This window comes from Kitasatospora papulosa, assembly GCF_000717245.1.
GTDB classification, from domain to species: domain Bacteria; phylum Actinomycetota; class Actinomycetes; order Streptomycetales; family Streptomycetaceae; genus Streptomyces; species Streptomyces papulosus.
This window is the reverse complement of the sequence record NZ_JNYQ01000008.1, coordinates 113,422-227,252: the sequence shown is the minus strand read 5'-3', so window position 1 is coordinate 227,252 and position 113,831 is coordinate 113,422. Positions and strand designations below refer to the sequence as shown.

General features: G+C 71.9%; 98 protein-coding genes, 1 tRNA gene and 1 riboswitch (1 of these 100 running past the window's edge). Of the genes, 39 read left to right on the top strand and 60 right to left on the bottom strand.

The window, feature by feature from the left end; all coding sequences use genetic code 11:
• The first annotated feature begins 277 nt into the window (after window positions 1–277).
• Genes IA22_RS0122295 through IA22_RS0122285 form a run of 3 tightly spaced genes read left to right on the top strand, consistent with a single transcriptional unit; the run spans window position 278 to window position 4,397 of the window.
• Window positions 278–1,711 (top strand): FGGY family carbohydrate kinase, encoded by a 1,434-nt coding sequence (locus IA22_RS0122295; protein WP_030124623.1) that lies wholly within the window; start codon window positions 278–280, stop codon window positions 1,709–1,711.
• Window positions 1,708–3,129: an FAD-dependent oxidoreductase gene (locus IA22_RS0122290; RefSeq protein ID WP_030124622.1), complete on the top strand. Its 1,422-nt coding sequence runs from the start codon at window positions 1,708–1,710 to the stop codon at window positions 3,127–3,129. The genes IA22_RS0122295 and IA22_RS0122290 overlap by 4 nt, the downstream gene beginning before the upstream one ends.
• A complete protein-coding gene (locus IA22_RS0122285; protein WP_014152719.1) occupies window positions 3,126–4,397 on the top strand; it encodes an FAD-dependent oxidoreductase in 1,272 nt (423 codons plus the stop codon). The genes IA22_RS0122290 and IA22_RS0122285 overlap by 4 nt, the downstream gene beginning before the upstream one ends.
• Window positions 4,398–4,407: 10 nt before the next feature.
• On the opposite strand, the gene IA22_RS0122280 is transcribed toward IA22_RS0122285, so the two are convergent.
• The 3 genes from IA22_RS0122280 to IA22_RS0122270 all read right to left on the bottom strand — a co-directional run bounded on the left by IA22_RS0122280 (window position 4,408) and on the right by IA22_RS0122270 (window position 5,887).
• Window positions 4,408–4,767, bottom strand: coding sequence for a hypothetical protein (locus IA22_RS0122280; protein ID WP_014152718.1), 360 nt, complete (start codon window positions 4,765–4,767; stop codon window positions 4,408–4,410).
• A 61-nt stretch (window positions 4,768–4,828) separates the two neighbouring features.
• On the bottom strand, window positions 4,829–5,251 hold the full coding sequence (locus tag IA22_RS0122275) for a DUF350 domain-containing protein (RefSeq protein ID WP_030124621.1): 423 nt from the start codon (window positions 5,249–5,251) through the stop codon (window positions 4,829–4,831).
• A 105-nt stretch (window positions 5,252–5,356) separates the two neighbouring features.
• Complete coding sequence (locus IA22_RS0122270; protein WP_014152716.1) at window positions 5,357–5,887, bottom strand: DUF309 domain-containing protein; 531 nt, start codon at window positions 5,885–5,887, stop codon at window positions 5,357–5,359.
• Window positions 5,888–5,994: 107 nt separating this feature from the next.
• Here IA22_RS0122270 and IA22_RS0122265 point away from each other — a divergent pair, with 107 nt between their 5' ends.
• A complete protein-coding gene (locus IA22_RS0122265) occupies window positions 5,995–8,652 on the top strand; it encodes an ATP-binding protein (RefSeq protein WP_030124620.1) in 2,658 nt (885 codons plus the stop codon).
• Window positions 8,653–8,702: 50 nt separating this feature from the next.
• Window positions 8,703–8,776, top strand: a tRNA-Pro gene (locus IA22_RS0122260).
• A 306-nt stretch (window positions 8,777–9,082) separates the two neighbouring features.
• Here the strand turns inward: IA22_RS0122260 and IA22_RS0122255 are convergent.
• Window positions 9,083–9,346, bottom strand: coding sequence for a hypothetical protein (locus IA22_RS0122255; protein WP_014152704.1), 264 nt, complete (start codon window positions 9,344–9,346; stop codon window positions 9,083–9,085).
• Window positions 9,347–9,445: 99 nt separating this feature from the next.
• Window positions 9,446–9,847, bottom strand: a complete 402-nt coding sequence (locus IA22_RS0122250; RefSeq protein ID WP_015579736.1) for a MerR family transcriptional regulator — start codon at window positions 9,845–9,847, stop codon at window positions 9,446–9,448.
• A 114-nt stretch (window positions 9,848–9,961) separates the two neighbouring features.
• Here IA22_RS0122250 and IA22_RS0122245 point away from each other — a divergent pair, with 114 nt between their 5' ends.
• Entirely contained in the window at window positions 9,962–10,867 is a 906-nt protein-coding gene (locus IA22_RS0122245) for an NADP-dependent oxidoreductase (protein ID WP_030124619.1), read from the top strand.
• Between the two features lie 123 nt (window positions 10,868–10,990).
• Here the strand turns inward: IA22_RS0122245 and IA22_RS0122240 are convergent, their stop codons facing one another.
• From IA22_RS0122240 to IA22_RS0122205, 7 genes are all read right to left on the bottom strand, one after another.
• A complete protein-coding gene (locus IA22_RS0122240; RefSeq protein WP_014152701.1) occupies window positions 10,991–11,557 on the bottom strand; it encodes a DJ-1/PfpI/YhbO family deglycase/protease in 567 nt (188 codons plus the stop codon).
• A 91-nt stretch (window positions 11,558–11,648) separates the two neighbouring features.
• The gene (locus tag IA22_RS0122230; protein WP_030124618.1) at window positions 11,649–12,110 is read right to left on the bottom strand and encodes a DUF5709 domain-containing protein; all 462 of its coding nucleotides are present in this window, start codon (window positions 12,108–12,110) and stop codon (window positions 11,649–11,651) included.
• Window positions 12,111–12,419: 309 nt separating this feature from the next.
• Window positions 12,420–14,081, bottom strand: a complete 1,662-nt coding sequence (locus tag IA22_RS0122225) for a penicillin-binding transpeptidase domain-containing protein (protein ID WP_014152699.1) — start codon at window positions 14,079–14,081, stop codon at window positions 12,420–12,422.
• A 213-nt stretch (window positions 14,082–14,294) separates the two neighbouring features.
• Window positions 14,295–15,269 (bottom strand): clavaminate synthase Cs1, encoded by a 975-nt coding sequence (gene cs1 / locus IA22_RS0122220; RefSeq protein ID WP_014152698.1) that lies wholly within the window; start codon window positions 15,267–15,269, stop codon window positions 14,295–14,297.
• Window positions 15,266–16,216, bottom strand: a complete 951-nt coding sequence (gene speB / locus IA22_RS0122215; RefSeq protein WP_014152697.1) for an agmatinase — start codon at window positions 16,214–16,216, stop codon at window positions 15,266–15,268. Before speB ends, cs1 begins: the two co-directional genes overlap by 4 nt.
• A 43-nt stretch (window positions 16,217–16,259) precedes the next feature.
• Window positions 16,260–17,792 carry an asparagine synthase-related protein gene (locus tag IA22_RS0122210; RefSeq protein ID WP_038272797.1) on the bottom strand — a complete coding sequence of 511 codons (1,533 nt, stop codon included), beginning with the start codon at window positions 17,790–17,792 and terminating at the stop codon, window positions 16,260–16,262.
• A complete protein-coding gene (locus IA22_RS0122205) occupies window positions 17,792–19,507 on the bottom strand; it encodes a thiamine pyrophosphate-binding protein (RefSeq protein ID WP_014152695.1) in 1,716 nt (571 codons plus the stop codon). Before IA22_RS0122205 ends, IA22_RS0122210 begins: the two co-directional genes overlap by 1 nt.
• Before the next feature lie 212 nt (window positions 19,508–19,719).
• Between IA22_RS0122205 and argJ the strand changes: the two genes are divergently transcribed.
• The 3 genes from argJ (at window position 19,720) to IA22_RS0122190 (ending at window position 23,410) form a co-directional block, all read left to right on the top strand.
• Complete coding sequence (argJ, locus tag IA22_RS0122200; RefSeq protein ID WP_015579741.1) at window positions 19,720–20,898, top strand: bifunctional glutamate N-acetyltransferase/amino-acid acetyltransferase ArgJ; 1,179 nt, start codon at window positions 19,720–19,722, stop codon at window positions 20,896–20,898.
• Between the two features lie 99 nt (window positions 20,899–20,997).
• On the top strand, window positions 20,998–22,005 hold the full coding sequence (locus IA22_RS0122195) for an MBL fold metallo-hydrolase (RefSeq protein WP_030124616.1): 1,008 nt from the start codon (window positions 20,998–21,000) through the stop codon (window positions 22,003–22,005).
• A 655-nt stretch (window positions 22,006–22,660) separates the two neighbouring features.
• Entirely contained in the window at window positions 22,661–23,410 is a 750-nt protein-coding gene (locus tag IA22_RS0122190) for an AfsR/SARP family transcriptional regulator (protein WP_063828351.1), read from the top strand.
• An 89-nt stretch (window positions 23,411–23,499) separates the two neighbouring features.
• Here IA22_RS0122190 and IA22_RS0122185 read toward each other — a convergent pair whose 3' ends face one another.
• On the bottom strand, window positions 23,500–23,793 hold the full coding sequence (locus IA22_RS0122185; protein ID WP_014152691.1) for a hypothetical protein: 294 nt from the start codon (window positions 23,791–23,793) through the stop codon (window positions 23,500–23,502).
• A gap of 71 nt (window positions 23,794–23,864) precedes the next feature.
• The gene (locus IA22_RS0122180; RefSeq protein WP_234434541.1) at window positions 23,865–27,854 is read right to left on the bottom strand and encodes a golvesin C-terminal-like domain-containing protein; all 3,990 of its coding nucleotides are present in this window, start codon (window positions 27,852–27,854) and stop codon (window positions 23,865–23,867) included.
• Window positions 27,855–28,161: 307 nt separating this feature from the next.
• Here IA22_RS0122180 and IA22_RS0122175 point away from each other — a divergent pair, with 307 nt between their 5' ends.
• Window positions 28,162–29,823 carry an ABC transporter substrate-binding protein gene (locus IA22_RS0122175; RefSeq protein WP_015579744.1) on the top strand — a complete coding sequence of 554 codons (1,662 nt, stop codon included), beginning with the start codon at window positions 28,162–28,164 and terminating at the stop codon, window positions 29,821–29,823.
• Window positions 29,824–29,881: 58 nt separating this feature from the next.
• On the opposite strand, the gene IA22_RS0122170 is transcribed toward IA22_RS0122175, so the two are convergent.
• Together IA22_RS0122170 and IA22_RS0122165 are read right to left on the bottom strand one after the other, a co-directional pair.
• Window positions 29,882–31,348 carry a LysR family transcriptional regulator gene (locus IA22_RS0122170; protein WP_014152688.1) on the bottom strand — a complete coding sequence of 489 codons (1,467 nt, stop codon included), beginning with the start codon at window positions 31,346–31,348 and terminating at the stop codon, window positions 29,882–29,884.
• Between the two features lie 162 nt (window positions 31,349–31,510).
• Window positions 31,511–32,254 (bottom strand): SDR family oxidoreductase, encoded by a 744-nt coding sequence (locus IA22_RS0122165; RefSeq protein ID WP_015579746.1) that lies wholly within the window; start codon window positions 32,252–32,254, stop codon window positions 31,511–31,513.
• Between the two features lie 241 nt (window positions 32,255–32,495).
• Here IA22_RS0122165 and IA22_RS0122160 point away from each other — a divergent pair, with 241 nt between their 5' ends.
• Genes IA22_RS0122160 through IA22_RS0122145 form a run of 4 tightly spaced genes read left to right on the top strand, consistent with a single transcriptional unit; the run spans window position 32,496 to window position 36,251 of the window.
• Window positions 32,496–33,728 (top strand): cytochrome P450, encoded by a 1,233-nt coding sequence (locus tag IA22_RS0122160; RefSeq protein ID WP_014152686.1) that lies wholly within the window; start codon window positions 32,496–32,498, stop codon window positions 33,726–33,728.
• The gene (locus tag IA22_RS0122155; RefSeq protein ID WP_014152685.1) at window positions 33,725–33,937 is read left to right on the top strand and encodes a ferredoxin; all 213 of its coding nucleotides are present in this window, start codon (window positions 33,725–33,727) and stop codon (window positions 33,935–33,937) included. Before IA22_RS0122160 ends, IA22_RS0122155 begins: the two co-directional genes overlap by 4 nt.
• A gap of 35 nt (window positions 33,938–33,972) precedes the next feature.
• The gene (locus IA22_RS0122150; protein ID WP_030124613.1) at window positions 33,973–35,271 is read left to right on the top strand and encodes a clavulanate biosynthesis 12 family protein; all 1,299 of its coding nucleotides are present in this window, start codon (window positions 33,973–33,975) and stop codon (window positions 35,269–35,271) included.
• On the top strand, window positions 35,268–36,251 hold the full coding sequence (locus IA22_RS0122145) for an EamA family transporter (RefSeq protein WP_030124612.1): 984 nt from the start codon (window positions 35,268–35,270) through the stop codon (window positions 36,249–36,251). Before IA22_RS0122150 ends, IA22_RS0122145 begins: the two co-directional genes overlap by 4 nt.
• Here the strand turns inward: IA22_RS0122145 and IA22_RS0122140 are convergent.
• The 4 genes from IA22_RS0122140 to IA22_RS0122125 are packed head-to-tail and all read right to left on the bottom strand — an operon-like array spanning window position 36,203 to window position 41,395.
• Window positions 36,203–37,234 (bottom strand): GNAT family N-acetyltransferase, encoded by a 1,032-nt coding sequence (locus IA22_RS0122140; RefSeq protein ID WP_030124611.1) that lies wholly within the window; start codon window positions 37,232–37,234, stop codon window positions 36,203–36,205. The genes IA22_RS0122145 and IA22_RS0122140 overlap by 49 nt on opposite strands.
• On the bottom strand, window positions 37,231–38,934 hold the full coding sequence (locus IA22_RS0122135) for an ABC transporter substrate-binding protein (RefSeq protein ID WP_015579749.1): 1,704 nt from the start codon (window positions 38,932–38,934) through the stop codon (window positions 37,231–37,233). Before IA22_RS0122135 ends, IA22_RS0122140 begins: the two co-directional genes overlap by 4 nt.
• On the bottom strand, window positions 38,934–40,109 hold the full coding sequence (locus IA22_RS0122130; protein WP_030124610.1) for a GNAT family N-acetyltransferase: 1,176 nt from the start codon (window positions 40,107–40,109) through the stop codon (window positions 38,934–38,936). Before IA22_RS0122130 ends, IA22_RS0122135 begins: the two co-directional genes overlap by 1 nt.
• Window positions 40,106–41,395, bottom strand: coding sequence for an ATP-grasp domain-containing protein (locus IA22_RS0122125; RefSeq protein WP_030124609.1), 1,290 nt, complete (start codon window positions 41,393–41,395; stop codon window positions 40,106–40,108). Before IA22_RS0122125 ends, IA22_RS0122130 begins: the two co-directional genes overlap by 4 nt.
• Window positions 41,396–41,740: 345 nt before the next feature.
• On the opposite strand from IA22_RS0122125, the gene IA22_RS0122120 reads away from it, so the two are divergent.
• The 6 genes from IA22_RS0122120 to IA22_RS0122095 all read left to right on the top strand — a co-directional run bounded on the left by IA22_RS0122120 (window position 41,741) and on the right by IA22_RS0122095 (window position 49,394).
• Window positions 41,741–43,495 (top strand): bifunctional phosphatase PAP2/diacylglycerol kinase family protein, encoded by a 1,755-nt coding sequence (locus IA22_RS0122120; RefSeq protein ID WP_030124608.1) that lies wholly within the window; start codon window positions 41,741–41,743, stop codon window positions 43,493–43,495.
• Between the two features lies 1 nt (window position 43,496).
• Window positions 43,497–44,450, top strand: a complete 954-nt coding sequence (locus tag IA22_RS0122115; RefSeq protein ID WP_030124607.1) for a YihY/virulence factor BrkB family protein — start codon at window positions 43,497–43,499, stop codon at window positions 44,448–44,450.
• A complete protein-coding gene (locus IA22_RS0122110; protein WP_030124606.1) occupies window positions 44,451–45,227 on the top strand; it encodes a phosphatase PAP2 family protein in 777 nt (258 codons plus the stop codon). It abuts the gene before it with no gap.
• A gap of 39 nt (window positions 45,228–45,266) precedes the next feature.
• Window positions 45,267–45,893 (top strand): alpha-ketoglutarate-dependent dioxygenase AlkB, encoded by a 627-nt coding sequence (locus IA22_RS0122105; RefSeq protein WP_015579752.1) that lies wholly within the window; start codon window positions 45,267–45,269, stop codon window positions 45,891–45,893.
• A gap of 121 nt (window positions 45,894–46,014) precedes the next feature.
• Window positions 46,015–47,325 carry an ATP-grasp domain-containing protein gene (locus tag IA22_RS0122100; protein WP_015579753.1) on the top strand — a complete coding sequence of 437 codons (1,311 nt, stop codon included), beginning with the start codon at window positions 46,015–46,017 and terminating at the stop codon, window positions 47,323–47,325.
• A gap of 38 nt (window positions 47,326–47,363) precedes the next feature.
• Window positions 47,364–49,394, top strand: coding sequence for a CocE/NonD family hydrolase (locus IA22_RS0122095; protein WP_030124605.1), 2,031 nt, complete (start codon window positions 47,364–47,366; stop codon window positions 49,392–49,394).
• A gap of 87 nt (window positions 49,395–49,481) precedes the next feature.
• Here IA22_RS0122095 and IA22_RS0122090 read toward each other — a convergent pair whose 3' ends face one another.
• From IA22_RS0122090 to IA22_RS0122075, 4 genes are all read right to left on the bottom strand, one after another.
• Entirely contained in the window at window positions 49,482–50,840 is a 1,359-nt protein-coding gene (locus tag IA22_RS0122090; RefSeq protein ID WP_030124604.1) for an MFS transporter, read from the bottom strand.
• Window positions 50,841–50,883: 43 nt separating this feature from the next.
• The gene (locus IA22_RS0122085) at window positions 50,884–51,804 is read right to left on the bottom strand and encodes an amidohydrolase family protein (protein WP_030124603.1); all 921 of its coding nucleotides are present in this window, start codon (window positions 51,802–51,804) and stop codon (window positions 50,884–50,886) included.
• A 117-nt stretch (window positions 51,805–51,921) separates the two neighbouring features.
• Window positions 51,922–52,605, bottom strand: a complete 684-nt coding sequence (ligK, locus tag IA22_RS0122080) for a 4-carboxy-4-hydroxy-2-oxoadipate aldolase/oxaloacetate decarboxylase (protein ID WP_014152672.1) — start codon at window positions 52,603–52,605, stop codon at window positions 51,922–51,924.
• A gap of 28 nt (window positions 52,606–52,633) precedes the next feature.
• Entirely contained in the window at window positions 52,634–53,659 is a 1,026-nt protein-coding gene (locus tag IA22_RS0122075) for an amidohydrolase family protein (protein WP_030124602.1), read from the bottom strand.
• 177 nt (window positions 53,660–53,836) lie between these two features.
• On the opposite strand from IA22_RS0122075, the gene IA22_RS0122070 reads away from it, so the two are divergent.
• Complete coding sequence (locus IA22_RS0122070; protein ID WP_078468450.1) at window positions 53,837–54,535, top strand: GntR family transcriptional regulator; 699 nt, start codon at window positions 53,837–53,839, stop codon at window positions 54,533–54,535.
• Window positions 54,536–54,596: 61 nt separating this feature from the next.
• On the opposite strand, the gene IA22_RS0122065 is transcribed toward IA22_RS0122070, so the two are convergent.
• From IA22_RS0122065 to IA22_RS0122040, 6 genes are all read right to left on the bottom strand, one after another.
• Entirely contained in the window at window positions 54,597–55,004 is a 408-nt protein-coding gene (locus tag IA22_RS0122065) for an SHOCT domain-containing protein (protein ID WP_015579759.1), read from the bottom strand.
• Between the two features lie 71 nt (window positions 55,005–55,075).
• Window positions 55,076–55,570, bottom strand: a complete 495-nt coding sequence (locus tag IA22_RS0122060) for an FBP domain-containing protein (RefSeq protein ID WP_014152668.1) — start codon at window positions 55,568–55,570, stop codon at window positions 55,076–55,078.
• A gap of 50 nt (window positions 55,571–55,620) precedes the next feature.
• The gene (locus IA22_RS0122055; protein WP_030124601.1) at window positions 55,621–56,124 is read right to left on the bottom strand and encodes a nucleotide triphosphate diphosphatase NUDT15; all 504 of its coding nucleotides are present in this window, start codon (window positions 56,122–56,124) and stop codon (window positions 55,621–55,623) included.
• A 64-nt stretch (window positions 56,125–56,188) separates the two neighbouring features.
• On the bottom strand, window positions 56,189–57,088 hold the full coding sequence (locus IA22_RS0122050; protein ID WP_014152666.1) for a diacylglycerol kinase catalytic domain-containing protein: 900 nt from the start codon (window positions 57,086–57,088) through the stop codon (window positions 56,189–56,191).
• Window positions 57,085–58,098 carry an SPFH domain-containing protein gene (locus IA22_RS0122045; protein ID WP_015579762.1) on the bottom strand — a complete coding sequence of 338 codons (1,014 nt, stop codon included), beginning with the start codon at window positions 58,096–58,098 and terminating at the stop codon, window positions 57,085–57,087. The genes IA22_RS0122050 and IA22_RS0122045 overlap by 4 nt, the downstream gene beginning before the upstream one ends.
• A 211-nt stretch (window positions 58,099–58,309) precedes the next feature.
• A complete protein-coding gene (locus IA22_RS0122040; RefSeq protein ID WP_014152664.1) occupies window positions 58,310–58,954 on the bottom strand; it encodes a TetR/AcrR family transcriptional regulator in 645 nt (214 codons plus the stop codon).
• 165 nt (window positions 58,955–59,119) lie between these two features.
• Here IA22_RS0122040 and IA22_RS0122035 point away from each other — a divergent pair, with 165 nt between their 5' ends.
• Together IA22_RS0122035 and IA22_RS0122030 are read left to right on the top strand one after the other, a co-directional pair.
• A complete protein-coding gene (locus tag IA22_RS0122035) occupies window positions 59,120–59,929 on the top strand; it encodes a phosphatase PAP2 family protein (RefSeq protein WP_014152663.1) in 810 nt (269 codons plus the stop codon).
• Window positions 59,926–60,930 (top strand): DMT family protein, encoded by a 1,005-nt coding sequence (locus IA22_RS0122030; RefSeq protein ID WP_030124600.1) that lies wholly within the window; start codon window positions 59,926–59,928, stop codon window positions 60,928–60,930. Before IA22_RS0122035 ends, IA22_RS0122030 begins: the two co-directional genes overlap by 4 nt.
• Window positions 60,931–60,958: 28 nt before the next feature.
• On the opposite strand, the gene IA22_RS0122025 is transcribed toward IA22_RS0122030, so the two are convergent.
• The 3 genes from IA22_RS0122025 to IA22_RS0122015 form a co-directional block, all read right to left on the bottom strand.
• A complete protein-coding gene (locus IA22_RS0122025; RefSeq protein ID WP_240798492.1) occupies window positions 60,959–61,516 on the bottom strand; it encodes a BLIP family protein in 558 nt (185 codons plus the stop codon).
• Between the two features lie 216 nt (window positions 61,517–61,732).
• Window positions 61,733–62,272, bottom strand: a complete 540-nt coding sequence (locus IA22_RS0122020) for a PadR family transcriptional regulator (RefSeq protein ID WP_015579766.1) — start codon at window positions 62,270–62,272, stop codon at window positions 61,733–61,735.
• Window positions 62,273–62,305: 33 nt separating this feature from the next.
• A complete protein-coding gene (locus IA22_RS0122015) occupies window positions 62,306–64,321 on the bottom strand; it encodes an NADPH-dependent 2,4-dienoyl-CoA reductase (protein ID WP_014152659.1) in 2,016 nt (671 codons plus the stop codon).
• Window positions 64,322–64,527: 206 nt separating this feature from the next.
• Here IA22_RS0122015 and IA22_RS0122010 point away from each other — a divergent pair, with 206 nt between their 5' ends.
• Window positions 64,528–65,067 (top strand): DoxX family protein, encoded by a 540-nt coding sequence (locus tag IA22_RS0122010; protein WP_014152658.1) that lies wholly within the window; start codon window positions 64,528–64,530, stop codon window positions 65,065–65,067.
• A gap of 42 nt (window positions 65,068–65,109) precedes the next feature.
• A complete protein-coding gene (locus IA22_RS0122005; protein WP_078468449.1) occupies window positions 65,110–65,952 on the top strand; it encodes a DUF1206 domain-containing protein in 843 nt (280 codons plus the stop codon).
• A gap of 21 nt (window positions 65,953–65,973) precedes the next feature.
• On the opposite strand, the gene IA22_RS0122000 is transcribed toward IA22_RS0122005, so the two are convergent.
• The 4 genes from IA22_RS0122000 to IA22_RS0121985 form a co-directional block, all read right to left on the bottom strand.
• Complete coding sequence (locus IA22_RS0122000; RefSeq protein ID WP_030124597.1) at window positions 65,974–67,353, bottom strand: cryptochrome/photolyase family protein; 1,380 nt, start codon at window positions 67,351–67,353, stop codon at window positions 65,974–65,976.
• On the bottom strand, window positions 67,350–68,861 hold the full coding sequence (locus tag IA22_RS0121995) for an SDR family oxidoreductase (RefSeq protein WP_014152655.1): 1,512 nt from the start codon (window positions 68,859–68,861) through the stop codon (window positions 67,350–67,352). Before IA22_RS0121995 ends, IA22_RS0122000 begins: the two co-directional genes overlap by 4 nt.
• A 130-nt stretch (window positions 68,862–68,991) precedes the next feature.
• A complete protein-coding gene (locus IA22_RS0121990) occupies window positions 68,992–69,231 on the bottom strand; it encodes a twin-arginine translocase TatA/TatE family subunit (RefSeq protein WP_014152654.1) in 240 nt (79 codons plus the stop codon).
• A 127-nt stretch (window positions 69,232–69,358) separates the two neighbouring features.
• Entirely contained in the window at window positions 69,359–70,354 is a 996-nt protein-coding gene (locus IA22_RS0121985) for a sporulation protein (RefSeq protein WP_030124596.1), read from the bottom strand.
• Window positions 70,355–70,519: 165 nt separating this feature from the next.
• On the opposite strand from IA22_RS0121985, the gene IA22_RS0121980 reads away from it, so the two are divergent.
• From IA22_RS0121980 to IA22_RS0121960, 5 genes are all read left to right on the top strand, one after another.
• Window positions 70,520–71,014, top strand: coding sequence for a MarR family winged helix-turn-helix transcriptional regulator (locus IA22_RS0121980; protein ID WP_030124595.1), 495 nt, complete (start codon window positions 70,520–70,522; stop codon window positions 71,012–71,014).
• Window positions 71,015–71,109: 95 nt separating this feature from the next.
• Complete coding sequence (locus IA22_RS0121975) at window positions 71,110–73,236, top strand: MMPL family transporter (protein WP_030124594.1); 2,127 nt, start codon at window positions 71,110–71,112, stop codon at window positions 73,234–73,236.
• Between the two features lie 164 nt (window positions 73,237–73,400).
• A complete protein-coding gene (locus IA22_RS0121970; RefSeq protein WP_030124593.1) occupies window positions 73,401–74,069 on the top strand; it encodes a TetR family transcriptional regulator in 669 nt (222 codons plus the stop codon).
• Window positions 74,066–74,842 (top strand): SDR family NAD(P)-dependent oxidoreductase, encoded by a 777-nt coding sequence (locus IA22_RS0121965; protein ID WP_014152649.1) that lies wholly within the window; start codon window positions 74,066–74,068, stop codon window positions 74,840–74,842. The genes IA22_RS0121970 and IA22_RS0121965 overlap by 4 nt, the downstream gene beginning before the upstream one ends.
• Before the next feature lie 63 nt (window positions 74,843–74,905).
• On the top strand, window positions 74,906–75,946 hold the full coding sequence (locus IA22_RS0121960; protein ID WP_014152648.1) for an NAD(P)-dependent alcohol dehydrogenase: 1,041 nt from the start codon (window positions 74,906–74,908) through the stop codon (window positions 75,944–75,946).
• Window positions 75,947–76,032: 86 nt separating this feature from the next.
• Here the strand turns inward: IA22_RS0121960 and IA22_RS0121955 are convergent, their stop codons facing one another.
• The 14 genes from IA22_RS0121955 to IA22_RS0121885 form a co-directional block, all read right to left on the bottom strand.
• Window positions 76,033–77,517, bottom strand: coding sequence for a SulP family inorganic anion transporter (locus IA22_RS0121955; RefSeq protein ID WP_015579772.1), 1,485 nt, complete (start codon window positions 77,515–77,517; stop codon window positions 76,033–76,035).
• Window positions 77,518–77,782: 265 nt separating this feature from the next.
• Window positions 77,783–78,175: a hypothetical protein gene (locus IA22_RS0121945; RefSeq protein WP_014152645.1), complete on the bottom strand. Its 393-nt coding sequence runs from the start codon at window positions 78,173–78,175 to the stop codon at window positions 77,783–77,785.
• A 470-nt stretch (window positions 78,176–78,645) separates the two neighbouring features.
• A complete protein-coding gene (locus IA22_RS0121940) occupies window positions 78,646–79,521 on the bottom strand; it encodes an energy-coupling factor ABC transporter ATP-binding protein (RefSeq protein ID WP_030124591.1) in 876 nt (291 codons plus the stop codon).
• Entirely contained in the window at window positions 79,518–80,267 is a 750-nt protein-coding gene (gene cbiQ / locus IA22_RS0121935; RefSeq protein ID WP_014152643.1) for a cobalt ECF transporter T component CbiQ, read from the bottom strand. Before cbiQ ends, IA22_RS0121940 begins: the two co-directional genes overlap by 4 nt.
• A 6-nt stretch (window positions 80,268–80,273) precedes the next feature.
• Window positions 80,274–80,642 carry an energy-coupling factor ABC transporter substrate-binding protein gene (locus IA22_RS0121930; RefSeq protein ID WP_030124590.1) on the bottom strand — a complete coding sequence of 123 codons (369 nt, stop codon included), beginning with the start codon at window positions 80,640–80,642 and terminating at the stop codon, window positions 80,274–80,276.
• Window positions 80,639–81,349 (bottom strand): energy-coupling factor ABC transporter permease, encoded by a 711-nt coding sequence (locus tag IA22_RS0121925; RefSeq protein WP_015579777.1) that lies wholly within the window; start codon window positions 81,347–81,349, stop codon window positions 80,639–80,641. Before IA22_RS0121925 ends, IA22_RS0121930 begins: the two co-directional genes overlap by 4 nt.
• Window positions 81,350–81,379: 30 nt before the next feature.
• A riboswitch (cobalamin riboswitch) is annotated at window positions 81,380–81,563 on the bottom strand.
• 162 nt (window positions 81,564–81,725) lie between these two features.
• On the bottom strand, window positions 81,726–82,649 hold the full coding sequence (locus IA22_RS0121920; protein ID WP_030124589.1) for a universal stress protein: 924 nt from the start codon (window positions 82,647–82,649) through the stop codon (window positions 81,726–81,728).
• Between the two features lie 189 nt (window positions 82,650–82,838).
• Window positions 82,839–83,177 carry an SCO0607 family lipoprotein gene (locus IA22_RS0121915; protein WP_014152639.1) on the bottom strand — a complete coding sequence of 113 codons (339 nt, stop codon included), beginning with the start codon at window positions 83,175–83,177 and terminating at the stop codon, window positions 82,839–82,841.
• Window positions 83,178–83,370: 193 nt separating this feature from the next.
• Window positions 83,371–85,356: a vWA domain-containing protein gene (locus tag IA22_RS0121910; RefSeq protein ID WP_030124588.1), complete on the bottom strand. Its 1,986-nt coding sequence runs from the start codon at window positions 85,354–85,356 to the stop codon at window positions 83,371–83,373.
• A complete protein-coding gene (locus IA22_RS0121905) occupies window positions 85,353–86,633 on the bottom strand; it encodes a KH domain-containing protein (RefSeq protein ID WP_030124587.1) in 1,281 nt (426 codons plus the stop codon). Before IA22_RS0121905 ends, IA22_RS0121910 begins: the two co-directional genes overlap by 4 nt.
• Entirely contained in the window at window positions 86,630–88,435 is a 1,806-nt protein-coding gene (locus IA22_RS0121900) for a glutamate--cysteine ligase family protein (protein ID WP_030124586.1), read from the bottom strand. The genes IA22_RS0121905 and IA22_RS0121900 overlap by 4 nt, the downstream gene beginning before the upstream one ends.
• A 3-nt stretch (window positions 88,436–88,438) precedes the next feature.
• Window positions 88,439–89,644 carry a hypothetical protein gene (locus tag IA22_RS0121895; protein WP_030124585.1) on the bottom strand — a complete coding sequence of 402 codons (1,206 nt, stop codon included), beginning with the start codon at window positions 89,642–89,644 and terminating at the stop codon, window positions 88,439–88,441.
• 335 nt (window positions 89,645–89,979) lie between these two features.
• Window positions 89,980–91,497, bottom strand: a complete 1,518-nt coding sequence (gene adh / locus IA22_RS0121890; protein WP_014152634.1) for an aldehyde dehydrogenase — start codon at window positions 91,495–91,497, stop codon at window positions 89,980–89,982.
• 117 nt (window positions 91,498–91,614) lie between these two features.
• On the bottom strand, window positions 91,615–92,850 hold the full coding sequence (locus tag IA22_RS0121885; protein WP_030124584.1) for a GAF domain-containing protein: 1,236 nt from the start codon (window positions 92,848–92,850) through the stop codon (window positions 91,615–91,617).
• Between the two features lie 271 nt (window positions 92,851–93,121).
• Between IA22_RS0121885 and IA22_RS0121880 the strand changes: the two genes are divergently transcribed.
• Window positions 93,122–93,712, top strand: a complete 591-nt coding sequence (locus IA22_RS0121880) for a TetR/AcrR family transcriptional regulator (RefSeq protein ID WP_030124583.1) — start codon at window positions 93,122–93,124, stop codon at window positions 93,710–93,712.
• Window positions 93,713–93,727: 15 nt separating this feature from the next.
• On the opposite strand, the gene IA22_RS0121875 is transcribed toward IA22_RS0121880, so the two are convergent.
• Entirely contained in the window at window positions 93,728–94,747 is a 1,020-nt protein-coding gene (locus IA22_RS0121875; RefSeq protein WP_030124582.1) for an SMP-30/gluconolactonase/LRE family protein, read from the bottom strand.
• 211 nt (window positions 94,748–94,958) lie between these two features.
• On the opposite strand from IA22_RS0121875, the gene IA22_RS0121870 reads away from it, so the two are divergent.
• From IA22_RS0121870 to IA22_RS0121860, 3 genes are all read left to right on the top strand, one after another.
• Window positions 94,959–96,767 (top strand): flavin-containing monooxygenase, encoded by a 1,809-nt coding sequence (locus IA22_RS0121870; protein ID WP_030124581.1) that lies wholly within the window; start codon window positions 94,959–94,961, stop codon window positions 96,765–96,767.
• A gap of 140 nt (window positions 96,768–96,907) precedes the next feature.
• Entirely contained in the window at window positions 96,908–97,918 is a 1,011-nt protein-coding gene (locus tag IA22_RS0121865) for a DUF6215 domain-containing protein (protein ID WP_030124580.1), read from the top strand.
• A 150-nt stretch (window positions 97,919–98,068) separates the two neighbouring features.
• A complete protein-coding gene (locus IA22_RS0121860) occupies window positions 98,069–99,502 on the top strand; it encodes a WGR domain-containing protein (RefSeq protein ID WP_030124579.1) in 1,434 nt (477 codons plus the stop codon).
• A 118-nt stretch (window positions 99,503–99,620) separates the two neighbouring features.
• On the opposite strand, the gene IA22_RS0121855 is transcribed toward IA22_RS0121860, so the two are convergent.
• Window positions 99,621–100,001: a peptidoglycan-binding domain-containing protein gene (locus IA22_RS0121855; RefSeq protein ID WP_014152627.1), complete on the bottom strand. Its 381-nt coding sequence runs from the start codon at window positions 99,999–100,001 to the stop codon at window positions 99,621–99,623.
• Window positions 100,002–100,261: 260 nt separating this feature from the next.
• Here IA22_RS0121855 and panD point away from each other — a divergent pair, with 260 nt between their 5' ends.
• On the top strand, window positions 100,262–100,687 hold the full coding sequence (gene panD, locus IA22_RS0121850; RefSeq protein WP_030124578.1) for an aspartate 1-decarboxylase: 426 nt from the start codon (window positions 100,262–100,264) through the stop codon (window positions 100,685–100,687).
• A gap of 459 nt (window positions 100,688–101,146) precedes the next feature.
• Here the strand turns inward: panD and IA22_RS0121845 are convergent, their stop codons facing one another.
• From IA22_RS0121845 to IA22_RS0121825, 5 genes are all read right to left on the bottom strand, one after another.
• Entirely contained in the window at window positions 101,147–102,433 is a 1,287-nt protein-coding gene (locus IA22_RS0121845) for a type III PLP-dependent enzyme domain-containing protein (protein ID WP_038272788.1), read from the bottom strand.
• 146 nt (window positions 102,434–102,579) lie between these two features.
• Entirely contained in the window at window positions 102,580–103,104 is a 525-nt protein-coding gene (locus IA22_RS0121840) for a family 1 encapsulin nanocompartment shell protein (RefSeq protein ID WP_081889873.1), read from the bottom strand.
• Window positions 103,105–103,265: 161 nt separating this feature from the next.
• Window positions 103,266–104,138 (bottom strand): ion transporter, encoded by an 873-nt coding sequence (locus IA22_RS0121835; RefSeq protein ID WP_015579901.1) that lies wholly within the window; start codon window positions 104,136–104,138, stop codon window positions 103,266–103,268.
• Between the two features lie 114 nt (window positions 104,139–104,252).
• A complete protein-coding gene (gene gndA, locus IA22_RS0121830) occupies window positions 104,253–105,692 on the bottom strand; it encodes an NADP-dependent phosphogluconate dehydrogenase (RefSeq protein WP_030124575.1) in 1,440 nt (479 codons plus the stop codon).
• A 205-nt stretch (window positions 105,693–105,897) separates the two neighbouring features.
• On the bottom strand, window positions 105,898–106,992 hold the full coding sequence (locus tag IA22_RS0121825; protein WP_030124574.1) for an LLM class flavin-dependent oxidoreductase: 1,095 nt from the start codon (window positions 106,990–106,992) through the stop codon (window positions 105,898–105,900).
• A gap of 536 nt (window positions 106,993–107,528) precedes the next feature.
• On the opposite strand from IA22_RS0121825, the gene IA22_RS0121820 reads away from it, so the two are divergent.
• Both IA22_RS0121820 and IA22_RS0121815 read left to right on the top strand, forming a co-directional pair.
• Complete coding sequence (locus IA22_RS0121820; protein WP_030124573.1) at window positions 107,529–108,197, top strand: HEAT repeat domain-containing protein; 669 nt, start codon at window positions 107,529–107,531, stop codon at window positions 108,195–108,197.
• A gap of 6 nt (window positions 108,198–108,203) precedes the next feature.
• On the top strand, window positions 108,204–109,202 hold the full coding sequence (locus tag IA22_RS0121815) for a HEAT repeat domain-containing protein (RefSeq protein ID WP_015579906.1): 999 nt from the start codon (window positions 108,204–108,206) through the stop codon (window positions 109,200–109,202).
• Between the two features lie 66 nt (window positions 109,203–109,268).
• Here IA22_RS0121815 and IA22_RS0121810 read toward each other — a convergent pair whose 3' ends face one another.
• Both IA22_RS0121810 and IA22_RS0121805 read right to left on the bottom strand, forming a co-directional pair.
• Window positions 109,269–111,101 carry an ABC transporter ATP-binding protein gene (locus tag IA22_RS0121810; protein WP_030124572.1) on the bottom strand — a complete coding sequence of 611 codons (1,833 nt, stop codon included), beginning with the start codon at window positions 111,099–111,101 and terminating at the stop codon, window positions 109,269–109,271.
• 402 nt (window positions 111,102–111,503) lie between these two features.
• Window positions 111,504–111,980, bottom strand: coding sequence for a DUF5709 domain-containing protein (locus IA22_RS0121805; RefSeq protein WP_014152618.1), 477 nt, complete (start codon window positions 111,978–111,980; stop codon window positions 111,504–111,506).
• Between the two features lie 213 nt (window positions 111,981–112,193).
• Between IA22_RS0121805 and IA22_RS0121800 the strand changes: the two genes are divergently transcribed.
• Both IA22_RS0121800 and IA22_RS0121795 read left to right on the top strand, forming a co-directional pair.
• Entirely contained in the window at window positions 112,194–113,450 is a 1,257-nt protein-coding gene (locus tag IA22_RS0121800) for an ATP-grasp domain-containing protein (protein ID WP_030124571.1), read from the top strand.
• Window positions 113,447–113,831: the beginning of a Rossmann-like domain-containing protein gene (locus IA22_RS0121795; protein ID WP_030124570.1), read on the top strand. Its footprint extends 494 nt past the window's final position; only the first 385 of its 879 coding nucleotides appear in the window; it begins with the start codon at window positions 113,447–113,449; its stop codon lies off the right edge, out of view. Before IA22_RS0121800 ends, IA22_RS0121795 begins: the two co-directional genes overlap by 4 nt.

Genomic DNA, 113,831 nt, shown 5'->3' with positions numbered 1-113,831 from the left:
GTGGGGGGTTGGGCTGTTCAGTCGTGAACTACCGGTGGTCATCGTCCGGTTGTCCACACGGCGGAGAGTGTAGAGCGCCCGGCACCCCACATCCGGTGACTCCGCGGATCTTACTCAAGTAGCGTCCGCATGCTGGACGTTGACCGTCGCGCGAGCGCCTGGACAGGATGTTCCGGCCGGGGTTGACGCAGGGCGTGGTCTGCACGACTGTGGGCGCAGGGAGCAGATGATCACGATTCCGCCCGGGTCCGGGCGGTCCGCACGGCTGGAGCGTCGATTGACAGAGCCGGTACTCGCCATCGACCAGGGGACATCCGGGACCAAGGCCCTGGTGATCTGCCCCGAGCGGGGTGTGATCGGTTCCGGTTCCGCGCCGGTCCGCCCCCGCTACGGCCCCGGGGGCCTGGTGGAGGCCGACCCCGCCCAGCTGATCGGGTCGGTCCTCGACGCCGGCCGCCGGGCGGTGGCGGACGCGGGTGAACCCGTGGCGGCCGTCGGTCTGGCCAACCAGGGGGAGACGGTGCTCGCCTGGGACCCCGCGACGGGACGGCCGCTCACCGAGGCCGTGGTCTGGCAGGACCGGCGCGCGGAAGGGGTCTGCGGCGACCTCGCGGCACACGGGGACGAGCTGAAGAGGCTCACCGGACTGCCTCTCGACCCGTACTTCGCCGCACCCAAGATGGCGTGGATCCGCCGCGAGCTGACCCGGGAAGGGGTGGTGACCACCAGCGACTCCTGGCTGGTCCACCAGCTGACCGGGGCCTTCGTCACCGACGCGGCCACCGCGGGGCGTACCCAGCTGCTCGGCCTCCACGACGTCGGCTGGTCACCCGCGGCCCTGGAGATCTTCGGCCTGTCGGACGAGCGGCTGCCCGCCGTCGTCGACTGCGCCGGGCCGGTCGGCACCACTACCGCCTTCGGCGCGGAGGTCCCCCTGACCGGCCTCCTCGTGGATCAGCAGGCCGCGCTGCTGGCGCAGAACGCGCTCGAACCCGGCCAGGCCAAATGCACCTACGGCACGGGGGCGTTCCTCCTCGCCCAGACCGGCGCACGGCCGAGCACCGGCGCCACCGGCCTGGTCAGCTGCGTCGCCTGGCGTCTCGGCGGGCGGACCGCCTACTGCCTCGACGGCCAGGTGTACACGGCCGCGTCCGCCGTGCGCTGGCTCACCGACCTCGGGGTGATCTCCGGCGCCGCCGACCTCGACCCGGTGGGCGCCTCGGTCCCCGACACCGGCGGGGTCACCTTCGTCCCGGCGCTCGCCGGCCTCGCGGCCCCGTGGTGGCGCAGCGACCTGCGCGGTTCGGTGGCCGGACTCGGGCTCGACACCACCGCGGGCCACCTCGTCCGGGCACTCTGCGAAGGCATCGCCGCGCAGGTCGTCGCCCTGGCCGACGCCGTCGCGTCCGACCTGGGGGCCCCGCTGACCACGCTGCGGGTCGACGGCGGACTGACCCGTTCCTCCCTCCTGATGCAGACCCAGGCGGACCTGCTGCAACGGCCCGTCGAGGTCTCGGCGCTGCCCGACGCGACCGCGCTGGGCGCCGGGGTGGTGGCCAGGCTCGGGCTCGATCCCGGCCTGCCCCCGAGCCGGGCGACACCTCCGTGGCAGCCCTCCGCCGTGTACGAACCCCGGATCGGCCCCGAGGAGGCCTCGGAGCGCCTCGCGGGCTTCCGATCCGCCGTGGACGGCCTGCTGGAGCGCGCGTGACCGTCACCCTCACCACGGCCGGCCCCCTGCCCCCGCTCGACGACGCGGAGGCCACGTACGACGTCGTCGTCGTGGGTGCGGGCGTCGTGGGCGCGGCCGTCGCCCGGGAACTGGCGCGGTACCGACTGCGCACCGCCCTGGTCGACGCGTCCGACGACATCGGCAACGCCACGTCCAAGGCCAACACCGCGATCCTGCACACCGGCTTCGACGCCGTACCCGGATCGCTGGAGGCACGCCTCGTACGCGAAGGACGGGACCTCCTCGCCGCCTACGCCGCCGAGGCCGGCATCCCGGTCGAACGCGTCGGAGCGCTCCTCGTCGCCTGGGACGAGGACCAGCTCGCCGCACTGCCCGGACTGCGGGACAAGGCGGAGCGCAACGGGTACCACGCGTCCCGCATCATCGGCGCCGACGAGCTGCGCGCCCGCGAACCCCACCTGGGACCCGGTGCCCTGGGGGCACTCGACGTCCCCGACGAGAGCATCATCTGCCCCTGGACCACCCCGCTCGCCTTCGCCACCCAGGCGGTCCGCGCCGGCGTCCACCTGCACCTGAACTGCCGGGTACGGGACATCACCCCCGACGCCGACGGCCATACGCTCACCACCTCGCGCGGCCCGCTCCGCACCCGTCACCTCGTCAACGCCGCCGGGCTCCACGCCGACGGGATCGACCGCCTCCTCGGCCACGACGTGTTCACCGTGACCCCACGCCGGGGACAGCTCCTCGTCCTCGACAAACTGGCCCGCCCGCTCGTCGGCCACATCCTGCTGCCCGTCCCCGGCCCCGCCGGGAAGGGCGTGCTGGTCGCACCGACCGTCTTCGGCAACATCCTCCTCGGCCCCACCGCCGAGGACCTCGACGACAAGACCGCCACCGGCTCCACCGCCGACGGCATCCGCCTCCTCCGGGAGAAGGGCCGCCGGATCGTGCCCGGACTCCTCGACGAGGAGGTCACCGCCGTCTACGCGGGGCTGCGCGCCGCCACCGGGCAGGAGGACTACCGCATCCAGGAGTACCCGGGGCTGCGCTACGTCGCCGTCGGCGGCATCCGGTCCACCGGCCTCACCGCGTCCATGGCGATCGGACGCCACGTCATGGGACTGCTCACGGCCGTCGGCCTGGACCCCGGCGAACCGCACGAACTCCCGCCCCTGACCATGCCCAACCTCGGCGAGGCCTTCCCCCGCCCCTACCGTGACGCCGCCCTGATCGCGGCCGACCCGGCATACGGCACCCTCGTCTGCCACTGCGAGCAGGTCACCCTCGGCGAGATCCGGGACGCGCTCACCTCGACGATCCCGCCGCACTCCCCGGACGGCCTGCGGCGCCGCACCCGCGCCCGTGGCGGCCGGTGCCAGGGCTTTTACTGCGGCGCCGCCGTCCGCGCCCTGTTCGAGGAGGAACGACCGTGACCGGGCAACCACGCGAGGTGGACGTCCTGATCGTCGGCGCGGGCCCCGCCGGCCTCGCGGCCGGAGCCGAACTCGCCGCGGCGGACGCGGGCCGGGTGGAGATCCTGGAACGCGAGCAGGAGGCGGGCGGGATCCCCCGGCACTGCCACCACGGCGGATTCGGGGGCCGGCTGGACAGGTCCGCGTACGCGTGGGCGTCGGCGGCCGGGTCCGCGTACGCGCGGAAGGGCACGACCGGGCCCGACTTCGCGCGCCGGGGCGTCGCCGCGGCGGTCGCGGCCGGCGCCGCCCTGCGCACCGGAGTCACCGTCACCGGCTGGGCGGGGCCCCGCACCGTCGAGACCACCGGACCCGCCGGACCGGAACAGATCACCGCCCGGGCCGTGATCCTCGCGACCGGCGCACGCGAACGGCCGCGCAGCGCCCGGCTGATCCCCGGCACCCGGCCGCCCGGTGTCTACACCACCGGCGAGCTCCAGCAGGCCGTCCACCTGTACGGCCTGCGGATCGGCACCAGGGCGGTCGTCGTCGGCGACGAGCCCGTCGGCCACGCGGCGGTCGCCACCCTGCGTGCCGCGGGCGTCCACGTCGTCGCCGTGGTCACCGACCGGACGGCCCCCGCCCTCCGGCTGCGGAGTCCCCGCGTCCCCCTGCTCACCGGCACCACCGTCACCGAACTCACCGGCAGGAGGCGCCTGTCGGGGGTGGCACTGCGCCACCACGACGGCCGTACGACCACCCTGCGCTGCGACACCGTGGTCCTGACCGGCGACTTCGTACCCGACCACGAACTGGCCAGGCGGGGAGGTATCGTCCTCGACCCCGGCACCCGGGGGCCCGCGTACGACGCCGCGTACCGGACCTCGCATCCGGGCGTCTTCGCCGTCGGCAACCTGCTGCACGCCGTCGAACGCGCGGGGTACGCGGCCCAGGAGGGCCGGGCCGTGGCGGTGCCCGTACTGCACCGGCTGGCCGGGACCGAGGAGGCGGCGGGGGCCGGACGACGGCTGGTCGTCGACGCACCCCTGCGGTGGATCGCTCCCAACGTGGCGGGGCCGGACGGAGCGCGCCCGGTGGGGGACCGGTTCGTGCTGCGCACCGGGCGCCGGCTGCCCCGGCCGCTGCTCGTCGTCTCGCAGGACGGGCGGGAACTCCACCGGCAGCGGCTGCTGTCCACCGCCGTCCCGGGCAGGCCGTTCACCCTGGGGGCCGAGTGGGTCGACCGCGTCGATCCGGACGGCACGGACGTACGGATCACCGCCCGGTGAGGGCGCCGGCTCAGGGGATGAGCAGCCAGTCCGCGCCGACGGCCGCCACCAGTCCGACTCCCAGCAGCCAGCTGCCGAGCCGGGTGCGGCCGTTCCGGCTGAGCTCGATCACCACGCCGCAGAGGATGAGCGCGAGCCCGTAGACCCCGACGACCAGGACCGAGGAACGGCTCGCTATCCGCAGGGCGAGCACGACGGCCATCGCCGCCATGCCCACCGAGGACAGGACGACCCGCAGCCGCCGCGCCTGACGCGGAGTGAGTCTCCGTTCCTCCGCGGCGGCCCCGGGTATCCCCGCCGGGCTGCCGTCCGGCTCCTGGTCCTGCTCTTGTTCCTGCCGCTGGTCCTGATCCTGGTCCGAAGTGCTCATGACGCCGGATCGTAACGGCTGCGCGTCGCCGTGTTCGCCGGACCTGCGGATGACGCGGGGATCAGGCGATCGACGCCGAGACGATCGCCGACACCGCCAGGTTGCAGGACGCCGTCACCCAGACCGCCGGGTGGGGTTCGCACTCCACCAGAGTGGCGCCCAGCCGTCCGGGCGTCACGAGGTCCACGACGAGGAAGGCCACGGCCATCATGACCAGACCGAGCAGCCCGAACGCGGCCGTGGAGGCGAGCCCCTTGCCGAAGTCCTCGTACGTCGTCCAGATCGACGTGAACACGATGCCGCCGATGCCGAGCAGCGCCGAACTCAGGAGCAGCGCGGCGTTGCGGTTGCGCTCCTCCCATATCTGACGGCCGAGCTTGCCCGGTGTCAGCGCGTCGATCAGAAATATGCCGAGAACGAGCAGTACGACGCCGAGGGCCCCGTATGCGGTGGCACGGCCGAGGCCGTTGATGATGTCGGTCATCGGGGCGTCTGTCTCCTGAGCAGGTGGCGAGGAATGGAACATGAAACGTGACGGATGCGATCAACGCCCCGTCAAGAAGGAGCAAAACCTATCGCACTCATCCGCTCACTCCCGGGTCCGGTCCTCCCGTCGCAACCGAGGAGCCTCCGCGACCGGGTCGACACCGGGCGAGACCCCTTCCCCGGTGCCGGAGCCGGGACCGGAGGGGTCCACCCGGCCCGCGAGATCCCCTGCCCAGGCGATCAGCCCCTCCACGCCGATCCCGTGGGGGTCCGAGGCGCGGAACGCCTTCACGGCGGCCGCGCCCCGCCGCAGCAGACGCGCCCCGCCCGCCGCGTTGCCCCGTGCGGCATGGGTCAGGCCGACCGCCATCTGCGCGAGTCCCCGCCACAGTTCGCGCTCCGCGTCCGGACCCGACTTCCAGGCGTCCTCGAACACCTCGTGCGCGTGGAACGGCATCCCCGCGTCCAGCAGCCGCTGCGCCTCCCGCACGGTCTCGGCGGGGGAGCGGACCACCCCCTCGGGCTGCCGCTCCACCCCCCGGCTGCCGTACGGCAGGGGGCGCCCGAGCCCGTCCCGGGGGCGCGCGTTGCGCGCCCTGCCTTCCTCGTCACGGTCCCTGCGAGATTCTTCCACCCGCCGATTGTGCCCCGTACCTGCGAAGAACCACAGGAACCCTGTCCCTGGGCACCCGCGCGCGGATAGGCTCGGTCCCCTCCGCAACCACCCTGGGAAGGGGAGGCATGAAGCCGTCCCGGCCGTTGTGCGAGCGCGACCACGAACTCGACGCCGCCGCAAAGGCGTTGGACGCCCTGTGCGGGGGACAGGCGTCAGGCGGGCTGCTCGTCTTCAGCGGCGAGGCCGGCATCGGGAAGACCGCGCTGCTCGGAGAGATCCGGGCCATGGCCGCCGACCGCTGCACCGTATGGTCCGCGCGTGGCGGCGAGACGGTCACCTCGGTGCCCTTCCACGTCGTACGCCAACTGCTCCAGCCCGCGCTGGACCGGTTCCCCGCCGACGAGACCCGGGCCCTCTTCGGCGACTGGTTCGAGATCGCCGCACCCGCCCTCGGCCTGGCCGACCCCGTCGGGCCGCAGCTCGATCCCCAGGGTGTCCGGGACGGCCTCGACTATCTCGTGTCCCGGCTCGCCTCCCGCCTCAGCCATCGGCCGCTGCTCCTCATAGTGGACGACGCGCACTGGGCCGACGGTGAATCCCTCGCCTGGCTCGCCGGCTTCACCGCCCGGCTGTCCGAACTCCCCGTGCTGGTCGTCCAGGCGCACCGGCCCCAGGAGTTCGCCGACCGCGACGCCGACTGGGCCATCGCCCGAGGCGCGGGGAGCGCGGGCGTCGCGGGCCACCCCGCGCTGATCCGGGTGGCACTCCGGGCGCTCACCCCCGAGGCCACGGCCGAGCTGGTGCGGGCCGGCCTGGGCGACCACGCGGACGACCCCTTCTGCCGCGAGGTCTGGGCCGTCACCGGAGGCAATCCGTACGAGGCGGTCGAACTCGTCGCCAAGGCGCAGGACCGCGAACTGGCACCGGTCGAGGAATCCGCCGGTCTCCTGCGCGAGCTCGGCGCCTCGGCCCGGGGCAGCGGGCTCGTCGCCCGACTCGAACGCCTCGGCACCAACGCCAACCGCTTCGCCTGGGCGGCGGCCGTCCTCGGCACGGAGATCTCCCAGGAACTGGCGGCGACGCTGGCCGGGATGAGTTCGGCCGAGGCCGCCGACTGCACGGCGCGGCTGCGGGACGCCCGTATCGTCAGCGGTTTCGACCCGCTGGAGTTCGTCCACCCGCTCATCGCCAGCGCCGTCTACCGCTCGATCCCGCCGGCGACCCGCACCGCCATGCACGGACGGGCCGCCTGGGCGATCACCCAGGCCGGACTCGGAGCCGCCGCGGCCTCCCGCCATCTGCTCGAGGTCCACCCCGACGACGACCAGGAACTGGTCGCGCAGCTCCGGGACGCCGCACGGCAGCACCTCGCGGTCGGCGCCCCGGAAGCCGCCAGGCGCTGTCTCGAACGCGCGCTGGACGAACCACCGCGCCCGCGCGACCGGGCCGCCCTGCTGTACGAACTGGGCTGCGCCACCCTGCTCTCCTCGCCCGCGACCACGGTGCAGCACCTGCGTGCCGCCCTCGACACCCCGGGGCTCGACGGGGCACTCCGCATCGACGCCACCTTCCGGCTCGCCTCGGCCCTGTCCCACAACAACCAGCTCAAGGACGCGGCGCTCTCCCTTGCCGCCGAGGCGTCCCGGACGGCACCCGGCCCCGGCCTGATGCGGCTCCAGGCCGCGCACTTCCTCTGGGAGGGAATGCAGGCCACCGAGGACGACGGCCCGTCGCGGTCGGCCCGCCTCGCCCGCAACGCGGACCACCTCAAGGGCCGTGACAACGCCGAGCGCGCCCTGCTCACCCTGCGCGCGTTCGACGCCATGCTGCGAGGTGAGAACGCCCAGCAGGTCGTCGACTTCTGCGAACGCGCGCTCGACGACGGGCGGCCCGCCCGCGGACTGGGCTGGACCGACTCCGAATGGGGCTTCGAGCTCCCCGCGATGGTGGGCATCACCTACGCCTTCACCGACCAACTCGACCGGGCCGAGGCACTCTTCGGCGAAGCCGTGCGCGCCTTCGAGATCTCCGGCTGGAGCGGAGCGCACCTCGCGTTCGCGCACACCCTCCTGGGGCTCGTGCACCGCAGGCGAGGCCGTCTCGCCGAAGCGGAGGGCTTCCTGCGCGAGGGCCTGCGCCTCGCGGACAGGGCGGGCAGCGGTCTGCCCGTCCACTGGGACGCCACCTGTCTCCTCGTCGACACACTGCTCGCCCGCGGCCGGACCGCGGAGGCCCGGCAGGTCGCCGACCGGTACGACTTCGGCCCGCCCTACCCCAGCGCGATGGTCCTGCCGGACGCCCCGTGCGTACGGGGGCGCCTGCTGCTGGCCGAGGGCCGTACGGAGGAGGCGGTGGCCGAGCTGGAGTCGGCCGGAGCGGCGCTGGAGCCCCGAGGCCGGTTCAACGGTGTCTGGGCGCCCTGGGCCGGGGACCTCGCCCGCGCCCTTGCCGACACCGACCCGGTCAGGGGCGCCCAGCTGGCCACCCGGGCACGCGTCCACGCGGAACGCTTCGGCACCGACACGGCGATCGGTGAGGCCCTGCGCTGCCTGGCCCTGTTCGCGCCCGAGGAGGAAGCCGTCCACCTGCTGTCCGAGTCGGTGCGTCACCTCGAGATCTCCTCCTCCGCCTACGAGCACGCACTCGCGCGCTTCGAGTACGGCGTCGCCAAGCGCTCCCCTCGGGAGATCGCCCGTGCCCGGAAACTGGCCACCGCCTGCGGCGCGGAAGGACTGGCCACCCGCGCCCAGCAGGCATGCGCGTCGATCCGGTCCGCGGAGTGAGGTAATGTTTGTCCTGCGAGGCCGCCCGGTGGACCCGGGAGGAAACGCATCGGGACGTGGCGCAGCTTGGTAGCGCACTTGACTGGGGGTCAAGGGGTCGCAGGTTCAAATCCTGTCGTCCCGACTCGTCGGAGTCGTAGCACAAGGGCCGGTATCGGAGACATCCGATACCGGCCCTTCGCAGTTGCCGGGGACGGTGGGGGCCGGCGGCCGGCGTGGTGACAGCGCCACCCACCGGGCGCCACCCAGCAGACACCACCTACCGGGCGCCACCCGTCGGTGTCATGACCGTGCGGCGAGCCGGTGACGGGCCGTCGGCGGAACGGAGTTCGGCACCTCGGGGCCACGGGGGCAGCCGTCTCCGCGCCACCTCTGTCCAGGAGTCACCCCCGGCTCGGCCGGCGGCCGGACGTCCGCGGGGGCGGTCCGGTCAGTCCGTGACGGACTGGTCGCGTGCCAGCAACGTCTCCGCCCCTGTCTCCACGAGACCCGTGGCCGTCGAAGCCGTTTGCCCCAAACCGGTCTCCTGGGCCACTTCATGGACCGCCGTGCCGGTGCGTTCCCCGGTGGTGGCGGCGGTGAGGGCGGTGCCGGTCAGCGCCGGAGCGAAACTGTCTGCCTGGGCGGCGGCGGGGGCGGCGGTCAGCAGGACCGATCCGGCCGCGGCCGCGGTGAGGATGCGCCATGTGTTCATGGCCGGTACAACGCCTGCCCGTCCCGCAGGGCACGGTGGTCGGCGAAATCCAGGAGCCGAGTCGGGGCCACGCGTACCCGGGCAGGGCGGCGACACCGGTCACCCGTGTGCGGCGCTGGGAGCCGGGCCTCCCCGCGCCCGCCCACGGGCGCACGCGGGCGGAGGGTTGCGCGTGGTCGCGATCACTCCGTCGAGCCGGTCACGCGCGGCGAGGAGTTCGGTGATCCGCGTGGTGATACGTGCGCGTTCGCTCTCCAGCCGGTCCAGGAGCCCCGGCTCCACCGTGCCGGCGTACACGCTGCGCAGCACCTCCCGCACCGATCTGCTGGGCAGCCCGGCGGCGTAGAGCTGCTGGATCAGCTGCACCCGGTCGACGGCGGAGTCCGGATACCGGCGCTGCCCGCCGGAGCTGCGTTCGGCCCGCAGCAGGTCCTGCTCCTCGTAGTAGCGCAGAGCCCGCACGCTCACCCCGGCCCGGCGTGCCACCTCACCGATCCGCACGCGTCCTCCCTTCCCCTGGCGGAGGCCTCGATTTGCACCTCACGTCGACGTCAGGTTTTAGCGTAGTGGACGTCAGGGCATACCAAGCCACTCGGACAGAATTGGCAGGTCATCATGCGCGCAGCCCGCTACCACGAGTACGGCGGTACGGACACCCTCGTCGTCGAGCAGGCCCCGGACCCGCTGCCCGGGCCCGGAGAGATCCGTGTCCGCGTCGCGGCGGCCGGCGTCAATCCCGTCGACTGGAAGGTGCGTGACGGATCGGTCCGCGACTTCCTCCCGGTCGATCTGCCCGCGATCCCGGGACGCGACGCCGTGGGTCTGGTGGACATGACCGGCGAGGGCGTCACCTCGGTGGACATCGGGGACCGCGTCTTCGGTCTGGGCGGAGTGACGGGCGCGACGGCCGAGCTCGCGGTGCTCTCGGCCTGGGCGCCCGCCCCCGCGGCCTGGAGTGACGAGGAGGCGGCCGGGGCGGGCCTGGCGTCCGTGACGGCCCTGGGCGGACTCAGGGCGCTCGGCCGGCTGGAGGGGCGCACCCTCCTGGTCGAGGGGGCTGCCGGAGGGGTCGGCGGTGCGGCGGTCGAGATCGCCCGCGCTCTGGGGGCCACCGTGATCGGGACGGCCAGTGAGCGCAACCACGCGTATCTCGCGTCCCTGGGCGCCGTTCCCGTCAGCTACGGTGCGGGCCTGGCGGAACGTCTCACCAGCCTGGCCCCGAACGGGGTCGACCTCGTTCTCGATGCCGCCGCTTCCGGCTCCCTGCCCGATCTCGTCGAGATCGCCGGAGGCCCGGACCGCGTGGTGACGGTCGCCGACCACGTGAACGCAGAGCGCCTGGGGGTCCGGGTCGCCAACGCGGTCAACGATTCCGCGCTCCTGGCCGAAGCGGCCGCCCTCGGGGAGCAGGGGCGCTACGTGCCGCGCATCGACCGGACGTACCCGCTGGAAGAGATCGCGCAGGCCCACGCCCACTCCGAACGCGGACACGTGCGGGGGAAGATCGTGATCCTGCTCTGACCTCGGCACCCGCACGTGGTGGCGCACGGCCGGGCGGAGTGCGTGGACTCCGCCCGGCCGGCGTGGCAGCGGTGGTGTGGAACCGCGCGGTGCGCGGAGCCGGCGCCGCCGTCCGGGACCACGTCAGGGACGCGCGCCGAGCGCCGTCCGGATCTCGCGGACGAACGGCTCCAGGTCGCCCGGATTGCGTGAGGTGATCAGCGTCCAGCCGCCGGAGCCGTCCGTCACCACCGGTTCGTCGGTCCACTCGCCTCCCGCGTTGCGGATGTCGGTCCGCAGCGAGGGGTAGGAGGTCAGCCGCTTGTCCGGGACGACCCCCGCCTCGACCAGTGCCCAGGGGCCGTGGCAGATGGCGGCGACGGGGCGGCCGGAGTCCGTGAAGGAGCGGATGATCCCGTTCGTCGCGTTCTGCAGCCTGAGGGTGTCGGCGTTCAGGGTGCCGCCCGGGATGAGCAGCAGGTCGTAGTCCGCGGGGTCCGCGTCGTCCAGTGTGAGGTCCGGGCGCACGGTCTTGCCGGGGTCCTTGTCACCGACCAGCGTCAGGATGTCGTCCATCGACACCGCCGCCACGTCGACCCGCGCTCCCGCGCCGCGCAGGTGTTCGAGTGGTACCAGGAGCTCGTCCTGCTCCACGCCGTAGTTGGTGACCACGGCCAGCACCTTCCGCTGCTCGATCTCGTCGCCGCTCATCGGCTTTTCACCTTTCCTCGGAACGGCCCACCGGTGCGTGGCCCGTGCTCGTCCTGTGTCTTTGATCGCCGTCGACAGGCTTCTGACGGGGTCAGATCTCGTCGTCCTCCTGGATGTGGAGCGCAGCCTCCTCGGCGCTGGCCGCGCCTCCGTCGATGCCGACGTCGCGGCCCAGGGTCCTGTTGTTGCGGTCGATGCCGGGTTCCTCGTCGGTGGTGGTGAGGCGTCCGGCGCGCTCGGTGCCGGCGTCGTCCTCCTCGGGGCCGTTGTCCTCCGGGCCCTCGTGGGGTTTGTCGGTCAGGAGCGGGTCGTCCTCGGGTACCTCCTGGGCCAGGCGGCGGTCCAGCGACTCGCCCTCCCGCTGCTCCTCGCCCGTGGTCCCGTACTTGGTGACGCCGAGGGGCTTCTCGGGCGGGGAGTACCCGGTGTCGAGCATCTCGTCGAGGTCGGGTTCGCCGATGACGTTCTCGGGGTCGAGGTCGTCGGTCGGCGGGTTGTCGGTGTCCGATCCGTCGGGCTGGTAGACGTCGTCTCCGCGTCCTTCGTCCGGCATCGGGCTGCTCCTTCCCTCGGGGGTGTGCCGTGTCCGCCGTCGCGTGTGTGCGGCGTGCGGTGCTCCCGCTCTCCTGCCCACCCGCGGGCGGATCATCGGTGCGGTTTCTCCCGGTCGGTCCGGTGGCCTCGGGGTACACGGCTCGGCTGCCTGCGAGGGCGGAGTCCCTGGTCACACCGTGTCGGTCTGGGCAGCTTATGACCGATCCGGGGAGGCTGCGACCGGGAAGGATCACCGGCCCGCGCCTGAGGGGCGCGGGCCGGCTGTCAGGTACGGAGGGGCGTGGAGGGGGGAGGGCAGGCGAGGGGGTCAGGTGAGGTTCTTCAGGAACCTGGCCGCCACCGGCCCCGCGTCGGCGCCGCCGGATCCGCCGTCCTCCAGCATCACGCACCAGGCCAGGTCATCGGCACCCTGGTAGCCGATCATCCAGGCGTGGGTGCGCGGCGGCTTCTCCTGCCCGAACTCGGCCGTCCCGGTCTTGGCGTGCGGTTCCCCGGGGAGGCCGGTCAGGGCACTGCCCGCCCCGTACGTCACCGTCGCCCGCATCATGTCGCGCAGCGCGCCCGTCACCGACGGGTCGAGCCGTGCGGTCGCCTCGTGCTTCTTCTTGACCGCGTCGGGCACCAGAACCGGCTGCTTGAAGGTGCCCTCCTTCACCGTCGCCGCGATCGACGCCATCACCAGGGGCGACGCCTGCACCCGGGCCTGGCCGATGGTGGACGCCGCGAGGTCGTTGTCGGAGGTGCTCACGGGGACCGACCCGTCGTACGTCGTGTCCCCGACGTCCCACACGCCGCCGATCCCGAAGGCCTCCGCCGCGTCGTGCAGGGCGGAGCCGCCCGCCTTGGCGCGGTTCTCCACGAACATGGTGTTGCAGGACTTCGCGAAGGAGTCCTTGAACGTCGACCCCGCCGGCAGCGTGAACTGGTTCTGGTTCTCGAACCGCTGCCCGTCGACGTGCGCGAACTTCGGACACTTCACCACGTCCGACGGCTTCATGCCCGCCTTCAGCATCGCCGCCGCCGTGACCACCTTGAACGTCGACCCGGGCGGGTACCGCCCGGCCAGCGCCCGGTTGAGGCCACCGGCCGGACGGCTGGAGACGGCCAGGATGTTCCCCGTCGACGGCTCGAGGGCGATCAGGGCGGCGTTCACCTTCAGCCCTTCCATCGCGGCGGCGGCGGCACCCTGCACCTTCGGATCGATGGTGGTCTTCACCGGTTTGCCCGGCTCGGCGCTGCTCTTGGTGAGGGAGGCCTCCGCCTCGCCGGACTGCCGGTCGGCGATCACCACCTCACTGGTGGCCGTACCCCCGCCGCCCCGCAGCTGCTTGTCGTAACGGGCCTCGAGGCCGAAGGCGCCCTTGCCCTGCTCGTCGACCGAGCCGCGCAACGAGGCGGCCTGCAGGTCGTCGCCGTTCGCGTCGAGCACGGGGGCACGTTTCGCCACCGCCTTCAGCGCGAGCGTCTTGCCGTGCTCCAGCCGCGGATGGACCATCGGGGAGCTGAACTCGACGATCCACTGCTCGGCCTTCCGGACCAGGGTGGCCTGTGACTCGTAGCCGAACACACCGACGGCGGGCACGGTGAACCGCGCGGTGTAGGGGACGGTCACCTCACCCTTGTCGTTCTTCTCGCCGTCGCCCGCCGACAGCTTCGTCGCGGTCGGCTTCAGATTGGTCATCACCGAGGACAGCAACGACTCCGCGGTCTTCGGCGAGTCGGACAGCGCCCCCGCCTCAGCGGCCTCGCCCGCCGCCCAGGCATCCAGGAACGCCTGGAGGCTCGCGGTCGCCGCGACCACCTCGGGGTCCTTCTCCGCCCCGTCCTCGGACCACGCCCGGTAGCCCCACCACCCCGCTCCGGCCGCCAGGACGACGGCCACCGCCACACCCAGTACCGGCCCTCTGCTCCGGCCTCGTCGGCCACCGCGGTCATGACGTGCCATCTGCTGCAGGGTGGGGTCCGACACTTGGCGTTGTCTCCTTGTCCACTGCGGATACCTTTGCCGCGACCGGACGGCCTCCGGCCACCTGTGCGACACGCTAACCGCTGCCCCCGGGCGCCGGGCCCCCACGGAGAGTGGCGGGAGAGTGAGCCGAGAGCGCGCAGCACGACGGGGCGGGCCGGTGACGCCCCGCACGTTCGGGGAGCGCCACCGGCCCGCCGGGCCGTCGGGAGCCGGTCAGCGGCGCGGAGTGAAGGCGACCACGTCGCCCGCGCGCTCCCCGCCGGAGAGCTGCCCGAAGCGGTCGGTCCGGATGTAGACCCGGTGCAGCCACCGGTCCGCCCCGTCCCAGCGCGGTGTGAAGGGAGTACGGGCGTGCGTCGTACGGAAGTTGTCGACGATCAGCACGTCACCCGGGATCAGGTGCACGGCCTCCGTGACCTCGTCCAGCGCCTTGGACAGCGACTCCACGGCCTCGACGTCCCTGGGGTCCTCGGGGGCCAGCAGCTCCCGGTCGTACCCGAGCAGCGGGTCCGAGGCATCGCCGTACAGCGGCTTCACCTCGGCTATCGCGCCCGGGTCCTCGACGCCTCCCCGGAAGGCGACGTCGACGCAGCAGGGCACCTTGCGGTCGAACAGATGGGTCCGGAAGCCCTCCGGGACCAGGGGGAGCGCCTTGCGGACCGAGCCGACCAGGGTCGCCGCTCTGCGCTCGTGGTCGGCCCGGGAGCAGGCCAGCATCACGTAGTTCGGCTGGAGCCGGTGGTACGCCATCTCCGTGTGGAACTCCAGCAGTGTCTCGGAGGTCTCCGACGACAGGTGGTGCGCGCCCGGCGACGGGTACACGTCGTGGTAGACGGTGCCGCTGCGCAGCTCCTGGTAGCCGGTGTGCAGGCCGAGCCGCCGGCCCACGATGCCGAGCATGGCCTCCATGGTCAGCAGGGGGCGCTCCGCCGGGGCGGGGGTGGACTCGGGGGTCCGCGGCAGCCGGCCCTCCTCCTCCACGGGCAGCCCGCGCAGCAGGAGGTAGCCGTCCTCGTTGCCGGAGACGTTGAAGGAGTCGAGTGCCTCGGCGAGCGAGGCGGGCAGGTCGGCGGACGCCTCCTTCGCGGCCTCCAGGAAGGCCGGGAGGTCCGCACGCGGCACCGCCGGCAGGCGCGAGGCGAGTTCCAGGAGTTCGTCGCGGAGTGAGGAGCAGTCGATGACGGTCACGCGTCGTTCCTTCCTTTGATGTGAGCGCGGGCGTACTGGTAGAGCAGCTCCGCGCCTATCTCGGTCGCCAGGACGGAGGTGATCCCGGCGTGGTCGTAGAGGGGCGAGACCTCCATGACGTCGAAACCGACCGGACGCAGCTCACCCACGCAGCGCAGCAGGGCCAGCACCTCGCGGGAGGAGAGCCCGCCGGGCGCCGGCGTGCCGGTGCCCGGGGCGAAGGCCGGGTCGGCGACGTCGACGTCGACCGACACGTAGACGGGGCGGTCGCCGATGAGCTCCTGGATGAGTGCGTGGGTCCCGGCGACACCGGTCTCCACGAACTCGTCCGTCGTGACGACACGCACCCCCTTGCCCCGCGCGTAGTCCAGCGAGTCGGGCCGGGGGTTGTGGCCCCTGATTCCGATCTGCACCGTGCGGGCGGGGTCGATGAGGCCTTCGTCGATCCCGTGCCGGAAGGGAGTCCCGTGGTGGAACTCGCCGCCGTAGAAAGCGGGGTTGGTGTCGGAGTGCGCGTCCAGGTGGACCACGGCGACGGGCCCGTGCTGCTCGGCCACGGCACGCAGGGCGGCCAGGGTGAGCGAGTGGTCGCCGCCGAGCATCAGGAAGGCGGCGTTGTCCTGGAGGAGGTCGCGCAGATGGCGGTGGGCCGTCTCCATGGCGATGTGCATGTTGAACGGGGTGAGGTCGATGTCCCCGCCGTCCACGCAGTCGATGAGTTCGAAGGTGCCGGGCCCCCGGTCGATGCCGACCCCGTGGATCAGTCCGGACTCGTTGCGGATGGCACGGGGGCCGAAACGGGCACCCGGCCGGTAGCTCGTGCCGCCGTCGTAGGGGGCACCGATGACCACGACGTCGCGTCCGCTGGGATTCGGGTCGTGCGGCAGACGCATGAAGGTGGGGATCTGCGCGTAACGGGGCGAGATCGTGGTGTCGACACGTTCCACGCTCATCCCTCCTGTCGGTCGGGCCGCGTGCGGCCGGTGCGGTTCACTCGGTCTCCTTCAGGCGTGCGGCCACCTGGTGGACCGCGTCGGCGGTGCGCACCTCGGCGGGCGGCAGTCCTTCGACGACCACCCGGTCGAAGATCTCCCGCACCACCAGGGACTTGGCCCTGTGGACGTCGGCGTCCGGCACCCCGGCGTCCATCAGCAGCAGGCTGAAGGAGGACGTCGTTCCGGAGCCCTCGTGCACGCCGAGCTTCGGCCTGGTGACGGTCTCCTGCGGGAGCAGGGCGCTCATCGCCTCGCGCAGGACCCACTTGTCGCGGCCGTAGCGGCGTTTGAGCCCGGCCTCCAGGGGCACCAGCAGGTCCAGTACGTCGCGGTCCCAGTACGGGTGCGTCGACCAGTGGCCCTGGATGCCGGAGAGCACCGGAGTCATCTCGTTGAGCCCGTCGAACGTGGCCATGTCGAACGCCACGGCGGTGTCCAGCTGGGGCAGCCGGTCCTCGCGGTGCATCCCGGCGAGCGGGATGTCGGCCCCGTAGCCGGTGAGGATCCGGCGGGCCGGACCGTCGAGCGCCCGGTAAAGAGCGGTGAGCGGCAGCAGGTACTCGATGATGTCCGGGTCGACGGACTCGGACGCCCAGATCGCGTAGGGCAGCTGACCGAGCAGGTCCGCGGTCGGGACGGTGATCTCCCGGTGCGCGGAGCCGAGGTGGGTCGCGACCACGCGGGCCTCGGCGAACTCGTTCGCGGCGTCGGTCCCCATGGACAGGGTGTCCAGGGGGCCGTCCGTGTGGGCGGCGGCGAGCGCGGCGACTCCTGAAGAATCGATTCCCCCGGAGAGCACCACCAGTGGCGTGGTGCCACCCGTGCGCGCCTCGACCGCCCGCTCCAGAGTCCTGCGCACCGCGTCGGTGGCGTCGGCCTCGGACCGCACACGCCGTGACAGAGCGGGCGCCCAGGTCCGGTGGGGCACGGCGGTGCCCGTACGGACGTCCAGGTCCAGGACCGTGCCGGCGGGCACCTGGTGGACCCCCGGTACGCGGCGCACCCGGCGCGCGTCGGCGACGGGCCGCCCGGCGGGCGGCGTCCCCGCCGTCGCCGGGACGAGGGCCTTGATCTCGGTGGCGGCGAGGACGCGCCCCGGCGCCGGAAGGGTGTAGAGCGGGACGGACCCCGCGTGGTCGGTGGCCAGGAGCAGCCGGTCACCGAGGGCGGCGGCCGCCGCGAACCGGCCGTTGAGCAGCCGGAACGCGTGCAGGTCGTAGATGCCCAGGAGAGCGAGCACGAGCTGCGCGTCCGTGCGGACGTCGCCGCCGGACGGGAGGAGGGTGAGCAGCTCCTCCCTGTTGTAGAGCTCGCCGGCCAGGACGAGCGCCGTGTCACCGGCGCGGGCCACGGCGTCCCCGGGCGAACCCGAGTGGACGAGCACGGCGTCGAAGGTCTGGTTGCGGAGGGCCTCGGCCACGGATTCGTGGGCGCCCCGGGTGGCGAACACGGGCCCAGGGGCCTGGCCCCCGCCCTTTCGGGCGGAGACCAGGAACCCCGTGGCCGCGGGGAGTGTGTGTGCCATGATCAGATGCTCAGGGCACCGAAGCCGCCGGAGGTGAAGTCGTAGTTCACCGGGACCTCGATCAGGAACGGCCGGCCGAGACCCGCTCCCTTGCGCAGAGCGGCCAGCAGGTCCTCACGCGTGCCCGCCTTCACGGCCTCGACGCCGTTGGCACGGGCGAGTTCGGTGAAGTCCACACCGGTGAACTTGACGGCCGGGTCGTGGGAGCGCTGGTGGCCGAGGTTCTGGTAGAGCTCGATCAGCCCGTTGGTGTCGTTGTTGACGACGACCGTCACGATCGGCAGGTTGAGCCGCGCGATGGTCTCCAGGTCGGCGCTGTTGGAGTGGAAGCCGCCGTCGCCCGCGATGAGGAAGGTGGGCTGGCCGGGGCGGGCCATCTGCGCGCCGATGGCCGCGGGGATGCCGTAGCCGAAGCTGGAGCAGCCGGCCGAGGTCAGGAAGCCGAAGGGCTGGTCGGCGCGGGCGAAGAGCACGCCGTAGTGGCGGAAGAACCCGATGTCGGAGACGATCGTGCCCTCGCCGGCCTCGGCGGTCTCCTCCATCACGGTGTTCATGGAGTCCATCACCTGGTGCACCCGCATGCCGTCGTCGTACTCGGTGGGGTCGGCCAGGAACTCGGCGACCCGCTCGCGGAGCGGAGCGATGTCGTGCGGGGTCTTCTTCGCGACCTCGGCGGTGGCGGAGTCCAGGTGCTCCACGAACGCCAGCACGTCGGTGACGACGTCCACGTCCGGGCGGTACACCCGGGGGATCGGGTTCACCGTCGGGGAGATGCGGACGGTCTTCTTCTCGCCGCCGCGGTCCCACATCGACGGGCGGAGGTCCTCGGCGTAGTCGTACCCGAGGGTCACGATGACGTCGGCGGGACCGAAGAGGGTCTCGAGGGCGGGGAAGGACAGGATGCCGTCCATGTAACCGGTGACCGCACCGTAGTTGAGCGGGTGGCCGTGCGGCAGGACGCCCTTGGCGATGTACGTGGTGATGACGGGGACGTCCAGGCGCTCGGCCAGGGAGCGGATCGCGTCGACGGCACCGGAGCGGATGGCGGCCGCGCCGACCACGAACACCGGGTGCTCGGCACCCGCGACCAGCGCGGCGGCCTCGTCGGCCGCGGTCTTCCAGTCGGCGTGGACGGCTCCGACCGGCTTGGCCGGCGTGTGCGCGGCGGGGTGGGTGACCGAGGCGTCGATGTCGGCGCCGAGCAGGTCGACGGGGACGGAGATGAAGCTGGGACCGACCGGCTCGGTCATCGCGGCGGCGACGGCGGAGTCCACCAGGTCGGTGATCTCGTCGGGGCGCTGCAGCTCGACGGCGTACTTCGTCATGGGACGCATGACGGACACGGAGTCCAGGCACTGGTGCGTGTCGTTGGGGAAGATGTCGTGCGACTCGGACTGCGCGGCCAGCGCGATGACCGGCGAGCGGTCCAGGATCGAGGTGGCCACGCCGGTGGCGAGGTTCGTCATGCCGGGGCCGAGCGTCGCCCAGCAGGCCTGCGGCCGGCCGGTGATGCGGGCCAGCACGTCGGCGGCGACACCGGCGGTGAACTCGTGCCGGGTCAGCACGAAGTCGATCCCCGGCGCCTCGTCGAAGAGGATGGAGGCGGCTTCGCGGCCCACTACACCGAACACGGTCTCCACACCGTGCTCGTGGAGACGCTTGAGCAGTGCGTGTGCGGCCGTGGGGTTGCCACTGGGCTTGGTCGAAACACGGGACATACGGCGTCGTCTCCAGGATGTCGACGGGAAGCGGATTGCCGTCACCGTGCCGGTGTGCTCTCTCCACCGCCTCTCCAGCGCCTATCCGACCCGCGCTGTAGTGCGCCTCGACGGTGCGTGCGGCCGATTCGGGGCTTGCGCGCGGGCCGCCCGTAGTGATGAATAGGAATACGGAATCCCGTATAATAAAGCGACGAGGAAAGAAGGCGATCATGACCGGTACGACGGACCGTGACCCCGCGGGGTTCGTGGTGCACACCGCTCCCGCAGGACTCTCGGACGACGGGCGGGACGACTTCACGGTGCTGGCCTCGACCGTGCCCACGCAGGTCAGCGCGGTGTTCACCAAGTCCCGCTTCTCCGGGCCGAGCGTGGTGCTCAGCCGGGCGGCGGTAGCCGACGGGCAGGCGCGCGGAGTCGTCGTCCTCGCGCGGAACGCCAATGTCGCCACCGGTGTGGAGGGGGAGAGCAACGCCCGGGAGATCCGGGACACGGTGGCCGCCGCCGCTGGGCTCCCGGAGGACGAGCTGCTGATCGCCTCCACCGGGGTGATCGGCCTGCAGTACCCGATGGAGCAGATCCGTGAGCACATCAAGACGCTCTCGTGGCCCTTCCCGGACGGTGGGTTCGACCGCGCGGCGCGGGCCATCATGACGACCGACACCCGCCCCAAGGAGGTCAGGGTGCGCTGCGGCGAGGCGACGCTCGTGGGCATCGCCAAGGGGGTCGGGATGCTGGAGCCCGACATGGCCACGCTGCTGACCTTCTTCGCCACCGACGCCCTGCTGCCCCAGGACACGCAGGACCGGATCTTCCGCGGCGTCATGGACCGCACCTTCAACGCCGTGTCCATCGACACCGACACCTCGACCAGCGACACGGCGGTCCTGTTCGCCAACGGCCTGGCCGGCGAGGTGGATCCGGCGGAGTTCGAGGAGGCGCTGCACGAGGTCGCGCTCGCCCTGGTGAAGAACATCGCCTCCGACGGCGAGGGCGCCAGCAAGCTGATCGAGGTGCGGGTCACCGGGGCCCGGGACGTGGCGCAGGCGAAGCGTGTCGGCAAGACCGTGGTCAACTCGCCGCTGGTCAAGACCGCGGTGCACGGCAGCGACCCCAACTGGGGCCGGGTGACGATGGCGATCGGCAAGTGCACCGACGACACCGACATCCTCCAGGAGAACGTCAGCGTCCAGTTCGGCGGGACCACCGTCTACCCGCAGCGCGCCGACGGCCCCGGGGACGCCGAACTGCGCAAGGCCGTCGCCGAGCACATGAGCGGCAGCGAGGTCGTGATCGGCATCGGCCTGGGCATCGGGGACGGGGAGTTCACCGTCTACGGATGCGACCTGACGGAAGGTTACGTACGCCTGAACTCCGAGTACACGACCTGATCCGCTCCGCCTCGGCCCGCCGCTGACTCAAATGCGCCGCCTCGCCGTGACTGCTCCGTAGGGTGACGGTTGATCAGCACAACGTGAACGAGGTGGCGCATGAGTCAGTCGCGAAGGTCGGTTCTCCAGGGCGTTCTGGGTGCGGGGGCGGCGGGTCTGCTGGTCGGCGGGGCCGCCCCGCTGCCGGCCGCCCGCCCCCGCGCGGTCGCGAAGAGTGCCGAACTCGGTCTGCGCTGGCTGGGCGTCGCGGGCTGGGAGCTTTCCTTCGCGGGCCGCAGCGTGCTCTTCGACCCCTACCTGAGCCGCATGCCGTACGCCGACGCGGACGGCGGCCTCGACCCGGCGCTCCCGCTGCGCCTGGACACCGACGCGGTGGACCACGTGGCGGAGAAGGAACTGGCCGGGGTGCCCGAGCTGATCCTCGTCAGCCACGGGCACTTCGACCACCTCGCCGATGTGCCGCACCTGTTGTCGCGCCCGGGCTGGAGCGGGCGACGCGTGCGGACCCTCTGCGACACGACGTCGCGGCATCTGCTCGAGGCCATGGGGACGCCCGCGCACCGCATGGCCGACGTGGTGGCCGTGAACGGGGGGGACCACCTCCAGTTCGACGGATACAGCGTGGAGGTGTTCCGCAGTCTGCACAGCAGGCAGCAGGACTACACCTCCTTCGCCCCCGGGACGCGGGACGCCGTCCCGGCGCGGCCCCGGACCCTCGGTGATCTGGTTGAGGGGCAGACGCTGGCCTTCCAGGTGTCCGTGGAAGGGGGCCCGTCGGTCCTGCTGACCGGGACCAGCAACGTGGCGGAGCGCGAACTGGCGGGCGCGCGGCCCGATGTGGCGGTGGTCGGGATGAGCGGGTACTCCGCCGTCCACGGTTACCCGGACCGGCTGCTCACCGCTCTGGGGTCACCGTCCCTGCTCCTGCCCTGTCACCACGACGACATGGTGACCCCGCTGGGCAGCTCCGGAATCTCCGGAACGTCGTCCTCCGACGCGGTGACCGCCCTGACGAAGGCCGTCGAACGCCAGGGCTGGGCGGGTGGCACGCGCGTGCTGGCCCCCCGGCACCTGGAGCTGCTCGACGTCACGGATGCGGCCGTCTGAACCGATCCTCCTGCCCGCCCGGCCCGGCTCCGACCGGCCTGTCCGCCGGTCGGAGCCGCCGGGCGTCGCGTTTCGGTGGGTCCGACGGCGCCCTCCGGCCCCCCGGGGCACGGGTTTTCGCCATCACTGGACTAGTCCACTGAAAGTATGGATCTTGGTCCGGATCGATGCGCTGGGTAATCACACTCTCCATACATGATCCTCATGTGCTTCACCGTGGACGCACACACTCCGCAAGAGCCCTACGCCCCCAGGGGTCGTGACCGGCCGTACACCGTACGTCGAGACTTGCGGTGACTACTCCGTGCGATACGTGATCATGCATTCTCGGCCGCCGTGCGCCGCGCGCGTTATCCGTGGATTTCCCTCGCGCACACTTTCGAGGCCTCCAGCGCGATGGTTTTCAGCCGCCCTGGTCAAGGCCTCGTTGACGCGGTGGAGTTGGCTCATTACTGTCCCGACTTGACAGTCCGGAACATCGCTACGCGCGTAGTGGCCGGGTCGTGATCACCGTATTCGCTTCACCGACCGGCGCAGCACAAGGTATTGCCTTGCACACATCGAGCAGTTCATGGCACCAAGAAGAGTCGTGGACAGGCAGAACGGGAGACCCCCTGTGGTCGGCGTGCAGATTCGTATATTGGGTCCGATCTCCATGATTTCCCAGAACGTTCCCGTCCCCCTCGCCGGGCAGCGGCAACTCAGGGTTCTCACCGCCCTCGCACTTGTGTCGGGGAGGACCGTCAACACTCCCGAACTCATCTCCCAGCTCTGGGGCGAGCACCCACCGCGCACCGCCCCTGGACAGCTGCAGACGAGTGTGTGGATGATCCGCCGCGCGCTGGCCTCGGTCGGCGCGCCGCAGGAGACCGTCCTGTCGACGGCTTCCGGATACCAGCTCGACCCCGCCTACTGCGAGATCGACAGCGATATCTTCCGGCGCAATGTCGCGACCGCGAAGAAGCTGGTTCGTGCGGATCTCAAGGAGGAGGCGCTGGACCTCCTCAGAGATGCCCTCGCCCTCTGGCGAGGCCCTGCCCTGGCCACGATATCGAGCAGTGCGCTGCAGACACGGGCCGCCCGGCTGGAAGAGGAGCGGGTCGCCGCACTGCAGCAACGAATTGGCCTGGAAATAACTCTGGGTCAATACGAGGAGGCCATCGTTGAACTCACCGATCTCATAGTTCTTCATCCTCTCAGGGAAGAGCTGTACGCCCATTTGATGCAGGCGCTCTATCTCTCCGGGAGACAGGCCGACGCCCTCGCCGTCTTCCGAAGAGCCCGCAGCACGCTGACGGACGAGCTCGGCATCTACCCGGGCCCACGGCTGACCACGCTGGAGCGGGCGATCCTCCGTCAGGACGCCGACATGCTCTCCGCCGTGCCGGGGCTGGCCCGGCGCTGATCCCGTCCGACCACGACCGCGCTCCCCGGCGCATGCGCCGGGGAGCGCGGTCGTGTGTCAGGGGCGGACGGCCGGGGAGCTGCCGTGTGTCAGGGGCCGAAGCCCGTCCAGGCGACGGCCGCGGCGCCGCCCAGCACCACGACCTGCACCGCCACCGTCGTCCAGGCCCGCACCGCGGCCGCGGTGCCGGCGGAGACCAGCAGGGCGACCAGGCACACGAGTGCGGCATCGGATGCCTCACCGCTGACCGCGGCACGGTCCGGACTGCCCGTCAGGCCGCCGGAGACGACCACGCCGAGGAGCAGGACCGTCAGCAGCGCGGCGTCCAGCAGGAGCAGCGCCAGGGCCGCCCCGATGTCGCCACGACGGGACACGTGCCTCATCGTTCACCTCCGGTGGGGCGGCGTGCCCTCCCCGTGCGGGGAGGGCACGCCGGTGTCGCGAGGGCGGGGGGTCAGAGCCCCATGCCCTGCATCGTCCGTTCCAGGGAGTCCGCGTACAGCCGGGCCCCCCCGACCTTCGGGTGGAAGGACTGCGCGGAGGCGCCGAGCTGCAGGATCGGCCAGTCGATCGCCGGCTCGTCGCTCTCCACCAGGTCCAGCACGATGCCGTGGACCTGCTCGGGGTCACCGCAGACGGCCTTGCCCGCGAAGTTCTGCGCGGGGTTGGAGTACCAGGCCTTGGTTCCGGCGGCCTTGGCGTCGTCGACGGCGCCCTGCATCTCGGTGGCGAGCGTGGCCGCCATGCCGTTCAGCCAGGGAGCCTCCCCGGTGCCGATGCCGGGAATGCACTGCCCCGACTTCTCCAGCAGGGGCGGGTAACCCATCAGGACGATCTTGGCGTTGGGCGCCTTCGCCTGGATCTTCTTGAGCGCGTCCGTGATGGCCGGCCGCACGCGCTCCTTGGCGAGACGCTCGGCCGCCACACCGATGTTCAGGCCCTGGTAGGCCGCGTCGTCCACATGGGAGTCGTCGTCCTCGAACTTCTGGTCCTGGCACAGCGTCGGCCAGCCCACGCCACCGAAGATGCACTTCTGGATGATGTAGGCGAACCGTGCGTCGTTACCGCCGATGGAGATCGTCACCAGGCTGGTGTTCTGGTCGAGGTAGCCCTTGGAGAGCTGGGGCAGCTCGCCGTTCTCGCCGACGCTCGCGATGTTGTAGGTGCGGGCGCCGGAGCAGGCGATGAGGTGGTAGTCCATGGCCGCTGAACGGTTGTCGTCCATCGAGCCCACGGACGCCGAGCGTCCGGGGATCGTGGCCTGACGGGACCACGTCTGCTTCGAGCGGTGGCAGGCGTTGCGGGTCGAGGGATTGCTGGAGTCCCGGTAGTTGGTCTCCCTGTAGTAGTCGACACCGCCGGCGGCCGAGGCGCCCTCACCCGAGGAGTAGGAGTCGCCCATCGCGACCACCATGTCCTTGGGCTTGGCCGACAACGGCTGGAAGCCCGCCGCGTCCCACGCGACGTCCTCGGACCCGCTGCCGTCGGCCGAGTGCGTGGAGAGCGAGATCTTCGGGGTGGAGGTGAACTGGAACACCCCGAGGGAGACCCACTTGTTCTCCAGCACGCGCTGCGGGTGCACGCGTACCGGGCTGGTGCTGGTGGTCCCCGAAATGGTGTACGAGGCCTGCCGGGTGTGAGCTCCGTGGTCGGGGAGGTGCACCCAGACCCTGGCCCAGCCGGTCATGCCGTTGGTGAGGGTCCACGTGCCGGTCGTCTTCATCCGGGCGCCTTCGGCGGTCGCCTGGTTCCTGGTGTGCCCGAACCAGAAGTGGTTGCCGTAACCGGCGCCGATCTGGTGGGTGTCGATCTTGCCCGGGTAGTTGGCGCCGTCGGCGGTGAAGGTGAAGCCGAAGGTGCCCGGCGAGGTCGTCGCCCCGCAGCTCCGTCCCGGCGAGCCGGTGGGGGTGACCCCGGAGGCGACGTCGTCGATCACGTAGGTGCCGGAGGGCAGCCCGCTGGAGCACCGGGGCGGGTACGCGTTGCCGTCGGGCTGTTCGGGATAGGTGGCGTCGAACCGGTGGAGGGCGTAACCGCAGGCACCGGCCTGGCAGCTCTTCCACTCGGCCTTCTTGTTCCACCAGCAGTGCAGGTAGAACTCGTCGGCCGGGTTGTTGAGCTGGCACGCTCCGTTGGTGCCGGTGTCACCCTCCTTGATCTTGCTCGGATCGCAGTTGTTGGAGGAGTCGCAGAACAGTCCGACCGGCGGCTTGGCCAGCGTCCGCTGGTCGGTGGCGGTCCACCAGGCGGCGCGGTAACCGGGCTGGAAGTCACCGGGGGCGAACATGGCGGAGATCGGACGGGCCGCCCAGCCGATCACCTTCTCCTGGTACGGCCAGTCCTGCGGGTGCGCGGCGTGCGTGTAGTCGTCGCCTCCCGCGGCGCTCTCCAGGAAGGGGGTGCGGTTCGCCTTCCACAGCGCGTTGGCCGGGTTGTTGGTGTAGCCGACGCCCCAGTGTCCGCCGTGCGAGCCGGCGCTGGACTGCGGGTAGAAGCCGGAGTTGTACGCCCAGAGGGCGAAGAACCAGTTCTCGATGTACTCCGGGCTGCCGCCGTTGACGGTCATGCCGGCGCCGCGCGTCTGGTTCCACTTGTCGACGAGGATGTTGACGCCCGCGGCGATGTTCGCGGTGTAGTCGAGGGCGATGGCCTCCTGCTTCTGCACGGACAGCGCGGTCTCGCCGGGCTTTTCGCGACCGGCCTTGCGCATGCCGTCGGTCACCTGGACGATGCCGTAACCACAGTCGGCGGAGGCCCAGTTGATCGCCCACGGGTCCGAGGACTGGCCGTCGGAACCATGGCTGATGCCGTAGTAGTTGCCGATCAGCGTGTTGGCCGTGACGCCGGGGACGGCGAAGCGGGTGGCCTGCCACATGTTGGATTCCTGGGCGGTGATGCCCAGCATCACCTGCGCGGGGATGTGGTAGCCGTCGGACGCGTCAGGCGTGCCGTTGGGGTCGCCCGCCATGGTCTTGAGAGGGAAGAGGGACTGCGGCTGGTAGGCCGACATCCCGGTGTTCTTCCAGTTGGCGGCCCGGGAGATGTGGGAGTTCAGCTTCCCGACGACGGCCTGGTCCACCGCCCACTCGACCTGGCGGGGGGTCGGCTGGAAAGCCTGCTTCTTGACGTCCCCGCGCGGCACCGAGCAGTAGCGCTCGTCCTCGACCGGGTTCGTCGGCGAAGCGGCGGCGAGCCTCGGCGCGTCCGTCGTGCTTCCGCCGGTGAGCGCCGGCGAGGTCGCGAGACCGCCGGCCGTCTTCGCCGTGGAGCCGACCGTCGTTCCCGGCCGGGAGTCCAGGGTGACCTTGCGGCCCGTCTTCAGGATCTGCATCTCGGTCCGGGCGGTCCGCGCCGAGGCGGCCTCCTGGGGAGCGATCCGGGAGTCCTTGCCGTCGGCCCAGGCCGTGGTGACGGCAGCCTCGCCCCGTGTGGACAGGGCGGCTCCCTTGGCCACCCCGGCGGGCATGCGTACGGACGAGGGCAGAGTGCCTGCGGCCTCGGCCGTGCCGGTGACGTAGACCTTGCCGGTACGGGCGGAGCGGGCCAGGTCGAAGTCGGTGAGAGCGCCGGTGGCCAGGCGCTGTGTGCGGCCGGCGGCCTCGGAGGCGCCCAGCAGCGCGGCGGGGGCGCGGCGGACCTCCGCCCGCTCGGTCGTGACCTTCGTCTTCGCGGCCTTCGTGGTGCTGCCGGGCCGGTCGATGTAGACGACCGAGCCGTCACCGGCGGCGGTGAGCTGGAAGGGCACACCGGCGGTGCGTGCGGCGACGCGCACCTTGCCCGACGCGGCGACCTTGACCAGCCGGGCGCCCTGCGCGGCGGCGTAGCCGTCGGCGAGGGGGACGGCGGAGGTGACCTGGCCGGGCAGCTCCAGCGGCTTCGCCGCCTTGCCGCTCGCGGTGTCCACGCCCACCAGACGGGTCTCGTTGCGCTCCGATTCGTCGTCGGAGAACTGAGAGAAGACGGCCTTCTCCGAGGCGCCGCAGCCGGGCGAGAAGTAGCTCAGGCTGGACTGCACGGGAAGCTTGGTGACCTTACCGGTCGCCAGGTCGACGATCGCCGTGAAGGCGCCGCGGGTCATCAACGCGGGCTTGTTGGTGAACGTACGGGGCGCGTAGGTGACGGCCGCGCGCTTCCCGGAGGCGGTCAGGCAGGCGTTCCCGATCCAGGTGTCGGTGTCGAAACCGGGTTCGGAGAGGGTCGCCGCGGTCCGCCACCGGTAGCCGTCGTCGGCGGCGGCCACCATGACGTGGAAACCGGTGGCGTCACCCGAGGTGGTCCACGCCAGGTCGTCCGAGGTGCGGTGACCGGAGCCCAGGAGGGCGGCGCGGTCCTTCGCGGGTACCGCTTCGGGGAGTTCGGCGGGGCCGGGCTTCGCGGCCTTGGCCTCGTCCTTCTGGGACCAGCCCTGGGCGGCGCCCGGAGGAGGTGTGGGGGTCTTGGCCACCGACAGCGACGGATAACCCGCCAGAAGTGCCGTAGCGGCGACGGTTATGACAGATATCTGCCATCTTTTTCTTCGGGACACGTTCAGCTCGCCTCTCGCCTACGCCCACGTCGCGCGTGGGGAAGCGGGCGTCCGCTTCGCGCGTGGGGGGACGCGAGCACATCAGCTCGGGCTCTTCACCCCCTCTCACTCCTCTCTTCCGCTATACCGACCGGCCGTCGGCTATGCGCCCGTGCCCCCACGCACCGCCCGGGAACCCGGGACCGCCGCAGAATGGCGCGGACATCACCGCGAGAAGGGCTGGGACATGGAGACCGAACAGTCGGGCACCACCGGCTTCGACGCCGCCGTCGACGGCGTGGTAGCCCCGACCGACGAGCTGGGCGGGACTCTCCGCCTGGTCCGCACCGACGACTTCGACTCGCTCGACCCCGGCAACACGTACTACGCCTACACCTGGAACTTCTTGCGCCTCATCGGCCGGACCCTGGTGACCTTCGACACCGCGCCCGGCAAGGCCGGGCAGCGGCTCGTGCCCGACCTGGCGGAGTCGCTCGGCGAGAGCTCCGACGGCGGAAGGACCTGGACGTACCGGCTGCGCCCCGGCCTCCTCTACGAGGACGGCACTCCCGTCGTCGCCGCGGACGTCAAGTACGCGATCGCCAGGAGCAACTACGGCACGGACGTACTGGGCGTCGGCCCCACCTACTTCCGCCACCTGCTGGGCACCGACTACGGCGGCCCGTGGCGCGAGCCCGAGGTGGACGGACCGGTCACCGTCGAGACCCCGGACGACCGCACCCTCGTCCTCAGGCTGGCCGAACCCTTCGCAGGCATGGACCTGCTGGCCACCATGCCGAGCACCACACCGGTCCCCAGGGACCGCGACACCGGCATCGGATACCGCCTGGGACCCGTGGCCACCGGGCCGTACCGCGTCGAGTCCTACGAGCGCGGGAAGCTCGTCGTCCTGGAGCGCAACCCGCACTGGGACCCGGAGACCGATCCCGTACGCCGGCAGCGGGCCGAACGCATCGAGGTGCACCTGGGCAAGGACCCGCACGAGGTGGACCGGATGCTCCTCTCCGGCGAGGCGCACATCGACCTCGCGGGCTTCGGGGTCCAGCCCGCCGCCCAGGAGCGCATCCTGGCGGATCCCGAGCTGCGCGCCAACACGGACAACCCGCTCACCGGATTCACCTGGATCTACTGCCTGTCCAGCCGGATCGCGCCGTTCGACAACGTGCACTGCCGGCGCGCCGTGCAGTTCGCCACGGACAAGGCCGCCATGCAGGAGGCGTACGGAGGCCCCGTCGGCGGCGACATCGCCACCACGATCCTCCCGCCGACCATCGACGGCTACCAGCCCTTCGACCGCTACCCCGTGGGCGAGGACGCCACCGGGGACCTGGAGGCGGCCCGTGCCGAACTGGCCCTCGCCGGGATGCCGGACGGGTTCCGCACGAAGATCGCAGCCCGCAAGGACCGCCTCAAGGAGTACCGGGCGGCCGAGGCGCTGTCCGCCGGGCTCGCCCGCGTGGGCATCGAGGCCGAGGTGCTGGACTTCCCGTCCGGCGACTACTTCGACCGCTACGGCGGCAGCCCCGAGTACCTGCGCGAGCACGGCATCGGGATCATCATGTTCGGCTGGGGTGCCGACTTCCCCGACGGGTACGGCTTCTTCCAGCAGATCGTCGACGGGCGCGCGATCAAGGAACGCGGCAACCAGAACATGGGGGAGCTCGACGACCCGGAGATCAACGGCCTCCTGGACAAGGGAGCCGTCAGCGGGGACCCCGAGGAACGTGCGGCCATCTGGCACCGGATCGACCGGCTGACCATGGACCACGCCGTGATCGTCCCCTACCTCTACCCGCGTTCGCTCCTCTACCGCCACCCGGACGCCCGCAACGTGCTCGTCACCGGGTCGTTCGGGATGTACGACTACGTGGCGCTCGGCGCGAAGTGACCGCCCGGCGGGGGGGGGGGGGGGGGGGCCCCCCCCCCCCCCCCCCCCCGCCGCTGTCTCAGCCCCGGCCGGCGACGGCGGGCCGGGCGGCACCGCGCTCGGCCCGGCCCGGACGCCCCACGGCTCCCCGGGACGAACGGTGCGCGCGGCGCTGCGTGGTGCCCGGCTCCGCCGGCGGCACGGTGTCCCGCTGCCCCGTGAGACCCACCGCGTGCAGTTCGGCCTCGAAGGACGCCAGCCGGTCCAGGAACTGCCGGGTCGGTGCCGTCAGATCCGTACCACGCGAGCTGCGCACCAACAGACTCGCCCCGAGGCGGAGTTCGAGCCGGTGGATGCGCCGGGTGAGAGCCGACTGGCTGATCGAGAGGACCGCCGCGGCGCGGTTGATGCTGCCGTGGTCCGCCACCGCCCGCAGCAGATGGAGGTCCTCGACATCGATCTGCGCCGACTCGGCGGGCAGGGCCGGAGGGGTCCGGAGACTGTGCGCCGCGTCCTCGGTGCGCCGGGCCAGCTCCCCCCGCTGCCCACGCAGCCAGTCCGCCCACCACGGATCGCGCAGCAGGTCCCCGTGCCGCTCGGTGAACCTGCTCAGGCAGCGGTCCGTCAGCAACGCGGCCAGTTGCTGGGCCAGCGCGCCGGGGACGACGGCGGGATCGACCAGCAGACCGGCGGCCCGCCGCGGCCGTTCCCGCAGCGAGCGGCGCACCAGCGAGGGGGCGAACACGGCCGGGCAGGCCGGTGAGCCCAGCCCGACGGCGTCACCGCGGCGCAGCATCCCCCGCGCCACCGAGGCCCCGGCGACCTGGATACGGGCGGGCGGAGTGAGACCGGCCGACTGGTAGACCCTGCTGACCAGGACCTCCCCGCGGGGACCGGCCTCCGACACCCAGTTCTCGTCCCGCAGATCGGCGAGGGAGACGGTGTCACGGCCCGCCAGCGGATGCCCGACGGGCAGGGTCACCCAGAGCGGGTCGTCGAGGACGTCGTAGGTGCGGACCGTGCGGTCGACCGCGTGCGAGAGGACGTCCAGACCCCACGTGTGCGCGGCGTCCACCCGGTAGCCGTCGAGCTGTCTGAGCACCTGCAGGGGAGTGTCGTGACTGACCGACAGGAGGATGCCCAGGGTGTCGGCCGCGTCCTCGACCAGATCCTCCATCAGCGGTTCGGCGGTGGCGATGTCCAGGATGCGGGGCGCGTTCAGGGCCTCGGTCCCGCGTCCGTAGATCTCGGTCTGTACCGCCTGGTCGACCTGCCGGAAGAAGCGCCGCCCCGCCACGAGCACCCGGGCGCCCTCCGTGCTGAGCCGGGCGGTACGCGCGTCCCGCAGCGTCAGCCGCAGCCCGGTCGCCTGGTCCAGCCGGTCGAGCCGACGCTCCGCGGCCGCCGCTCTCAGCCCCGCCCTGCGAGCCGCCTCGGCGAGGTCGCCGCACTGTCCGATCGCGTCCAGCAGTCGAAGATCCGGACGCGACAGGGGCAAGCGCGTCAACCGGTCGGGAACGGAGGGCACGGGTATCGCAGAGGGCACGGACGGCTTCCTTACGGTTATGGATGACGCCTGTTCTTCACCTGTGACGGCCTGATGCGGATCACGTTAGGCAGGCGTTCTCTTCGCTCGCTCCTCTCGTCGGCGCGCCCCCGGACAGCACGACGGCGGGCACCCCCTCAGGGGCGCCCGCCGGACGGCGGTTCAGGCCTGGTCGGTGGGGCGGATGAAGATCTCGTTGACCGTCGCGTGCGGGGGAGCGGTGACCGCGTACAGCACCGCGGCGGCGATGTCCTCGCTCTGCAGCTGACGTATCTTCGCGACGCGTTCGGCGATCGCGGCCTTGGACGGCGCGTGCGTGATGTGCTCGCGCAGTTCGGTCTCCACGGTGCCGGGTTCGATGACCACCACGCGCACCCCGCGCTCGGTCACCTCCTGGCGCAGCCCCTCGCTGAACCCGTTCACGGCGAACTTCGTGGCGTTGTAGACGGCGCTGCCGCGTCCGACGACCCGGGCCGCGATGGACGAGATCTGGACGATCGTCCCCTGGTTCCTGATCAGTTCGGGGAGCGCCGCGTGGGTCGTGTACATCAGACCCATGACGTTGGTGTCCATCATCCGGGTCCAGTCGGTGGTGTCGGCGTTCTCCACCGGTCCCAGCAGCATCAGCCCCGCGTTGTTGACCAGGATGTCGAGCCGGCCGAGGGTCTCGACGGCGGACCGTACGGCGGCACCCACGGCCTGCTCGTCGGTGACGTCCAGCTCCAGGACGAGGACCGTGCCGCCCTCGGCCTCCAGCTCGTCGCGCAGCTCCTCGAGCCGGTCGACGCGTCGCCCGGCGACGGCGACGGACGCCCCCGCCGAGGCAAGGGCGCGTGCGGTGGCCCGGCCGATTCCTGAGCCGGCTCCTGTGACGAGTGCGACGTGTCCCTCTAGCGATGAACTCATGTGGTCCTCGTTCTCGGGGTGGTGGGCCGGACCCGGAAATCCGGCCGAAAGACGACGGTACGGCGCGCCGAACGTACCAGCCGGTCCGACGTCCGGTGAACGGCTTCCTGCGCCCCCGGTTATGTGCGTTCGTGGCCGGTTATGCGGGTCGCACCACCCCGAAGGGGAGGGCGCGGGAAGGGCGGTGAGGATGGGGCCGCTACTTCACGTCGGCATGCCCGTGCAGCGATAGGTGGGACCCATGACGCAGGACGCAGCATCCCCGAAGGCGACCGCAGTGCCGTCCTATCCGATGGAACGCGTCTCCCCGATCGATCCACCGCCCCCGCTCGCACTGCTGAGGTCCGGTCCGGCCGCGAGCCGCATCACGATGTGGGACGGCAGCCAGGTGTGGCTGGTCACGGCCCACGCGCACGTGCGTGCGGTGCTCGGTGACCGTCGGTTCACCGCCGTGACCAGCGCGCCCGGCTTCCCGATGATGACGACCACCTCCCCCCTGGTGCGGGACAAGCCCCACACCGCCTCCTTCATCCGCATGGACGACCCCGACCACGCACGGCTGCGGTCCATGCTCACCCGCGACTTCCTGCACGGCAGGGCCGAAGCGATGCGGCCCGTGCTGCGGGAGCACCTGGACGAGATGCTCGGCGAACTGACCCGGGGCGAGCGCCCGGTCGATCTGGTGCGCGGCCTGACGATCCCCGTCCCCTCCCGGGTGATCGCACTGCTCTTCGGCGTGTCCGACGAGCAGCGCGAACTGATCGAGAACCGCGCGGGCATCCTCATCGACCGCGGCTACCCGCCCGCCCAGGTCGCCGCCGCCCGCGACGAGCTGGACGGTCTGCTGCGCGACGTGGTCGAGGAGCGCATGCGGATGCCCGAGCCCGGCGACGACCTGCTGAGCCGCCTCGTCGTCGACCAGGTGCGCACCGGGAAGCTGACCGTCGAGGAGATGGTCCCGATGTGCCGGCTGCTGCTGGTGGCCGGACACGGGACGACGACCAGCCAGGCCAGTCTCAGCCTGCTGAGCCTGGTCACCGACCAGGGGCTGGCCGACGCCCTGGACAAGGACCCCGAGCTGCTGCCGAAGGCGGTCGAGGAACTGCTGCGCTACCACTCCATCGTGCAGAACGGCCTCGCCCGTGCGGCGCTGGAGGACGTGGAGCTGGGCGACGTGACCATCAGGGCCGGCGAGGGAGTGGTCGTGTCCCTCTCGGCCGGCAACCGCGACGCGTCGGTCTTCCCCGACCCCGACACCCTGGACCCGGGCCGTGACGCCCGCCGCCATCTCGCCTTCGGCCACGGCATCCACCAGTGCCTCGGCCAGTGGCTGGCCAAGGTGGAACTGGAGGAGATGCTGGCCGCCGTGCTGCGCTGGATGCCCGGCGCCCGCCTCGCCGTCCCCTTCGCCGAACTGGACTTCCGGCACGAGGTGTCCAGCTACGGCCTCGGCGCGCTCCCGGTGACCTGGTGAGCGCCGGCCGGCTCCGCGTGTCCGTGGACACGGACGCCTGCTGCTCCATGGGCCGCTGCGCGGCGACCGAGCCCCGGGTCTTCGAACAGGACGACGAGAGCGGCACCGTCGTCCTGCTCCAGGCCGCACCACCGCCCGAACTGCACGAGACGGTACGGCTGTGCGCCGACCTCTGCCCGTGCACGGCCATCACGGTCACCGAGGACTGACACCAACGGCCGGCAACGGCCGTCGAGGAGCGATGATGATCGATCTGCCCGGTTCCGACGCCTCCGCCCGCGCGCGGGCCGCGCTCGACGGTGACGACACCCCACTCGGGAGCCGCACCCGCTGGGCGGCGGAGCTGCTGACCGCCCCCGAGGCGCCCCGTGACGACGACCTGTCCGAGCACTTCGTCCCCGTGTTCCTCGCCCGGCACCCGCAGGGTTTCGCCGCGACGCTCGAACAGTGGCGCGGCCTCGGCCCGTTCACCGTCACCGAGTACCAGCCGGTCGCCCACAAGTCGTGGGTGACCCTCGAAGGCCCCTCGGGGACCCGCTCCACGCTGTCGCTGACGCTGGACTCCACGGGGCTGATCCGCGTCCTGCACCTGGGGCCCGAGGTGGTCACCCCGGCCGTGCATGGATGGGACGACCTGGAGGCCGCCCTGGAGCAGCCCGGGGTGACCTGGTCGGCGCTGGTGACCCGCGAGGAGGGCGGGACGACCGAGACGCTGTACGCGAGGGAGGCCGACCGGCCCATGCCCAACGGCTCCTCGTACAAGCTGTACCTCATGCGGGCCCTGGCGGACGCGGTCGCCTCCGGCTCCGTCCGCTGGGACGACGAGGTGACGGTGACGCCGGCACTGCGCAGCCTGCCGACCGGTGACATGCAGGAACTGCCCGACGGCACACGGGTCTCGGTGCGCGAGACGGCGTACAAGATGATCGCGATGAGCGACAACACCGCCGCCGACCTCATCCAGGACCTGCTGGGCCGGGACGCCGTCGAACGGGCCGTCGTGGAGGGCGGGCACAGTGATCCCGCCCTGCTGCGGCCGTTCCTGTCGAGCCACGAGGTCTTCGAGATCGGCTGGGGCGCTCCCGGGCTGCGGGCCGAGTGGGTCGCCGCGGACGAGGACGGACGACGGCGCCTGCTGGACCGGATCGCCGGTCCCATGACCGTACGCGGCTCCGACCTCGGGGCGACCGTGCACCAGCTGGGTCTGGACTGGCACATGAGCGCCTGGGACGTCGCACGGGTGCTCGGCGCGCTGGCCGACGACGGGACGCGGGACACCAGCGGCGCCGTCGAGGACATCCTCACGGCCTACCCGGGGGTCCCGGTCGACGCGGCCCGCTGGCCCCGCGTCGTGTTCAAGGGCGGCTCGTGCCCCGGCGTCATGATGTTCTGCTGGCTGCTCCAGGATCCCGACGGGGTCCGTTACACGCTCGTGCTCCAGCAGCGCGCGGACGACCAGAAGCTCATCGGTGACGGGCAGTTCCTCCGCGGCATGGGCGGCCGCGTCATCGGATCCGGACTTCTCTCCGGCACCTCCCGGTGACCGCCCGGGACCGCTCGCTGGCGGTGCTGGTGGCCGTGCTGTGGGGACTGAACTTCCTCGCGGTGCGGGTCGGCCTCGACCACTTCCCGCCGTTCTTCCTGGCGGCGCTGCGCTACCTGGTGCTGGCGGTGCCGGTGGTCCTGTTCGTGCCTCGCCCGGGGGTGCCGCTGCGCTGGCTGCTCGGATACGGACTCGGCTTCGGCGTGGCCCAGTTCGGGCTGCTGTTCCTGGCCATCGAGCAGGGCATGCCGTCCGGTCTGGCGTCCGTCGTGGTGCAGGCGTCGGCGCCCTTCACGGTGCTGCTGGGGGCCCTGCTGCTGCGCGAGCGCGTCAGCGGACGGCAACTGGCGGGCATCGGACTGGCGGTGCTGGGCATGGTGGTCATCGCGGTGGACCGCTCGCGCACGGCCCCGCTGATGCCTCTGGTGCTGACCGTGCTGGCCGCGCTCGGTTGGGCGGTGGGCAACCTGGCCAGCCGGCAGGCGAAGCCGGAGTATCCGCTCCGGTTCGCCCTGTGGATGGCGGTGGTCCCGCCGCTGCCGCTGCTGGCGCTGTCCGCGGTGATGGAGGGGCCGGCCACGGGATGGCGGGCGCTGGGGTCCGCCTTCGGCCCGGAGGGCTGGCCGGGCCTCGTCGCACTCGTCTACATCGCGGTGCTGGGCAGCGTCGTCGGCTCCGGGATCTGGACGGCGCTGCTCAAGCGCTACCCGGCCGGGGTGGTCGCGCCGTTCTCGATGCTCGTGCCGGTGGTCGGCCTGGTCGGCGCCTGGCTGGCGCTGGACGAGCGGCCCACCGGATGGGCGGTGGCGGGCGGAGCCGTCGTCGTCGCCGGGGTGCTGCTGGGCACCGGCTGGCTGCCGCGCTTCGCGCGTGAGCGCGCGGCCGCCCCCCGCCTCCCCGAAGAAGGGGGCGGGGGGCGGCCGACGGGCACTCAGGCGGCGGGGGCGACCGGCGCCTCCCAGGAGACGAAACGCTCCTGAGGCACGAAGCCCATCGCCTCGTTGAGGGCGATCATCGGACGGTTGTCGTCCGCGTTCGCCGTCTCGATCAGCCGCACGCGCGGCTCGTACTCACGCACATGGGCGAGGTTCGCGAGCTTCAGCACGAGACCCAGGCCATGACCGCGGTGCGCCGCGGCCACCACGGTCATGCCCTGGAGGAGGTGCTCCGGGTTGCCGGTGGTCTTGGACGCACTGGTGAATCCGGCGAGTTCGCCGGTCGCCTCGTGGACGGCGCCCACGTGGTAGGCGCGCCGTCCACGACCCACCCGCATCCGCTCGTAGCGCCGCACATGGCTGGTGCGCACCGCGTCGGGCCCCTCGCCCCAGGTCTCCGGCGGGCTCGCGCCGAGCGACTGGCCGAGTTCGGAGACCGCGATCGCGAACGCGTCCGGTGTCACCGTCCCCCAGCGCTGGAGCCGGTAGCCGGCCGGGACCTCGGGGACGCCGCCGGCCGAGGGGTCGTGGCGGTCCAGGTCGAGCCACTGGTGGACGCCCTCGGGGCCGTCGGACACGGTGGCGCCCAGCGCGGCCGCGAACGCGGCGGGACCCTCGTCCCGCACGGGCCCCCCGGGCAGTGCCTGGACCACGTCGGCGACCAGGAGCGTGCGGCCGTGCTCCGCGGCCAGGGAGCGGGCCCGCCGGAACAGGGCGGTCCCTATGCCCTGACGGCGCTCCTTCGGCGCGGTCAGCAGCTGGTCGACGACGGCGACCGGCGCCCCGTCGGGAAGCACCAGCCGGAGTGCGCCCACCGCCTGCCCGCCGAGGAACGCGACCTCCCCGGCCAGCGAGGTGTCCGGCGGTGCGAAGCGCACCGATCCGGTGAGGTCGGCCGCGCAGTGAGGGGCGGCGGACAGGGGCACGTCCTCGGCGCTCTCCGTGGTCAGCCGGAGCCAGGCGTCCACCGTGGGTACGTCGTCGGCTTCCAGCGGGACGAAGCGGAGGTCCGCTGCTGTGTCGTTCATGCGGTGTCGGTCTCCCGGTCGGTGCGGGTGTCGGTGACGCCCATGGCCTGGATGTCGTACAGGCCGAAGGCGGGGTGGACGAAGACATCGGTGGCGCGGGGGCCCCGGTAGTGCAGGGTCTTGTCGTGGACCAGCGGCAGGATCACCGCGTGGTCCATGACCCGCCGCTCCACCTCGCGCCACAGTTCCGTGCGCGCGGCGGGGTCGGCGGTGTGCAGCCCGGTGTCGATCAGCTCGTTGATCTTCGGGTCGTCGAGCTCGGCGATGTTCCAGTTGCCGCCGCCGGGGCGGATCAGCCGGCCGTCCACCAGCGGGGCGAGGAAACCGTACTCGGTGGGGAAGTCGGCGCCCCAGTCGGTCACGATCAGGCCGAGACCGTGCTTGCGGATCGTCTCCGGCGAGCCGGCGCCCTGGCTGAAGTACGTCGCCACGTCGAGTTCCTTGACGGTCAGCCGGATGCCGACACGTGCGACGGACTCCACGACCGCGTCCGCGACCAGCCGGAACTTGCCGCGCTGGGTCCCGATGACGGCGTCGAAGCCGTCGGGCAGGCCGGCCGCTTCGAGTTCGGCGCGGGCGGCATCGAGGTCGCCGCGCAGATCGGGCCCGGTCGGATAGCGGTCCAGCGCCTGATGGGACGGGAGCCCCGGCGGGAAGAGCGCCGTGGTCAGGTCGCCCCCGGTGACCGGGCCGCCCCGGGCCTCCTGGAGCAGGATCTTGTCGGCCGCGTGGTGCACGGCCCGCCGCACGTGCACGTTGTCGAAGGGCGGGATGTGCGGCTGGAGCGAGACGAAGTGCAGGAAGCTCGTCTTCGGGTTGTCGGTGCGTGAGCGCAGCACGGGGTCGCCGGCCAGACGGCCCTGGGCCGCGTGCTGAAGGCCGCGGCCCTCCAGATTGATGTCGAACTCCCCGGCGATCAGGCGCTCGTCCATCTCGTCCGGGTCGAAGCCGATGGCGACGTCCACCCGGTCCGGGAGCGCCGGCCGCACGGGGTCGGTGGCACGGTCCCAGTGCGGGTTGCGTTCCAGCAGCAGCCTGCTGCCCGCCCGGTGCTCGGCGACCCGGTAGGGCCCGGTGCAGCGCGGGTCCTCGCCGTAGCGGGCCCCGGTGTCGGCGTGCCGGGGCACGGGGGAGACGCAGGGCTGGGCCATCAGGTGGTCGAAGTCGGAGAACGGGGTGCGCAGCCGGAACACGATCGTGCGCGCGTCCGGGGTGAGCACGGAGGGCAGGCCGTCCTCGCCGTCCCGGTAGGGCCCCGCGTACGGGCGGTCCGGGTCGTCCAGGAGCGGCACCAGATAGGTCGGCCCGCCCGGGAGCACGTCCTGCGCGAAGATCCTCTGCACCGCGTACCGTACGTCGGCCGAGGTGACCGGGGTGCCGTCGTCGAAGCGCACCCCCTCGCGGAGCCGGTAGGTCCAGGTCCGGTTTCCGTCGCTCGCCACCCCGGGCCCCTCCGCGAGGTCCGGTACGGGCACCAGACCCGCGGGCCCGGGATCGGTGGGGTACGCCATCAGCGTGCGGTTGAGGAGGCGTTGGAGCAGCCAGACCCAGACGTAGTAGGTCCGTGCCGGGTCGAGGGAGTCGACATCGGCCGACGAGACCAGACGCAGTGTGCCTCCGCGCCGGCCGGAGGGGGCGACGACCGCCCCGACGGCGGCGTTCCAGCCGGCGCCTTCCCGGAGATTCGTGGCGTCGCTCATCAGGTGGTCGTCTCCCGGTCGTCGGAGGGCGCGTCCGCGGCACCCTCGGTGCGGTGTACCGGCAGCAGGTAGGAGCGCTGCTCGCTGGCCTGGCAGCCACGGGCCAGCTTCGCCTTGACGCTGCCGATCCCGGCGTGCAGGACGGTGGCGCCCTCCTTCGCCGCGGCGTCCAGCACCTGGTAGTACAGGACGTCGTAGTAGAGCGGCAGCTTGCCCTGGGCCTCGTAGTCGAACCCCGCCCGGTGGCCGTACCACTGCTCCTCGCCCCGGGCGCGGGACCGCAGCACCATCCCGAAGCCGATGATGCTGCCGTGCTGCCGGGCCACGGACACCAGGACGTCGTCGCCCATGATCTCGGCGATCCGCCCGATCATCCGGGCTGAGCCCTCGTCGCTGGCCGGATTCCCGTACTTGCGCAGGAGGTTGGCGTCGAGTTCTCCGAGGCGGGGGCAGAGCGCCTGCGTCAGCGGCTCGACGTTCACCTCGACACCGGCCTCCGCGAGCGCCCTGCGTTCCAGGCGCACCCGGCGGCGCCGGTGGGCGCTCATCTCCTCGACGAACTGCTCGAAACCACCGGACGGGATGTCCAGCCAGGCGTAGTGGTCGGAGGGGTGGTGGCGGTAGCCACGGCTCTCCAGCAGTCCGGTCAGCGAGGTGTCCCGTACGTCGACGTGCGGGAAGCACACGGTCGCCGCCCCCCGGTCCGCCGCCATCGCCTCGGCCCTGTCCAGCAGCGCGGAGAGGTCGTCCGCGGTGGCGTCCGGCGAGGCGAGCGTCCTGGTGCGCCCCAGATGCCGCCCCCCGCACACCAGGGAGGGCAGCAGCCGGTCCGGGTCGTCCCCGGCGACGTCGCGCAGCACACCGGCCGCCTCGGGAACCTCCTGCTCCAGCGCGCGTCGCAGCATGGCGTCCGGCCGGGCGAGCAGCCAGGCGACGGACGTGTCGGCCCACGCCGTCACCAGACCGGCGACCGGGGCGCCGGCCCGTTCACGGAGCAGGAAGTCCATGGCCGTACCCGAGTTGACCTCCTGCACGGCGAGCCACCGCGGGGTCTGGAAGAAGTCCTCCGCCCCCAGCAGCGAGCTCCAGCCCGCCGCCTCCAGTCCGGCCGCGTCCGCCACCGCCCTTACGGCGTCCGGGCCCTGGGCGTCCGGGCCCTCGGTATACGGGCTCACCGGAGGTCTTCCTCGACGACGAAGTCGAGCAGCGCGGCCGCCTTGTCCGCGAGCTCCTGCGCGGCGAGCCGGTCCGGGCCGTTGCAGTAGGTGAAGCCGACGCAGGAGGAGTTGTCCATGCGCTGCAGAAGATGGTCGCCCTTCTCGACGTGCAGCAGCACCTGGACGTTCTCGACCGCCGCCGCGGCCTCCAGGCCGTCGATGTGCGAGAGGGTCCCGCGCCGGGTGGGGTAGATCATGCGGACCGCGGCGCCACCGCGGTGCACGACCGGCTCGATCGGCGGGGTGACGCCGATGGTGAGCAGCCAGGCGTCGAGGATCGGGCTGCGACCGGTCACGTCGGTCACCAGCATCGTCATGCAGCTCGACGGGGTACGCGGGTTGGCCTCGATGATCCGCCAGCCGGACTCGGTGCGGCGGACCTCGGTGTGGCAGGGGCCGTGCCGGTAGCCGATCATCTCCAGGGTCGTGCGGACCACGTGGTACAGCTCGTCGCGCTCCTCGTCGGAGAGCGGTACGGGGAAGGTGTGCCCGCACTCGATGTAGGCGGGGTCGCCGAAGAGGTCCTTGGAGGTGACGCCGAAGACATGGGTGTGCCCGTCCACGGTCATCGTCTCGACGCTGACCTCCTCGCCCTCGACGTACTGCTCCAGCAGGACGTCACCGCTGCGCGGCTGGCCCCGCAGGCTGTGCCGAACCGCGGAGAGTTCCTCCCACGCCTCGACGAGCCCGGCCATGTCGTCGACCCTGCGCACCCCGTAACTGATCGCCTCCGCCGGGGGCTTGGCGATCATCGGGAAGCCGAGCCGGCGGGCCGCCTCGTCGAGCTGGCCACGGTGCCCCACCAGTACATGAGGGATGTTGAACGGTTCGTCGCCGAGTGCGATCCGCAGGTGGTCCTTGATGTTGGCGGTCCGCACGGCCTCCGGGTCGGGTCCGGGCAGGCCGAGCCGCTGGGCGGCCCGCGCGGCGAGCTCGGTGTGGTAGTCGGAGAACGAGGTGAGGCCGTCGACCAGGGGGGCGCCGTCCTCACCGGTGACGACGGCCAGCACGGCGTCCAGGTCGGTGGTGTCGACGTCGATCACCTGGTCCACGATGGCCAGCGGGTGGGTGTCCCAGTCGTGCCCGTGGGTGTACCAGGACCGGTCGCCCGTCAGCAGCCACACCTCCAGGCCGTGCTCCTGGGCCTGCCGCAGCCCCAGGACGAACGGATGGTTCTGCATGTGCTCGACGATCGCGATCCGTTTTCCGGCGAACTGTGCGTAATCGGCCAGAGGTGTTGTCATCGGACGCCTCCCGTGTGGGTGATGTGCAATCGACCGGTTCCGGATTCTCGGGGTTCAGTTGAACCGCCACCGGGCCGGCTGTGCCATGTACGGGCGGCAGGACGCATAGGCGGCGGGCGAGGTGCATAGGAGTCTCCGGCCGCCGGGGCCGGGTGCGGCGGGCCGGCGCCGGCGACCGGCTCCGAGGGCCGGGACCGGGACGGAACGCCCGACCGCACCGGGCGGAGGAGACGTACGCCCACGTGGCAGGTCTGGAGACGCCCGGAGAGGGAAGACGGCGAGACGCCGGGGTGAGCGCCGGCCCCCTCGTGGCCCGAGGGGACACACAGCAGCGACGGGAACGCCATGCCGACCGACATACCTGAAAGACCCGCAGTCCTCGCCGCCGGGCGGTCGCGGCCGTTGCCGGCGCCGGCCGGCCCGGAGCGCCCGCACGGCGTCGCGGAGCGCCCGGCCCGCGCTCCGGAGACCGCCGGGGGCATGAGCCGGGCGGTCGGGATCATCGCCTCGACGGCGGTCTGCCAGGCCGCCCTGATGGTGGGGCTCGGGCTCCTGATCACCGGGCCCGGCGCCCGGGTGTGGCCGCTCACCTCGGAGGACGAGGTCAACGAAGCCCTGGAACGGGCCCGCACGGGAACCCTCGACACGGTGTCCCTCGTGGTGTCCGAGGCGGGCAACACCGTCACGGTCGTCGTCGGAACCCTCCTCACCTGTCTTCTCCTGCTGCTGGTCCCGAGGCTTCCCCGATGGCGTGACGCGCTCTTCCTGGCGGTCGCCGTCTCACTCCAGTCCCTGGTCTTCCTGGTCATCACCGAGGCGGTGGACCGCACCCGGCCCGACGTCGAACGCCTCGACGCCTCGCCCCCCACCTCCAGCTACACCTCCGGACACACGGGGGCCGCGACCGCGCTCTACGCGGGCCTCGCGGTGCTGGTCCTGCACCGGGTCAGGGGACCGTGGCGCAAGCCCGTCGCGGTGCTGCTGTTCCTCGTGCCCCTCCTGGTGGGCCTCGCCCGGGCGTACCGGGGGATGCACCATCCGACGGACGTCGCGGGAGGACTGCTGAACGGCGGGCTGTCCCTGCTGATCGTCGGCCGCGCCCTGCTGGCCGGACCGCACGTGCCGGCCGCCGCGCCCGCCGTCGACACCCCGGCCGCCGGCCTCCCGGCCGCTACGGAGACCGGCCCCACCACCGTCGTCTACAACCCCACCGTCACCGACGAGGCGGAGCGCGCACGGCTGAGGAGGGTCCTCGAGGACCACGGCCGCCCCGGAGCGGACTTCGTGCCGACCACGGCCGACGACCCGGGCGAGGGCCAGACGGCGCGAGCGGTGCGCGACGGTGCGTCGCTCGTCGTGGTCTGCGGAGGGGACGGGACGATCCGCGCCGCCGCCGACGCGCTGGCCGGGACGGGCGTCCCGCTCGCCGTGGTGCCCTGCGGCACCGGAAACCTCCTCGCGCGGAACCTGGGCCTGCCCGTGAAACCCGCGGATGCCCTGGCAGGGGCCCTCGGCGGCACCCCGCACCGCATCGACCTCGGACGGGTCGAGGGCGACGGCATGGAGGCCGCGCACTTCACGGTGATGTCCGGGGCCGGGCTCGACGCGGCGATGCTGGAGAGCACCAGCGACCGCGCCAAGGCGGTCCTCGGCTGGCCCGCCTACGTCATGGCCGGCCTGCGGGAGCTGCGTGCTCCCCGGATGCGGCTGACGGTGGGCATCGACGGGGCGCGGCCCCTGCGGCGTACCGCCCGGATGGTGCTCGTCGCCAACACGGGGAAGGTGCAGGGCGGTGCCGCGCTGGTCCCGGCGGCGCGCCCCGACGACGGCCTGCTCGACCTGATGATCCTCGACCCGCGCGGACCGGCCGGCTGGCTGAGCGCCGTGGCGTCCGTGGTGCGCCCCCGGCCGACGGGGGAGAACGACCACGCCGGCACCCATCGCGCCGTCGAGTACTTCACCTTCCGCCGCGCCGAGATCCGCTTCGAGACGCCGCAGCAGCGTGAGCTGGACGGCGACCCCGTGACTCCGGGCCGGCGTCTCGTCGCCGAGGTCAGACCCGGCGCGCTGACGGTCCTCATGCCCACGGGGGGAGAGTGACATGGGCACCGCCACCAGGGTCCCGCAGACCCGCGACATGATCGGCAGCGAACTCTCCGGCGACGAGGCACTGGTCACTCTGCGCCGTTACGGCCGCTGGCCGCTGCTGCGCGACTCCTTCGTCCGCTTCCGCTACGCCGACGGCTTCAGCCACTCCCGGGCACTCGCCCTCCAGACCGTCCTCGCCGTCGTACCGCTGGTCATCGCCTTCGTCGGGCTGTCGACGGCCCTGCACACCGAGAACCTCGGCAGGGTGGCGGAACTGACGATCCAGCGGATCACGGCGGGGCCCAGCGCCGAAGTGGTCGAGGACGCCCTGGACCGCAGCAGGCGGAGGGCCGACGACGGCGCCCAGCTGGCCCTGTGGTTCGGGCTGGTGTTCTCCCTGACCAACACCACCACGGCGATGTGCCAGATCGAGCGTGGGGCCAACCGCATCTACGGTGTCGAGCGCGACCGGGTCTTCCACCGGAAGTACCTCCGGGGGCTGGTGATGTCGTTGACCGCGGGCATCCCTCTCGGCATCGGCTTCGTCGCGATGGTGGCCGGAGGTGACCTGGTGGCCGCCGTCGTCGACGTGTACGACCTCGGTGTCGGCGCCCGGTCCGCCTGGGACATGGTGCGCTGGCCCGCGGGCGTGCTGCTCGTCATCCTGTCGGCGAGCGCCATCTTCCGCCGGTCCCCGCGCCGCCGGCAGCCGGGCTACACCTGGCTCGCCTTCGGCGCCGCCGTGTACCTGGTGCTCTGGACCACGCTGACCTGGCTGCTCAGCCTCTATCTGGAGGTCAGTGGTTCCTTCGACACCGTGTACGGGCCGCTCACGGCCTTCATGTCCCTGCTGCTCTGGGCCTACCTGACCTCCATCGCCCTCTTCCTCGGCCTCTCCTTCGCCGCCCAGCTGGAGGCGGTACGGGCCAAGCGGCCCGGCCCCGTACAACCCGACCCAGGAGCCTGAATGTCCGCACGACCCGCTGCCCCGGCCCTGCGACGCCGGGACGCCGACCGCAGATTCGGGATCCGGCTGTTCGGATCCGCGGCCGCCGCCGCGGTCGCCGCCGTACTCTTCGGACTGGTCCTCGTCCTGGTGGAGAGCGGATGGCATCCGCTGCGGCGTCTGGACGCCGGCGCCGCCCGGTGGCTGAACCGGACCGCTCTCGACCATCCGGCCTGGACCGGCACCCTGCGCTTCTTCTCCGACGTGGTCTGGGACCCCGTGACCCTGCGCGCGGCGGTCGCCGTGCTCACCCTGTGGCTGGTGTACCGCCGTGCCTGGCGTCTGGCCGCCTGGTCGGCCGTCACCGCCGTGGCCGGAGGGCTGATCGGGCTTCTGGCGAAGACCGTGGTCGAACGGGCGAGGCCGGCCCTGCCGGATCCGGTCGCCCACGCCCCCGGCTTCTCCTTCCCCTCCGGCCACGCGATGACAGCCACGACCTCGTTCGCGATCCTGCTGCTCGTCCTGCTACCGCTGGTGCGGCGGGGCTTGCGCCCCCTCCTCTGGGCCGTGGCGATCGTCTCGGTGCTGGGTGTGGGGTTCACCCGCGTCGCGCTCGGCGTCCACTGGTTCAGCGACGTGGCCGGAGGCTGGACCCTCGGACTGGCCGTGGTCGCGCTGACCGGCTGGTCCTTCGAGGCGTGGCGCGCGGACGCGGGCCTCGGCCACGCCGACGTGGCCGAGGGCCTGGAACCGGAACTGAGCGGTGACGATCCCGAGGCGACCGGGCCGAACCCCTGAGGGGAACGTTTGTTCTAACGAGTGGGTAGACTCGTCGGCATGTCCGTTCATCTCCAGGGTTCGCTGTTCGACCAGGCCGACCGCCCGCACCTCGGCCGTCTCACCGGCCTGCGCAGGACGGTGCTCGGCGACGGGGCGTGGATCGACCTGCTGCCGGGCTGGCTGAGCGGCGCCGACGAGCTCTTCTCCGTACTCGCGGAAGGGGTGCCCTGGCGGGCCGAGCGACGCCAGATGTACGACCGCACGGTCGACGTCCCCCGGCTGCTCGCCTTCTACCGGGCCGACGACGACCTGCCCAGCCCCGTGCTCGACGAGGCCCGCGACGCGCTGTCGCGCCACTACGGCGACGAACTGGGCGAGCCCTTCACCACGGCCGGGCTCTGCTACTACCGCGACGGGCGCGACAGCGTCGCCTGGCACGGAGACCTGACCGGCCGGAGCTCGCACCAGGACACGATGGTCGCGATCCTCTCCCTCGGCGCACCCCGTGATCTGCTCCTGCGCCCGTGCCGTGGCGGCGCGACCGTGCGCCGGCCGCTCGGCCACGGCGACCTGATCGTCATGGGCGGGTCGTGCCAGCGCACCTGGCAGCACGCCGTTCCCAAGACCGCCCAGGCCAGGGGGCCGAGGATCAGCGTCCAGTACCGCCCACGCGGGGTGCGCTGAAGCGGAGGAGGGAAGCGGACCCGGACACCGCTGTCCGGAAGGGGCCGCATGCCGGGCGCCGGTGAGGGCACGCGCTGTGGAGTGCAGGAGCACATTCCCACTCCACGAAGGGACTTCGCCCATGCAGCAGCGCAAGAACCTGTTCGTCGTCGGCCTCGACGACGCGAACCTCCCGACCCTGGAAGCGGTCCCGGACGCGGACTCCTACCGGTTCCACCGGCTCCTCGGCCTGGAGGAGTTGCAGGAGGGCGAGGTGTCCGTGCCCGCTCTGATGGACCGCGCCCGGGCCGTCCTCGACGCGCACGACGGCAGCATCGACGCGATCGTCGGGTACTGGGACTTCCCGGTGAGCACCCTCGTCCCGATGCTCGGCGAGGAGTACGGGGTGCGGACCACCAGCCTTGAATCCGTCGTCAAGTGCGAGCACAAGTACTGGAGCCGCCTCGAACAGCGGAAGGTCATCGACGAGTACCCGCGCTTCGGCCGCGTGGACCTGGACGCGGACGATCCGAAGCCGCCAGAAGGTGTGGCCTTCCCCATGTGGCTCAAACCGGCCCTCGCCTACTCGTCCGAGCTGGCGTTCGGAGTCTCCGACATGAAGGAGTTCCGGGCCGCCGTCGAACAGATCAAGGCAGGTATCGGCCGCGTGGGAAGGCCCTTCGACTCCGTGCTCGAACTGCTGGAACTCCCGCCCGAGATGGAGGGGGTGGGCGGCCAGGTCTGCCTGGCCGAGGAGGCCATGACCGGCATCCAGGTGGCCGTCGAGGGATACGTCCACCAGGGCAGGGCGACCGTCTACGGCGTGCTCGACTCGATCAACTACCCGGGCTCCCCCTGCTTCCTGCGCCACCAGTATCCGAGCAGCCTCCCCGCGCCCGTGATCCGCAAGCTCCACGACGTCAGCGAACGGACCATGCGGCAGATCGGCATGGAATCGGCCACCTTCAGCATCGAGTACTTCTACGACCCCGGGACACAGGACATCCGCCTCCTGGAGATCAACCCCCGGCACTCGCAGTCGCACGCCGAACTCTTCGACTACGTCGACGGCGCGCCCAACCACCACCGCATGATCAGCCTCGCCCTGGGCCGCGACCCGGAACTGACCGGCGGCAAGGGGCGCTACGCCGTCGCCGCCAAGTGGTACTACCGCTGGTTCGGCGACGGGAAGGTGCACGGGGTGCCCACCCCGGAACGGATCGCCGCGATCGAACGCGAGATACCCGGGGTCCGCATCGACGTCGTGCCCGAGGAGGGCCAGAAGCTCTCCACGGTCTCCCAGCAGGACAGCTACAGCTACGAGGTGGCGCACATCTTCACCGGCGGCGACGACGAGGACGACCTTCGCCGCAAGTTCGACCGGTCCGTGGCTGCCCTCGGGCTCACCTTCGACGAGACCGAACCGGGAGGCCACGACACCACGACCCGGTGAGCCGTCAGCACCCGCACCACGAAAGGAGGTCGCACAGGATGCGCCACGTCGACCAGCTGCCCTGCGCGGTCCAGGAAGAGAAGCACGTCACGATCCCCATGGAGGACGGGGTCAAGCTCTCCGCACGGATCTGGCGGCCCACCGCCTCGGACGCGGAGCCCGTCCCCGCCGTCCTGGAGTACATCCCCTACCGCAAGAACGACCTCACCGCCACGCGCGACGCCATCCACCACCCGTACGTCGCGGGCCACGGATACGCCTGCGTGCGCGTCGACCTGCGGGGGACGGGCGAGTCCGAGGGCGTGCTGCTGGACGAGTACCTCGAACAGGAGCAACGCGACGCGGAAGCCGTACTGGCCTGGATCGCGGAGCAGCGCTGGTGCGACGGGAACACCGGGATGATGGGCATCTCCTGGGGCGCCTTCGCCGCGCTCCAGACCGCCGCGCGCCGGCCGCCGAGCCTGCGCGCCATCTGCATCGCGTCGTTCACCGACGACCGGTACGCCGACGACATGCACTACCTCGGCGGCGCGATGCTCTCGGACAACCTCGCCGAGGCCGGGACCATGTTCGCCTACGCCACGTGCCCGCCCGATCCGGCCGTGGTCGGCGAACGCTGGCGGGAGATGTGGCGGGAACGCCTCGACGCGGCACGCCCCTGGGTACTGGAGTGGCTGCGCCACCAGCACCGGGACGACTACTGGCGCCATGCGAGCCTCAGCGAGGACTACTCCGCGCTGCGCTGCCCGGTTCTCGCCTCCAGCGGCTGGGCGGACGGCTACTCCAACGCCGTGACCCGCCTGCTGAGCCGGGTCGACGTGCCGCGGAAGGGGCTGATCGGCCCCTGGTCGCACAAGCTCCCGCACCTCGGTGAGCCCGGCCCCGCCATCGGATACCTCCAGGAAGTCGTGCGCTGGTGGGACCACTGGCTCAAGGGCGTCGACAACGGCGTCATGGACGGGCCCATGCTCCGGACCTGGATGCAGGAGAGCGTCCCGCCGTCCACCTCCTACGAGGAGCGGCCCGGCCGCTGGATCGGGGAACCGTCCTGGCCCTCGCCGAACGTCGGCGAGAGCGTCCTCCCCCTGCGCGACGGCGCCCTCGGGGAGCCGGACGACGCCGAGGACCGCGAGGACCGGGTCCACACGGTCCGGTCGCCGCTGTCCGTCGGCCAGTTCGCCGGCAAGTGGGCCTCGTACAACGCCCCGCCGGACCTGCCCTACGACCAGCGCGAGGAGGACGGCGGCTCGCTCGTCTTCCAGACCGAGCCGCTCGGCACCCGTGTCGAGATCCTCGGCGCCCCCGTCGTCGTCGCGGAGGTCTCCGCGGACGCCCCGGTCGCGCAGCTGAACGTCAGGCTGTCCGACGTAGCGCCGGACGGGCGCTCGACGCGGGTGACCTACGGAGTGCTCAACCTCACCCACCGCGACGGGCAGGAGACCCCGGAGGCACTGGAACCGGGCAGGCGCTACCGGGTGCGCGTACCGCTCCACAGCGTCGCGCAGGCGTTCCCGCCCGGACACCGCATCAGGCTCTCCCTGTCCACCTCGTACTGGCCCCTGGTGTGGCCGGCCCCCGAACCCGCGCTGCTCAGCGTGTACGAGAAGGGCAGCAGCCTCACCCTGCCGGTCCGCCCGGACGACGTACCGGAGGACAAGGCACTGCCTCCCTTCGGCGAGCCCGAGGGCTGCGCACCGCCGGCCGTCACACGGCTGAGCGAGCCCGAACAGGCCTGGACCGTCTCCAGGGACCTGGTCGACTACCGGTCGGTCCTCGACATCGTCAAGGACCGCGGCCTCCAGCGGCACGAGGACAACGGCATCGAGACCGGGCTGAGGGCGTGCGAGCAGTACAGCTGGGTCGGCGAGGACTTCGGTTCGGTGCGCGGCGAGTCGGCGTGGGAGATGCGCTTCCGCCGCCCCGGCTGGGACGTCCGGGTGGAGACGCGCACGGTGCTGACGTCGGACAGTGAGGTCTTCCGCGTGGACGCGACGCTCGACGGGTACGAGGACGGGCGCAGGGTCTTCTCGCGCACCTGGAACGAGGAGGTCCCCCGGAAGGACGTCTGACGCACCTTCCGCCCGTTCCGGCCGCCGGAACGCCACGAACGACAGCCTGAAGGGGCCCACCGCTCCGAGCGGTGGGCCCCTCCAGGCTCACGAAGCGGACGTGACGGCCTTCAGCTTCCGCACCGCCGGACGGCGCGGCCGGGTGCGGGGGCCGAAGACGGCCAGGGCCACGGCGCCCACCATCCAGACACCGGCGATGAAGTAGAACACGCTCTGGTAGCCGGTGCGGTTGTAGAGCGACGCGATGATCAGCGGACCGGCGGCGTTCGACAGACGGCCGATCCCGTAGGTGATGCCCGTGCCCAGGGAGCGGCTCCTCGTGTCGAAGAGCTCGGGGGAGTAGGCGTACGCGAGGGCGGTGTAGCCGCGCTCGAAGAGGTTCACCAGGAAGCCGAAGACGACGATCAGGACCGGGTCGAAGGTCAGCCCGTACAGGAGACCGCACAGCGCGATGACCGTTCCGAAGGCGACCAGGCACCACTTGCGTTCGAACCGGTCGGTGACCAGCGAGGCCAGGAAGGAGCCGAGGGGGGCGCCGACCGTGGTGAGAGCGATGTAGAAGACGGACTTCTCGACGCTGAAGCCCTCCTTGGCGAGCAGGGTGGGGGCGAAGCTCGAATAGCCGAAGAAGCCGATCGTCTGGGTCACCCACAGGACCGTCAGCAGGAGCGTCGGGGCGAGGTACCTCTTCCGCAGCAGCAGGCGCAGCGGCGCCTTGACGGCCGGGGGCTCCTCGACGGGCGCCGCCGGCTCGGCGAGCGGGCCCTTCTCCGCGCTCACCGAGGCCTCGATCTCCCGCAGGACCGCGTCGGCGGCGGCGTGGTCGCCCCTGCTCTCGTGCCAGCGGGGCGACTCCCTGAGGTGCTTGGAGAACAGCACGAGCAGGACGCCCAGCGCACCCCACAGGTACACCAGTCGCCAGGACCAGTCGCTGAGCGGGACGACGAGACTGGCCACGAGGTTGGTGGCCGGGGTGCCGCAGATGCCGATGACCATGGCGTACGCCTGGTACTTGCCGCGTACGGCGGCCGGGTACATCTCGTTGACGTAGATGACCGCCACGACCGTCATCGCCGACAGCCCCGCCGAGGTGAGCACCCGGAAGACGCCGAGCGAGAAGACGTCCCACGAGAAGACCGAGACGAACGAGAAGAAACCGAAGAACAGGGTGGTGCGCAGCAGGGTCTTCTTGCGGCCCCACCGGTCGGCGACCGCGCCCGCCGCGATGGAACCGAGGAACATGCCGACGAACGACAGCGAGGTGACGTAGGCGACCTGGTCGACCGTCACTCCCCAGAGGTCGATGAGCTTCGGGGCCGTCGTCGCGAAGCTGTTGATGTCCGCGAACTCGAAGAAGTAGGCGAAGGCGACGGCCAGCAGGGTGGTCTTGTGGAAGCGGGAGATCGGCAGCCGGTCCAGCCGGTTCGCCGCATTGGCGTGCTGCATGGGGACGGTCCCTGTCGGAGTGCGGGTGCGGGTGGGGAGGGAGTCAGACGCCTTCGCCGGGCCAGTACAGCTTCATGGGGTTGTCGACGAGGAGCCTGCGCTGCTGCTCGGGGGTGACCGCGATGTGCGGCACGTGGTCGACCAGGAGCCCGTCGTCGGGCATGTGGCCGGTGAGATTGGGATGCGGCCAGTCGGTGCCCCACAGGACCCGGTCGCCGAACTCCTCGACCACGCGCCTGCCGAAGGGGACGACGTCGGTGTAGGCGTTCCGTTCGCCGTGGAGCGCGGCGGGTCCGGTCACGCTGAGGCGCTCGGGACAGGTCACCTTGACCCAGACGTCGTTCGTGTCGACGAAGCGGAGGAAGCGGGTGAACTGCGGGCCGTCCACGGGCTGGGTGACATCGGGCCGGCCCATGTGGTCCACCACGAGCGGGGTGGGGAGGGAGCCGAAGAAGCCCTCCAGCTCGGGGAGATCGGCGCTCTCGAAGTAGAGCACGATGTGCCAGCCCAACGGGGCGATCTTCGCGGCGATCGTCGTCAGGTCCTCCTTCGGTGAGGTGTCGACCAGCCGGCGGAGGAAGTTGAAGCGCACCCCGCGCACGCCCGCCGCGTCCAGCGCGCGCAGCTCGGCTCCGGAGACGTCGGGCCGGACGGTCGCGATCCCCCGTGCCCGGTCACCGGCCGCGCGGACCGCGTCGGTCAGGGCGGTGTTGTCCGCTCCGTGGCAGGTGGCCTGGACGACGACGGCGCGGCTGACGCCCAGACGGGCGTGCAGAGCGGCGAGTTCGTCCTTCCCGGCGTCGCACGGGGTGTACTTGCGTTCCGGGGCGAACGGGAACTGCGCCTGCGGCCCGAACACGTGGCAGTGGGTGTCGACGGTGCCGGCCGGGAGCCGGAACGCCGGCACGGACGGATCCCGGTACCAGTCCAGCCAGCCCGGGGTCCTGGGGGAGGGCACGCTCATGAAGTCTCCTCGGATGTCCTGGTGGAGGGCATCGCCGGGGAGGATGCCCGACGTGCCGGTGCACGGGTCCGCCGGACGCGGACGAGGCGGGCCCGCCCGCCGCCCCCGCGCCGTCGGTCAGTCGACGTAACGAAGCCCCGCCGCCTCGAGCGGTTCACGCATGCCGTACATGTCGAGGCCGAGCTCGCCCGCGGCGAGGCGGCGGCGCTTGCTCTCCTCGTTGTCCTCCCTGCGCCGGGACGCGTCGGCGACCTCCGCGACCCGGCCGGCCGGGACCACGACCACACCGTCCACGTCCGCCACCACCACATCACCCGGGTTCACCGGCGCGTTGGCGCACACGACGGGTACGTTCACCGAGCCGAGGGTCGCCTTGACGGTCCCCTTGGAGTTGACGGCACGGCTGAACACGGGGAAGTCCATCTCCCGCAGCTCGCCGACGTCACGGCATCCGCCGTCGATGACCAGGCCCGCACCGCCCCGTGCCCGGACCGACGTGGCGAGCAGCTCACCGAAGAACCCGTCCTCGCATTCCGTCGTGCACGCCGCGACGAGGACGTCCCCCGGTTGCAGCTGCTCCACCGCCACGTGCAGCATCCAGTTGTCCCCCGGCTGCAGCAGCACGGTGACCGCGGTGCCGCGGAGCTCGGCTCCCGGGTATACGGGACGGATGTAGGGGCGCATCAGCCCGGTGCGGCCCATCGCCTCGTGGACGGTGCTGACACCGAAGGGCTTCAGGGCCTCGACGTCCGCGGGATCCGGGCGTCGCACCGTGCGGTGGACCACTCCCAGTTCGTACATGGCTGTGCTCGCTTCCTTCGGTGGGGTTTCAGCGGCCCTGGCGCTTCAGCAGGGCGTCGAGGCGCGGGTACACGGCGCGCGCGTTGTGCTCCTGTACGCCGGCCAGTTCCTCGGGGGACAGCCCGGCCGCCTCGACGTAGCGGCGCGTGTCGTCGAAGTGGTGGCCCGTGCGCGGGTCGACGTCGCGGACGGCGCCGATCATCTCCGAGGCGAACAGGATGTTCCGGGTCGGGACGACGTCGAACAGGAGGTCCGAGCCGGGCTGGTGGTAGACGCACGTGTCGAAGAAGACGTTGCCCAGGACGTGTTCCTCCAGCGGCGGCTTCCCGAGTGCCGTCGCCAGGCCGCGGAACCTGCCCCAGTGGTAGGGGACGGCGCCGCCGCCGTGCGGGATGACCAGGCGGAGCGTGGGGAAGTCCCTGAACAGGTCGCCCTGTACCAGCTGCATGAACGCCGTGGTGTCGGCGTTGAGGTAGTGCGCGCCCGTCGTGTGGAACGCGGGATTGACACTGGTGCTGACGTGCACCATCGCCGGTACGTCGTACTCGGCCATCTTCTCGTAGAGGGGATACCAGGAGCGGTCGGTGAGGGGCGGCGCGGTCCAGTGGCCCCCGGAGGGGTCCGGGTTCAGGTTGAGCGCGACCGCGCCGTACTCCTCGACGCACCTGGTCAGCTCCGGTACGCACGTCGCGGGGTCGACGCCCGGCGATTGCGGGAGCATGGCGGCGGGGACGAAGCGTTCCGGGTAGAGACGGCTGACGCGGAAGCACAGCTCGTTGCAGAGGGCCGCCCACGCGGAGGACGCCGCGACATCACCGACGTGATGGGCCATGAAGGACGCCCGGGGCGAGAAGACCGTCATGTCGATGCCGCGCTCGTCCATCAGCCGCAGCTGGTTCGACTCGACGCTCTCGCGCAGTTCGTCGTCGCTGATCCTCAGGTCGGCCCTCCGAGGTGCGGCCGACGGGTCCTGGAGGCCTGCGATCTGCTGGTTCCGCCAGGCCTCCAGAGCGGGAGGGGCCGTCGTGTAGTGGCCGTGGCAGTCGATGATCATCGCTGTTCCTGTTCGACGTTCCTGCGCGTACGTGGCCGGAGCGAGGCATTCTCGGTCCACTCGCCCGGGCTGCTGCCACGCCACCGTAACCGTCGATGAAATTGTTGACAATATGCCTGACGAGAAAGTTTCAGGCATCATCGATCATGCTGCGGCCGGATCGGTGCGGCGGCGAGGATGTCCCGATGGAAGACGGAAGGCGGAGGGGTGACGTCGAATCAGGCCACCGGCCGGGCGGGCCGCAGTGCGGTCGCCGGCGGTATCAAGGAGGCGCTCGCGGCGGGCGACATGGTCCCCGGGCAGCGTCTGGTCGAGCAGGAGCTGTCCGAGGTCTTCGGGGTGACCCGGAGCTCGGTGCGCGAGGCGCTGCAGGACCTCGCCGCCGAGGGGCTGGTGGAGCTGATTCCCCGCCGCGGGGCGCGGGTGCGCGTGATCTCCGTCGAGGAGGCGGTCCAGATCACCGAGTGCAGGGCCCTGCTGGAAGGCCTGTGTGCCCGGCGTGCGGCGGAGTACGCCTCGGACACCGTCCGCCGGGAGCTCCAGGACATCGGCGCCGACATGCGCCGGGCCGTGGCGGACGGTGACCCCGACGCCTACTCCGTGCTCAACCGCCGGCTGCACGAACGCGTCGGCGAGGTCAGCGGGCAGAAGGTGGCCCAGGCCCTGCTCGACCGGATGAACGGCCAGATGGTGCGCTACCAGTTCCGCCTGGCTCTGCGCCCCGGCCGCCCGGCGCAGTCGCTGCCGCAGCACCTCGCGATCATCGACGCGGTCGTCGCGGGAGACCCCGACGCGGCGGAGGCGGCGGCCCGGGCGCACGTGGACAGCGTCGTGGAGGCGCTGAGGGACACCCCGGCACCGGTCCGTCCGGGCTGACCGGCGCTCGCGGCGGATCGCCCGCCCGGGTGACGACCCGGGCGGGCGATCCGCCGGCGATTCAGACGAGCAGCTTCTGCTTGGCCTTCTCGTACTCCTCCTGGCTGAGGTGGCCCCTGTCCTTGAGGTCGGCGAGCTTGGCGAGGTCGGACACGTGGCCGGTGCCGGTGTCCGTGCCCCCCTCGTCGCGGGCGGCCTGCTTCACGTACTGCTTGAAGGCCGCCTCGCGCTCCCGCGCCTGCTCGGCCTCGCGCCGCCCCATGCCCTTGCCGCGGGCGATCAGATAGACGAACACGCCCACGTAGGGCAGGACGATCACGAAGATCACCCAGGCCGCCTTGGCCCATCCGCCCAGCGAGTGGTCCTGGAAGACGTCCGTGACCACCTTGAAGAGCAGGAAGAACCACAGCACCCAGAGGAACACGTACATCATGGTCAGGAAGAGGTTCAGGAGCGGATAGTCGTCCATGGGTCTACTCCGATCGCACGGATGGTCCCTTCTTTCTACGTCCGCCCCTGCCGTGCCGCATTTCCGGCGTCTCAGGCGGCGAGCAGGTCCAGGAACGCGGTGAGCTTGCCCCTGGTCCGTTCGATCTGCTGCTCGACGGTCAGCGACTCCTCGAAGCGTCCGCCGGGTGCCGGGCTCTTCCTGCCGCGTACGTACAGGGAGCAGTCGAGGTCGGTGCAGAGGTAGATGCCGACCGAGTTGCCGTCCCTGCCCGCCTGCCCGCGCTTCCTGGCCGTCATCAGTGACACGCCACTGCCCGGGTGCGTGGTCAGGCAGACCGAGCACATGCTGCGGTGCAGGAAGCCGCGCTGCTGGGACGGGAAACGCAGCGTGATGCCGGTCAGCTCGCCGCGCAGCTCGGTGACGATGTAGCTCCTGTCCGGCGCCGAGAGGTCGCGCCAGCCCAGGAAGTCCAGATCCTCCCAGCGGCGCTCGTCGAGATCGCGGGGGAGGGGCAGTCGCTTCGCCTCCCCCTTGGAACAGTTGACGAACGACGCGCGGATGTCCTGCTCGCTGACGGCTCTCATGGCATCGACGCTAACTCTGCCTATGACCCCTAGGCAAATATTTATTCGCTCTAGGGGAGAGCCTGGGGCGCATGGGCGATGGGCAGATGGTGTGCGGCGGGATGCTCGATCGCGAGATCCGGCCGCCAGACCGCCAGGATCTGGGCGGACGGGTCGAACAGGGGCCGCGGCAGCTCCTCGGGCGCGATCCACCGCCATGTCCTGATGAGCTCCGGTTCGGTGACCCGGGGGACCGCGGTGTCCACCTGCACCAGCGCGGCCATGCTGATCCGGTTGATACCCGCCACCACGTCGTGGACCATCGCGAACACGGTCACGTCGTCCGCCGCCACCCGCAGGCCCGTCTCCTCGCGCAGCTCGCGCGCGGCGGCCGCCGCGACCGACTCGTGCGTCGGGTCGACCTTGCCTCCGGGCAGCTCCCAGGTGCCGCCGTGGTGCCTGCCGAGCAGGATCCTGCCTTGCCCGTCCTGCACGACGACACCCACCCCGAGCGAGGCCTGGGCGGCCGGCGGGCGGGTGTTCCGGGGCAGGGCGCCCATGGGATCGGCTGTCATCGCTGCTCTGCTCCCGGCTGGTCGGACATCGGGTCGTGCGGACCCCGCCATCGTCACACGGCGCTCACGCCACCAGATTGAGCGTGGTGTCCGAGACGCCCAGGCGAATCGACTGACCCCACGTCAACTCCAGCGCGTCGGACTCCATCCCGTCGCCGAACACCACCATCCGGTCCGATTCGACCGTGAGCCTCAGGCCGTCCCTGAGTCCCAGCTCACCCACGGTCATCGAGGTACCGGTGGCCGGCGAGGGCCAGGCCTCGCGCACGAACCAGACCAGTCGGCGGTCCGAGGGGGCCGGTAGCGGCAGCGGGCTGCCGCGCTCCAGCCAGAGGGAGCGCAGCCAGCCGGTGGAGCCGGTACCCGTACCGACCAGCACGCCCGAGGACGCCTGGGACTCGCCCGAGGGCGGTCCGCCGCGGGTGTCGATGCGGTAGCGGGCGGTCTGGTGGCCGGGCGACCCCAGGTAGATCTCGTTCAGGGCGAGCAGGCGCTGCGTGTCGTCGGCGACCGCCTCGGTCATCGTGAGGGCGTCCACCCGCGCCCCGGGCGAGACGGCGGCCCGGCAGAGCGCCGCCGTGTCACGGGCCCGGTGCCGTACGAGGACACCCGGATTGCGGCCCGGGTCCGTGTCGACGCCCACCACCGGCTGGCCGGAGAGGTACTTCGCCGCGTTCGCGACCAGTCCGTCCTGCCCGACCACGACGACCACGTCCTCGGGACCGAACAGGAAGCGGTCGAGGTCGGCCCGCTCCACCCGGCTGCGGCGCCACCGCAACGGCACCGCGGCGGCCACCTCCGCGAGCGCCTGTTCGTTGCGGCGGTGGCGCTCGGCCACCTCGTCGATGGACCGGCCGCGCCCCGCCAGCACGAACGCGGCCTGTCCGTGGGTCCCGTGCCGTGCCAGGAGCTCCTCGTACTCGGTCGTGCGGTGCACCAGCACCGCACGCGGGGCCAGACTCACGCCCGCGCCTCCGGCTCCGGCCTGCCGAGCCGCGCCAGCAGCCCCGTCAGGACGTCGGGGGAGAGGGTCAGGCTGTCGATGCGGGGCAGGTTCTCGGCCAGCCGCGTCGCGGCCAGCGCGTGGAGCGTGGCGGGGTCGACGTCCGCGTGCGCCCGCAGCCAGGCCGACTGCGCCTCGGCGCGTGCCGCCCCGACCTCGCGGGCGGCCTCCGCCTCCGCGCGGGCCAGCCGCACGGTGCGGGCGGCCTCGGCGGCCGAACGCACCCCGTCGGCGGCCGACTTCTCCTCGGCCTCCCTGCGGGCGTTCGTGCCGCGCTGATCGACCAGCTGCTCCTCGCGGCGCGCGAGCTCGATCTTGCTGGCGAGCTCGTTCTCGGCGATGGTCCGCTCGCGCTCGACCGCGACCGCCCGGCGTTCGTACACCGACCGGTCGGCCTCCTGCTGGATCTGTTCCCTGGCCGGGGTGCGCAGGGCGCGCTCCACCTCGGCCTCGGGGCGGATGGCGACCACGCGCACGGCGACGACGTCGATGCCGGTGTCCGGCAGCCGGGGCTCGGCCGAGAGTCCGGCGGCGACCCGTTCCCGTACGGCGGCGACCCCGTCCACCAGTGCGGCCGCGAGAGGGGTGCGGGCCAGGACGTCCAGGGTGTGCTGCTGCGCGGTCTCGGTGAGCAGGGTGGCGATCTGCTCCAGCGGCGTCCCGCGCCACACCCCGGTGTCCGGGTCCACCGAGAAGTCGAGCCGGGCGGCGGCCACGGCGGGGTCGCTGACCCGGTAGGTGACGGTGGCCTGCACGGTGACGTCCTGGAAGTCGGCCGTACGCGCGTGGAACGCCATCGCCAGCTCCCGGTCGTCGACGGGGACCTCGGAGAGCGCCGCGGAGAGCGAGCGGTACCAGAAGCTCAGGCCGGGGCCGTCGTGGGTGAGCCTGCCGCGCTTGTGGTGGCGGATGTGGGCGGTGGGCGCGGAGCGCAGGTGCCGCCAGCCGAAGCGCCGGGTGATGTCGGCCATGTCAGGACCCCCTCTTTCTCGTCATGGAGACGATAAAAGAACCCGCCGTATATCGTCAAGAGGACGAGAAGGGGAGGGGGGCCGGAACCGAAGCGGCCGGCCGGTGGACTCCGAGGAGTCCACCGGCCGGCCGGTCGTGCGCCGTCCCCGTCCCCACGGTGCGGCGCGCGGGTGGTCCGTCGTCATCCGCTCGGGCGACGGGCCACGTTCATCAGGTCCCGCTCACCCCGGGGGCGGGCGGGGGGACGGGGAGTCCGAGTGCGGGGAGCACCGCGCACTCGATGAAGCGGGCCAGGAAGGCGTCGTCCGCGTACCGGCCCTCCAGGAGGGGCCGGGCGCGCATGATGCCGAGCACCTGGGCGGCCACGTACTCCGCCGCGGGGTTGTCCGCCGCGATCTCGCCGCGTCGCACGGCGCGTTCGACCATCGCGTCGATCGCGGTGATGGCGGGTGCGATCAGGGTCGAGCGCATCGCGCAGAGCAGGTCGGGATTCTGCAGCGCCGCGTGGCTGAGCGCGTGCATCAGCGCGGTGTCCTGGCCCGAGGCCGCGTCCACGACGCGGGCCGCCTCGCGCAGGTCGCCGCTCAGGCTGCCGGTGTCGATGTCGGAGAACAGGGTCCTGCGGGTGCCGTGCAGCGCCGCGACGACCAGCTCCGGCTTGGAGCCCCACTGGCGGTAGAGGGTGGACTTCCCGCACCGGGTGCGGGAGGCGACGCCCTCCATCGTCAGTGAGTCGTAACCGCTCTCCCGTAGCAGGTCCAGCACGGCGGTGTAGAGCTCCTGCGCCCGCTCCGGTGTGATCTTCGACCGGCGTGACGCGGGTGCGGACTCCTGGGCTGAACCGGGCGACGGCATCTCTTCCCTCTCTGCGGCTGTGCGGCTGGGGACCCTCGGTACGCCAGTGTACCGATACGCGCGTGTACCGATACGCCTCCGTATCGGTACACTGGCGTATCGATACGGCATGGAATGGCCATGCCGACGTCGTAACAGCGCACCGTCAGTAAAGGGGCACGGGTGATGCACACCCGCAGCGAGCCTGCGGAGCGGGAGCCGGACACCTCAGCCCGACCGCCCCTCGTCCGCGAGCTGCTTCTGGTAGCCGGACTCTTCCTCGTCTACAAGCTCGGCCGGCAGGCCGCCAACGGCCACGTCGAGGAGGCCTTCCACAACGCCGGACACGTGTGGAGCTTCGAGCGGGCCGTGGGACTCCCCGGCGAGGGAGCCGTGCAGGGTGTCCTGCTCCACAGCCATACGCTCGTGCAGGCGGCGAACACCTACTACGCGACCGTGCACTTCCCGGCCACACTCGCCTTCCTGGTCTGGCTGTACTGGCGCCGCCCGCGCCACTACGTCTGGTCACGGCGGGTCCTGGCCGCGCTCACCGGCGCCGCGCTCGCCCTGCACCTGCTCTTCCCGCTCGCCCCGCCGCGGATGCTCCGCGCGGCCGGCCTCGTCGACACCGGGCAGGTCTACGGACCCACCGTGTACGGGGACACCCCCGCGACCGACTCGATGGCCAACCAGTTCGCGGCCATGCCCTCGCTGCACGTCGGCTGGGCCATGGCGGTCGCCGTGGGGCTGATCGTCGCCACCCGCTCGCGGTGGCGCCTGCTGTGGCTGCTGCATCCGCTGCTCACCCTGCTCGTCGTGGTCGGCACCGCCAACCACTACTGGCTCGACGCGATCGTGGTCGGTGCCCTGCTCGCCGTCGCCTACGCGGCGCTCCGGCTGCCCCGCACCCCCGTGCGCGCCCACCTCCCGTGGCCGGCCGCCCCCGCCCGGAACTACGCGTCCCCCGCCTACGCGCGGTCAGGAGCGCAGCGATGAACGCCACGCTCGCGGCCGTCGCCCTCTCCCTCGTCTCCGCCGGCGCCTACGCGGCCGCCGCGGTGGCGCAGGCCCGGCTCGCCGGCCGGACCGACCCCTCCGCCGGAGTGCTGCGCCTGCTCGGCCGGGGAGCCTGGTGGTCCGCGGTCGGCCTGAACGCGGGCGGCGCGCTGCTGCACGTCGCCGCGCTCAAGTACGGTCCGCTCACCCTGGTCCAGCCCCTCGGCGCACTCACGCTCGTCGCCGCCGTCCCGCTCGGCGCGCGGTCCGCGGGCCGCCGGGTCAGCCGTACGGAATGGCGCGGCACGCTCCTCACGCTCATCGGCCTCGGAGCCCTGCTCCTGGCCGCGGGCGGTACCTCGCCGCGCGACACCCTGAGCCTCCCCGAGGCCCTGGGAGTCGGCGCCGTCACCATGGCGCTCGTCGCCGTCCTGGGCCGTCCGGGCACCCGGCCAGGCCTCCGGCACGCCGCGGCGTCGGGCATCACGTCCGGGGTGGCGTCCGCCCTGACCCAGACCCTCACGGTCGCCGCGACCGACCACTCGGGCCCGCTGCTGAGCTGGCGGCTCGTCACCGTCGCGGTGCTCGTCTCGTTCTTCGCCCTGGGCGGGCTGATGCTCTCCCAGACCGCCTACCGGGGCGGGCTGGGCGCCCCACTGGCCGTGGTCACCCTCGCCAACCCGGTCGCCGCCGCCGTGATCGGCCTGATCCTGCTCGGTGAACGCCTCCAGGGCGGGGTACTGGGTCTGGTCCCGGCGCTCATCGGCGCAGCGGCAGCGGGGCAGGGCGTACTCCTGCTCAGCCGTGCGCAGGCGGGCGGCCCGTCCGCCGTTCCCGCGCCGGTCCCGGCGGGCCGCCCGTCACGTGTCGTCGCCTCCGGCCCCGCCCCGTCGGTCCCGCACGCGCCCGAGGCCCCGGCACCGCGCGCCGCGCCCGCCGGCCCTCCGGGCGGATTCCCGGTGGGCCGGGCCGTCGCACGGGAGAAGACGGCGGCGGGCTGACGGCGGTGCCGTACCCGGCGTCAGCCCGTCAGGTCAGGCTGCGCTGGTAGCGGTACGTCAGGACGCCGTCGGTGAGGTGGAAGCTGGCGGACGGCGGGAACAGGCCGGTGGCGGCCGCACAGTAGTACTTCTCCTCGAAGCCGGTCTTCGCGGGCCAGTTCGGGTAGCTCTCGCCCTGGGACACGCAGGAGTCCTTCGGGACGGCGGCCCAGAGCTGGGCCTCGGTCATGCCCAGGGCCGTCCTGTTGTAGTGCGACAGTTTCACGGACGGGGTCTTCGCCTTGTACAGGTACTCGTTGCGCTTGCTCCAGAGCTCGCCCTCGTCCGTGAAGGAGAAGCCGCCGTAGGGGGCGTAGTCGCCCGACTCGGTGAAGCAGAGGATCGAGTCGCCGATCACACCCCCGGTGTCGCACGCCGCCTCACCCCCACCGATCTCCCAGACCTCGTCGAAGGTCATCCCGAACTGGATCTGCTCGTACTTCTCGGCCGAAAAGCCCGAATTCGCCTGTGCGGACGAGGTCGTCGCGACGACCGCCGCGGCGGCCGCGACGAGAGAGATACCCGTACGCGCAATCCGTGCCTTCACCACACGTGTCCTTCCGTCCTGGCCCCGCACACCCGGGCCGCCGGAACCCCGGTGGGCGGGGTCACGCGGTGCGGCCGACCCCGCGGGCGCGGGCGGGACCGGGGCCGGAGCATGGCGTCCCGCCACGGAGCGCGACGCTATGGTCCGCCGCTCTCCGCCCCGTCTCATGGCCGGAACCCGCCCAGGCCGACCACGAGACGGGGCGGCGAACGCTCGCTACGAGCCCGGACCGTCCAGGTCGTCGATCGCCCTGGTCAGCCAGCCCGTCCAGAACGTCTCCAGGTCGATGCCCCCGCGCAGCACCAGACGGCGCAGCCGGTCCTCGTCGGAGGTCCGCTCCGGCGGGAAGTCCCGCTCCTCGATCTCCAGGTACTCCGCCAGCTGCGCCCTGTGCAGCGCCAGGTGCCTGCGCAGTTCCCCGGCGAGCCCCGCGGAGCCGACCACGGCGGCCGCCCGCATCCGCAGCAGCAGCGGATCACGTACGGGCCGGGGATCCTCGGCGAGCGACACCCAGGCCATGAGCTCCTCACGGCCCGCGGGCAGCACCTCGTACTCCTTGCGCTGTCCGCGCGCCGGCTGCGCCGCCGGCAGGACCCGGATGTGGCCGGCCTTCTCCAGCTTCCCCAGCTCGCGGTAGATCTGCTGGTGCGTGGACGGCCAGAAATAGCCGATCGACCGGTCGAACCTGCGCGTCAGTTCGAGACCGGACGACGGCTTCTCGAGCAGGGCGGTGAGGATCGCGTGCGGAAGGGACATGGACCGCATCCTAGAGACAGCGGGACCGGCCCCTCACAGCTCCGCGGCGAGCTCCGTACCCTGGCGGATCGCACGCTTGGCGTCCAGTTCGGCGGCCACGTCGGCGCCCCCGATCAGGTGCACCGGGCGTCCCGCCGCGCGCAGCTCCTCGTACAGCTCGCGCCGCGGCTCCTGACCCGCGCACAGCACCACGGTGTCGACCGGTAGAAGGTGCTGCTCGCCGTCGACGGTGAGGTGCAGGCCCTCGTCGTCGATCAGGTCGTAGGACGCCCCCGCGATCATCGTCACACCGCGGTGGCGCAGCTCGGTGCGGTGGATCCACCCGGTGGTCTTTCCCAGCCCCGCCCCGACCTTGGTGGCCTTGCGCTGGATCAGATGCACCGTGCGCCCCGGCTTCGGGCGCTCCGGGGCCCGCAGCCCGCCCCGGTCCGCGTAGCCGGTGTCCACACCCCACTGCCGGAAGAAGACCTCCGGGTCCAGGCTCGCCCCGTCGCCGCCGTCCGTCAGGAACTCCGCGACGTCGAAGCCGATCCCGCCGGCCCCGACGACCGCCACCCGGTCACCGACCTCGGCTCCGTCCCGAAGGACGTCCAGATAGCTGACCACGCTGGGGTGCCCGACGCCGGGGATGGCGGGGGTGCGGGGCTCGACCCCGGTGGCCAGGACGACCTCGTCGAAGCCGTCGAGGTCGGCGGATCCGGCCCGGGCGCCGAGCCGGAGCTCCACGCCCTCCTCGGCGAGCCGGGTACGGAAGTAGCGCAGGGTCTCGTCGAACTCCTCCTTGCCGGGGACCCGGCGCGCGACGTTCAGCTGGCCGCCGATCTCGTCGGCCGCGTCGAACAGGGTCACCGCGTGCCCCCGCTCGGAGGCCGTGACCGCGCACGCCAGTCCCGCCGGGCCCGCGCCGACCACGGCGACGCGCTTACGCAGACGGGTCGGCGCGAGCACCAGTTCCGTCTCGTGACAGGCGCGCGGATTCACCAGGCAGGAGGTGATCTGCAGACTGAAGATGTGGTCCAGGCAGGCCTGGTTGCAGCCGATGCAGGTGTTGATCGCGTCGGCCCGCCCCTCGGCCGCCTTGGCGACGAAATCGGGGTCGGCGAGGAACGGCCTCGCCATCGACACCATGTCCGCCCGCCCCGATGCGAGGACCTCCTCGGCCAGTTCGGGGGTGTTGATGCGGTTGCTGGTCACCAGCGGCACGGACACCGCGCCCCGCACCCTCTCCGTCACCCAGGTGAAGGCGCCACGCGGCACGGACGTCGCGATGGTCGGGATGCGCGCCTCGTGCCACCCGATACCGGTGTTGATGATGGTCGCTCCGGCCGCCTCCACCTCACGGGCGAGCTGGACGACCTCCTCCAGGGTGGATCCGCCGGGTACCAGGTCCAGCATGGACAGCCGGTAGATCAGGATGAAGTCGGGGCCGACGCGCTCGCGGACGCGGCGCACGATCTCGACGGGGAAGCGGATGCGGTTCTCGTACGAGCCGCCCCAGCGGTCCTCGCGGTGATTGGTCGCGGCGACGATGAACTCGTTGATCAGATAGCCCTCCGACCCCATGATCTCGACACCGTCGTAACCCGCGCTCCGGGCCAGCTCCGCCGCCCTGACGAAGTCCTCGACGGTCTCCTCGACCTCGTCGTCGGTCAGGGCGTGCGGCGTGAAGCCGCTGATCGGGGCCTTCAGCGCGCTCGGCGCCACCAGGTCCGGGTGGTGGGCGTAGCGCCCGAAGTGCAGGATCTGCATCGCGATCCGGCCTCCCGCCGCGTGGACGGCGGCCGTGACCTCGCGGTGCTGCTCCGCCTCCGCCTCGGTGGTCATCCTGGCGCCGCCGGGGAAGGAGCACGCCCGCTCGCTGGGCGCGATCCCCCCGGTGACCATGAGGCCCACCCCGCCGCGGGCGCGCGCCGCGTAGAAGGCGGCCATCCGCTCGAAACCGTGCTCGACCTCTTCCAGGCCGATGTGCATCGACCCCATCAGTACCCGGTTCGGGAGCGTGGTGAATCCGAGGTCGAGCGGGCTCAACAGGGTGGGGTAGGGGCTCATCCGGGGTCTCCTAGCAGGTGTCGTCGAGCCAGTTGTAGACCACCCGGAAGCCCTTATGCAACAAGTTGCACAATGACGTACGTCGCAGTCATCGCAAGGCGGTGACACGAATGGCCCAACACCACCGGCCCTCGCCCCCGGCGCGGCGGACAGTGGACCCGTACGGCTGAACGCCTCTGCTCGGCCCCGTCGACGGGAGACATCCCATGGCCTGTATCAACCGGCGTGACTTCGGACTCCTCGTGCTCCGGGTGGGGACGGGAGCCGTTCTCGCGGCCCACGGCAGCCAGAAACTGGGCGGATGGTTCGGCGGCGGCGGTATCCAGGGGACCACCGCGGCGATGGAGGCCATGGGCTTCCACCCGCCGAAGCACAGCGCCCTGGCCGCGGGACTGGGCGAGGCGGGCGGCGGGCTCCTGCTCGCCCTCGGCCTCGCGACCCCCGCGGCGGGCGCAGCCGCGGCGGGCACGATGGCGGGCGCCGTCGCCGTGCACGCGCCGGCCGGATTCTTCGCGATGGGCGGAGGCTACGAGTACCCGGCGTTCCTCGGCTTCACCGCCGCCGCGATCGGGGTGACCGGCGCCGGCCGCTACTCCCTGGACCACGCCACCTGCCACGTCCTCGACCGGCCCTGGGTCGTCGCCCTCGCCTTCGCGGGCAGCGCCCTGGCCGCGGCGGCCGTCGTCGGCCGCCGCGCGAAGGACCAGGCGGCCGCCCAGAGCGGGCCCGAGGGCGACGGCGCGTAGTTCTCCCGCATTGATCGCCGTTTCAGGGGCATCCGGCAGTGCATGAATGCGAACGCGCTGTCGATGAACGCACGTGGTCAGGCGAGAAGAGCCGCACGGAGCCGCGCTCTGGACGTGGGAGCCCGCGCCGGCTTCGTCGCCCGCGGAGTGATCTACCTCCTGGTCGGGATCCTCGCCCTGCGCATCGGTTTCTCCGACGGGGGCGGCAAGCAGGCCGACCGGGGCGGTGCCATCGCGGAGATAGCCGAGAAGCCCTTCGGGAACGTCCTGCTCTGGGCCCTCGGTATCGCCCTGGCCGGCATGGCTCTCTGGAGGCTGTCCGAGGCGGCCTTCGGCCAGGCGGGCCCCGACGGCGACAAGGCCACGAAGCGCGCCATGGCGGCCGGCCGGTTCGTCTTCTACGCCTTCGTCTCCTACTCCGTGATCTCCTACGCCGCCGGGGACAAGGGGAGCGGCAGCGGTTCGAGCGACAAGCAGACCGACGACGTCACCGCGCGGGCCCTCGAATGGCCCGGAGGCCCGTGGATCGTCGGCATCGCGGGCGCCGTGGTGGCGGGCGCGGGCCTCTGGATCGCCTTCCGCGCCCTCGCCCGCAAGTACCACAAGCACCTGAAGATGGCCGAGATGTCCAAGCGCGTCCGTCAGGCCGTCGACGTCGTCGGCGTCTTCGGCGGCACCGTCCGGGGCGTGGTCTTCGCGACGGCCGGCGGGTTCGCGATCGCGGCCGCCGTCCAGCACGAGCCCGGCCGTGCCAAGGGCATGGACGACACCCTGCGCTCCTTCACCGAGACCCCCGCAGGCCCCTGGCTCCTCGTCCTCGTCGCACTCGGACTGGCGGCCTTCGGCCTCTTCTCCTGGGCCAACGCCCGCTGGCGCAAGGTCTGAGAGGGGAGGGCGGCCCGGCCGTCAGTCGAGCCCCCTCGCCTCCTTGAACCTGGCCAGCCCGTCCGACAGCCCGACCACCGGCTCCGGATAGTCGTAGCGGCGGCGCTCCTCCCGCGGCAGCTTCCACGGCTCGTGCACGGCGGACCCGGGGATCCCGGCGAGTTCGGGCACCCAGCGGCGTACGTAGGCACCCTCCGGGTCGTACCGCTTGGCCTGCGTCACCGGATTGAGCACCCGGTTGGGCCGGCTGTCCGTGCCCGTACCGGCCACCCACTGCCAGTTGAGCTGGTTGTTCGCGATGTCCCCGTCGACGAGCAGTTCCAGGAAGTGACGCGCCCCGGTCCGCCAGTCCACGTACAGGGTCTTGGCCAGGAAGCTCGCGGTGAGCAGCCGCCCCCGGTTGTGCATCCAGCCCTCGTGGAGGAGCTGGCGCATCGCGGCGTCGACCACCGGATAACCCGTGCGGCCCTCCTTCCACGCGGCGGTGTCGGCCTCCGCCGCCCGTCCCGTGCGCCAGCGGTCCTGCTTCGGACGGTAGTCGGAGCGTGAGACTGCGGGCCGGGCTGCCAGGACCTGGTGGTGGAAGTCCCGCCAGCACACCTGGCGTACGAAGGCCTCCGCGCCCGGCCCGCCCGTGGCACGGGCGCGGTGGACCAGCTCGGTGGGGGAGAGCGTGCCGAAGTGCAGGTGCGGCGAGAGCCGTGAGGTCGCGTCGCCCGCCATGTCGTCGTGGCGGTCCTCGTAGGAGGCGAGCCCGTCGCGGCGCCACGCGGTGAACAGCCTGCGGCCCTCGGTCTCCCCGCCCTCGGCCAGGCCCGGGGAGAGCCCCCGCGTACCGGCCCGGGACGGGAGCGCGGCCGAGCCCGGCCCCTCCGGTACGCGCACCTTGCGGGGCGCTCCGAACGGCGAGCGCAGACCTTCCCCGGACCAGCGCCGGAAGTACGGCGTGAAGACGGCGAAATGGTCCCGGCCCGCCCCTGAGGGAACCACCGAACCGGGCGCGACCGCGGTGACCACCGCGTCGTGCACGCTCAGCCGGCAGCCCACCGAGGAGAGGGCCTCCCGCAGCCGCTCCTCCCGGCGCTGCGCGTAGCCGCTGATCCCTGCCGCCATGTGCACCACGCCGGCCTCCGTCTCGGAGACGATCCTGCCGACCTCCTCGGCGACCTCGCCCTCGCGGACGACCAGACGTCCGCCGCGGTCACGGAGTCCGGAGTCCAGGTCCCGGAGGCAGTCGGCGAGGAAGGCGCGGCGGTTCGGTGCGGCGAACCCGGCGGCCTCCACACCGGGGTCCAGGACGAAGAGCGGGACCACCTCGTCGGACGAGGCGAGCGCCGCGTGCAGCGGTGGATGGTCGTGCAGCCGCAGGTCCGAGGTGAACAGGACGATCGCCACGGTCATCGCTGAGTACTCTCCGTCTGCCGGTCCGCCGCCTGCGCGATGTTGCGCGCCATCCCACCGAAGATCACCGCGTGGAACGGGGACACGCTCCACCAGTATGCGTGGCCGAGGAGGCCGAACGGATGGAAGAGGGCGCGCTGCCGGTAGTGCGACCGGCCGTCCCGGCCCTCCTCCGCGTACATTTCCAGCCAGGCCAGGCCGGGCAGGCGCATCTCCGCCCGCAGCCGGAGCAGCCGGCCGGGCTCGATCTCCTCGACCCGCCAGAAGTCCAGGGAGTCCCCGACCCGCAGCCGCTGGGCGTCCCGCCTGCCCCGGCGCAGGCCGACTCCTCCGACCAGCCGGTCCAGCCAGCCCCTGACCGCCCAGGCCAACGGGAACGAGTACCAGCCGTTGACCCCGCCGATCCCCTCGATCACCCGCCACAGGGCTTCCGGGGAGGCGTCCACATCGAGTTCGCGCTCGTCGGTGTACAGGCTCCCGCCCGCCCAGTCCGGGTCGGTGGGGAGCGGATCGCTGGGAATGCCCGGCGTGGACGCGGACGACCACCGTGTGGACACCTTCGCCTCGCGCACCCTCTGGAGGGCGAGGGAGAGCGCGGTGGCGAAGGAGAAGGGCTGCCCGGGACCGTCCGGCACGTGCTCCGCGATGTCGTGTTCGTGGCACACGACCTCGTAGCGCAGGGACTCCGCGAGCGGACGGGCGATCGACGCCGGTACGGGGGTGACCAGGCCGACCCAGTGGCTCGACAGGCCGGGGGAGAGCATGGGAACCGGCAGGATCAGCCGCTTGCGGAGCGTTGCCACCTCGGCGTACTTCTGCATCATGTCGCGGTACGTCATCACGTCGGGTCCGCCGATGTCGAAGGTCCGGTTGACGTCGGCGGGCATCCGGGCACTGCCCACGAGGTAGCGCAGGACGTCCCGCACCGCGATCGGCTGGATCCGTGTCGACACCCAGCTCGGCGTGACCATGACCGGCAGCCGCTCGGTGAGGTAACGCAGCATCTCGAAGGACGCCGAACCCGAACCGATGATGACGGCGGCGCGGAGGGCGGTCGTCGGCACACCCGACGCGAGCAGGATGTGCCCGACCTCGGCGCGCGAGCGCAGATGGGGGGACAGGTCCCGCTCGGGGACGTCCGCGGGGGTGAGCCCGCCCAGGTAGACGATCCGCCGGACCCCGGCCGCCTTGGCCTGCTCGCCGAAGGTGCGCGCGGCGTCGCGGTCGGTCTTCTCGAAGCCCGGTCCGGAGGCCAGGGCGTGGACCAGGTAGTAGGCGACGTCGATCCCGCGCATCGCGGCGCCCAGGGACTCCGCGTCGGTCACGTCCCCCTCGGCCACCTCGACCTCGCCCGCCCAGGGGTAGTCCCGCAGTTTCTCCGGGGTCCGTGCCAGGCAGCGCACCTGGTGACCGGCCTCCAGGAGCTCGGGTACGAGGCGGCCTCCGATGTAGCCCGTCGCGCCCGTCACCAGACACCGCAGTCCGCCGTCGTCGTCCTTGCTCTCCATGGCCCCTCGCTCCGGCTCGTGTCCCGTGCTTCCACCGTGTCCCCCTGCACGGGTTTCCGCTTGTCGGCGGGGCCGGAACACGCCGAAGCCCACCCCTCCGGGTGGCGGGGCGGGCAGAGGTGCGGGAGGTTCAGCGAGGTCCGGGCTTCTCGGTGGCCGTGCCCCTGATGACACGCGGGTCGTCCGCCCCCTCGGCGTACGGCTCCGGGTGGACGACGGGGGGTTTGCCGTCGGACTTGAGCGCCTGCGCCTCGCTCTTCAGGATCCGGGCCGACTTGCCCATGGAACGGGCCAGTTCGGGCAGCTTCTTGGCGCCGAATATCAGGATGGCGATGATGAGGAAGATCGCGATCTCGCTGATTCCGAACATGACGGCTGTCTTCTCCCTGGTGGGTGTGGAGCGATCTTCCGGCGGTCCGGGGGCTCACCCGTGCCGCGGCGGCGAGCCAAATCTACAGCACTGTAGAAAGGGATGGCAGGGTGTCGCGCGCCCCGCCTCAGCCCTCGTCGCCCTCCTCTTCCTCCTCGTCGCCCTCGAAGAAGTCACCCACCTCGTCGACCACTTCGGCGGCGACCAGGCCGCCCACGACGCCCACGGCGACACCCGCCGCGCCCGCGGCGACCACGGTGCCCATCCCGGGTCCGGAGCGGTGCTGCTCATGGCCGCCGCCGTGCCCGTACGTCTCGTGTGCCCCGTACGTCTCGTGCGCCCCGTACGAGGCGTGGGCCTCGGCGAGCGACCGGATCCAGCCGTCCACCTCGGTGGCCCAGTCGCGCCCCTGGACCTCGTGGTGGCCCACGGTGTGACGGCCGAGTGCGTCGCCGCCGCCGGAGAAGCGGCCTCCCCGCTTGTCCGCCTCCAGCACGACCTCCAGGGCGTCCGGGCCGGCCAGGAAGGTCACCTCGATCTCGTTGATCCGGTCCGCGTACTGCGGGGCGGGGGAGAGCTCGATCTCCTGGTAGAAGGGCAGCCGCTGACCGCTGCCGCCGATGTGCCCCAGTTCGAGATCGGCGGACCGGAAGCCGAACCCGAGCTGTCCGAAGGCCTCCAGTACGGCTTCCTGGGCGGGCAGAGGGCCCACGGTGAGCCGGTCGAGGTCGCCCTTGTCCCTGGCCCCGGACACCGACAGCTCCGTACGCACCCCGAGGACGATGCCGAGGTCCTGGCCGTAGAGTTCGGTGACCGGGGTCTCCCACGGGAGCGTCAGCGTGAACTGGACGTCGCGCTCCTCGCCTTCCGCCAGCACGAAACCGCCGGCGACGGTGAAGCGCTCGAAGACCACGGCTCCTTCCGCCTCGCCGTCCTCGTGCTCCGCCTCCACGTGGGCGACCAGTTCCAGCGTGATGTGCTCGATCGTGGAATCGGTGCTGCCGCCCCTCAGCCGGACCTCGCCGCTCAGCCCGCCGCCGGGAACGACCGCACCCGGCCGCAGTACCGTGTCCACGGTGGGCCCGCCCACGCCGAGCGAACCGAGCAGCTTCTTGAACACCATCGTGGCGTCCACTCCTTCTTCTTCTTCTTCCGTACGCGGAGAACGCGTTCAGCCGCGTTTCTACACAACTGTAGAAGTATAGAGGCGAGATGGGCCGCGTGAGTGGCTTTCGCCCAGGTCGGGGAGGGCGTCGGTGTGTCGTCCGGTGCGCCCTATCATGGGGCGGTGGACACTGCAGACGACCCTCGCGACGGATCGGGCGTGCCGGCGACCGGGGTGCAGGAGCTCCAGGCCCTCGCCGTGGAGCTGCGCCGCATGAACGGCGAGATCAACCGGCTGGTCCATGCCTTCGCGCACGCTCAGGGTCTGCACGCCACGGATGTGCAGGCCCTCGGCGCGATCCTCGACTCGGATACGCCGCTGACCCCGGGCCGCCTGCGTGAGCACCTCGGTCTGACGTCCGGGGCGGTCACCGCGTGCCTGGACCGGCTGGAGCGCGCGGGGCACATCCGGCGCGCGCGGGAGAGCTCCGACCGCCGGGTCGTGCATCTCTACTACGAGTCCGGGGCCAGGTCCGCCGCGCGCTCCTTCTTCATGCCCCTGGCCGAGGCGGCGGCCGGTGCGCGCGCCGCCTCCGGGCCCCAGGAGCTGGAGGCGGCGCTCCGCTTCCTCGCCCGGATGAACGGCGAACTCTCCCGTATGCAGGTCCCTCGGCGCTGACCCGCCGTGCCGGTGCGAAAGTACTCCGCGGACCATGTAATCTCGATCATTGAGATACATCATGATTGAGAGATAGCGGCCGACCCAGGAGTGCCATGTCCACCGCATCGAAGCCGGTTCGCCGGCTGTTTCTTGTACCTGTCTTCCTCGTACTGGCCTGGCTCGTCGTGGGCGGCGCCTTCGGCTCGTACGCGGGGAAGCTCGGGGAGGTAGCAACCAACGACCAGGCCTCCTTCCTGCCCCAGAGCGCCGAGTCCACACGGGTCGTCGAGGCACAGAAGGCTTTCAGCAGCCAGGAGACCGTGCCCGCCGTCGTGGTCTGGACATCGGCCGAGGGGGAGGAGCTGGGCCCGCAGCAGCAGAAGGAGGCCACGGCCGCCCTCGCTTCGGTCAAGGGCGGGACGGGCGTCACCGGAGAGGTGAGCCCCGCGCTGCTGTCCGACGACCGCAAGGCGCTGGAGGGCGTCGTCCAGCTGAAGCCGGACCTCGGCGACGAACTCCCCGACGCCCTGGCGGAGATCCGGAGCGCCGCGGAGAAGGTGCCCGGAACGGTCGTCGGCCTCGCGGGCCCCGCGGCCTCCCAGGCCGATCTGTCGGACGCCTTCGCCGGGATCGACGGACTGCTGCTCGGCGTCGCCCTGGTGACCGTGCTCGTCATCCTGCTCCTGGTCTACCGGAGCGTTCTGCTGCCCCTGATCATCATCGTCGGCGCCGTCTTCGCGCTCGGCGTCTCCTGCGCGATCGTCTACGTCCTGGCCGACCACGACATCGTCCGCGTCGACGGCCAGGTCCAGGGCATCCTCTCGATCCTGGTGATCGGAGCGGCGACCGACTACGCGCTGCTGCTCACCGCGCGGTTCCGCGAGGAGCTCGGGCGGTGCCCCGACCGCTGGACGGCGATGCGCGCCGCGCTCCGTGAGTCCGCGGGCCCGATCGCCGCGAGCGCCGCCACCGTGGCCCTGGGGCTGCTCGCACTCCTGCTCAGCGACCTCACCAACAACCGCGCGCTCGGCCCCGTGGGGGCCATCGGCATCGTCTGCTCCGTCCTGAGCGCCCTCACCTTCCTGCCTGCCGTCCTGGTCCTGCTCGGCAGGGCCGCGTACTGGCCGTCCGGCCCGAAGAAGGGCCAGGCCGAGCCGGAAGCCGGCTCGACGGGCATCTGGTCGCGCGTGGCGGGCCTGGTGGACCGCTCCCCGCGCAAGGTGTGGGCCGTCACGCTGGTCGGCCTCGTCGCCTGCGCCGCTTTCATGCCCACGCTGAACTCCAAGGGCGTGCCGCTCGAGGAGATCTTCGTCAACGAGGCGCCGTCCGTCACCGCGCAGGAGACCCTGGGCCGCCACTTCCCCGGTGGATCGGGCAACCCCGCGGTCGTCATCGCGGGCGCGGACCGGTCGAAGCAGGTGGCCGCCGCGGCCGAGAAGGTTCCCGGAGTCGCGAGCGTCTCCGTGATGTCCTCCTCCGGGCGTCCGGGGGCCGGGGAACCGCTCGTGGTGGACGGCCGGGTCCGCATCGACGCCACCCTGTCGGCCGCGGCCGACAGTGACGCCGCCAAGGAGACGATCACGAAGCTGCGCGACGCGGTCCACGCCGTGCCGGGCGCCGACGCGCTCGTCGGCGGCTACACGGCGCAGCAGTACGACACGCAGAAGACCGCGGAACACGACCGCAACATCATCGTCCCGGTGGTGCTGGTCATCATCCTCGTCATCCTGATCGGCCTGCTCCGCTCGCTGCTGATGCCGCTGCTCCTGGTGGCCACGGTGGCGCTCAACTTCCTCGCGACCCTGGGAATCTCGTCGCTGGTCTTCGAGCACGTCTTCGGCTTCAGCGGGACCGACTCCTCCGTGCCGCTGTACGGATTCGTCTTCCTGGTCGCCCTGGGTGTCGACTACAACATCTTCCTGATGTCCCGGGTCCGCGAGGAGTCCCTGATCCACGGCACCCGGCAGGGCGTACTGCGCGGGCTGACCACCACGGGCGGGGTCATCACCTCGGCAGGCGTCGTCCTGGCGGCCACCTTCGCGGCGCTGGGGGTCATTCCCCTCGCCTTCCTCGTGCAGATCGCGTTCATCGTGGCGTTCGGTGTCCTGCTGGACACCCTCGTCGTCCGCTCGCTCCTGGTGCCCGCTCTCGTCAGGGACATCGGCCCCACCGCCTGGTGGCCCGGCGTCCTCAGCCGGAGCCGTGAGGAGACGCCGGAGAAGGCGGAATCGCTGACGTAGCGCGAGGCCGCTGCCACCGGCGGAGCGTGTGCGGGTGGCGGGCAGGGGGCCGGGGCGGCCGTACGGTGCCCCGGCCCCTTTCCGTTGCCGGGAGGGAGTCGGGGCCACGATGTCCCGTCGGGACAGATGTCCCACCGGGACATTTTAAGGTGTACGATGCAACCATGCCTGAGACAGGGAATGCCCCGGAACGGCGCAGCCGCAAGGCGCGACGGACCCGGGACGCACTGGCGCGGAGCGCGTTCGATCTCGTACTCGACCGCGGTCTGCGCGATGTGACGGTCGAGGAGATCGCGCAGGCGGCCGACGTCGACCGGCGCACCTTCAGCCGGTACTTCCCGAGCAAGGAGGCCGCCGTCCTCGACACAGTGCGGGGCGACGGCGACAGGATCAACCGAGCGCTCCGCGAGCGCCCCCCGGCCGAGCCGCCGCTCACCGCCTACCGTCGTGCCGTCCTCGCATGGCTGTCGGACGCGGAGGCGGAGCCCTGGCACCTGCGGCCACGCGTCTTCGACCTGCTGGCCATGGCCGAGGAGGAACCCACTCTGTACGCGGCGTACCACCACATACGGGTGGACGCCCAGGAGGAGTCGGTGGCGATTCTCGCGGAACGTCTCGGTGTCGACCCGCGGCAGGACCTGCGTCCCGCCGTGACCGTCGCCGCGGGAGCCGGAGCGCTCCTCGCGGCCCAGGCGGCCTGGGTACGGGGCGGCCGTCCGGCCGCCCTGCCCGAGTTCGTCGTACACGCCTTCGACGCCCTCTCCACGGACCTGCTGGAATCCCGGCAGGACGGGCCGGCGCCCCACAGCACCACGCAAGGAAGCACATCATGAGCACCCACCTCCCCACCGCCTACGAGGCGGAGTTCGCCGGCAAGGTCGCCCTCGTCACCGGCGGCGCGTCCGGCATCGGCCTCGCCCTCTCCCGGCGGCTCGCCGCGAGCGGTGCGGCCGTCGTCGTCGCCGACCACAACGAGGAGAGCGCCCGCAAGGCCGCCGCCGAACTGGAGGCCACCGGCGCCCGCGCCGCGGCCGTCGCCCTCGACGTCACCGACCCGGCCTCCGTCGAGGCGGGCGTGCGCTTCGTCGTCGACACGTTCGGCGGCCTGCACCTCGCCGTGAACAACGCAGGCATCGGCGGCCCCTCCCTGCCCACCGGCGAGTACGGCATCGAGGACTGGAACAGGGTCGTCGCCACCAACCTCAGCGGCGTCTTCTACTCGATGCGCTACGAACTCCCGGCCATCCTGGCCGCAGGCGGCGGCGCCGTCGTCAACATCTCGTCGATCCTCGGCACCAACGGCTTCGCGGGCTCCCCGGCGTACGCCGCCGCCAAGCACGGTGTCGTCGGCCTGACCAAGAGCGCGGCACTCGAGTACGCGGCACAGAACGTCCGCATCAACGCCGTCGGCCCCGGCTTCATCGACACCCCCCTGCTCCGCGACACCGACGGCCCCGCCCGGGACCACCTCGTCTCCCTGCACCCGGCGGGCCGCCTCGGCACGTCGGAGGAGGTCGCCGAGCTCACCGCCTTCCTGCTCTCCGACCGGGCCTCCTTCATCCACGGCAGCTACCACCTGGTGGACGGCGGCTACTCCGCGTCCTGACCCCCGAGTGGCGCACCGCCACCACGAGGGTCACAAAGGAAGTACGGAGAACGAAGGAGAGTCATGAAAGCCGTCCAGTACCGCACCGTGGGTGCCGCGCCCGAGGTCGTCGAGATACCGGAGCCCGTGGCCGGACCCGGTCAGATCCTGCTGAAGGTCACCGCCGCGGGTGTCTGCCACTCGGACATCGCCGTGATGAGCTGGCCCGCCGAGGGGTTCCCCTACGAACTCCCGCTCACCCTCGGCCACGAGGGCGTCGGCACGGTCGCCGCGCTCGGCGAGGGCGCCGTGGGCGTCTCCGTCGGCGACTCGGTCGCCGTCTACGGCCCGTGGGGCTGCGGTACCTGCGTGAACTGCGCGGAAGGCCGCGAGAACTACTGCCTGCGGGCGGCCGACCTCGGCATCAACCCGCCCGGACTCGGCAACCCGGGTGCGATGGCCGAGTACATGATCGTCGACGACGCCCGTCATCTGACGCCGATCGGCGACCTGGACCCGGTCAAGACGGTCTCGCTGACCGACGCGGGCCTCACGCCGTACCACGCGATCAAGCGCTCGCTGCCGAAACTCCTGCCCGGCGCCACCGCCGTGGTCATCGGCACCGGAGGCCTCGGCCACGTCGCCATCCAGCTCCTGCGCGCCATGACCGCCGTCCGGGTCGTCGCGCTCGACGTCACCGAGGAGAAGCTGTCCCTCGCGCGTGCGGTCGGCGCCCACGAGGCCGTGCTGTCCGACGAGAACGCCGCCGCCAAGGTCCGCGAACTCACCGGCGGCATCGGTGCCAAGGTCGTCTTCGACTTCGTCGGTGCCGAGCCGACCGTGAAGGCGGCCGGCGCGATGGCCTCCGTCGACAGCGACGTCACCATCGTCGGCATCGGCGGCGGACTGCTGCCCGTCGGATTCGGGGTCCTGCCGTTCTCCACCTCGGTCACCGCGCCGTACTGGGGCTCGCGCAAGGAGCTCGCCGAGGTCATCGAACTGGCCCACGCGGGAGCCGTCGACGTGCACGTCGAGACGTACTCCATCGACGAGGCCCCGCTCGCCTACGAGCGGCTCCACGCGGGCAAGATCAACGGCCGCGCGGTCATCCTGCCCAACGGCTGAACACCTGCTGCGGCTCGCCGGGACGCCTGTCGAAGGCGCCCCGGCGAGCCGAAGTGCGTCCACGAGCCGGAGGCTCGGGAACCCGTCTACGGGGCAGTCGTCACCACGTCGTCCCGGGTCAGCCGCACGGGCTCGGTGCCCGAGGAGCTGTGCCTCTCCGCCCAGTTCTCCAGGGCGGTGCGGCAGGCGTGATCCAGATGGTGCAGACCGGAGAGGTCCAGGGAGACGGGCCGGTCGTCGGGCAGGGCCTCCAGGCTGTCCAGTATTTTCGGCAGCCGCAGGAACGTCGCGTTGCCCGAGAGCCGTGCCCGGACCCCGTCGGGACTGCTGTCGACGACCTCCAGCTTGATGTGGGAGGCGTCCCAGGCCGCCTTCGCCACCGAGAGGGCCAGGCCGATCAGCACGCCCTCGAACATGTTGATCGTCACGATGGCCACGGCCGTGACGACCAGGATCAGCGCCTCGCCGCGGTGCTCACGCCACAGGGGCACCAGCGACCGCAGCGGAATCAGCTTCCACCCGGCGTGGATGAGGATGCCCGCGAGGGCGGGCAGCGGGATGAGGGCCAGCGCGGACGGGAGCAGCGCCGCGAACAGGAGCAGCCACACACCGTGCAGCACCCGCGAGGCCCGGGTCCGCGCGCCCGCCTGCACGTTCGCCGAGCTGCGGACGATGACCGCGGTCATCGGCAGCGCGCCGAGGATGCCGCACACCGTGTTGCCCGTGCCCTGCGCCATCAGCTCCTTGTCGTACTGGGTGCGCGGTCCGTCGTGCAGCCGGTCCACCGCCGCCGCGCTGAACAGGCTCTCCGCGGAGGCGATCAGGGTGAAGGCCGCGACGGTCCCGAGCAGGCTCAGCGTCGCGAGCCCGCCGAACTCGGACAGCGCGGGAACCTGGACGGCGTCGAGCAGACCCTGGACCCGGACCGTCTCGACCGGCAGGTCGAACGCCAGTGTGGCGAGGGTGGCCAGCACGACCGCGGCGAGGGCGCCCGGAACGGCCCGCACCCGCTTCGGCATCCTGCTCCACCCCACCACCAGGGCGATGGTGCAGGCGCCGAGCGCGAGTGAGGTGAGCGCCGCGGGACTGGACACCGCGTCCACCAGCAGCCCGGGAATTCCGGTGACCTTGCCCGTGCCGGAGACCGGCGCGTCGACACCGGCCGCCGCGTAGAGCTGACCCGCGATGAGGACGAGGCCGATGCCGGCGAGCATGCCTTCGACGACCGAGATCGAGATGGCCCGGAACCAGCGGCCCAGCCGCAGGGCGCCCATGCCCACTTGCAGCAGTCCGGTTGTCAGCACGATCACCCCGAGAGCGGGGAGCCCGAAGGACTGGACGGCCTCGAAGACGAGCACGGTCAGACCGGCGGCCGGCCCGGACACCTGGAGACTGCTGCCCCGCATCAGGCCGGTGACGATTCCGCCCACGATGCCGGTGACGAGGCCCAGTTCGGCCGGGACCCCCGACGCGACGGCGACCCCCACGCACAGGGGCAGCGCGACCAGGAAGACGACGAGTGACGCGGCGAAGTCCTGCCGCAGGTACGGGAACGTGCGGACGCGGTCCATGGCGGCCCTCATCCCGTGCGGAAGGGGGCGGAGCGTACGTCGCCGGGCGGAGGTGCCCAGACGGCGCTGTCGCTGAGATGCGGTACGTCCACCGCGTGATGTTCGAAGAGTGCATGCATGACGGTGTTCCTCCTGGCGCGCCGGAGACCGGCGCGTCGGTACGCGTACGAGAACGGGGGCCGGAGGGCACGTCGGCGCGACCCCTCGTCGACGTGTCCCGCAGGGCGCGAGCGGGAGGGGCGGGTGAGCCGGGTGCCGGGTCAGCTCAGCAGCGGAACACCTGAAGAGCGGGGGAGGAGTGCGCGCCGGAGGATCTGGAGCTGTGGGGCGCGTTGCCCAGCGCGGCGAAGGCCGCCGGGGCGACCGCGCCGTCGGCGTCCCGCGTCACCACGGAACGCGGCGGGGTCTCGGAAGCGGGTGCCGTCGCGGTGCGATGCCGGTCCCGGTGACGCAGGAGGCCGCTCGGCTCGCTCCCGCGCTCGGCCGTGCCGCAGGGGCCGTGGGCGAGGTGCGCCGCTCCGGTGGTGGCGTCCGGGACGCCGTCGGCCCGCATTCCCGGTCCGTACGTATGCGCGTCGGCCGAAGCCGTGCCGGAGTACGGGGCCAATAGGAAGCTCATCAGGAACGCGAGCACGAAACGTACGGTCGCTGCGCGCACCCCTTCACCTCCTCATGGATGCCACTTGCCTTCCAAAAAGCTAACAGGCCGAAGTGCTTATCGAGTTAATCCTTTGTGAAGAGTCCGAAAGTCGATGCCGAACGAGCTGAATCATTCGCTCACCCCCCGTGGCCTGGGGATGTGCCTCACGTTCCGTTCTCGCTATGTGAGATCATCCGCGACTGGTTGGCTGCTGCATATGCCATTCGCGAATGATGCTCGTATTCGTACATCGGTTCGGCTTGTCGAGTAATGTGAAATCGATGTGAAGGCGGGACGAGGTTCGATGAATCGTCTCCGGAAGCGGCTGTCGCTCGTGTATCCCGGTCCTCGTGCGTCCCGGGGCTTCGGTGTTCGACGTGCATATCGCTTCGTTCCCCGAACCGTTCCCGAATGTTCTGATTCCCGCCGGAATCCCGGGTGTCGTGGGTGAAGGACCGTCCGGCACCCGGGACTCCGGTGGAACGTCCTCAGGGACGTCGGCCGTCGGTGACGGCGCTCCCGGCCGCGGTCGGCGCGGCGACGTGGGCGGCCAACTGCTCGGCGGTCCGTGGGCCGGGTGCCGAATCCTCCAGCAGGCCGTGCGAGCGCAGGAGTTGCGATGCTGCGACGCCCCACGGCAGACGCAGCCCCGCCTCCCCGAGGAGATCGGTGCGGGCCAGCATCGTGGGCGCGGGCCCGGCCCGGACACCCGCCGGGGTGAGGAGTGCGGCGTCGTCGGCCCAGCGCAGGGCGAGATCGACGTCGTGGGTGGCCATCATGACGGTCGTTCCGCCGTCCCGGAGCGCGCCGAGTGTGCCGAGCAGTCGCTCCTGGCCGTCCGGGTCGAGGCCGGCGGTCGGCTCGTCGAGGATCAGCACGCGGGGCCGCATCGCGACCGCTCCCGCGATGGCGGTCCGTTTCCGCTGCCCGTAGGACAGGAGGTGGGTGGGCCGGTCCGCCAGGGCGGTGATGTCGAGGGCGGCGAGCGCCTCGTCCACCCGGGCGCGCACCTCGGCGTCCGGCAGGCCGAGGTTCAGCGGCCCGAACGACACGTCCTGGGAGACGGACGCGGCGAACAACTGGTCGTCCGGGTCCTGCACCACCAACTGGACGGTGGTACGCAGACGGGTCAGTCCCTTCCGGTCGTAGGTGACGGGGCGGCCCTCGACCGCCAACTGCCCCTCACGCGGACGCAGTCCGCCGCTCAGGAGTCGCATCAGCGTGGTCTTTCCGCTGCCGTTGCGGCCGAGGAGGGCGAGCGCGCGCCCTTCGCGCGCCTCGAAGTCGAGGCCGCTGAGCACGGCGGGACCGTCCTCGTACGCGAAGGACGCGCCCCGCAGGGCGAGCAGCACGGGTTCGCTCATGACAGCGGCCTTTCCAGGGCGAAGGTCAGGATGGTGAGGACCGCGAGCAGGAGGACGCTCAGCGCCACGAAGCGCGCGGAGACGCGGGCCTCGGGCACCAGGACGCGCAGCGTCCCGTCGTAACCGCGCCCGGCCAGCCCCGTCTGGAGCCGCGCCGCGCGGTCGAACGCCCTGACGAACGCGGTCGCTCCGAGCCCCGCCAGGGACCGCCAGGCGGCGGCCCGGGTGGTGTGGCCGAGCCGGGCCGCCTGGGCCTCCCTGATCCGGCGCACCGCGTCGAGGAGGAGGAAGCTCATGCGGTACGTCACCAGGGCGACGTCCACCACCGGTGCGGGCACCCCCGCCCTGACCAGGCGGGGCAGCAGGTCGGACATCGGAGTGGTGAAGGCGAACAGCAGGACCCCGAGGGACGCCGCCGAGGTACGCAGCAGCAGTTCCCCCGCGCGTACGGGCCCCCCGGGGTCGAGAGCGACGAGCCCTCGCGGTCCGCCGACCTGGACGAGGAGCGTCGCGGCCCCGGTGACGCAGAAACCCAGGGGCACCCGGTACGCCCGCCACAGGTGACGGGCGGTGACGCCCGCCGGCCCCAGCAGAACGGCCAGGGCGGCCACGAGGACAAGGGCCGCACCGGGCCAGGGCGGCAGCGAAACGGCCAGCGCCGTGAGCCCCAGACCGAGCGCGGCCTTGTCCACGGGATGGCGGCGGCGCCAGCGGCTGCTGTGCGCCGCCGCGTCGATCGGCAGCATGTGCGTTCAGGCCTTTCGGACCGTCGGCTCCTCGGCACCGCCGCCGGCACCCCTTCTCTCCTGCCCCGCGGTCGCGCGCAGTTCGCCCTGACGGCGCCCGCGCCGCAGGCCGAAGTAGTAGGCGAGGACGCCCGCGCCGAGCGCGGCCTGAAGGGCGAACAGCGCCGACTCGATCTCGCCGGAGGGCGGTTCGTACAGCGGGGAGAACCAGGGTTCGTAGTCCGGGTCGATCTCGGTGATCGCCGTCTCGGCCTGTGCGTCGGCCCCCGTGAACGGTTCCTTCTCGCCGTCGCCCAGGCCGAGGGCCAGCGGCAGGACGGCCAGCGCGGCCACCACGACGAGCAGCAGAGCGTTGATCTTCGTGTTCTTGTTCATCGGGCCACCGCCTCGGTCTCGGCCTTCTCCGTGCGTGCCTGCTTCCGGGTGAGGAACACACCGAGCCGGGTCAGGTCCCCCTTGCTGGACTGCACGAGGAGCCGCATCACCAGCACGGTCAGCAGCCCCTCGCTCACGGCGAGCGGGATCTGGGTGACCGCGAAGATGGAGCCGAACTTGCCGAGCGCGCCCGGGAAGCCGCTGCTCGGGTCCGGGAAGGCGAGTGCCAGCTGCACGCTGGTGACGCAGTAGGTGGACAGGTCGGCGACGAACGCGCCGAAGAACACCGCCACCATCAGCGGCACGTCGTACCGGCGCAGCAGCCTGAAGACCGCGTATCCGGCCCAGGGGCCGACGATCGCCATCGAGAAGACGTTGGCTCCGAGCGTGGTCAGACCGCCGTGCGCGAGCAACAGGGCCTGGAACAGCAGGGTGATGGTCCCCAGGACCGCCATGATGGGCGGTCGGAACAGGATGGCCCCCAGCCCCGTACCGGTGGGGTGTGAACAACTTCCCGTCACGGACGGGATCTTCAATGCGGAAAGGACGAACGTGAAGGCCCCGGAGGCCCCCAGGAGCAGCGTGCTCTCAGGGTTCTCCCTGACCTCACGCGAAAGTGACCGGACTCCGTGGACGACGAACGGCGCGGACGCGACACCCCAGGCGATCGCGTGCGCCGGGGGCAGAAATCCCTCGGCAATGTGCATGGCGCAGCAGACCCTCTCCAGCACCTCGTGGATGGTTGAAGCGCCTTGGCCGGTCTCCTGGCTTACGGGTGACACCGCCCGAACTCCGCCTTCCCGGGTCACAAGGACCCAGTGGCTGCCCGTGAGGGCCGGAGCCGGACTTCCCGATCACAGTGGCGAGGGCCGCACCGGCATCACACCGGATTTCCCGTTCACCAAGGCGTGGCGACAGTAGTCGCAGGTGGGGGAACATGACAAGCGGGCCCTGTCCCGCTCGGCCCGCCGAAGGGCCCGTCGCACCGGTCCGCCCGGCCGCACGTGGACGCGCGCGTCCGGGACATGCCCCATCCGGACCGTCCCGAAGTGTCCCGTCCCAGGCGATTGCGCGGTCTCGTCCTCAGCCCTCGTCGTCCCTGAGTCCTTCCTCCACGACCCCGCTCTCGTCGTCGCGCCGGTACGGCACGATCTGCACCGGACATCGGGAGTGGTGCAGAAGGGCGTGCACGACATGACCCAGCCCCAGCACGGAGACACTGCGCCGCTCATGGCTTCCCATGACCAGGAGGCCCGCGTGCCCGCTCGCCTCGACTAGCGCGGACGCGGCCGACCGCGCCGCGACGACCTCGGTCTCCACCGTGAGACCGGGAGCGCTCTCCCGGACCCGGGACGCCAGTTCGGCCATCAGTTCCTCGCCGCGATCACCAGCCCGCCCGTTCGCGTCCCGCGCGGTCCCGTCGAACCGGGCGAGCAGGCTGTGCACGTTCACCAGCCGCAGGGCACGCTCGCGCGCCTGCGCCTCCCGTCCGGCACGGACCAGCCACCGGGCGTCGTGCACGTCGCGCACGGCAGCCGTGACCGGCGCGTCCTCGCGTCCGGCTTCACCACGGACGACCACCACGGGCGCGGGACTGCCGACGACGACCTCCAGTCCGGTCGACCCGAGGAGCAGGGGACCGAACCCGCCGCTTCCCCTGCTGCCGACGACGATGGAACTGCCGGGCCGGGCGGAAGCGTGGAGAGCCGGAACCGGCTTCCTGCGGCTCAGTTTGACGGCGACGTCGAGCTCGGGGAACCGTTCCCGGATCTCCTCCGCCGCCGTCGTCAGAAGAGAGTTACCCGCGTCCCGCAGATGTTCGGACGTCTCGAACGACGCGAACCGGTCCAGCCGGTCGAGGTCGGCGGCGTGCACGAGCAGCAGGCTCCGGCGGTGTGCCGAGGCGTCCGCCGCACCCCAGAGGACGGCGGCCCGGGCGTGTTCCGAACCGTCCACACCCACGACCGTCCTCGGTTCCTGCGCGGCGTCGGACGGGCGGGTAGGCATCGCTGCTCCTCACGCTCTTCGTCCCCCACCCTCCCATGCTGTCACCGTCGGCCGGTGTGCGCCCAGCGCACGTACGGACCACCGGGCCGTTTCCGCTCGTCCCGGGCTGCCGCGGACGGCGTGGGGCCCGCGGGCCGGGCGGACGGCCCGCGGGGCGCGTGCCGGCCGGCAGGGAGAGAACCTCCCAGGTCAGGCCGCGTCCGGGGCGACCACGGTGTTTCCGTCCTTGTCGAGGGTGTGGGTGTCCCAGTACACGTCCCACTTGTCGTCGACCTGCTGAGGCACCTTGCCCTCCGGATACCGCGCGTATCCCGCCGGAGGCTCCTCAGCGTCCGGGACACAGGCGGAACCGGTTCCGCCCACGGACAGGACGGGATACTCGCCGCCGCCGCAGATGTCCTCCTGGTACGCGAAGCCGGCGCATCCGGTCAGTGTCACGACGGCCAGCGCACCGGTGAGAGCAGCGGCGACGACGCGCGTCCTTCCGGACCGGGGGCGGGCTGCGGACCTGTTCGTTCTGCGGGACATGGGGTGGATCCTCTCCAGCGGTTCTGTGTGCCACCACCCTCGCCGCCGCAGGGGTGCCGTGCGTTGAGTGCGCGTACTCAGTCGCACACGCGTGGATACCCAGATCGCCGTGGTACGGGGCCGTCAGCCGCTGCTCGGGGCCCTGCCGAGCAGCCCGCCGACAGCAGGACGCGCTCCTCCCGGGGCTCCGACATCATTCGTAGCCCTGCGACTTCACACGGATCCCGCCTGCCGAGGCCGGCCCGGACTCCGCGGGTTCCTGCGGTGCCGCCTCGGGGGCCGGCGCCGCGTCGAGTATCGCGTGCGCCTCGTTCAGGAGGGCCGCCAGGTCGCGCACCAGGCCCAGTTGAAGCGCACGCCAGGCGTCGGCGTCGTTCTCCGACGGGGCGTAGCTGCCCGTGTGCTTGTGGATGATGCCTCCCGCGACGCGGTTCCGCTCGGCCCGCTCCTCCATGTCCCGGTCGTGGTGGTAGAAGTTGCGCAGTTCGTGCAGCTGGGACATGCGGCCGTCCCAGAAGGCCGCCGCGAGCTGCGGCAGGTCCAGTACCTTCGCGGGATCCTTCCTGGGAATGCGCAAGGGGGCGTGCAGACGCTCGTTGAAGACCTGATAGGCGACGGACAGCCAGGCCGTGAAGTCGGCCCGGTCGCCGCACTGGCGGCGCAGACGGGTGAAGTCGTCGGGCGGCGAGGAGCGGAGCAGCTGGTAGCCGAGGCGGGCCCGTGACGCCTCGCACACCCTGCTGTAGGCGACCAGGGTGTCCTCGGCCGCCGCGTCCCAGGTGCGGCGTTGTCGCGGATCGGTCGCGGCGCGGCGCAGGGGCTCGGCGGCCAGCCGCTCGGGGGTCAGCTGCAGAGCGGGCAGGCGCGGACGGGCAGGGCGCCCCACGGCGCGTACGACTCCGCTGCCCAGTTCGGCGAAGTACTTCTCCAGGACGTCGAGGCCGCCGATGCGCTGCCGGTCGCCGCCGGCGACGGTCACCAGATCGACCAGCATCCGGTGGTTGGGCACCATGCTCTCGTGGGCCTGCGGAGCCCAGCCAGGGCGGTGCCGCTGCGCCTGCCACCATCGGTCGAACAGGGCGTCGTCGCTGATGCCGACCGCGTGCAGGCGAATGTCCAGACCCGCGTGCAGGTCCTCCATGAGCGACACCGGGTCCTGGGTGCCGGAGACGGACTCGCCGCTGCGTTCGTCGGGGATGGGAGCGTAGTGCGCACCGTCGCTCACCAGGACGACGAGGCGCTCGTTACCGGGGACGCCGTAGCGGTGGAGCAGTTCACCGGCCTTGTGCAGCGCCTTGCCGATGTCCGTGCCCGACTGGCGGTAGTTGAGCAGGGAAACGGCCTCGCGCAGGCGCTGGACGGAGTGGGCGTCCGAGACCTCCTCCATGCCCCAACGGCTGGGGAACATCGGTTCGTGGTCGTGGTCGAAGCGGACCAGCGCGAAACGGGTCCCCACACCGTCGTAGCGCATCCGGGCGTCGATCATGGCACCGAGAGCGTCCTTGAGGGCGTTCATGCGGGAGATGCCGGCACTCGTACGCCCGCGGTTGAACCATCGGCCCCCGTCGCTGGGCGCCGCGGGGATGTCCTCGATGCTCATGGAGCCGCTGCAGTCCGCCAGTACGACGATGTCCACACCGCTGCGCTCTCCCGGCGCGAAGAGGGTCAGCGCGGTCTCCGGGCCGACCCGGAGAAGGCCTTGCAGGGGCAGGCCCCCGCGGTCCAGGGCCGCACGCACCCGGAAGAGGCTGCCGGAGGCTTCGATCCAGACGTCGGGAGACGTCTCGAATCCGTGCGCGAAGACGTGGCCGCACAGGAGCGGGGCGCCGCGCAGCACGGTCGTGGCCTCGTCGAGGGACGGACCAGGGGGGAGCTCGAGCTCCAGAGCGGCCGGGACGGTCGCGTCCGCGGACTCCAGCTCCCAGCCCTCCTCCGGTGTGACGCGATGCTCCTGGACAAGGGCGGCGGGGACCACCACCACATCGGCGGGCACACCGACGGCGGGAAGCAGCCGTACCGCCACCGAACGGGTGCCACCGGAGTCGTGCACCCGGAGGACGCCCGCCGTCCCGTCGGTCAGCTGGGACGGGGAGACGGCGAGCCGGTTGTCGGCGACCAGGCCGGGGCCGGTCGCCGTGACGAGCCGGGTGTCGGCCGCCGAGAGCTTGAAGGCAGTCATCCGCGCTCCACTTGAATCTTCACGCCCACGCGTTGCTCCAGTTGCCTGACGGAGGAACCGCCCTTGCCCCGGAAGAGGCCCTGGAGGCGTTCCGGTACCCGGACGAACAGGATCCCGCTGCGCGGCCGGAAGTCGGAGAACTCCACGGCTTCGGCGAGCTCGTACCGGCCCCCTCGGCGCAGCTCCTGCACCAGCCGGTCGTAGTGACCGCGCCCTTCGACGTGCTGCTCCCGGAACCGCTCGACGTCCTCACGTCGTGAGACGCGGTGCCTGGAGAGCAGGTCCAGGGCGGTCGAGAGGTTCGTGTCCCGCGGGGTCCGGCCGCGCAGGCCCTGTTCGAGGGTGGTGAAGAGGAGGTCGATGGCTTCCATGTCGAGTACGGCCCGGCGGGTGTTGATCAGGATGTGCCGCACGATGCTGATGCGCGGCAACTGCGCCCGGCGGCGGGTCGCGGACCTGCCTCGGCTGCTGCGTGCCACCGTGCCGGCCAGGATCATGTCGATCAGACCCTCGGGCGGGGTCGACGACAGCCGGAGGTGGTGCGGGGTGCACAGCGCGAGGCCCCGGTTGTAGGAGCCGTACACCTGCCAGCGCCGGGCGTGCTCGGTGCAGATGCGGCGACCGCACGGCTTCATCCCGGAGAGCGTGCGGTGCTCGCAGCGGATGTACCCGCTGCCGGTGCAGTGCTCGTGCTCGCACGCCGGGAAGCGCTCGGCGTAGCAGTCCTCGCAGTAGGCGACGGTGGGATCGCCGGGATGGCGGCGCAGATGCGTCTCGCACCAGGCCGTACGCGTACGGCACTTCGGGCCGCCGCACCAGACCTTCGCCCTGGCACCGCACCGGCACACGGGCGTGTGGCCGAGGCAGGAGGCGCGCAGGGAGCCCTCCAGGAACACGGCGTGCTCCTCGCAGGCGCGTCCCGTGCGACGGCCCTCGTCGCAGCCCGGGCACTTGTACGGCGCGTAGGTGGTGGTGTGTGCCGTCAGGCAGGTGGTGCAGGCGTGCCGGATCTCGGGGGCCTCGAGGACACCCCGGATCGCGAACCGGGTGGTGGCGCCGAGCGGCCGTGGAGCCGAGGCCGGATCGAGGAACCACACCCCGACCTCGCCCTCGTCACCCAGATCGAACCGCACCCGCGGCCCGGCCTGCGGGTCCAGCGTCAGCACGGCCGGTTCCAGCCGTTCCCACAGCGACACGCACGCGTCCGTGGAGCGGGGTACGTCACGGAACTCCCGCAGGTCGAGGGTCACCGGTACGACCGGCGTCTCCTGGGTCATCGGTCGGTCCCCTCTCGCGGAGCCACCAGCAGCACCTCGACCGTGCCGCGCTTCTCGTCCTCGCGGGCGGTGTAGTTCGTGTCGGTCAGCAGGACCGTCCGTACGCCGCCGGGGGCCCGGCCCATACCGCGCAGTGCCTCGCGTACCCGGGCGCGGTCCTGCGCGGGCAGATCCCAGTGCATCAGCGCCACCCCCTGCTCACCCGCGGCACGGAGGGCACGGGTCGCCGTGGCGTCGTCCCAGGACACCGGCGGCTTCTCGCACCGCACCCGTTGCCCGGCCCGCGGCCGCAGCACCCGGCGCAACGCCCGCGCCTCGTCCCGGCCGCGGGAACGCAGCGGGCGGGTGAGGTCGAGGGTTCCGCCCGCGCGGCAGTAGGAGCGGAGGGCATCCATGACCTCGGGCGCGGGAAGGTCCGGCCGGGCGAGACGGTCGAGGAGCTGGTCGGCGGTGAGAGGTGCCGGGCGGCCGGGCTCCCTGCGGGCCTCCGGCCTCCGGTCCCGCTGCGCCTCGTGCCTCCGGTCCGGCTGTGCCTCGTGTCTCCGGTCCGGCTGCGGTGCGGGCCCGGCGAGGCGGTCCGTGAGCCATACCCGAGCCGCCGCCCAACTGCCTTGTCCGACGGCTTTGTTGGACGCCCCGCAGTGGTCCGCCGTCAGCCAGTCCGGGGTGGCCAGGCCCTGAGCTAGGCGCTCCGGTGCCAGGGCGGTCCGGTCCTCCCTGTGCCAGTGGGCCAGCAGGTCGTTCTCGTTACGCACGAAGCCGGAGGCGGCCGCGGACCCGGCCATCTCCACGCCGAGGAAGAGAGGGGCCAGTTCATCGGTCGTCGCATCCAACTGGCGCAGGTAGGGGAGAAGTTCGGACAGCAGTGTGCGTACCGCGCGGCCTGCGGACTGCGTTCGGGGCGGCTCCTCGGTGCGCCTCGTCTGGTCGACCCGGAGCTCGGCGGCCAGGCCGTGCGCGACGGCCCGGGCCCGGTTCTGCTCGAGCAGGAACTGCGGCACCTGGCGGACCCGCCGTCCCGTACGCTCCAGGTCACGCGACCACATCGACAGGGCCTGCACGAGCAGTGCGTGGGCCAGCGTCCCGGCGACGGTCACCTGGGCGTCGAACAGCCGTACCGTGACGTCCTCGCCGGTGTGCGCCTCCGGTATCCCCAGCGGGCTGACGTCCATGACCTCCAGGCGGCCGACCCGCTCCTCCTGGCGCAGCCTGGTGCGCACCCGCTCCAGGTGCTCCGGCGCGCACGAGTCCAGGTAGCGGGTGCTGACCTGGTCGAACGAGCGGGAGAGGCGAGCCGAGCCACCGGGCGCGACACCGCCCGGTCCGTACAGCTGACGGCCGCCGAGGGCGATCAGGGACGCGGTGTGCTCCCGTACGAGATTGGTGAACACCTCACGCTGCACCGGGTTCAGCACCTCGGCGGAGTGCAGGTCGGCGCAGAGACCCGCCAGGGGGTCCGGCTGTTGCTGCCAGCCCGTGGGGAGGAGCAGGCCGCCGCGGCGGCGGACGTCGGCGGCCACCCGGGCGACCGACACGGCCAGAGCCTCGGCCGTGCGTGCGCGGGTTGCCGGGTCGTGCAGGGAGACACGGCCGGTGTCGACCCACAGCGCACCGCGGGCGCGGGCGCTGCCCCGCACGGTGTGCGGCTGCCCGGACGGGCCGGCGGGGAGCGGCGGAGGGCCGGCCAGCAGTGAGCCGACCAGCTCCTCCGCGCCCCTGCCGTGGCCGGGGACGTACACGCTGTATCCCTTGGAGATCCGCTGCCTGAGGGGAGCGGACCGGTACAGGGCCACCAGAGCCATCGTTCAGTCCTCCGCCCTGTCCCACGCCGTGTCGGAGACGAGCCCTCGCAGCGGCGGCAGCGACACGAACGCCGCGACCGTGAGCAGCAGCGCCACGACGGTGGCGACCAGCAGCGTCCAGGGGCCCGGTGTGCCCCACAGCGCGCCGGCCGCGTACGCCACACCGAACGGCAGGCCCACCGCGGACAGCAGCCCCAGGGCCACGGAGGCGCGGCGGGACCGGGCCGCCTCCACGTAGCGGGCCGTCTCCGCGAGGGTGGTTCCGGTGTGCGTCAGCAGCCGGTCGAGGCGGTGCTGTTCCTGGAAGCGTTCGAGCAGTTCGTCGGCCTTGCCGCGGGTGGTGATGTGGGACGACCACAAGGCCCGTCGCAGCTCGATCAGGCGGCCTTCGAGTCGCAGCAACCGGTGCACGTCGGCCTCGCGCGCGGTGAGCGCGGAGACCGTGTTCGCGAGGGAGTTGGCACCGAGGTGCTGGAGCCGGCCCAGCAGGAACACGTCCAGATAGATGGTGTGGACGTGGTGCGCCGCGGTGGCGTGGAACGTTTGGTCACTGCCGGGGTCCGCGGAGAGGCCGACGAACGCCGTCCCGTCCCGCAGGACCAGCGCCTGCCAGTCGGCGGAGAACCGGACCCGCCCGGCGAACAGGGCGGTGTCCTCGGGGTCGGGTGCGAAGCGCTCCAGGGGGGTGCGGGAGGCCAGCAGCCACAGCCACTGGTCATGCGTCTCCCAGGAGGCGTAGGGGGCGGGCATCACCGCCGGCGGCGGCCCCTGATCGAACGTCATGTGCGTCAGGGTCCAGGCGCGGCTCGCCCCGTCGGCCACCCGTACGCCGCTCGGCAGAAGCCTCGCCAGACGGGCGTGGTCGGTGGGGAGGGCGGCGAGAGCGGTCAGCTCGGTCCGCGGGTCGTCCCCGAGGTGGACGTGCAGGACGCAGAGGCCCGCAGTGCGTCTCCCCAGGCCGGCGGCGGCGGGTACCCGGAGCAGCTCCATCGCCTTCACCGCGGGTTCGTCCGCCTCGGCCGGGTTGTGCAGGTGCCAGCGTGAGGGGCGGGCAGGAGTGCCGAACAGTGACTCGCCGACGCGGGGTTCGAAGTAGGTCAGACGCCGCTCGCGGTCGGCCGCCGGCGCGTCGGCGCGTAACGCGGGCAGCGGGCCTTCGGCCCATTCCGGGGGTAAACGCTCCGCCGCCAGCTCCACATCGAACACCACGCATGACGAACTTCGCCGCTTCATCCGCCCCCCGGACATCCGCCGTTCCCGTCGATGACCATTGGTCTCAAAATGTAACAGGATGAGCGTCGTTGCACGGTGGAGTCGGAAAACCGGCGGCAACCCGCATACGGCGCGGCTCCGAGTGGAGCCGCGGCCGCGCGTACGCGCGCGTGAAAGCTCCCCGGCGGACCGGTGGTCCCGGTCGTGCACCGGTCCGCCGGGAGCTCTCCTCGGGTCCGCCGTCGGGGCCGTCCGTCCTGCCCTCCCCGCGCCGGGGGCAGCGGCTCAGGTCCCGGGTACCGCCCCCGACGGTCGCTGCCGCCGGCGTCTCCCTAGAAGAACCCCAGCTTCTTCGGCGAGTACGACACCAATAGGTTCTTCGTCTGCTGGTAGTGGTCCAGCATCATCTTGTGGTTCTCCCGGCCGATGCCGGAGTTCTTGTAACCGCCGAACGCCGCATGGGCGGGGTAGGCGTGGTAGCAGTTGGTCCACACACGGCCCGCCTTGATCTCGCGGCCGAGCCGGTAGGCGGTGTTGCCGTCCCGGGACCACACGCCCGCGCCGAGCCCGTACAGGGTGTCGTTGGCGATCTTCAGGGCCTCGGAGACCGAGTCGTACGTGGTGACGGAGAGGACCGGTCCGAAGATCTCCTCCTGGAAGATCCGCATGTCGTTGGTGCCGCGGAAGACGGTCGGCTCGATGTAGAAGCCGTCCTCCAGGCCGGCCACGGTCCGGGGCGTGCCGCCGGTGAGGATCTCGGCGCCCTCCTTCCTGCCGATGTCCACGTAGGAGAGGATCTTCTCGTACTGCTCGTTGCTCGCCTGTGCGCCGATCATGGTCGCCGGGTCCAGCGGGTCGCCGCTGACGATGGCCCGGGTCCGTTCGACGCAGCGGGCCATGAACTCGTCGTAGATCGAGGAGTGGACCAGGGCCCGGGAGGGGGAGGTGCACACCTCGCCCGAGTTGAGGGCGAACATCACGAGGCCCTCGACGGCCTTGTCCAGGAAGTCGTCGTCGGCGGCCATCACGTCGGGCAGGAAGATGTTCGGGCTCTTGCCGCCCAGTTCCAGCGTGACGGGGATGATGTTCTCGCTCGCGTACTGCATGATCAGGCGGCCGGTCGTGGTCTCCCCGGTGAAGGCCACCTTCGCGACCCGGGAGCTGGACGCGAGGGGTTTGCCCGCCTCGATGCCGAATCCGTTGACGACGTTGACCACGCCCGGAGGGAGCAGGTCCGCGATCAGCTCGACGACCAGCAGCAGGCTGGCAGGCGTCTGCTCCGCCGGCTTGATGACCACGCAGTTGCCGGCGGCGAGGGCGGGGGCGAGCTTCCATGTGGCCATCAGGATCGGGAAGTTCCACGGGATGATCTGACCGACCACGCCCAGCGGCTCGTGGAAGTGGTACGCGACCGTGTCCGCGTCGATCTCGGCGATGCTGCCCTCCTGCGCCCGCACCACCCCGGCGAAGTACCGGAAGTGGTCGATCGCGAGGGGGATGTCGGCGGCCAGCGTCTCCCGGACCGGCTTGCCGTTCTCCCAGGTCTCGGCCACCGCGATCTTCTCGAGGTGCTCCTCGAGCCGGTTCGCGATCCTGTTGAGGATGTTGGCGCGTTCCGTCGCCGAGGTGCGGCCCCACCGGTCGGCAGCGGCGTGCGCCGCGTCCAGGGCGAGTTCCACGTCTGCCGCCGAGGAGCGGGCGACCTCGCAGAAGACCTTGCCGTTCACCGGTGACGGGTTGTCGAAGTACCGGCCTTCGACCGGGGCGACCCACTCGCCGCCGATGAAGTTGTCGTATCGCGGGGCGAAGGCGACGATGCTGCCTTCCGTTCCTGGCTGCGCGTACACCATGGCGGCTCTCCTCGGGGACGTGGACGGTGAGTTCGACGGCGCGACGGTCGCTCCGTCGCGTGCGAACCACCATGGGCCCCGAAGGTTGGCGTGAGGTTGGCGCCTGACGGCCGGCCCCTACGCCGTGGAGGCCAGCCGGCCCGTCGCGATGGCGCGGCGCGCGTCCCCCGCGTCCAGGAGGCGCAGCGCGTGCCGGTGGACCTCCGTGTCGTAGGGCGCCCGCTCGCCGTACCGCAGGGCGTGTTCGGGGCGGTCGCTCGTGAGGACGGCCTCGCGCACCGCGACCTCCAGGCAGGTGCGCCACTCCTCGATACCCGGCGCCTGGGAGCGGGGGAGCAACGGGCCGCGGTACAGACGCAGCGCGGTCCCCGTGTCGCCGCGCCGCAGCGCGCGCAGGACGTCGACGGCGTCGCACGAGACCGGAGCGGTGAGCGCGTACCGGCGGGTGGCCACCGTGCCGCCCAAGGCCCGGCGCAGATGGGAGATCTCCGCCTTGAAGGTGGAGGCGGTGACAGGCCGGTCGCCGTACAACGACGCGCGCAGTCGCTCCGGAGCGTAACCCTCGGGTTCGAGCGCCAGGAGCGTGAGGATCTCCAACTGCCGTGGCCGCAGCCGCAGTCGAGATCCCGCGCGCACGGCGTCCTCCGCGCCGAGACACGTCAGGCGCAGCCCGGGGGCGTCGGTCGGGAGCGGTGCGCCGGACGTCCCGGTGCGCAGACCCGCCTCCACGGCGGAGGCCAGGCCGCGCACCGTGGCCATGGCGAGGGGGTGCGAGCGGTCCCAGGTCGTGGAGAGGTCCAGGACCCCGAGGACGCGTCCGTCGGGTCCGTGGAGGGGGGCGCAGTAGCAGACCCACCCGTGCAGTGCCGTGACCAGGTGTTCGGCGGAGAACACCGTGCTCGGACGGCCGGTGCGCAGGGCCAGGGAGAGGGCGTTGGTGCCCATCGCCTCCTCGTCCCACCGTCCGCCGGGGGCGAAGTTGACCCGCTCCGCCCGCCGTCGCATCGTGCGCCCCCCGCACGTCCACAGGATCGTGCCCGACGCGTCGGTGACGGCGGTGACGAAACCGGCGTCGTCCGCGACGCTGCGGAGCTCGTCGGCGAGGCCGTCGACCGGTCCGCGCAGCGGCGAGCCGTTCCACCGGTGGTGCGCCGCGCCGTCCGAGGACTCGGGCGCGTGGGTCCGTGCCGGGTCCACGCTCGCCAGGGAACGCGCCCAGGAATCGGCCACTTCCCGGCTGAGGACGCGGCCGGCCCGCCGACGCGAGCCGGGGGACGTCAGGCCGGGAATCACACGCGACCACTCGTCCTCCAGCGTGGCTCTGCGCTGCGCGAGGTCCCCGCTCCGTGGCATCTCTTCCCCCATCGTCGAACAGGGACCGCCGCCATGGTCCGGGAGCAGGCGTGGGAGCGCCTGTCCCGGCCTCCGGCCCGACGCCAGTGTGGCCCGGACCCCCGTCCGCACGCCATGGTGGCGACCGTCCCGGGAGCGGACCGCGACGTCGCCCCTGCCGAGCGCGGGCCACCCCCGGTCGCCGGGCCCGGACGAGTGCCCGGGCATGCGTGTGCCGGACCGGCCCACCGGCGGACGGAGTCCGATTCCGCCCGGCCGGTACTCTTCCGGGGTGATACAGCATTCTTCGCCGGACGAGCGGCGGCCCGCGAACGACGGGCCGAAGGCCGCCGCGCGCAACCGGACCGCTCTGGTTGTCGCCGCCCGGGAAGTCTTCTCGGCGGGCGGCCTGGACGCCCCGCTCTCCGCGATCGCGCGCCGGGCCGGCGTCGGCCAGGGCGTCCTGTACCGGCACTTCCCCGACCGGGGCGCCCTGGTGACCGCGGTCCTGGAGGAGAACGTACGGCAGATCGAGCAGGCGGCCGCCGTGGACGGCGCGACCCTGGCCGGAGTTCTCGGTGTGCTGACGTGGCATGCCGTGGAATCGGCGGCTTTCATCGGCCTGATGCATGCCGACGAGGCCGGGGGCCGGTCCGGCATCCGCGCGCACGCCTCGATGCTGTCCGAGCGGGTCGAGCGCAGCCTGAGGGGACGGCTGCCCGACGGCCATCGTCTGGGGGCGGCGGACGACCTGATGCTGGCGGTCGCCATGGTCACGGGCGCCGTCACCGGCCCCACCCGTGAGGAGCGGGAACGCCGGGCGCTGGCCGCCTGGCGGCTGCTCGGCGTCGAGGTGGGACCGGTCCGGCCCTACGAAGGGTGAGCCCGGGGCGCGGTGTCAGCCTCCGTTGGACTGCCGGGTTCCCTCCGCCAGTGCGTCGAAGGTGTAGAGGTATCCGCCGGCGGGCCCGCTGACCGTCATGTACGCCTTGGTCCCGCCGGGCGTGATCGCCACGTTCGTCGCCGATTCGAGCCCTGCCGCGCGGGCGGGCACCTCGACCGTCGCCAGCCGCTTCCCGTTCCTGTCGTACACGGCCATCGCGGCCCGGCCGTGCAGCGCCTGGTAGAGGTTGCCGTCGGCGTCCACGGCGATCGAGTCGGTCTGGGCGATCCCCCCGTCGACGCGGACGGCGGTGTGCTTGGACGTCACTCCTCCCTTGTCGTCGATACGGAGGTAGGAGATCCGGTTCTGGGTGAGTTCGCTGATCCACAGGCCGCGGTAGTCCGCGTCGAACGAGATTCCGTTCGTCGCGGCCAGGCCGTCGGCCAGGGTGGTCGCCTTCGTGCCGTCACGGTCGATACGCACCACACGCCCCTGCGCCTCGCCCTCGGACAGCCCGCGTGAATCGGAGACGTAGAGATGGCCGGCCTCGTCGAAGGCGATGTCGTCGGGGTTCATGCGCGCGCCGTCGACCTCACCGGTGAAGAACGTCCGCGGATCGCTTCCGTCCGGGGCCAGGCTCACGACCTCGCCGTGGGCGTAGTCGGTCAGATAGAGGCGGCCGTCGTACGGGCTGAACTGCGCCGAGGTGTAGGCGCCACGGCTGTCGGTGTGGAGCGCGCTGGACGTCTTCTTCCGGACGTCGACGCGCATCACCTTGGGCTTCCCGGCCGGGGCGGTGACGTCGACGACGATCAGCTTGCCGTTCCGGTCGAAGGTCGGGCCCTCCAGCAAGGTCATCCCGGTCTCCTTGTGCACCTGCGTCAGCTGCATGACCTCGTGCGCGCGAATGGTCCGGTCCGTGCCTGCGGAGGCGGTCCGGCCACCGGGTTCGCCGGTTTCCGTGCCGCATCCCGTGAGGGTCAGTGTGCCGAGCGCAGCGAACACGGCGAGGGGCCGGATCAGGTGTCGTCGCATGGGGGGAATCACTCTTCCTGTTCGGTCGGGTGCGTCACGGGTGCGGGGGCCGACAGTCGGGAGGCCGGGTCCGCCCGAGCGCGAGGGAGCCGCTGGCCGGAAGTCGACGGACCCCCGCGACACAACCGGACATCACTGTCCGGTTGTTGTTACCGTAGCGGACGGCCGTTCACTCCGGGGCGGCCGGACAGGCAGGATCGAGGTCCCCCACATGACGACCCCTCACGCATCCGTTCCCGAGGAACTCATCGCCCTGAGGCAGCGCTACCGCCTCGAGCGCGAGCGGCGGGTGAGGCCCGACGGGGCCGGCCAGTACCGTGACACGGAAGCCGAGTTCGGCTACTACGCCGCCGACCCGTACACCGCGGAGCCGGCCGAGCGCGCCCCTCTCCACGACACCGTCGACGTCGCGGTGGTCGGGGGTGGATTCGGGGGCATCCTCGCCGGTGCGCGCATACGGCAGCGAGGCGTGCGGCGTGTGCGGGTCGTCGAGAAGGGCGGCGATTTCGGAGGCACCTGGTACTGGAACCGGTACCCGGGCATCCACTGCGACATCGAGTCGCACGTGTACCTGCCGATGCTCGACGAGACCGGATACGTCCCGGAGTGGAAGTACGCCCCCGGTGAGGAGATCCGTCGCCACGCCGTGCGGATCGCCGAGAAGTCCGGCCTCTACCCGGACGCCCTGTTCTCCACCGCCGTCACCTCACTGACCTGGGACGAGGACTCGGAGACGTGGATCGTGGCCACCGACCGCGGCGACGAGTTCCGGGCGACCTACGTCGTCACCGCCACCGGCACCCTCTCCGAGCCGAAACTCCCCGGCATCCCCGGCATCGAGGACTTCACGGGCCACACCTTCCACACGTCGAGGTGGGACTACGCGTACACCGGAGGCACCCCCGACGGGGGCATGACCGGACTCGCGCGTCAGCGTGTGGGGATCGTGGGCACCGGGGCCACCGGCATCCAGGTCGTTCCCATGCTGGCCGAGGACGCCGGACACGTCTACGTCTTCCAGCGCACCCCCTCGACCGTCGACGTGCGCGCCAACTGCCGGACCACCGCCGCGGATGTCGGCGCCGACCGTGCGGGCTGGGCGCACGACCGCCGCGAGAACTACCTCCGTATCGTCTCCGGTGAGACGGCCGAGCGGGATCTGGTGGCCGACCGCTGGACCGCGTCCGCAGGCCTTCTGGAGAAGCTGCTTCCCAGCTTCCGCCGGCAGGGCGACCGCGAGGCCTTCGAAGCGGCCTACGAGCTCGCCGACGCGGCCAAGATGAACGAACTGCGCGCCCGTGTCGAGGAGACCGTCGCCGACCCGGACACCGCGGAAGCCCTCAAGCCCTGGTACCGGTACGCCTGCAAGCGCCCCACCTTCTCCGACGCGTACTACCCGGCGTTCAACCGGGACAACGTCACCTTGGTCGACACGGCCGACACCCACGGCATCGAGCGCATCACCGAGAACGGTGTCGTGGTCGGCGACACCACCTACGAACTCGACTGCCTGATCTTCGCCACGGGCTTCTCCGTGGGGGCCTCCGGCATCACCTCCGGCAAGCTCCCCGTGCACGGCCGAGGAGCCACCCAACTCCTGCACGCGTGGGCGAAGGAGGGTCCCCGCACCCTGCACGGCTTCACCAGCAACGGTTTCCCCAACCTGATCCAGATGGGGTCCCTCCAGAACGCCAGCAGCGTCAACTTCACGCACATCCTCGACGAGCAGGCCGTCCACGCCGCCGCGCTCGTCGCGGCCGCCGAAGCCGAAGGCGCCCTGATCGAACCCTCCCGGGAGGTCCAGGACGCCTGGATCGCCGTCCTGGCCGAGGGCGCTCCCGACCACGAGTGGTTCCACGCCGACTGCACCCCCGGCTACTACAACCGTGAGGGGCGCGGCCGGCCGAACGGCCCGATCGCCTACCCCCACGGTGCGTTTGCCTTCCATGAACTCCTGGCGCGATGGCGGAAGGAGTCCATGGCCGAGGTCCTCCGGGCCAGGACCGCCGCTCGCGGCTAGTCGGGCCGCGAGGCCCGGGGCGGCTGTGGCGGTGCCACGCCGGCGCGCGATTCGGGCAGTGCCGGATCACGGTTGCGCACAGAGCCGGAACTATGGCTTCCGTCACAGCCAACGCGATCTTGTCCTGATGAGATCGCCGGATGCTCGGTCTCCTCCTCCGCCTCCTGCCCTTCTGGGTGCGTGAGCCCTTGTTCATCGTGATCGGCTCCGTCTTCGGCGTACGCATCATGTATCTGGCCGTCCGCGACGAAGCATGGGTGCCCGGGGCCATCGGTGTGGCGTTCCTGCTGGCCACCGCAGTGCGCGTCCACACGGTGGTCCGGGCTGTGCGCGCACGCCGGAACCCGGCTCCTGCGGTCTCCGCGGACGGGGCGGTGTCCGACGCCGTCGTCCGGTCGCAGTCGCAGCCGCAGGGTCCGGCGGGACAGCGTCCCGCCCCTGCGGCTCCCCGGAAGGAACCCAACGCGTGGGGCCAGGCCGTCGCGGCCGTGGCCGTGTTCGCGGCACTCGGGGCAGCACTGTGGCTGGGGCCGAATCTGCTGCCCTCCGGTGACAACAGCAGCCCGCGGTCCCCCTCGTGCCCGAGCGGGGAGGACGAGGAGCTGCCGAGTGCCTACACGGGGGCGTCCCGGGCTGTCACCGGCGGCCAGCTGTGCGAAGCACTGAACAGGACCGACCTCGCCCGACTCCTCGGAACGCCCACGGAGACCGCGACCGTGGTGTCCGGCACCAGCGACACCGCTCTCCTGACCGACGGGAAGGTCGCCCGACCGGAGGCCGAGGTCCGGTTCGACACCTACACCGTGAACGTGTCGGCCACCTACAACGAGCTGTCGATCGCCCAGTACGTGAAACTGATGGAGTTCGGGGAGGAGACGGACGTCAAGACGCTCTCGGTCCTCGGCCGGCCCGCGGTTCTCTCCTCGGACCACACCATGTCCGTCGACCTCGGCCTCGGGAGCGGCGGATCCGGCGGACCTGTCGGGCAAGGCCCTCCGGCCAGGACGCTGACCGTGGCCCTCGACGGGAAGGACCCGGGCGGCTACTACGAGATCACCGTGTGGAGCACGTCCGGAGCCCTCCCGGACGACGGCGCGCTCGTCGACATCGCCGAGACAGTCCTTCCGGCGGTCCCCGAACAGGCGGTGTGACGAGCCGCTCGCGAAGCACGTCGCGTCCACGACGGTCCGTCATGGACCGGCACCCGCCCGCCGTCCCGATGTCAGTGGTCCCCCGTAGCGTTCTCCTTGTCGGACACGGTGCGGACGGAGCGCCGGGTTCATCTCGTCGAGGGGACTGTCATGCCGCGTACCACCACGTATCTCGAGCTGTCGCAGGACGGCGCGGGGGCGCACAAGTTCTACGAGGTGGCCGTGGAGGGGACAGAGGTCACCGTGCGCTACGGGCGCATCGGCGCGGACGGCCAGTCACAGACCTCGGCCTTCCCCTCCGAGGCGAAGGCGCAGGCCGCGGCAGCCAAGAAGATCGGCGAGAAGGTCCGCAAGGGGTACGCGCCGGCGGTCCGAGGGCAGCGTGCCGCACGGGCGGTGACGCGCCGTCAGGTCACATCGGCGCCCTCCACCGCCCGCGCCGTGGCGCCCGTGCTGTGGCGGTTCAGGACCGGCCAGGCGGCCTTCGGCATCCACGTCGGCGAGGACCGCTGCTGGGTGGGAAATCAGGCGGGTGACGTCTACACCGTCAGCCACGGCGGTGAGGTCCTGGCCCACTACAAGCTGCCCGACGGCGTCAAGTGCCTGGTGGCGGACGACTTCTGGATATACGCGGGGTGCGACGACGGCAAGGTGTACGACCTCTCCTCGAAGCTTCCGTTCGCGGCGTACGACATCGCTGCGGACGTGGACATCTTCTGGCTGGACATCCGCGAAGGTGTGCTGAACGTCTCCGACCGCGCGGGAGGTCTGACGGTCATCGACCACGAGGACGAGTACCAGTGGGCGCGCAGGTCCACCGGGGAGCACGGCTGGATGGTGCGCGCCGACGAACGGGCCGTCTACCACGGACACCACCAGGGCGTCACGGCCTACGCGCCGGACGGCTCGGGGGAGCTGTGGCACACCCCCACTTCGGGACAGGTGCTGTTCGGCTGGCAGGAGGACGACTCGGTGTACGCGGGCACCGCGCGCAACGTCGTGCAGCGGCTGTCCAAGGCGACAGGCGTGGTGGAGGCGACCTTCCGCTGCGACACCGCCGTGTACGCGTGCGCGACCGCGCCCGGTGGCCGCTTCGTCTTCGCGGGCGACAGCTCGTCTTCGGTGTACTGCTTCGACGCGGACGGCACACGTCTGTGGAAGCTCGGCACGGGCGGTGGATCGGCCCTGTCCATGCAGTTCTTCGAGGACAAGCTGTACATGGTCACCACGGACGGATCGCTGGTCTGCCTCGACGCGAGCCCCGCGGCCGTCGCGGCGGCCCAGCAGGGCACGGTGCCGGTCGCCGCGGACATCAAGTCCGCTGCGGCGCTGCCCACCTACACCCCGGCGGCCACGGTCACGACCGTCACGCTGCCGCCTCCCGGCGCCGTGGTCGTGGAGTGTGTCCAGGACGCGGGCAGGCTGCGGGTCCATGTCGTCTCCGACGGCTTCGAACCCTCCTGGAACGTGCAGTTCCCGCGAGCGATGCGCCAGCCGGGGGCGCGCTATGTGGTCGACGCCCTGCATCCCGCGGAGGCGGGTTTCTACCGGGTGCGGGGCGAGATCAGGCGGCTGGTCCGATGAGCGGGTTCCGGCCCGGCTCCCGCCCCTCCGCCCGGTCCCTGCGAGACCTGGACACCGTGGTCCGTCCCGTCCCGCCCCGGTCGGCGGGCCCGACTGAGCCGGCCCGCCCGACGTCCCGCTACAAGCCGGGGGTGCGCAGGTAGTGCCAGGTGGTCGGGCCGACGACACCGTCGGAGCTGATGCCCCTGGACGTCTGGAAGCGCCGCACAGCGGATTCCGTGCCGGCCCCGAACTGGCCGTCGACACCGCTGGACCCTACGGAGAAGCCCTTGAAGACCAGCAGCGCCTGGAGCTCCTGGACCTTTGCCCCCGAGTCGCCGCGGTCCGCGTAGGTGTTGCTGAGGTGGTAACCGCAGTAGTACCCGATGAAGTCCAGGAGTCTGCACGACACCGCGGCCGCCGTCCTGGTCTCCACGGGTGCGGCCGTGGACACCCCTGCCGCCGGTACCGAGAGCACGCCGACCAGGCCGATGGTGCAGACCGTCTTCCCCCACCGCATGAGCGGATCCTTCCGATCGAGGCCGATTCGCCTCCACTGTCGAGAAGGCCGGCGGAATGTGGCAGCGGCAAGGAGCAGAATGGCGAGAAAGGGCCGGGACGTGTCCGGAGGCCACCTCTTGCGCCCCGCGCACGGGCCTGGGTGACCACCGAGGTGGAGCAGAGCGGGAGCTGACCGGACCCGCGACTCGTTGTAAAGTAGGCAAACAGCACTTGACCTGCAAAAAAGCAGGCAGGGAGCCTACAGCCAGGAGCGCCTCGATGATGCGTACCATGTTCAAGTCCAAGATCCACCGGGCCACCGTGACCCAGGCCGACCTGCACTACGTGGGTTCCGTGACGGTCGACGCCGACCTGATGGACGCCGCGGACCTGCTTCCCGGCGAGCTCGTCCACATCGTGGACATAGACAACGGCTCCCGGCTCGAGACGTACGTCATCGAGGGGGAGCGCGGATCCGGTGTCATCGGGATCAACGGCGCCGCCGCCCACCTGGTGCACCCCGGTGACCTGGTCATCCTCATCAGTTACGCCCAGGTCGACGACGCCGAGGCGCGTGCCCTGGTGCCGAGCGTGGTGCACGTCGACGCCGCGAACCGGATCGTCGCCCTCGGAACGGATGTCTCGGCACCCGTGCCGGGCACACGCACCGAGCGCAGCCCGCAGGCCGTCCCCGCACGGACCTGATCCGCGGAGGTCGCCGCACCTCGGTCGTACGACTCCAGCCGTACGACTCCAGCCGTACGGCTCCGGCCGTGCCATCCCGGCGGGTGGGAGGCACGGCCGTGCGGCCGCTCGTCGCAGGAGTCGCAGCAGGTACGTATGGACTCGGCAGGCGAGGGCAGCCGCACGGGGAGACGGTGGAGATGAGATCCACTCGTTCGGATCCGTTCGTCCGGATCCACCCGTCGCGTTCGTGTTGGAGGACCGAGATGACGCACCCGAATCCCGACCCCGTACCGCCCGCGCCGACGCCCCCGCCCGTTCCGGGGCCGCCGACACCCGTGCCCTCGCCGCCCCCCGTTCCGCCGGGGCCGGTGCCGCCCGGTCCCGCACCCGACCCCATTCCGCAGCCGCCGAACCCGAACCCCGAGCCCGTACCCGAGCCGGAGCCCTCGCCCGCGCCTGCCGGGTGACAGGAGGCTCCTACGGTTGCGCCCGCAAGTCCCTCAGCGCGTCGGCGTGGCGCAGTCCGCTCTCCGCCGCCACCGAGTCCAGTGACTGCGCCTCGCGCACGGGGGCGAACCGGAGGCCGCCGCTACCGCCCGCGAAGCCGTACACCGCAGGCCGGGGCAGGCTGTTGTAGCTCCAGGGGGTGGAGAAGTAGTACGCCCCCGTGTCGTACAGGATCACGAAGTCGCCCTCGTGGAGTTCGGGCAGTTCACGGGCCTGGGCCACGAGGTCCCCGGCGAAGCAGCAGGGCCCCGCGATGTCCTGGACCATCGTCCGTCCGCTCCGGGGGTTGCCTTCTCCGTCGAAGGCGCCGACCCGGAGCGGCCAGGCGTCGGGCATGAACACCGTGCGGGTGGCGACCTGTGCCCCCGCGTGGGTGAGCGCGATGCGGCGCCCGCCGGCCTCCTTCGTGTACTCGACCCGTGCCCCGATGAAGCCGTTCTTGGCGAGCAGCGACCTGCCGAACTCGGTGACCAGCTCGTAGCGCCCGTCGAACATCCCCGGAGCCGCGGCGCGGAGCGCCGTGACGTACTCCGCGAAGGCGGGACGGCTCTCGTCGTCGGAGAAGTTGACCGGCAGACCGCCCCCGATGTCCATGCCGGTGATCCGGCGCGTGCCCAGTACCTCGTTGATCTCCTCGGCGAGCCCGTACGTCTCCGCGATGCCCGCGGCGATGAGCTCCAGCGAGCACCCTTGCGAGCCGACGTGGGCGTGCAGTCTGGTCAGCCAGGGACGCTCGGCGAAGGTCTGGACGACACGCTCCCGTGCTCCGGGGTCCCGCAGGGCCACGCCGAACTTGGAGGTGGCCGTCGCCGTGCTCATGGCACCGATCGAACCGCCTCCCACCTGCGGGTTCACGCGCAACCCGAGAACGGACGGCGAGCCGGGCGAGCGGAGTTCCTCGATGCGCCTGATCTCACCGAAACTGTCCGCGTTCACGGCGACACCGAGGGCCAGCGCCAGTCTCAGCTCGGCCCGGGTCTTGGCGGGCGAGTCCAGGACGATGCGCGCCGGAGGGAAACCGGCCTCCACCGCGAGCCTCAGTTCGCCCGGGCTCGCCACCTCGCAGCCCATGCCGCAGTCCGCGAGCAGCCGCAGTACCGGGACCAGCGAGGCCGCCTTCGCCGCGAAGGTGTGCAGCACCCGTACGCCCGGCTCGGCGGCGAAGGCCGCCCGCAGCGCGTCCACGGAGTCGCGTATGCCGTCGGCGTCCAGGAAGCCCGCGAGGGGGCGCTGCTCGCCCAGCAGCCCCTCCGCCACCGCGAGACGGAGTGCCTCGGCGAATCTGGCGGAACGCGCCGGGCGGAGTGGTCCCCGAGCGGCCGGGGAGGGTGGCGGTGTACGGCTGGTGTCGTTGATGGGAGCCTCGCAGGTCGGCTTGGTGAGAGCCGCGCGGGTCGGCGCTCTCAGGCGATGAGGGACACGACGGCCTCGGGCGCCGGCATCCGGAAGGTGAACGGCTGGTGGAAGTGGAGCCGGGTGCTTGTCGCGTCGTGGTCCAGATACCCGATGGACAGGTCCTGTCCCAGGCACAGCTCGACATCGCCGCCGCGCGTGGACAGCGGGACCCCGCCCTTCACGGCCGGCGCCCACAGGATCGGTCCGTCGAGCTGCCGGGCCGGATGGGTGGCGACCGGGTAGCCGTGGTCGGAGGCCCCGGTCGCCTCGGCGCCCAGCAGCAGCCGATTCGGCCCGTCGACACCCGCCGGCCGTAGGCGGTTGAGGGCCTGGCTCACCGCGGTCGGACAATCCCGCGCGTCCGCGGGCAGCGGCAGCGGGGGGTGTGAGGAACCGTCCGGCAGGCCGGTGGCGCCGTCTGCGGCGTGGCATTCCCCGCCCGGCTCGACCGTCGCGACCAGGACCACCGCGGCACCGGTCAGCCGCGCCACGACGGGCCGGACCACGACAGGTTCCCGTACGGCGTCGGACATACGCGCCCTCCGTGGGTGGTGGACGTGGCTCCCTGCCACTTACCCACATCGCGTTCCCGGCCGCACCCCGGCCCGGCCCGGCCGGGCGACGCGCGACCGGCCGTTGCCGGACTCGCCCGCTGGGCGGCCACCGTGTCGCCGCGCAACACGGGACGCCGTGATCAGCGGCGGGGTGGCACCGAGGGCTCCAGGCCGGCTTCGAGGTCGTCCAGAGTCCGGCGCGCGTCGGCGATCCGGGCCCGTAGTGCCAGGATCGATTCCTCCGCGGGCGGAGGCTGCGCGGGGACGGGGCGGTCCTGCCCGGCTTCGAGGGCGCTCGCCTCCTGCAGGGAGTTGATGACGACACCGATGAGGAGGTTGACCAGGACGAACGATCCGAGCAGGACGAAGGAGGCGAAGTAAAGGATGGACCAGCGGGAGATCTCCAGCCCGGCCCGGACCGCGTCACCGAGGCCGTCGAGGGTCATGAGCAGGAAAAGGGTGAGGACCGCGCGACCGAGGGACCCGTAGTGCTCGGGATCGTCATCGGCGAAGAAGACCCAGCCGACCATGGCGTACACGTACAGCAGGAGTGCCCCGACGAGCAGGAAACTCAGTGTGCCGGGCAAGCTCTTGCCGACGGCGACGATCACGATGCGCAACTGCGGGAGGAATCGCGCGGCGCGCAGCACCCGGGCCAGGCGCAGGAGCCGGAGCACGGTGGCGTTCTCGCGGGCGAACGGCACGAAGGCCACGGTGACGACGAGCAGGTCGAAGACGTTCCACGGGTCGCGGAAGAAGTCTCCGGGGCGGTCGGCGTGGGCGGCGGCGCGCAGCAGGATCTCGGCGGTGAAGGCCGCGAGGAAGAGATGCTCGGCAGCCTTCAGGGCCGCGTGCCACTGGTGTACGACGCCGGTGTAGGTCTCGACGCCCAACAGCGCGGCGTTGGCTGTGATCAGGCAGAACACGGTGGTGGTGAACGCGCCGGAGTCCACGACGCGGCGGCTGTGTGCGGCGAGCCTGCGCCGTAACCGCGCGGCGGTCCGTTCGGACATGGGGTGAGTCGTTTCCTCGCAGACCTGCTCCAGCTCCAACAGATGTGGATCTTAGAGGATGCAGGTGTCCGGCCGGGCTGCCGGCCGGATTCCGCTGTCTCCGCGGGGTGCCGGTCAGCTCTCGACCTCGCTCCTGTCGCCGCCCCAGAGGGTGTGGAAGGTGCCGTCGCGGTCGACGCGGTGGTAGGTGTGCGCGCCGAAGTAGTCGCGCTGGCCCTGGGTGAGGGCGGCGGGGAGGCGTTCGGCGCGCAGCGAGTCGTAGTAGGCGAGGGTGGTGGCGAAGGCGGGGGTGGGGACGCCCTGGGTGACGGCGGTGGCGATCACGCTGCGCCAGTCGTCCTGTGCCGCGGCGATCTCCTCGGCGAAGCCCTTGTCGGAGAGGAGGCTCGGCATCCGGGGCTGCGCCTCGTAGGCGCTGGTGATCCTGTCGAGGAAAGCGGCCCGGATGATGCATCCGCCGCGCCAGATCGCGGCGACCCTGCCGAGGTCGATGTTCCAGTCGTACTGCTCGCTGCCCGCCGCGATCTCGTGGAAGCCCTGGGTGTAGGCGACGATCTTCGAGGCGTACAGCGCCTGCTCGACCTGGTCGGCGAAGGCCGCCGCCTCGTCCTTGCCGAGTGGGCGGGCGGTCGGCCCGGCCAGGTGGCGTGAGGCGGCACGGAGAGCGGCGTGGCCGGACACCGAGCGGGCGAAGACGGCCTCCGCGATGCCCGATACGGGAACGCCCAGGTCGAGGGCGATCTGCACGGTCCAGCGGCCGGTCCCCTTCTGCTCCGCCTGGTCGAGTACGACATCCACGAAGGGCTTCCCGGTCGCCGCATCGGTGTGGGAGAGCACGTCCGCGGTGATCTCGATGAGGTAGGAGTCCAGGCGCCCGGTGTTCCAGGTGCGGAAGATGTCCGCGATCTGCGCGGGGGAGTAGCCCGCCACGTCACGGAGCAGCTGGTACGCCTCGCCGATGAGCTGCATGTCCGCGTACTCGATACCGTTGTGCGCCATCTTCACGAAGTGCCCGGCGCCGTCCGGCCCGATGTGCGTCACGCACGGCGCGCCGTCCTTGGCCTTGGCGGAGACCTGCTCCAGCATCGGGCCGAGTGAGTCGTAGGACTCCCTGCTGCCGCCCGGCATGATGCTCGGCCCGTCGAGCGCACCCTCCTCGCCGCCGGAGATACCGGTTCCGACGAAGTGCAGTCCCCGCTCGCGCAGTTCCCGCTCCCGGCGCCGCGTGTCCGCGAAGTGCGCGTTGCCGCCGTCGATGATCACGTCGCCGGGTTCCAGGAGAGGCGCGAACTCCGCGATCACCGCGTCCGTGGCCTCTCCGGCCTTCACCATGACGACCAGGCGTCGTGGCCGCTCCAGGGCCGCCACGAAGTCCTCGGCGCTCTCGGTGGCGATGAAGTCGCCCTCGTCGCCGAACTGTTCGACGAGTTCGCGGGTACGCGCGGCCGTGCGGTTGTGCAGAGCGACCGTGTATCCGTTGCGTGCGAAGTTGCGGGCCAGGTTCCGTCCCATGACGGCAAGTCCTGTGACACCGATCTGCGCTGTGCTGCTCATCGTTGCTCCGCCCGCTTCCGGTCTCGTGGTCCCCGGCGGTTCGGCCGACCGCCGGGATGGAACGCGCTCCCGACCTTATGAGGTACGGACGATCGGCGACCGGGACGCTGCCACGGTGTCGCCGCCGTCCCCCGAACGGCTGTCGGCTTTCCGAGGCGACGCCGCTGTGCCGGATCCTTTCCCCGGCGTACCGGACCGGCGGGAGTCACGGTGTCCGTACGCCCCCCTCGCGCGGCCGGGACCCCGCGCGCAGCAAGGGGAGCACCTGGTCGCCGATCCGGCTGATCTCCTGCTGGTAAGGGGTGTCGGAGAGGATGAAGTGGGTGATGCCGAGCTTGCGGTAGCCCTCCAGGGCGGTGGCGACGTCGCCGGGTGAACCGACCAGCCAGGTGGTCGCCGCCCCGGCGGCCCCGTACCTGCCCGGCGTCGTGTAGAGGCAGGTGTCGAGGACCTCGCCCCGCGTGGCGAGGTCGAGGAGCCGCCGCTGTCCCACCGCCCCCCGGTGGCCTGTCCAGGCGGCTCCGTCGGAGGCGGCCAGGGCGGCGACCTTCTCCTCGGCGGCCTGCCACGCCTCCTCGGTGGTGTCACGTACCAGCGTGGTGATCCGCAGTCCGTACTCCAGGGGCTTGTGCCTGCGTCCCACTTCCCCGCTCAACGCCCGCAGACGCTCGATGCGTCGGGCGACTCCGTCGAGTGGCTCGCCCCAGAAGAGCTGGACGTCCGCCTCGGCCGCCGACACCCGTTCGGCGGCCGGGGAGGCGCCGCCGAAGTAGAGCGTGGGGTGTGTCCTCCCGCCGGCCGCGTACGGACGGGGCGCGACCGTGGAGCCGGTGACCTGGAAGAACTCGCCGCTGTACGTGACGTTCTCCTCGGTCCACAGGCGGCGCAGGAGGTACAGGAACTCCCGTGTCCGCGCGTACCGCCGGGCCGGTTCGACCGTCGTGTCGCCGTAGGCGCCGAGGTCGTCCGCTCCGCTGACGATGTTGAACAGGGCCCGGCCGCGGCTGAGCTGATCGAGGGTGGCGGCCGCCCCCGCGAACTGGGCGGGCTGCCAGTAGCCGGGACGCACCGCGATCAGGGGCTCGAACGTCGTGGTGCGCGCGGCGAGCGCCGTGGCCACCGTGAAGGTGTCCGGGCGCCCCCAGCCGGTGCCGAGCAGCGCGCCGCTCCAGCCGTGTGCCTCCGCGGCGTGTGCGAGGGCGGTCGAGTACTCGACGGACCCCCAGCCGGCTGTCGTGTCTGCACCCCGGTGCCCCGGCTCGACGGTGTTGGGGATGTACCAGAGGAACTTCGGGCTCATCGCGTCTTCCGATCGCTGGCGGCCCCCGGGCCGGAGCGCGGCAGGCCGGGACGGTGGTGGGGGAGGGAAGGGGCGCCGAGCGGGGCGGGACCGTCGCCCCTGTCCCGGGCCCCACGAGGGCCGGCTGTGCCGTGCCGGGTCGGCCGGCGGACAAGAAGGAGCGGTGCGACGGGACCGTGCCGCTCGGGGATCCACGGCGCCCGATCCGCACAGGTCGGCGGAGGGGGATCAGCGGTGGGGGAGCGGAGGCCGCGGGGGCAGGAGCGGGGTGAAGGTCAACACCCGGTGCCGGCAGCGCGGAGGAGGTGGCGACAGCGCTCGCTGAGCAGGGGCTGAACCTCGTCCATGCGGTCGAGTCTCGGTGGGGCCGTCGGGATTGTCAATGAGATCCCGCGCCTTCCGGAGGGCCGCGGAAGCCGGGGTGGGGCGGCGGGCGACCCCGGCAGCGGGAATGGCGCGGTCCGGTCCGGCCGCACGGCAACGCTTGACCTTGACACGATGACAAGGTCTTCGGTGTGGCTGAAGGAGGTGGCCGGATGACCACGCAGAAGCAGGACGGAGCCACGACCCGAGCTCTTCAGGGGCTCGGGGACCCTCGTCCGTCCGTAAGGCTCCGGGCGGCGCTGGCCGTCGGTACGAGCCCTGACCCGCGCTTCGTCGGCATGCTCGTCGAACGATGCGCGGTGGAAACGGAGTTCCATGTGCGCGACATGCTCACCTGGGCGCTCACCCGCCACCCGGCTCCGGTGACGGTGCCGGTACTCGTCGAGGAGGTCCGCGCGGAGCGCGCGCAGGCACGGAGCCAGGCGTTGCACACGCTGTCCAAGATCGGGGACCGCCGGGCCTGGCCCGCGATCACCCGAAAGCTCCTGTCCGACGCCGACGACGAGGTCGTCCGGAGCGCCTGGCGCGCAGCGGTCGTGCTCGTCCCGGAGGGTGAGGAGCACGAGTTGGCCGCAGTACTGTCGACACAGCTCGGGCGCGGAGAACGGGAGACGCAGCTGAGTCTCAGCAGGGCGCTCATGGCGCTCGGTGACACGGTCCTGCCGGTCGTGCACGCGGCGAGGACGGATCCCGACCCGCGCGTGCGGGCGCACGCGATCGCCACGGACAGGCTGGTGCGTGACCCCGACAGCCGGTTCGAGTCCGCGATCGAGGAGGCGAAGCGCGTCGTCGCCCTCGGGGTGACCGGTCAGGAGGGATGACAGGCAGTGCTGATCGGTGAGGTGGCACGGCGGTCGGGAGTCAGCGCCCGGATGCTCAGGCACTACGAGTCGCTCGGTCTCGTACGCCCGACCGGCCGTTCCGGCAACGGATACCGCGAGTACTCCGGCGACGACATCCGGCGGATCTTCCATGTCGAGAGCCTGCGGTCCCTGGGCCTCTCGCTCCGTGACGTCGGCCGTGCGCTCGAGGACCCCGGCTTCACGCCGTCCGAGCTCGTCGACGACCTCATCCTCCGGACCCGTGAACGCATCGAGTCGGAGACGGAGCTGCTCACGCGGCTTCGCCGTATCGGCGCCGCGGAGCCCGCCGACTGGCAGGACGTCCTCCAGACCGTCACGCTCCTGCACGCGCTGGGATCGACGAGCGCGGGGACGCGCCAGCGCGCGGCGCTGTCGTCGGTCGACGAGGTTCCGGTGGAGGCACTGGTCGAGGCGGTACTGGGGGAGAGTGACCAGAACGTCGCCGGAGCCCTTCGGTGGGCTCTGGCGCAATCGGGCGACAGGGGGCCGGAGCTGCTGGCGGAAGAGCTCGCGTCTCCCGCGCCCGAGGTCAGGCAACGTGCCGTCAGGTCGCTCGCCGGGATTCCGGGCGGCCGGACGACCGACCTGCTGGGAGACGCCCTCACCCACCCCGATGTCGTGGTCCGCAGGTACGCCGCGCTGGAGCTCGGGGCGCGCGGAGTCCCCGATGCCGTCCCGACCCTCGTCGACATGGTCGCCGAGGAGGCGAACGACGCCGACGCGGCCGACGTGCTGAGCGCCCTGGCGGGCAGCGCCGAGTCCGCGGAGCACATCGCTTCGAGGCTGGTCGGCCGTCTCGCCCGCGGGGTGGCCGGACCGACCGCCCGCAGACGGCTGACGGAGGCGCTCGCGGGCATCCCGGGGAGCACGGCGTCACGGGCCCTCGCGGACCTCTCCCGGGACGAGGACCGCGCCGTGGCTCTGACCGCGGCGTACGTCCTCGGGTTGCGCGAAGGGCGCTGACAGGCGCTTCCCCGGGCGCCGTCGGCCGTCGGGGACCCCCGATGCCCGGCACCGGGGGTCCCGCGGTCACCGCGCCCGATCGGCCGTGGCAGCCGCTTCGCCGTTCGCCGTGTCCACGAGGAAGCCGCCGGACTGGTGGTGCCAGAGCTTGGCGTAGGCGCCGTCGGTGTGCAGGAGCTCGTGATGCGTCCCCTGCTCGACGATGCGGCCGTGGTCGAGGACGATCAGGTGGTCCATGGCCGCGACCGTACTCAGCCGGTGCGCGACGACCAGCGCGGTCCTGCCCTCCATCAGCTGCCACAGCGCCTGCTGCACGAGGGTCTCGCTCTCGGAGTCCAGCGCGCTGGTCGCCTCGTCGAGGAGCAGGATGGGCGCGTCACGCAGGATCGCCCGGGCCAGTGCGACCCGTTGACGCTGTCCGCCCGAGAGTTTGACGCCGCGTTCCCCGACCATCGTGTCGAAGCCCGACGGGAGGTGGTCGGCGAACTCCGTGACGTGGGCCGCGTCGGCGGCGGCGCGGATCTCGGCGTCGGTGGCGTCCGGCCGGGCGAACCGGATGTTCTCACGCAGGGTGCGGTGGAACATGGCCGGTTCCTGCGGGACGTAGGCGATCAGGCTCCGCAGGTCGGACTGCCTGAGCCGGCTGATGTCCTGACCACCGATCATGATGCGGCCGGACTGGACGTCGGACATCCGCAGGAGCAGCCGGGTGAGGGTGGTCTTGCCGCCGCCGGACCGTCCGACGAGGCCGATGCGTGCTCCGCTCGGCACGTCCAGCTGGAGTCCCTCGAAGATCGGGTCGCCCCCGTCGTGGGCGAAGGTGACGTGTTCGAAGCTGATGTCCGCAGCCCGTGGGGCCAGTGGCTCGGGTGTCGCGGGGTCGAGCACGGTGGGCGGGGCCAGGAGCAGTTCGGTGAACTGCGCGGCCTCGGTCATCGAGCTCTCGAGACGGCGGTAGATCTGGTTGAACTCGAACATGATGCGGGTCGACCCGGTGTAGTAGGTGAAGGCGACCACGATCGCCTCCACGCTGCCGCCACCGGCGCCGATCCCCACGGCGAGGAGCAGGCCCAGCCCGTTGGTGAGCACGGACAGGGGTGCCACGAGGGTGTCGATGCGGAGGTTGCCGTAGTCCCACGAGCGCAGCGTCAGGCGTCTCGACTCCGCGACCCGTGCCCGGTGTTCGGCCGCCTCGCGCTCCTCGGCGGCGAAGGCGCGCACCGTGTCCATGTTCATCAGCGCGTCGGAGACGTGGCCCGACACGCGCGCGATGGCCTCCTCGCGCCGGTTGACCAGCTTCTGGCGGCGCCGGATGAGCGGTGCGGCGCACACCGCGGTCAGCGTGATCATCAGCAGCAGGCCGGCCACCAGCAGGGGGTCGTAGCTCCACAGGACGACCGCGCCGAACAGCAGGGGGGCCAGACTTCCGACGATGTTGAACGTGAGGGTGTCGACGAACTCCTCGAAGCGGGAGGCGAAGCTCAGCACCCTCTTGGTGAGTGATCCCGCGAAGTTGTCCTGGAAGAACGAGGCGTCCTTGGCGAACAAGGCGTCCATGCCGGTGACGTAGAGGTGCTCGATGCCGCGGGCGTCCACGCGGTTGAGGCAGTGCAGGCCCGCCCGCCACATGGCCTCGGCCAGGAGCAGTACCGCGGCGAACACCCCGACGTAGGGGAGGGCCTCACGCACGCCGACGGCCCCGTCCTCGGCGATACGGCCGACGAGCTTGGCGACGACGAGCGGGGCGACGTAGGTGATCCCGATGTTGCCGAGCGCCGGAAGTGCGAGTGCGAACACCGAGAGTCCGCGCTGGCGGGACAGTTCCCCCAGGTAGTGGCGGAGTGCGAGCCGGACCGGTCCGTTGCCCGGCCCGGTGCCGTGAGACTGCTGCGATCCCATGCCGACCTCATGTCGTTTCGCGGGCAGTTGCCCCGGACCCCGCCGCGGCCGGCGGAGGCGCGGCGCCGCGCAGGCGGAAGCGCTCGACGCGCGACTGCGGCAGGAGATCCGGAAGCCACGAGTCTCCCGTGGCCGGGGGCTCGGCGTCCAAGCGTTTTCGGGGAGCACGGGCAGCACGACGGCGCGTTCCGGCCGCTCCGCCGACGGGTCCCACACCCTGGTGCGCCGCGTGCACGGGGGCGGGCACGCGGGAGCCTCACGTGCTCGGGCCACCGGTCGCGGGCGGGTGCGTGCGGGCTCACGCGTACGCGTACGCGGGCGGGCGCACCGGCAGGGGCCCTCGGAGAAGGGGGAGAGGGGCAGGCGCACCCGGCGGGCGGTCCGGGCCGCGGGCCGGGGCCGTCAGCGGACCGGTTCCTCCCCGAACGGGTACGTCTCCTCGGGGATCAGGTGCATCGCGGCCTCCTCGGCGGACGCCGCCGCGCCGTCGATGCCGACATCCTGGGCGGTGAGGGTGGAGGGCACATGCCCGTCGCCCTCCTGCGTGAGTCTGCCCGCCCGGTCCGTCCCCACCTCGGTGTCGTACAGCTCCCCGTCGCCGTCCGCCAGGTCGCCAGGACCGTCGGGGACGGGTTCGTCGCCCTCGGGGACCTCCCTGGTCAGACGGTGGTCGAGGGATTCGCCCGTGTGCTGTTCCGAGGCCGTGGTGCCCTCGTCGTCGACCGCCCAGGGCCGCTCCGGCGGGGAGTAGCCCTCGTCCAGGACGTCGGCGAGCCCGGACGTGTCCAGGGTGTCCTCCAGATCCAGCAGGTCGGCGGGGTCCGAGGCCTCCGGCTCCTGCGGCTGGTAGACGTCGTCCCCCCGGTCGCTGTCGGTCATGGCGTACCCCTTCCTCCGGGTCCCCCTGTATGCAATTCCACTCCGGTCCGGCGAGTGACGCAACGGAAGCCGTTTCCCGGCAGAAGTGACGCTGTTTTAGATGACAATGAAAACGATTGTCGATAGCGTGTGTGCGGCCGGGCCGGGAGCCCCCGGAAAAGGGTGGTTCCTGCCTGTCCGTGTGCCCGACATCCGTGCGAGAAGGGGGAGTTCATGGCTCATCTGTTGGTGGTCGAGAGCTGGGTCGGATCGATGAGCAGACTGCTGCCGCGGGCCCTGGGGGAGGGAGGACACCACTTCACCTTCCTCACCCGCGATCTGCAGCACTACCTCCGGGCGGCGCCGGAGGGCACGGACCATCCGCTGCTCACCGCCCGTAACGTCGTCACGGCGCCCACCAACGACCTCGGCGCACTGCTTCCGCAGGTCGAGCGGCTGCACGAGGCCCTGCGCTTCGACGGGGTGGTCACCTCCTGTGACTACTACCTGCCGACCGCCGCTCGGATCGCGGGCCTGTTGGGCCTGCCCGGGCCGTCGGCCGAAGCCATGGAGAAAGCCTGCCGCAAGGACGCCACCCGGCGCGTCCTCGGCGCCGCCGGCGTGCCCGGACCCCGCTTCGCCGTCTGCGCGGACGGGGCGGAGGCGGCCGTGGCCGCCCACGACCTCGGCTATCCCCTGGTCGTCAAGCCGGTGGACCTCTGCGCGGGCATGTTCGTGCGCCGGGTCGACGACGAGGACCAGCTGGCCGAGGCGTGCGCGGCTCTCGCCGCCTTCCCGTACAACGCCAGGGGACAGCGGCGTACGCCCCACGTCCTGCTGGAGGAGTACCTCCGAGGCCCCGAGGTGAGCGTCGAGACCGTGACCTGCAAGGGCGTCGCCCACGTCGTCGGAGTCACCGACAAGAGCGTCGGCGGAGCTCCGGCCTTCGTCGAGACCGGTCACATGTTCCCGGCCGCCCTCTCTCCGGACGATCTCGCCGCAGCCACCGGCACCGCGCTGAGCGCCGGCGCGGCGCTCGGTCTCGACGACGTCGTGGCGCACACCGAGATCAAACTGACCGAGGACGGCCCCAGGGTGGTGGAGGTCAATCCCCGTCCCGCGGGCAATCGCATCACCGAGCTGGTCCGCCACGTCACCGGGATCGACCTCGCCGCCGCCTGCGTCGACGTGGCACTCGGCCGGGAACCCGACCTGCGCCCCCGCGACACCGGTACGCGGAGCGCGGCCATCGGATTCCTCATGCCCGGCCGCGCGGGAACCCTCGCGTCCGTCGAGGGCGCCGACCGTGTCCGCGACGCCGACGGTGTGCTGGAGGTCCAGACCGCGGAACCGGGGCGCACGGTCGAGGCGGCGGACAGCAACAACGCCTACCTCGGCCACGTCATGGCCGGCGACGCCACCGGACTCGGCGCGCGGGACCGCGTGGAGACACTGCTCGCGGAACTGCGCCCTCGGCTGGTGCGCTCATGACGACGACCTCGCACCCGCCCGCCCTCTGCTTCGACGCCCTCCTCGACCAGGCCCTGCGGGGTGAACTCGGCCCGGACCCCTCGGCCCGCCGCATCTCGGTGGCCTTCACGACGTCCCAGGCCGTGCGGCACGACGGACGACGTGGCGGATACCGCAACGAGGTCCTGAGCCTGCGCCTGGGGCGCGCGGTCGGCTCGTGCGCGGTGGAACCCGGGGCCCTTCCCGCCGGGGCCGTCGAGGACTGCGCCGGTGCCGACGTCGCCGGGCTGCTCGCCCATCCGCTGCTGCCCGTCCGGGTCGCCGCCCTGGACGCCTACCTGACGGACGTCACGCCCCATGCCCCGCACCACGGGGCGCAGCCGGTGACCGTGCCCGCCGGAA

Bases quoted from the DNA above. Each gene is read 5' to 3' on its own strand.
- IA22_RS0122280 (WP_014152718.1), bottom strand. From the start codon at position 4,767: ATGAGCACTTCGGACCAGGATCAGGACCAGCGGCAGGAACAAGAGCAG.
- IA22_RS0122275 (WP_030124621.1), bottom strand. From the start codon at position 5,251: ATGACCGACATCATCAACGGCCTCGGCCGTGCCACCGCATACGGGGCC.
- IA22_RS0122265 (WP_030124620.1), top strand. From the start codon at position 5,995: ATGAAGCCGTCCCGGCCGTTGTGCGAGCGCGACCACGAACTCGACGCC.
- IA22_RS0122255 (WP_014152704.1), bottom strand. From the start codon at position 9,346: ATGAACACATGGCGCATCCTCACCGCGGCCGCGGCCGGATCGGTCCTG.
- IA22_RS0122245 (WP_030124619.1), top strand. From the start codon at position 9,962: ATGCGCGCAGCCCGCTACCACGAGTACGGCGGTACGGACACCCTCGTC.
- IA22_RS0122240 (WP_014152701.1), bottom strand. From the start codon at position 11,557: ATGAGCGGCGACGAGATCGAGCAGCGGAAGGTGCTGGCCGTGGTCACC.
- IA22_RS0122230 (WP_030124618.1), bottom strand. From the start codon at position 12,110: ATGCCGGACGAAGGACGCGGAGACGACGTCTACCAGCCCGACGGATCG.
- IA22_RS0122205 (WP_014152695.1), bottom strand. From the start codon at position 19,507: ATGTCCCGTGTTTCGACCAAGCCCAGTGGCAACCCCACGGCCGCACAC.
- argJ (WP_015579741.1), top strand. From the start codon at position 19,720: ATGACCGGTACGACGGACCGTGACCCCGCGGGGTTCGTGGTGCACACC.
- IA22_RS0122195 (WP_030124616.1), top strand. From the start codon at position 20,998: ATGAGTCAGTCGCGAAGGTCGGTTCTCCAGGGCGTTCTGGGTGCGGGG.
- IA22_RS0122190 (WP_063828351.1), top strand. From the start codon at position 22,661: ATGATTTCCCAGAACGTTCCCGTCCCCCTCGCCGGGCAGCGGCAACTC.
- IA22_RS0122185 (WP_014152691.1), bottom strand. From the start codon at position 23,793: ATGAGGCACGTGTCCCGTCGTGGCGACATCGGGGCGGCCCTGGCGCTG.
- IA22_RS0122175 (WP_015579744.1), top strand. From the start codon at position 28,162: ATGGAGACCGAACAGTCGGGCACCACCGGCTTCGACGCCGCCGTCGAC.
- IA22_RS0122165 (WP_015579746.1), bottom strand. From the start codon at position 32,254: ATGAGTTCATCGCTAGAGGGACACGTCGCACTCGTCACAGGAGCCGGC.
- IA22_RS0122160 (WP_014152686.1), top strand. From the start codon at position 32,496: ATGACGCAGGACGCAGCATCCCCGAAGGCGACCGCAGTGCCGTCCTAT.
- IA22_RS0122150 (WP_030124613.1), top strand. From the start codon at position 33,973: ATGATCGATCTGCCCGGTTCCGACGCCTCCGCCCGCGCGCGGGCCGCG.
- IA22_RS0122140 (WP_030124611.1), bottom strand. From the start codon at position 37,234: ATGAACGACACAGCAGCGGACCTCCGCTTCGTCCCGCTGGAAGCCGAC.
- IA22_RS0122135 (WP_015579749.1), bottom strand. From the start codon at position 38,934: ATGAGCGACGCCACGAATCTCCGGGAAGGCGCCGGCTGGAACGCCGCC.
- IA22_RS0122125 (WP_030124609.1), bottom strand. From the start codon at position 41,395: ATGACAACACCTCTGGCCGATTACGCACAGTTCGCCGGAAAACGGATC.
- IA22_RS0122120 (WP_030124608.1), top strand. From the start codon at position 41,741: ATGCCGACCGACATACCTGAAAGACCCGCAGTCCTCGCCGCCGGGCGG.
- IA22_RS0122115 (WP_030124607.1), top strand. From the start codon at position 43,497: ATGGGCACCGCCACCAGGGTCCCGCAGACCCGCGACATGATCGGCAGC.
- IA22_RS0122110 (WP_030124606.1), top strand. From the start codon at position 44,451: ATGTCCGCACGACCCGCTGCCCCGGCCCTGCGACGCCGGGACGCCGAC.
- IA22_RS0122105 (WP_015579752.1), top strand. From the start codon at position 45,267: ATGTCCGTTCATCTCCAGGGTTCGCTGTTCGACCAGGCCGACCGCCCG.
- IA22_RS0122100 (WP_015579753.1), top strand. From the start codon at position 46,015: ATGCAGCAGCGCAAGAACCTGTTCGTCGTCGGCCTCGACGACGCGAAC.
- IA22_RS0122095 (WP_030124605.1), top strand. From the start codon at position 47,364: ATGCGCCACGTCGACCAGCTGCCCTGCGCGGTCCAGGAAGAGAAGCAC.
- IA22_RS0122090 (WP_030124604.1), bottom strand. From the start codon at position 50,840: ATGCAGCACGCCAATGCGGCGAACCGGCTGGACCGGCTGCCGATCTCC.
- IA22_RS0122085 (WP_030124603.1), bottom strand. From the start codon at position 51,804: ATGAGCGTGCCCTCCCCCAGGACCCCGGGCTGGCTGGACTGGTACCGG.
- ligK (WP_014152672.1), bottom strand. From the start codon at position 52,605: ATGTACGAACTGGGAGTGGTCCACCGCACGGTGCGACGCCCGGATCCC.
- IA22_RS0122075 (WP_030124602.1), bottom strand. From the start codon at position 53,659: ATGATCATCGACTGCCACGGCCACTACACGACGGCCCCTCCCGCTCTG.
- IA22_RS0122070 (WP_078468450.1), top strand. From the start codon at position 53,837: ATGTCCCGATGGAAGACGGAAGGCGGAGGGGTGACGTCGAATCAGGCC.
- IA22_RS0122065 (WP_015579759.1), bottom strand. From the start codon at position 55,004: ATGGACGACTATCCGCTCCTGAACCTCTTCCTGACCATGATGTACGTG.
- IA22_RS0122060 (WP_014152668.1), bottom strand. From the start codon at position 55,570: ATGAGAGCCGTCAGCGAGCAGGACATCCGCGCGTCGTTCGTCAACTGT.
- IA22_RS0122055 (WP_030124601.1), bottom strand. From the start codon at position 56,124: ATGACAGCCGATCCCATGGGCGCCCTGCCCCGGAACACCCGCCCGCCG.
- IA22_RS0122045 (WP_015579762.1), bottom strand. From the start codon at position 58,098: ATGGCCGACATCACCCGGCGCTTCGGCTGGCGGCACCTGCGCTCCGCG.
- IA22_RS0122040 (WP_014152664.1), bottom strand. From the start codon at position 58,954: ATGCCGTCGCCCGGTTCAGCCCAGGAGTCCGCACCCGCGTCACGCCGG.
- IA22_RS0122035 (WP_014152663.1), top strand. From the start codon at position 59,120: ATGCACACCCGCAGCGAGCCTGCGGAGCGGGAGCCGGACACCTCAGCC.
- IA22_RS0122030 (WP_030124600.1), top strand. From the start codon at position 59,926: ATGAACGCCACGCTCGCGGCCGTCGCCCTCTCCCTCGTCTCCGCCGGC.
- IA22_RS0122020 (WP_015579766.1), bottom strand. From the start codon at position 62,272: ATGTCCCTTCCGCACGCGATCCTCACCGCCCTGCTCGAGAAGCCGTCG.
- IA22_RS0122015 (WP_014152659.1), bottom strand. From the start codon at position 64,321: ATGAGCCCCTACCCCACCCTGTTGAGCCCGCTCGACCTCGGATTCACC.
- IA22_RS0122010 (WP_014152658.1), top strand. From the start codon at position 64,528: ATGGCCTGTATCAACCGGCGTGACTTCGGACTCCTCGTGCTCCGGGTG.
- IA22_RS0122005 (WP_078468449.1), top strand. From the start codon at position 65,110: ATGAATGCGAACGCGCTGTCGATGAACGCACGTGGTCAGGCGAGAAGA.
- IA22_RS0122000 (WP_030124597.1), bottom strand. From the start codon at position 67,353: ATGACCGTGGCGATCGTCCTGTTCACCTCGGACCTGCGGCTGCACGAC.
- IA22_RS0121995 (WP_014152655.1), bottom strand. From the start codon at position 68,861: ATGGAGAGCAAGGACGACGACGGCGGACTGCGGTGTCTGGTGACGGGC.
- IA22_RS0121990 (WP_014152654.1), bottom strand. From the start codon at position 69,231: ATGTTCGGAATCAGCGAGATCGCGATCTTCCTCATCATCGCCATCCTG.
- IA22_RS0121985 (WP_030124596.1), bottom strand. From the start codon at position 70,354: ATGGTGTTCAAGAAGCTGCTCGGTTCGCTCGGCGTGGGCGGGCCCACC.
- IA22_RS0121975 (WP_030124594.1), top strand. From the start codon at position 71,110: ATGTCCACCGCATCGAAGCCGGTTCGCCGGCTGTTTCTTGTACCTGTC.
- IA22_RS0121970 (WP_030124593.1), top strand. From the start codon at position 73,401: ATGCCTGAGACAGGGAATGCCCCGGAACGGCGCAGCCGCAAGGCGCGA.
- IA22_RS0121965 (WP_014152649.1), top strand. From the start codon at position 74,066: ATGAGCACCCACCTCCCCACCGCCTACGAGGCGGAGTTCGCCGGCAAG.
- IA22_RS0121960 (WP_014152648.1), top strand. From the start codon at position 74,906: ATGAAAGCCGTCCAGTACCGCACCGTGGGTGCCGCGCCCGAGGTCGTC.
- IA22_RS0121955 (WP_015579772.1), bottom strand. From the start codon at position 77,517: ATGGACCGCGTCCGCACGTTCCCGTACCTGCGGCAGGACTTCGCCGCG.
- IA22_RS0121940 (WP_030124591.1), bottom strand. From the start codon at position 79,521: ATGAGCGAACCCGTGCTGCTCGCCCTGCGGGGCGCGTCCTTCGCGTAC.
- cbiQ (WP_014152643.1), bottom strand. From the start codon at position 80,267: ATGCTGCCGATCGACGCGGCGGCGCACAGCAGCCGCTGGCGCCGCCGC.
- IA22_RS0121930 (WP_030124590.1), bottom strand. From the start codon at position 80,642: ATGAACAAGAACACGAAGATCAACGCTCTGCTGCTCGTCGTGGTGGCC.
- IA22_RS0121925 (WP_015579777.1), bottom strand. From the start codon at position 81,349: ATGCACATTGCCGAGGGATTTCTGCCCCCGGCGCACGCGATCGCCTGG.
- IA22_RS0121920 (WP_030124589.1), bottom strand. From the start codon at position 82,649: ATGCCTACCCGCCCGTCCGACGCCGCGCAGGAACCGAGGACGGTCGTG.
- IA22_RS0121915 (WP_014152639.1), bottom strand. From the start codon at position 83,177: ATGTCCCGCAGAACGAACAGGTCCGCAGCCCGCCCCCGGTCCGGAAGG.
- IA22_RS0121910 (WP_030124588.1), bottom strand. From the start codon at position 85,356: ATGACTGCCTTCAAGCTCTCGGCGGCCGACACCCGGCTCGTCACGGCG.
- IA22_RS0121905 (WP_030124587.1), bottom strand. From the start codon at position 86,633: ATGACCCAGGAGACGCCGGTCGTACCGGTGACCCTCGACCTGCGGGAG.
- IA22_RS0121900 (WP_030124586.1), bottom strand. From the start codon at position 88,435: ATGGCTCTGGTGGCCCTGTACCGGTCCGCTCCCCTCAGGCAGCGGATC.
- adh (WP_014152634.1), bottom strand. From the start codon at position 91,497: ATGGTGTACGCGCAGCCAGGAACGGAAGGCAGCATCGTCGCCTTCGCC.
- IA22_RS0121885 (WP_030124584.1), bottom strand. From the start codon at position 92,850: ATGCCACGGAGCGGGGACCTCGCGCAGCGCAGAGCCACGCTGGAGGAC.
- IA22_RS0121875 (WP_030124582.1), bottom strand. From the start codon at position 94,747: ATGCGACGACACCTGATCCGGCCCCTCGCCGTGTTCGCTGCGCTCGGC.
- IA22_RS0121870 (WP_030124581.1), top strand. From the start codon at position 94,959: ATGACGACCCCTCACGCATCCGTTCCCGAGGAACTCATCGCCCTGAGG.
- IA22_RS0121865 (WP_030124580.1), top strand. From the start codon at position 96,908: ATGCTCGGTCTCCTCCTCCGCCTCCTGCCCTTCTGGGTGCGTGAGCCC.
- IA22_RS0121860 (WP_030124579.1), top strand. From the start codon at position 98,069: ATGCCGCGTACCACCACGTATCTCGAGCTGTCGCAGGACGGCGCGGGG.
- IA22_RS0121855 (WP_014152627.1), bottom strand. From the start codon at position 100,001: ATGCGGTGGGGGAAGACGGTCTGCACCATCGGCCTGGTCGGCGTGCTC.
- panD (WP_030124578.1), top strand. From the start codon at position 100,262: ATGATGCGTACCATGTTCAAGTCCAAGATCCACCGGGCCACCGTGACC.
- IA22_RS0121840 (WP_081889873.1), bottom strand. From the start codon at position 103,104: ATGTCCGACGCCGTACGGGAACCTGTCGTGGTCCGGCCCGTCGTGGCG.
- IA22_RS0121835 (WP_015579901.1), bottom strand. From the start codon at position 104,138: ATGTCCGAACGGACCGCCGCGCGGTTACGGCGCAGGCTCGCCGCACAC.
- gndA (WP_030124575.1), bottom strand. From the start codon at position 105,692: ATGAGCAGCACAGCGCAGATCGGTGTCACAGGACTTGCCGTCATGGGA.
- IA22_RS0121825 (WP_030124574.1), bottom strand. From the start codon at position 106,992: ATGAGCCCGAAGTTCCTCTGGTACATCCCCAACACCGTCGAGCCGGGG.
- IA22_RS0121820 (WP_030124573.1), top strand. From the start codon at position 107,529: ATGACCACGCAGAAGCAGGACGGAGCCACGACCCGAGCTCTTCAGGGG.
- IA22_RS0121810 (WP_030124572.1), bottom strand. From the start codon at position 111,101: ATGGGATCGCAGCAGTCTCACGGCACCGGGCCGGGCAACGGACCGGTC.
- IA22_RS0121805 (WP_014152618.1), bottom strand. From the start codon at position 111,980: ATGACCGACAGCGACCGGGGGGACGACGTCTACCAGCCGCAGGAGCCG.
- IA22_RS0121800 (WP_030124571.1), top strand. From the start codon at position 112,194: ATGGCTCATCTGTTGGTGGTCGAGAGCTGGGTCGGATCGATGAGCAGA.